Below are 93,880 nucleotides of genomic sequence, written 5' to 3' on the forward strand. Positions count from 1 at the left end.
GCGCCGACCGCGAGGATGCCACCGGTGTTGGTGTTGATCGCGACGACGGACGGCTCGTTGAGTACGATCCCGCGACCCCTGACGTACACCAGCGTGTTGGCGGTCCCGAGGTCGACAGCCATGTCACGGCCGATGAACGACATTGAGTTCCCCATCAGGACGCGTCGGCCTTCCCACGAGTTTTGCAGCGCCCTTCGGCCAGAGAGGCAGGTGCTGTTCTGAATCAGATGCTGTGCCGTGACGGCGAGCAGGTGGCTCTACAGTCCAGTGACGTGCCAGGTTGTGCTGGTGATGAGAGATTCCCTCGACTTCACTGCGTTCACCTCAACATCACCGGACCGTATCGGTGTGTCCGCCGCCGTGGGAGGCTGCCACGCCGCCTGCCCCAGTTGTCACCTCAGAGGCTGATCAGCCCGGGTCTGGGCGTGATCAGGCACTCTTCGGCAAGGCAAGGGCTTTGGGTATTCCTGGCTGCATCGCGGTGTGCGGGTCAGCTTCTCCTAAACCACGTCCGAGCGCACCAGCCATCCACCGGGCAGTGGATATGAACTCACGTAACTGAGACAGCGTCACCCACCCCGATCTCACCTACGACAGTGAAGTCATCCCAAAACAGCCCCCGACCAGCGACGCAACCCCACAATCAACTGCCTGTCACAACCACCGTCCCAAAACCGAGAGCCGACTCGACTGGGCGGCCGAGTAGCAAACGAATGCCCAGCGAAGGGCGGCGAGCGTGATCTCCGGCCGTACTGTTCGCGTGTCGCAGCCCGACCAGAGCGTGGCTGCCCTGTCTTTCGGATCCGGCGGGGGTGCCCGCTTGGGGCCCGAGGGGGCAGTCTCGAACGGCCCGGCACGCAGCCACGTGCTCTGATGTCTCTCACATGAGGTCAGGTACGTCGTCATCGAATGGAGAGCTCCCGTACCCAGCAATCATCACCTCGCGCGAGTAAAGGTCACCGCCTCTGGTGACGGTGCAGCGGCGCTCCCGCCCCTCCTCCGTCCAGATGACTGGCTCCCGGGGATCATGCCCGACTGCCTACAGCCATGATCGGCCGGACAAGTCCTGGCTGTTCCAGAGCGTGGGCGTACCGGTCGTGATCCACGCTGGCGGACGCACCTCGAGAGGTATTGACCAGCCGTGGCCGGGAGTGATCACCGTACGGCCAGACCTATGGCCGGCGCCACGGTCGCTCGTACGTTTGTTTGACCGTGATGATGGGGGCTACTCGCTGCGGGAAGCATGTCTCGCCGCTGGGAAGCCGATGGTGACCGGCGGGAGCGCACCCCTTGGGCTTCCGTGTCGGGAAGTGGGGTGCGGGCGTGAACAGGGCCCGCACAGGCGGGACCCCAGAGATGGCAAGGGGCTGGTCGTGATGACCGTGGCAACGCAGCAGGGCGGCGGCGGAGGCTCCAGTGGCCTCTACGACGTCCTGGAGCTCGTCCTGGACCGGGGGCTGGTGATCGACGCGTTCGTGCGGGTCTCCCTGGTCGGCATCGAAATACTCAAGATCGACGTACGAGTCGTGGTGGCAAGCGTCGACACCTATCTGCGCTTCGCCGAGGCGTGCAACCGCCTCGACCTGGAGGCGGGCCCGCGCAAGCCGGCCGGCCTGACCGAACTCACCGGAAAGCTCACCGAATCCGGCGCTCGCGGCAAGACCAAGGGAGCGCTGTCCGGTGCCGCCGAGACGATCTCCGACGCCTTCCAGCAGACCCGTGATGAGGGGCGCCAGAAGCAGGGCGCCCGTCCCGCGCGCCGCCGGGAAGAATAGCCATGAGCACCTACGTCTACGGGATCACCTACACCTCACACCCTTCTCTCCCCAAGGAAGTGGACGGCGTCGGTGATCCACCGCGCCCGGTGCGTGTCCTGCGCCAGGGCGAGCTGGCCGCAACGGTCTTCGGTTGCCCGGAGGGTGTCGCGGAAGAACCGCTTGGCAGACGCGATGCGACGCTCTTGAGGGTGAGGCCGGTCAGACCGCGGGAGATGGAATCACGGCGAGCAGGCTGACGCTGGCATGTTCCTCGCCCATGATGGCCAAGAAACGACGACCAACAAGGCTTCCGGAAGCCAGGCGGCGAGCAACACGGTCCCCGAGCCAATTTCCCCGGCGCGGCGCGGTAATACGTGGACGGGCGGTCGTTTTGCGCAGAGTAGGACAGCCTGGAAACGCTGAACGTCCCGTTGGTGGAACGCGAGCTGGTGAAGGAAGTCGGAGTCGACGTCGCCCACGACGTCTCTCGCCGGAGCCCCCGGCTTCTCCACACTTGGACCCGGTCCCATTGCAGCGGGACCGGGTCCAAGTGCCTCGCAAGCCAGGCTTGTCGCTGCCCTTGGCCAACGCCGGGGTCAGTGGTGGTCGTGGATCACTCGGAAACTGCCGACGAGCGCGAAAGGCACCACAGCCCCGTCGAAGACCGTCGTTCCCGGGATTGCGCTGCTAGAATTTCGAGGCCCGATTGTGGCAATCGCACCGCCGTTGTCGCAGGTAATCCCAGTGAAGAATTCGACAGTCTTGTCACTGTCGTTTCGGACATTGAAGCTGGTGGCGGGACTACTGATCACAGCCGTGCACACACCCGGCTCGGCTGCATACGTTCGCTCATTGACGTGGATCCGTCCCTCGTCGTTCCTGAAGCCGTTGTGCGTCTGGCCGTCCCCCCCGAAGGGAACCGAGGCGGCGGCCTCCTCCACAGACGGGGCTGAATGTGGGACGGAACTGGAAGCCGAAGCGTAGTTCACACCGGTTGCGGCCAGGGCCGCGATACCCACCGACGCTGCGATCGCGACAACGGTACGCCTACGCGTTCCGCCTCTCCTTCTTTCAGGCATTTCTGTTCCTTCGTCTCTTAGGGACGCCAGCAGAGCGGCCGACTATGAATGAACATACTTCCGCCCTTCTCTGTCGCCACTTCAGAAAGCGACCAAGGGGTGACGACAGGGGCTGATTGGGTATTAGAAAGCCCAAGGTTTGGTACATGACGGACCGTCAAATAGTTGGCCGTAAAGGAACCTTGGCCGGGGCATTGAGCCGCCCGGGGGGTGGACTGACACTCCCTCACACTACTGACGTCGTGTCGTGCATTGACATCACTCCGTACAACGGCTAAAGGGTCCTTGCGGCAGCGTTTCCCCGCTTCAACCCCGCCCCCAGCTGTCTCTTGTCGACGGGACCTACTACGCGGCCGCCTCGCGGCAACGTCAGACCCGCGAGGACGGTCTGTCGCGAGTGCACCCTCGTCCGACCCTATGGGCTCCCGCCAAGTCGCCGCTGACCACGCCCGCCCCGAGCGGCCCAAGGTGAGGATCTCCGACGTCAAGTACGACTCCCCCGGCCGGGACGACCGCTCCCTCAACCGTGAGTGGGTGGAAACCACCAACACCGCCGCCGCAGCGTCAACCTCGACGGCTGGACCCTCCAGGACGAGGACGGCCACACCTACACCTTCGACCACTACCGCCTCGAAGGCCGCACCGCCGTCGGCATCCACACCGGCCACGGCGCGACACCGACAGCGACCAGTACCAGGACCGCCGCCCCTACGTCTGGGACAACCGCTCCGACACCGCCACCCCTGCGCAACGACCACGGACGCTTCATCGACGACGAGCCCTGGGGCCACCACCGCCACAGCGGCCCCCACCACCACTGACCCAACACCGCGTGCGTGAACTGAACGCCTCACTCACGCCCCGATAGAACGTTGACGCGCCCGGCCTTCCCGGCCGGGCGCGTCTCGTCTACGCGGACCGCCCTGGCGCTGGCGAGCTGAACCACGCGGCGCGGGCCCCTGTACGGCCGGCTCGTATGTCACGGTCTGCTCCGGGCAGCCGACCGCCACCTCGCGCAGGGCCGCCACCTCGGCTTCGTCGGCCGCAAGACTCCAGCGGAGCTTGGTTGCGGCCCACTCGGCGACGTACCGGCAGTGCGCCTCGGCTGCAGGCGGCAGCCACTGGGCGGGATCCTGATCTGCCTTGGACCTGTTCGAGCGGGCGGTGATGGCGACCAGGCTGGTGGCCGCGCCCTGGGCGTAGGCGTACGCCTCGCGGCGCTGCGCCGTCCACCCGGACGCCCCGCTGTCCCAGCTTTCCGCGAGGGGAACCATGTGGTCGATGTCCAGGCCGGAGGCCGCCGTCACCCACGCCTGGTAGTACGACCACCAGCTCCCACCCGTCAGCCGGCAGTTGGTCCCCACCGTTGGAGGTTCGACGGCCTCGGAGATCAGGACCTCGGCACGCGTGTTGCAGCCGTCAGAGGGGTTGGCGCCGGCGTTCCAGTGACGGAAGGCGTACCGGTCCGGGACTCCGTCCCCAACGGCAGGCCGGCGACGGCTTCGGACAGGGGAAGCGTCTCCGCCGCATGGGCGGGCGCTGAGACGATGAGGGGCAAAGCAGTCAGGGAGGCGGCGGCCAGGCCGCGCAGCAAAAAGACCTCAACGAGCTGTGCCGGCATGTCAAGGAGCCTTGGCCACCTCGCAGACATACCTCATCCCTGCCGTCTCGCCCGACGGTTGTACCGCAGCGGTTCCAGGCAGCGTCGAGTTAGGCCTGGCGTGTCCTGGGTGTCTGGTGCTTGGTGGTGTAGTGGCGTCGTGCCCACAGTGGAGGGACCACCCACACAAGACTCAGGCAGACAACGATCGCCGCCGTCAGCCACAAACCGAGCGTGTCGTCGAAGGCGAGCCGCATCAGTAGGAGCAAGGTCAGGGATATGGTCACCATCAGCAACGCCAGCCCTGCTTTGAACAGGCGGGCGGCCAAGGTGACCGTCTGAGGTTTGATGCCGCGGCTGGTCACAAGCCGGTGAGAGGCCACCGGGCCGAGGAAGGCACCGACGCACGCTGCCCCCGTGCACACAGCACTGACATACAAGGCACGCTCAGTGTCAGCCAGGTGATCGAACACGGGCTGAAACACAGCGATGATCGAAACCCCGAGGATGATCTGGCGCCAGCCTGAGCGATGCGCAGTTCCTGCACCAGGTCATTCCACATCCGGTCTGCGCGTTCCTCGACAGTCTCGTCGCGTCCATGTCCCGCAGCAGGCACCTCGGGCTGTGCGCTGGTGGGGCCGTTGCCTTCCCGTGCCATGACTCACTCCCCAGCCGAGCAGTGCGGAGCCTGGCGGGTCCCCCATATCGGCGGCTGCTGGGCCTCTTCCTCAGGGGCTTGTGCTGCGGCTGTTAAACGATCTCGGTGTTCTCATCCTGCGCCGTCCGAGGTTAGGTGTGTGGCGTCCGGGCCTACTCCACGATCACAGCTGCCTTGTCCAGTCCGACACGCCGAAGAGTGCGCAGCACGGGACGGCGGCCGCCGCAGATGGAGGCTGTCCCGGAGTGTGCAGTAACAGCCCGCAGCAGCGCGTAGGCGCACGCCAGCTCGATCCGGGTCACACCGCGCATGTCCACCACCCAGTGATCGGCCCTCTGCAGGCGCAGATCATCGAACCACTCTTCCAGGTCGCACAGCACACGGGTGCTGAGGTGCCCGGTCAGGGTCACCTCGGCATGCCGGGCATCGACCGCAGTGATCACCATGCCCGGCTGCGCGGACTGAGGTTCAGCTGTCACAGCGGCCTCCCGCACAGCTCGGTGTGTCCTTCCAGTCTGCATCTGAGAAGTGAACTGGTCTGACCGTCGGGGGCCGAAGCTCGTCTTCTCCACGACCGCGAGGCGGAGGAGGATGGGGGCACGGACTGCGCACGGGCTGGTGCCGACCGATCATGGTTGAGCACGATGCACAACGGGCGTGCACGCGGTCCACAGCAATTCCCCATCGCGTGAATAGGAGCCTATGGGCGATGCAGGGTTTCCGAAGATGGCTGGCCCAGTACGAGCGAACCCGCACACCGCCAGGTGACCTCGCCCGTCTGGCAGCCGGCGACCCAGCCTGGCCCGACGGCCCGGATCGCCTCCAGACCTACACCGACTACATGGAACGAGCAGGCGCCTCCACTGCAGCGCTGCAGACCCTCCTCGACGCCTGGGTCCAGTACGCCGCGCACGACAAGACCGCCACGGCACACACACCCCGCTACTGACACCATCCTTTCAGCCGCCCGCAGGTGCGGTTGTGTGCGGGCGCGGCGGAAGCTGCGCAGCGGAGACGGCAGGCAGACCCCCGCAGTGCTTCAGGGAGCGCCACGGGGGCCGGGCTGTGCCGTCATGGTCCTGCCAGTGGGTTCGTCTCGGGCTACACCGGCCCGGGACCTGAGGCCTGCCCGCCCGGTGTCCCGGCGGGCGTGCCATTGCCTCACGGCCTCCGCAAGATGCTCTTGAAGGCGTGCCGGCATCGGCTCCTGCCGCGTGGCCGCGACGACGGGCGCAGCGGTGTCCGGCAAGGGCGTGGAGCACAGCGGAGGCGCCCGCAGCACGCGCAGGCGCGCAGCGCCGCAGGGGCCGCGCAGCGAGGGTGGGAGCGCGGCACCGGCCCACCCACCCCGGGCTGCGGGCCCGATATGCCGGCGGTGGAGTTCCTCTTCGTGAGGGTCTTTGGTTGGCCGGTGCCCTTGCCACCCGCATTGCGGATTAAGCCTCGGCCGCTCCCCTTGCATGCGAGTGGTCGATTACGTTCTTCGGGCCCAGCCGTCGGCGGGTGTTCAAGGTCAGGTGGCAGTCCCTGGCTGGCGGGCCGCCTTCTTCACATCCGCATCGACTTGGCGGATCTCTCTGCCCTGCTCGAAGGTGTATGCCTTGATCGCCTCCTGGAGGCCGCAGACGTCGTCGACCCAGGACTTCCAGGCGGTGCGCCAGGTAGTGCGCTGATACTCGGTCCACTCGTTCACGGGGCTTCGGCCGTAGTCGTCGAAGAGCTGCTGCACGCGGCAGTGCGCCTTGTCGGCGGTGCGCTGCAGCGTCACGAGGTCTTCGAAGGACGGGGCCATGTTCACGCTTGTACCTCACTGGCGCCAGGCGGAATCAGCTGGCTCCTATCTGCGCGCGGCGGTGTCGGACAGCGCGAGGCGGGCCGTGATGCGTTTGCCGACCGGCTCCTGCTCGATGAGCAGCGCTACGGTGGCGGCCTTGACGATCTCCAGGCCGTGCTGGCCGATCCGGCCGGGGTCGGCGGGCCGCGCCGCGGGAACTGTGGGCTCGCTGTCCCACACCACCACTTCCACGATCCGGGCGCTGATACGCAGTTCCATCAGCACCGGTCCGGGTGCGTACTTGCGGGCGTTGGTGACCAGTTCGCTGACGACGAGCTGGGTGAGGTCCCGGGCGCGGTCGGGCACGGTCAGGTGGTGCTCGCCGTGGGCCTGGTCGAGGAAGGCGATGGCGTGGTGACGGGCGTCGGCGATGCAGCTGTCGTCCCCGGCCAGGGCGTAGCCGGCGCGCATCACGTAGTTGTCCGGCGCCGTCCCAGCCTCACCGTCGGTGTCCACTCCCACCGGCCCCGTCCCTACTTCTTTACGCCCGCCAGTACCCCGGCTGTCGCCATACATGCCGCACCGATCGCATACGAATGCGCAAGCAGATGCGTCCGGCCGCATCGGTGGGGCAGAATCACCCGCGCGTCCCGCCCCCGAAGGGGGCAAGCCAGATCGCAGTCGAGGAGAACGTGCCCCACACCGAGCAAGCCGACCGGCCGGATCGTCTCACCGTCGAAGACCGCGTTGTCGATGGGGTCCGTGTCGTGACCCTGCGGGGCGAGATCGACCACGACGTCCGGGACAAGCTCAGCAAGGCCCTGCTGGGTGAGGAGGGGACGGTGCCGACGCGCATTGTCGCTGATCTCAGTGGGGTGACCTTCATGGACTCCAGCGGCCTCAACGTCTTCGTCGCCGCACACCGGCAGGTAAGCGACGCCAAGGGGTGGGTGCGCATCGCCGGGGCCCAGCGATCCGTTCTGCGGGTGCTGCAGGTGACCGGCGTCGACGGCGTCATCTCCTGTCACCCGACCACTGAGCAGGCCCTGACGACCTGACCATTAGCCGGGCTGGTCCATGCCGTTCCCGGCATCCAGACGGCGCTTCATGGCCGCCTTCAGCTCCTGGTCGACCGGGGGTGGCAGGCGATCCTTCCCCGCCGCCCAGCTGAGCACCGTCTCCGCGACGGTGTGCAGTCTGGTGTTGGTGTGCTGGGAAACCTCCCGTAGCACCTCGAACCCGGCCGCCGGCTCAAGCCGGTGCACCGCGACGAGCACGCCGATGGCCTGATCGACCGTCGCATGGGAGTCGACCGCCTGACGCAGCTGCGCGTTCTCCCGTTCCAGCCGAGCCACTACGTCATCACGACCGTCCACGGGCAAGGGGCGCTGCGCTCGGGAAGTCGTCATCACCGGCTCTCCATCATGGGGTGAGGTCTACTTCCAGTACGCCTGCCCGTTCCCGGAGCCACAAGACATCCCGTATGCCAGGCGAAGATCACACACGAGGGGCCAAGAAGGTCGGGACGCCGGCCGTGCAGCGCGCTGGTCCACGATGCCGAGCGCCGTGTCCGGCCTGCACTTCGAGCACGCCGGCACCTGCTGGCGTAGTGCCGATGGGCTCTCTTCGCCTCATCGAGCGCACCCCTGTGGGCTCCGTCAACGGCGCCTTCCCGCAGGAGATGCAATGGTGGTTGAGCGCCGTGGTGAACTGACGCGCAGCCGCACCAGGGGGTGCCGGGCTCGCCACGGGGGCATGCTCCGGGAACCACTCTCCATCCGCCGCGTCTCCATCAGCGCGAGCCTGGCGACCGAACGGGCCACCTGAACCGGAGCTAAGACTCGTGCTCGAGGTAGGCGGCGCGGTCGCGGGCGTAGAGCGCGGCGAAGACGGTGAGCCGTTGTGCGGGGTCGGCGGCGTCGAGGCCGCATAGGTGGGCGATGCGGCCCAGACGGTAGTCCACCGAGTTGGGGTGGAGGTTCAGGTGGGCTGCGGTGGCCTTGCGGTCGAATCCGTGCTCCAGGTAGGAGCGCAGGGTGGATTCCCATTCGGGGTGGGCGTCGAGGGGGCGCAGCCGTTGCAGGAGCAGGTCGAGTCCGGGGCCGGGGCGTGTGAGCTGGTAGGTGACGACGACGTCGTCCAGGACGTAGGCGCCGGGGGGTCGTCCGGTGGCGAGGGCGATCTGGAGGATTTCTTCGCTCTGGGCGCGGGCGGCCGGTACGGCGTGCGGGGCCGCTGCCGCAGCAGCCGTGTGCACGGGAGCTGAGGCGAGGTCGCTGAGTCGCTGGGTGAGGTCGCCCAGGTATGCCTTCAGGTCGTTGCCGGGTCCGGGGGGCAGCGGGATGAGTGCCGTGGCGGCCGGGTCCTGGATCAGTGCCAGGGCGTCGTCCCCGGCGTGGTCGGCCAGGACCCGTCGGACGGCGTTGGCGCGTCGGTGGTGGGTGATCTCGGGTGCCCGGCCGGGTTCGTCGGGACGTGAGCCGGGGCCGAGCTTGAGGCTGACGACGAGATACTGCTCGGGCAGGGTGATGCCGGCGAGCCCGGCCGCCGTGTCGGGGTGCTCGCCGGTGAGCAGGGCGCTGTAGAGGGCGTAGCGGGCATCGCGCTCGCCGGCATGGATGCGGGCGGCCTCGTGCTGGAAGCCGCGGACCACCAGCGTGGTCACCTGACGCAGGTAGGCGTGCATGGCGATGGTCAGCTGGATGAGGCCGGTCTGGTCGGCGGGCGGACAGCGGCGGGCCACGACCTGCCAGGTCGCGTCCATGCCGATCTGGTAGTCCCGCAGGAGGTTCTCGACCGGTTCGCCCTCGCCGGCGCGGCGGGCGGCCGAGGCGACCAGGTCGGCGACGTCGTCTTCCTGAACGCTGGTGTCGCCCTTCTCCAGAGCGCGGACGAACGCGTCGACGTTGTACGCGATGATCCAGCGGAGCTCGGGATCGCGGCGCCGGACGGTGGCAGGCGCGGCGCCGTCCTGGTCGGCGAGCGCGTCCAGGGCCAGGTCTACGAGTTCGTCGCGGTGGTCGCGCAGCCAGACCACGGCCGGTCGGCCATCCAGCAACGGGAGGGGAGTGACGGGCGCGGTCTTTGGAGATTTCACAAAGGATGCTCCCACTTCTTCAGAGTCCCATGCCTATCTGTTGTGAGGATACCGGTGCCATGCTGACGCCGTTCCTCGGAAAGCAAGGAGACCGCCGGTGCAGACAACCCACCAGAGCTGGGCCCGCCCGCAGATGCACTCCCGGCCGGCCCGGTGGGTCGACGCCGCCCGTTTCCTGCCCGTCGCGACGCTGGCGAGATGGCAGCAGGCGCTGGACGATCGCGGTCTTCGTGCCACCGGTTCGGCCGCGCACGCCGACTACATCGGTGACCTCGCCCGCCGCCTGTCGGAGGTGGGCGTCCCCGACGTGGCCCTCGAGGCGGTGCCGATGCACCGCTGGAGTGCCCGCCAGTGGGGATTGCGACTGGCCGACCCGGGCGCGGAGGCGGAGGTCGCGGTGGTCAGCCCGGTCGCGTACTCGGGCGACACCGGCACCGGCGGAGTCACCGGCCCGCTGGCTGCGGAGCCGCGACCGGGGGTTATCGGCGTGGTGGACATCGCCCTGCCCGCTTTTGCCGCCGGGGACTTCGACGCCTTGGACTACTGTCCATCCGCCCTGGCGGCGGTCGAGCCCGCCTATGCTTCCGACCAGCGCTACGAGCGGATCTGGCTGGCCCACGATCAGATGCGCGCCGAGCTGGCCCGCTTCGCGGCTGCCGGTGCCGCCGGACTGATCCTGGTCATCGATCTGCCCGAGGCGGAACTGGGCGGCGGCTACTTGCTCCACGACGGTGTGCACCGCGCCATCCCCGCTCTGTTCGTCGGCCGGGAATCCGGTCTCCAGCTGCACGAGGCTGCCCGCCGGAAGACGCAGGCGACGCTGACGCTGACGGCGGACAGCACCCGGGTGGACACGCACAACATCGTCGGGATCATCCCCGGGGCGAGCGACGAACTGGTCGTGCTGCAGTCGCACACCGACGGCAGCAACGGCCTGGAGGACAACGGCTGCGAGGCGATCCTGGCCATGGCCCATTACCTGGCCCGCCTCCCGCGGCAGGAACTGTCCCGAAGCGTGCTCGTGTTGCTGTCGACCGGGCACTTCGCCACCGAGGAAGCGTGGGGACTGGAAGCCTTCCTCGAACGGCACCGCGAGGACCTGGTGCCACGCATCGCTGCGGCTCTGTGCCTGGAGCACCTCGGCGCGCGGGTCGCGCCCGCCGGATAAAGCGATCATGTCCCCGGTGTGACGTACGAGTTCGGCGCCTGCTTCGCCACCCCGCACCCGGCCGTCATCAACAGCATGCGCTCGGCCCGGGTTCGCGCCCAGGTCACCGAGCCTCGAGTGTTGCGCCCCTTCGTCCCCCACTTCTCGGGCAGTTCCCCCGACGGCACGACGTGGCCGGGTGACGGTGGTCCCTTCTGGCACACTGCCGGGCTGCCGGCGGCGAATTTCATCACCGGTCCCGGTTATCTCCTCAACGTCGAGCCGGTGATGGACCGGATCGATGTCGCCGCGCTGCGCCGCCAGGCCATCGCCTTCACCGAAGCCGTCCTGGAACTGGCCGCCGTCCCCTGGCACGAGCTGCGCGACAGGGACCTCCGAGCGGCCGAAGGGCCTGGTGAGGGGGGACCGAGATGACGAGCGAGGTCACGGACGCATGGTGGGAACCGGCCCGGGAACACCGGCTCCCCTCGGGGGCACGGGTTCAGGTGTGGGACGCGGTCGGCCCGCCCCGGGCGATGGTGCAGCTGTAGCACGGCTTCGCCGAGTACGCCGGGCGCTTCGTGCACCAGCACCACGAGTTCATCGTGCACCTGACCCACCAGGGGTACGAGGTGTGGGCGATGGACCTGCACGGCCACGGACGCTCCCCCGGCCGGCGCGGGCTGGCCGACATCCGCCGAGCGGTGACGGACCACCGTCGCCTGCGGTCCATCATGCGGGGCACGCTCCACGCTTCCCGTCCTGCTGATCAGGCATTCCCTCGGCGCGCTGGTGACGGCGGGCAGCACCCTGGCCGATCCCACGGGCGTGGGCGGGGTGGTACTGCTCGCACCGTCCCTGCCGCCCTCGCTGCCCGGGCCCGCCCGCGCCGCCATGGACCTGTGCGCCCGGCTGATGCCCGCCGTGCCCGCGCCGCTGAAGAAGGCACCGCCGGCTGATCTGACGCGCCTGCCCGAACAGAGACGGAGCACCGCGCTCGACCCGCTGATCCACAACGGCCGGGTACCGCTGAAGCTGGCGGCCACCGCCCTGCACGTGGCCGCCGACGTCTGGGAACGGGCACCGCACCACTGGCACACCCCATGCCTCCTCGTGCACGGCACCGCCGACACCTCCACCGACCACGGCCAAAGCCGCCGGCTCGCCGCTCTGCTGCCCACCGCCGACAAGACGCTGCACCTGGTGGCAGGCGGCCAGCACGACTCCTGCACGACCTCGACGGTGACGACGTACTCACCCGGGTGCTGTCGTGGCTGGACGCCCACACCACGGCACACCCCCCGGAGGCGACCCCTCCGCCAGGCCACGCCCCGCGCCAGTGCGCCAGCGCGACCAGGCCGCCGGTTCACTGACCCCTTCCGCCGCCGCCTTCACAACGGCGGCGGGTGCTCTCGGCCTACTGCTGCCGACATCCGTTGACGAGCCGCAACCCGTCAACTGCACCCCGGCCGATGCTGGTGTGGGTGGTGACCTCGTGTTCGCGGCAGGTGGTGTCGCGGCGGACGATCTCGTAGCCGCCTTCGTCGAGGACGGCCACGGAGGCGAACCATGCGGGGTCGCCCTGGTCGGGCTGGATGACGATGAACGTGTTGTCCGCGTCGTTCAGTTCACTGATCAGGTCGAACAGGGCGTCCTCGGACGGGTCGTCGATGTGGTGGCCGTTCTCGCTGTCGGCGCAGTAGTACTCAGCCGCCATTGGTCCGCCGCTGTCTCCCTTGTGCCGACGTGCTGCGGGTTGCCGCCGTCAGGATGGCATGCGGTGAGGCCTGCCTCGCCAGGTCACAGCCATTCGTTGATGGCGGCGATGTGGACGGTGGCCTCGAAGCGGACGGCGAGCTTGTCGAACCGGGTGGCCACTGCCCGGTTGCGCTTGAGTCGGTTGATGCCGCACTCGACCGCGTGCCGGGCGTTGTGGTCGTCGCGGTCGAAGGTCGGCGGGCGCCCGTTGTGGTCGTCGCGGTCGAAGGTCGGCGGGCGCCCGCCGTGGCTGCCGCTGCGTCTGCGGTGGCCGGCCTGGTCGGCCGGTTCCGCGATGGTGGCCGGATCCCACGTCGGCGTAAGTAGGCGCGGTTGGCGCGCGATGGGTACGCCTTGTCACCCCGGACCCAGCGGCCGTCTGCGCGGTCGCCCCGCCCCGAGCCGGGGCACGCGGATGCCCTGCAGCACGGCCACGAACTGCGGGCTGTCACCCCGCTACCCTGCCGTGACCAGCAACGACAAAGGGCGTTGACCTTGTTCGCAGGCCAGATGAATCTTGGTGGTCAAGCCGCCCCGGGACCGGCCGAGCGCGTGGTCGTCCGGCTCGGCGAGGATCCCGCCGGGCGGCTCTTTCTGGGTCTGCCCGTCCCGGCGGGCGCCGGCCGCGTGCTGGTGAGCCCGGCAGATCGTGGAGTCGACATTCACCTCCCACGTGATCAGCCCGCAGGCATCGGCCCTGGCCTGCAGTCCGGTCAGCACTGTTCCCCAGACGCCGGTGCGTTGCCAGCGGCGGAACAGCCCGTAGACCGTCTGCCACGGCCCGTACTCCACCGGCAGGTCCCTCCATGGGGCGCCCGTCCGCACCTGCCAGCGGACCTCGTCGATCAGCCTCCGCCGACACGCTGACGGCCTGCCTACCTGCGCGACAGGCAACAGCGGTTCCAGCACTGCCCACTGCTCATCCGAGAGATCCCCACGTCCCACACCGAGATCATCACGGCATCAGGTGCAGCACCAAGCCCCGCTCAAAACACGCCCTAGGCGGCATCGTGGATGACGAGCTTGAACTCGGCGAGGGTCAACAGACGCGGGGTGGCGTCGTTGTGCGTAACACGGAGCGCAACCGGGGTCCCCGGGACAACGAAGACGCCATGGTTCTTGACGTAGTACTGGCCGCCGGGCGTCGGCGTGCGGTGCTCGGTCGCTGTGGTGTCGTTGGGATTGGGCGTCAGGCCCAGCGGGTCACGGACGTACTGGTCGCGCAGCTCGGTGTAGCCGGCCGTGCCGCTGGCGGACTCCCACTGGATCATCGCGTGCAGATGGCCCCAGCCGGCTTTAGACGGCCAGATCAGGCCGCTACGGTCGTCTGTCGCCCAGTCACTCACCACATAGCCGTCCGGCTGGACGGCCTGGTGCATCTCGAATCGGTCCGTCGATTCCGCCGCTCCAAAGGGGAACCGGACCACCTTGTACGCGGTCCCCGGCGAGATCAGCTGAGGTGTATCGACCTTGAGAGAGCAGACCTGTACTCCGGCCGCAACGCCACCATCCGTAGCCATACTTCAGCATTGCCCACGCTCAGCCGACGACATGCCCGCGCCGATACCTGTCGCCTCTCGTGTGGCTGCCTGGAGTCGGCTCGATCACCTCCTGCTGACGAGCCCGGCGGGCGATCTGGCCCGGGTCGGACGCGCCCTGGTGGAACCGTGCGTGGGCCTGCTCGACGGTGGTGATGGCTTCCCCCACGACCGCGTCGGCGGCGTCGCGGTTGGCCTTGCTCATTTCCAGCGCGGCCAGGCGGTTCCAGCAGGGCCGTCAGTTCATCCCTCTACTCGGCGAGTGCCGTGTCACGCTCGGTGAGAGTCCGGGCTGCGGCGTGCATTGCAGCCTGCCGCTGCCGGCGCCTGGCTTCAGCTGTCCTGGCGCGGCGCTGTTCCTGCCTGGCTCTGTGCAGCAGAGCCAAGGCCCGGTCGCGCTCGTCATCGCCGATGGGTGAGTACCCATCGAGGCCTTTCACTGCAGTGTTGTAGTTCTCGCGGAACTCCTTGAGCTTGTCCGGCATGGGCAGGGTCTCGCTGCGCATCCAGCGGTGCACCGTGGTCTTGTTCACCCCCAGGCGTGACTCGTACAGCCCGCTGCCGCGGAAAGGGACATCGGAAAGTGGCTCGCCCGGCAGCGCAAGCCGAAGGTCTGGGAGGGCCTGACGGACCGGCAGCGCGAGCTCCTGGAGCAACTCGGCGTCGTGCCGGTGCCGGAGCCAGAAGCACTCACGACGGCCTCCAAGGCGGCCTCAGGGGCCTTCGAGCGGGGCATTGCGGCCCCTGGCACAGTACGGCGCGCCAAACTCACCCCCGACAAACTCCAGCAACTCGCCCACCACGGACTCCGATGGGCTCAGGAATGGATGCTGGAGTCCACTGGGCACCGGAGTTAGTTGCTCGTCGGCCCCCGTGCTGTAGCGCAGGTAGGTCAGATCGGGAAACGGGCGTGACACCGTCTTTTGGCCAGTCGTGGAACCAGTCGGCCGGAACACCCGGGCACAGTCAGCTGCGCAGCATTGGCACCGTCATTCGACCCCGGCCGTCGGCATGGGGGGGCCAGCACCTTCCCCGGCGTGCAGACCGCGCCCCTGAAGGCCGAGATCGGCGAGGTCAGCTGCGCATCCTCGTCGACTGGTCGTCCGTCGAGGTCTTCGGCGGCGGCGAGGCAGTGATCACCGACCAGGTTTCCCCGACCCCTGCAGCAGCGGCGTCGAGGTGTTCGCCGAGGGAGGCGCCGCCACGCTCGACGTCTTGCGCGCGTGGCAGGTCAGGTCTGTCTGGCGGTGACGGGGTGGGGCCGTGCGCCGGTCGGCCGGGAGCGGCTTCCGGCGCGCGGCTTGTGGCCATGCAGGCGTTCGAGGGAGCGGCGTGCGGCAGGAAGACTGGTCAGAAGTGGGTGGTGATCCCGAACATCTGCCGGAGCCGGGTCATGTCGTGGCGGTCGTGATCGGCGGGTTTCGTAGCCCTGGTGGAAGGAGACCTGCTGCTGGGGCGACAGGCACGGGACGGTGGCCCCGAGGATCGTGCCGGTGACGAAGCGTGAGGCCGGATAGGTGAAGGGGTGCTCGTGGTCGGGTGATGCCTGCTCGGCGGATCCGTCCGCGGCGAAGAGCAGAGGGTGCAGATCGATCTCCCGGTCGGGACGATCGGTGACGACGAACCGCACTCCGCGAGAGCCGCCACGACGGCCGCTTCCTGGTCATTGCGGTGCATCGGGTCCAGATCGCGGTGGAGCCGGGTCGTTCGCCGACCAGGGCGTCGATGCCCCAGCCACCGCCGATCCAGATGTCGGCACCGGCGTTGCGCAGTACGGCGAGGACGGACACCACGTCGTCGGCTGTCATCACCTCGCGCGCGTTAGCGGTGGTGCCGTGGGCGGTCGGGTGCATTCATGCGCGGTCGATCTCCTCGAGGAACGTGAGCACGGAGGCGTCTTCCTCGATCAGCGGGGTGAGGGCGGCGTTGAAGGGGGCGCCGTAGGGGGCGTTCAGGTGTGTCCGGAAGGCGTCTTCGTCGCGGTAGGCCTCGAAGATCCAGTAGGCGCGGGGGTTGGCCGTCTTGGTGTAGACGTCGAAGGCCAGGTTGCCTTCCTCTTCGCGCACTTTCAGGGCGTACTCCCGGATGAGGCGGGTGACCTCGTCCTCCGCTCCCTTTCGGGCGGTGAATTCGGCGAGCAGGGTTTTCGTCATGGTTTCGTCCTTGTCGTTGTCTGTCCGTGTCCGAGGGGTTCAGTGGGTGGGGTCGAGGTGCAGGGCCGCGGGGGTGTCCGGCGTGGGCTGCGCCAACTGGTGCTGCCAGGGCGGGTTGGGTCCGGCCGCCGAGCAGGTCAGGGCGGCGACTTGCACGGCGAACAGGCAGGCGGCCTCGACGTCGGCGAGGCGCAGGTCCGTCAGTCTGCCGCCGAGGAGTTGGTGGGTGCCGAGGTGGTGCAGCAGGCCTGCGGTGAAGGAGTCCCCCGCGCCGACCGTGTCGACGACGGGTGTCGCCACCGCGGGCACGTGGACCCGCTCTCCGTCGAGTGAGGCCAGGGCGCCGTCGACGCCGCGTGTGATCACGACGAGGCGCGCCCCTGCCGCATGCCAGGTGTCGCACGCCTGCTCGGGCGGTGTTCCGGGCAGGAGGAGGTCCAGGTCGTCCTCGCTCAGCCGCAGCACGTCCGCGAGGCCGCACCAGTGGGCCAGACGGGCGCGGTAGGCCTCGGGGTGTACCAGGAGCGGGCGGACGTTGGGGTCGATGCTGATGGTGGTTTGGGGGGCGGCCGCTGCCAGGAAGTCCTCCACCGCCGCCGCTCCGGGTTGTCTGACCAGGGCCAGGGACCCGGTGTGCACACAGGCGGTGTCGGCCAGGTCGGCGCCGGCCAGTTCCGCGCCGGTCCACTGCCAGTCGGCGGTGTCCTGGGCGTGGAAGGAGAACGCGGCCTGGCCGTGGGCATCCAGTTCGGCGACGGCGAGCGTGCTGGGCTCGGCGGCCTCGACGGCGTGCGAGAGGTCCACGCCGGATGCCGTGAGGTGGGCCCGGAAGAGGCGGCCGAACACGTCGCCGGACAGCCGGGCGAGAAGGCGGGCCGGGGTGCCCAGCCGGGCCAGGGCCAGGGCTGTGTTGGCGGGTCCGCCGCCCGGCAGGACGCGCAGGGCGAGTTCGTTGCGGGCAGGTGCGGGTTCGGTGAAGGCGTCGGCGACGCATTCGCCCAGGACCGTGATCTGGGGCGGGCTCATGGGCTGCTCTTCTCGGGAACGCGCGGGACGCGGAGCGGAAACGGGCATGAACCGGGCAGGCCGGCGAGCGGCTTCGGGGCGGGGGGCCGCCTCGGCGCGCGTGCGTGCCAGGCGTCGCGGGGCAGGCGGGACGTGCGGACGCAGCCGGGGGGCGTTGCCGATTTGTGACGAGTGCAGGGCATTGACGTTGCCGGGGAAGGGAGTCCATCATCCTCGCCAAGCAGTGTCAACGATGACATCAGTCAACGTTGACATCGCGGAACGGCAGGCCCCGCTGCCGGCCACCCGCCCGACATCCCGCAGGAGTCGTCCATGTCACGCACCTCTCGTCTGCCCTCCTCCTTGCTCAGAGCCGCTGCCTGCACGGGTGTCGCAGCGCTCGCCCTGACCGCCTGTGGATCCGGATCGGGATCGGGCAGCACGAGCACCGGCTCGGGCGAGGTCAAGGTCGGCCTCATCACCAAGACCGACACCAACCCGTTCTTCGTCAAGATGAAGGAGGGCGCGGAGAAGACCGCGAAGGCCGAAGGCGTCAAGCTGATGACGGCGGCCGGCAAGTTCGACGGTGACAACGCCGGGCAGGTCACCGCGATGGAGAACATGGTCGCCGCCGGTGTGAAGGGCATCCTGATCACCCCCAGCGACTCCAAGGCGATCGTGCCCGCGATCGAGAAGGCCAAGGCCAAGGGTGTTCTGGTCATCGCCTTGGACACCCCGACGGAGCCGCAGAGCGCGGTCGACGCCCTGTTCGCCACCGACAACCTCAAGGCCGGCGAGCTGATCGGCGAGTACGCCAAGGCCGCGATGAAGGGCAAGACCGCGAAGATAGCCGCCCTCGACCTTGCGCCGGGCGTCTCCGTCGGCGTTCAGCGCCACAACGGCTTCCTCAAGGGCTTCGGCGCCACCGACAAGGACGTCGCCTGCGCCCAGGACACCGGCGGCGACCAGTCCAAGGGCCAGACGGCGATGGAGAACTGCCTCCAGAAGGAACCGGGCATCAACGTCGTGTACACCATCAACGAGCCCGCCGCGCTGGGCGCGTACACCGCGCTGAAGGGCAAGGGCCGGGAGAAGGACGTCCTGATCGTCTCCGTCGACGGCGGCTGCACCGGCACCCGCGCCGTCAAGGACGGCAAGATCGCCGCGACGTCGCAGCAGTACCCGCTGAAGATGGCCGCCGAGGGCGTCAAGGCCGTCGTGACGTACGCCAAGGACGGCAAGAAGGCGTCGGGTTACACCGACACCGGTGTCACCCTGATCACCGACAAGGCGCAGGACGGGGTCGCATCCAAGGACACCGCCTACGGCCTGGACAACTGCTGGGGCTGAGCCGCCGCCCCCGACTGCCCCCGTGGCAGCCGCCGTTCGACACCCCTCAGCGGGGCGACCGGACCCACCTCCCCGACCCGGGACGGCCGCCCCCTCGTCCTCCTGCCGCCCTCAAGGGACGGACACGGACTTCTGTCTTTTCGACAAGGACCTCGCATGACTGCCACGTCCACGCCACCCTCCACGTCCACGCCGTACGCGGAGCTCAAAGCGCCGACCACGGTCCGCAGACTGCTCACGCAACCGACCACCGGCCCGCTGGTCGCCCTCCTGCTGGCCTGTGTCTTCTTCTCCGTCTCGACCGACCAGTTCCTCACCGGCGGGAACTTCTCGCTGATCGTGCAGCAGGTCATGGTCGTCGGCACGCTGGCCATCGGCCAGACCCTGATCATCCTCACCGCCGGCATCGACCTGTCCTGCGGGGCGGTGATGGCGTTCGGCAGCATCGTGATCGCCAAGATGGCCGCCGAGGGCTCCCTGCCACCGCTGGCCGCGATCGCGCTGGGGCTGGCCGTCTGCGGTGGCTTCGGCCTGCTCAACGGGGCACTGGTGCAGAAGATCCCGCTGCCGCCGTTCATCGTCACCCTCGGCATGCTCAACGTGGCCTTCGCGCTGACGCACATCTACTCCGAGGAGCAGACCGTCAGCAACCTGCCCGGCCCGCTGACGGCCCTCGGGCAGACCTTCCCGCTCGGCAAGACCGACATCACCTACGGCTCGCTGGTCACCATCGCCCTGTTCCTCCTCCTCGCCTACGCGCTGAGCAGCACCAGCTGGGGCCGGCACGTCTACGCCCTGGGCAACAGCCCGGAAGCGGCCCGGCTGAACGGCATCCGCACCTCCCGGCTGACCATCGGCGTCTACACCGCGGCCGGCGTCCTCTATGGCATCGCCGCCCTGCTGCTCATCTCCCGCACGGGCGTCGGTGACCCGCAGGCCGGGCAGACCGACAACCTCGACAGCATCACCGCCGTGGTCCTCGGCGGCACCAGCCTCTTCGGCGGACGCGGATCGGTGCTGGGCACGTTCATCGGCGTCCTGATCGTCGGCGTCTTCCGCAACGGGCTCCAGCTGATGGGCGTCGCCTCGATCTACCAGACCCTGATCACCGGTGTCCTGGTGATCCTCGCGGTGACCGTCGACCAGATCTCCCGGAGGAAGGCCCGATGACCACCACCACCGCAACCCCCGTGCTGCAGGCACGCGGTCTGGTCAAGCGCTACGGCCAGGTCACCGCCATCGACGGCGCCGACTTCGACCTGCTGCCCGGCGAGGTCCTCGCCGTCATCGGCGACAACGGCGCCGGCAAGACCAGCCTCATCAAGGCCCTCACCGGCGCTCTGGTGCCCGACGAGGGCGAGATACGCCTGAACGGCACACCGATCCAGTTCTCCGGCCCGCAGAGCGCCCGCGCCCACGGCATCGAGACGGTCTACCAGGACCTCGCCGTGGCGGCGTCCATGGACATCGCCTCGAACATGTTCCTCGGCCGCGAGCTACGCCGCCCGGGCATCCTGGGCAGCGCGTTGCGCATGCTCGACAAGAAGCGCATGCGTCAGGAGGCCGCGGAGCACATGGCCGATCTGAAGATCGGCCTGCGCTCGCTGACCCAGTCGGTCGAGACGCTCTCGGGCGGACAGCGGCAGGCCGTCGCGGTCGCCCGCGCGGTCGCCTGGGCCCGCAGCGTCGTCGTCATGGACGAACCCACCGCCGCCCTCGGCGTCAAGGAGTCCGGCCAGGTCCTGGACCTCATTCGCCGCGTCCGCGACAAAGGCATGCCGGTCGTCCTGATCAGCCACAACATGCCGCACGTCTTCGAGATCGCCGACCGGATCCACGTCCACCGGCTGGGCAAGCGCGCCGCCGTGATCAAGCCGTCCGACTACTCCATGGCGGAGGTCGTGGCCATCATGACCGGCGCGCTCACCGTCGATGCGGCTGGAGATACTGTCGTAGCGGATTCCGAGGCCGCCAAGGCCGCCGGAGTACAGGCCACCTGACCACGCAACCCCGCTCTCGCACGTTCCGGCCGAGGCCGCGGCCGGCAACCCGGGAGCACCCAGGAGACGGTTTCCTCCATGGCAGCCAGCCGCCGCCCCACCTTGGCCGATGTCGCCCGAGAAGTAGGAGTCAGCGCCAAGACGGTCTCCCGGGTCCTCAACGAGGACGGGCCCGCCTCGGCACGGACACGGGAACAGGTGCTCGCCGCGGTGGCCAAGCTGGGCTTCCAGCCCAACCTCATGGCCCGCAACATCCGCGTCGGCGGCCCGGACACGACCATAGGGCTGGTCGTCCCCGACCTGGCCAACCCCTTCTTCGCAGCCGTGGCCCGCGGCATCGAGGACACCGTCCGCAACCGCGGACTGACCCTGCTCATGGGCTCCTCCGCCGACGACCCGGAACGCGAACACGCCCTGACCGCCCAGTTCCTCGCCCGGCGCGTCAGCATCCTGATCGTCGTACCGTCCGTCGGCGCCGACCACTCCGGCCTCAAACCCCACCGCACGGCGGGGCTGCCCGTCCTCTTCCTCGACCGGCCCGGGGTGGGCCTCGCCACGGACAGCATCGTCAGCTCCAACCGCGCCGGAGCCCACGAAGGCGTCGCCCACCTCATCGCCCACGGACACCGCCGCATCGGCTTCGTCGGCGACCTGCCGGTCAAGCTCTACACCCGCCGCGAACGCCTCGCCGGATACCGGGCGGCCCTGAAAGAGGCCGACATCCCCTACGACCGCTCGCTGGTCGCCAGTGCGCACGACCAGCAGGGGGCCGAGGCCGCGACCTCCCACCTGCTCGGCCTGGCCGATCCCCCCACGGCCCTGTTCGCCGGGAACAACATCATGGCGCTCGGCGTCGTCGCCGAACTCGCCCGCAGCAAACGCAAGCACGTCGCCGTCGTCGCCTTCGACGACGTGTCCCTCGCCGAAGCACTGGAGCCCGCTCTGACCGTCGTCGCCCAGGACCCCGCAGAAGTCGGCCGCAAAGCCGCAGCCACCTCCCTGGCCCGCCTCGACGGCGACCGCTCCCGGGCACGCACCATCACCGTTCCCACCCGGCTGATCGTCCGTGGCTCGGGGGAACAACCCGCGGCCACGCCGTAGGATCACACAAGTCCCGAACCGGGCCTTCGGCGGCGGGCTTTCCGCCCACCGAGTAGGCGTCGACGGACAGGGCCTGACCGGCTCGGTGCCGAGGTTGCGGTAGGTGAGCTGCTTGGTGGACGGCTTGTCGTCGCTGTGCGGCCACTGCTGCCCACCGGGTGCCCCGCCGATGATCTCAACCAGGGCCATGTGCAGGTGAGGTGACATCCTCGTGCGCTGGTGCACGGTGCCCAGGAAGTCGCCGCGTGAGACGCGCGCCCCGACGAAAATCGAGCCTGGCACGTCGGTCAGGTGGGTGCCTGCACCGCGCCCGCACCGACCTCCACCCGAACGATGTGCCCCCATTCGAGGCCATCGAAGAAGGGGCGTAGCCCGACGGTACGGTGGCCATGTGGCGAACATCTTCTCCGGTGGAGACCGAGAGCTGGATCTGTCCAACGGCGCCACCGAGGCGTTTACTGAGGTGCTGGTGCTCGCTGTGTCCGATCTTGCATCCCAGGCCTGGGACTTTCGCTTCGCAGCGCTACTGATCTTGCAGGACCAGAACGTGATGGGCCGTGGTGCGGTCGGCTTCCACCTGGAAGAGGTCGACTGGGGCACCAGCGAGTCCGAGCACGCGCGGTCCAAGGACTTCGTGCTGCGCGTCACGGCTCTCGCAGCGAGCGGGCATCGCTGGAGCGAGTTGGGCTACCACCCGCCCCGCGTGCATGACTACCTGGATCATTTCAGGATCATGGTGGAATATTTCACCCCGCCGACCAGCAACGGCCCTTACCCCCACTTCCCGGGACCGGACGGTGCTGCGAGGGCGTCGTGTACGCGTCACCGCGTCCTCAGCGGACTCCCGTATTGGGAAGGCTGCTTCCTGTGTAACCAGCCCCGATAGCTGTAGTGGCCGGGTGGATCCAGCCGCGCGACGGACGACTCGGCGGTGCTGGGCTGGTGGGGTCGCCATGGCACGCAGCGGCGTCGAGACCTCAGCCTTCCTGGCTCGCGGTCACCGGGCATATCGCAGGGAACGCATACGAACGCGGTGCCGGCTACCCGCACCGACCTCTCCCCCACCGACGTCCCTCTCATGGCCCCACCACCGTGACGGCCCAGCGCCGCGGCACCGCCGACGCGCAGGCACCCGACACTCATCCCGCCTATTCCTCAACTCCAGTCCAGCATGGGCAAAGATGGCCGCAACGGGGATGCCAGCGGCCCGACCATGAGGTACTCCTGCGGCGAACCGAGAAGACCGCAGGACGCCGCCACGGTGGGCAGCGCAACATCTACCGCAACACGCACCAGTACGGCCGCGGCGGCTAGCCTCTGCGCCAGTGATGCATGACACCAGTCGTGGAGAAGTGAGGCCCGAGCGTGCGATACGTGGGCGCCGTGCGCAGCTGACCCTCGGTCGGGTGAAGGCTGCTGCCGCAGGGATCCCGGCGGCAGCATGTGCTTAGTGCCCCTCCATTGTCTGATCCGCTCAGTGAGCAGCGTGGAAGGCATCACGGCATGACGTGGCCCTTGCCCGTGTCGATGCTGACCGTCGCCGTGGACAGCCCTAACCTGCCCGCCGGATACGCGGCGGAGCCGAAGTTGGATGCGGTAAGTTCCTGCAGCCGTACACCGAGTCGAAGTGGCCGCGAGCGGTCGTTTTCACTGGCAAACCTGATCTCTGCCAGCTGGACGAGATCCGGCCGGCCTGATCGTTACGGCGTGGAGAACAGGCCGGGCCCCGGAGGCGTGGGGCCGTCGGCGCGGACGCCGTTGGTGACCCGCAGGAACTCCATCTTTTCCGCGTCGGTGGAACCCGCGGCCACCGTGTGGACGACGAGTCGGATGTCGCAGCCTGGGACGGTGAGCACGTCGCAGATCACCTCACCCACCTGGGGGTGTACGACGGTCTTGCGGGCCGAGACGTGCGGGCCGACCGTGCCTTCGTCCCACAGCCGGGCGAACTCCGCGCTGGTGGAGCGCAGCTCCTCTACGAGTTCGGTCAGGCCGCGGTCGCGGGGGTAGTCGATGAGAGCTGAGCGCAGGTCGGCGACGAGGGCGGGTTTCAGGGCGTCGTCGTCCTGGAGCACGGGCCAGGACGCGAGCCGGCTGGGCCCTGGGGCGAAGACCGCCCGTGCCAGGTTGCGCTCGTCGTGTGTCCGTGCGCTGGGGTCGCCCATCAGGAGTGACCATGCGCGGGTCCAGGACAGCAAGGTCAGGCGGCCGCCGACGCACTCGGGGCCCGTTTCGTCCAGATCGACGTGACCGACGACGCATCGGTGGCTGCTGCCGCCGCCCATATCGAGGCTCGCGAGGGCGGCATCGACGTCCTGATCAACAACGCGGGTGTTTTCGGGACGCACAACCCCGCCGACCAGATCACAGCCACTGATGCCAGCGAGGTGTTCGAAGTCAATGTCGTGGGGATCGTCCGGGTCACGCATGCGTTCCTGCCGCTGCTGCGCACATCCGCGCACCCGGTCATCGTCAATGTGTCGAGCGGCATGGGGTCGTTCGCGGCCACCCACGACGCCGAGCGCGTCGAGTCGAGGAACCTCGCGCCGCTCTACACGGCGTCGAAGGCCGCGGTGACCATGCTGACCACGCAGTACGCGAAGTCCTGGCCGGATGTGAAAGTGAACGCCGCCGACCCGGGCTACACAGCGACCGACTTCAACGGGCACAGCGGCCCGCAGACCGTGACCGAGGGCACCGACGCGATCGTCGAACTCGCCACCATCGGGCCGGACGGGCCGACCGGAACCTTCCGCGACCGTCACGGTGAGATGGCCTGGTGACACACCCCTGAATGCGGGGCGTGCCCGGCACGTCACGAGGGCTCCAGAGTGGCGAACTCATGCCGAGGTCCTTCGCGCGGCCGGGGTGACGGTACTCCTGCACCGCTACCCCCGGGCTGATTCACGCCTTCCTCCCCTTCGACACCTTCATCCCCTCCGTGGACGCGGCGGCGGCCGACGAGATGTACGCCGACTTCAAGAAGCTCATCAGCGCCGCCGCATGAAGGGCAGGCACCAACACCGGAGTTCCCGGCCGCAGATCGCCGGGGGCTTTTGTGTGAGTCCGCTCAGGCACCGAGGCGGGCGCGGAAGGCCTTGGCCTGCCTTCTCCTCGGTGAACACGCCGGTGTCGAGTATGGAGAGGACGGACAGCAAACGGAAGTTGGAGGCGCCGGCGGCCTGCGCCGCCGAGGCCTCGACCCGTTGACGGATGCCCGACCACTCCTGATCACGTTCAGGGCGTCTGATTCCAGGTTCGCCCCTGCGCAAACCGACTCGGCATCGAAACCGGACGCCCACCCGTCCCAAGAGCAGCCGCATCCGCCTGGATCGCAGCAGGACGCCAAGGCTCTGGCCCTGCACACTGCGCACCCCGTCAAGGGGCGAACAGTGGCCGCCTTCAGCAGCCAGGAAGCGGTCATGCGGGCTTCGGATACATCTGCGGTCCGCAGCGCGGCGCTGCCGCTCACGGGCGCCCCTGGGGTGGGGGGATCTCCTGGCACCGCGTGTCCTGCATGTCTGGTTGAGCGCACCGTGGATACCAGGCTGGCGCATGACAGGCCGGGACGCTTCCAACCCGTTCCTCAGCGGACTTTGGCGGCTCTCTTAAGGCTTCTTGAAGATGACCTTCGAACAGAGCTCTCCGCCCCGGCCTGGTCCTAGGCTCTCGAACACCCCCCACAGGTCCGGTGGCCGCGATCGCGGCCACCGGGCATGGGGCCGAGTCAGCCGACCGACAGACCGAGGTGTCCTGCATGGGTTCCCGCCGAGCCGCTCGCCCGTCCCGCTTCCACGCCCGCCCCCGCAGTGGGCCGAAGACGCGCGGTCCCGCGCTGGCCCTGGGAGCCGTCGCTGCGATCGCGGGCGTCGGGATCACCGTGGCCGTCGTCAGCGGCGAGGACGGCGACGCGTCGGACCGCGTGGTCGCGAACAGCACGGACAGGACGCCGGGCGCCGGGGACGCGGGCGGCAGTGCGGCGCCGCTCGCCTCTGCTTCGGCGAGCCCGAGCACCACGGCGAGCAGCTCACCGAGCGCGAAGCCGAAGGAGAAGCGGAAGCAATCGGCAAGCCCCACCCCTCGCGCACGGAAGACGACTGCCCCCGCGTCGAAGGCACCCGCGGGGACGACGGCGAAGAGCAGCGGCGGCGGGCCGGCGAGCGGTTCCGGCGGCCTGCGGCCGGGCAGCACCCGATCGGACTCCGGATCGGGTTCGGAGTCCGATGGCGGGCCCGAGGCTCAGGTACTCGCGCTGGTCAACAAGGAGCGGGCCGCGGCGAACTGCTCGCCGGTCACAGCGAACGACCGGCTCACCCGGGCCGCCGACGACTACAGCGACGTCATGGCGAGCAGCGGCGTGATGTCCCACACCGGCCCCGACGGCTCGACGATGACGACCCGGGTCGAGGCCGCGGGGTACAAGTGGTCGACCCTGGGCGAGAACATAGCCCGGGGCCAGGCGGACGCCGCCTCGGTGATGAAGTCCTGGATGAACAGCCCCGGGCACCGCGCGAACATACTCAACTGCTCCTTCAAGGAGCTGGGAGTGGGCGTCCACTTCGGCGACGGCGGCCCCTGGTGGACGCAGAACTTCGGCGCCGGTCGCTGACCCCGCTCACCACACCCCGCCGCCGGCCCCGCCCGCGTCAGCCAGTACGAACGACACCCGCACCCGGGCGCCGCCCAAGGGCGCCCGGGTGATCGTCAGTTCGCCGTCCGCCTCGCGGGACGCGCGGGCCACGATGTCCAGGCCCAGCCCCGTCGAACCTCCGACGCTCACACCCCGCGTGAGCGCTGCGGCGGGGTCCGCCACGCCCGGTCCGGCGTCGTCAACCGTGAGGAACACGTGCCGATCCGCCCGCTCCACGCGCACGGCGAAGGCGGTGCCCTCCGGGGTGTGCCGGAACACATTGCCGATCAGGGCATCGACGACGGCCGCGAGGTCGTCCTCGGGGAAGGCGACGGGCACCAATCGCGGCGTGAGGGAGCGCTCGTAGGGCCGTCCTTGCTTGGCAGCGAGGACCGACCAGAAGTCCAGACGCATGGCGACCACCTCGGCGACATCGCACACCTTCGCCGCGCCGGCCGCCGCACGGGCCGGCCGCGCCGACGCCAGCGGTGTACGGGCCGCGGCGATGATCGAGTCCAGTTCGCTCTCCAGCTGGCCGGCCGCCTCCGCGACCCGCCGGGCGCTGGGCGTCGACCCCATCCGGTCGGCTTCCAGGTAGAGGGCGGTCAACGGCGTGCGCAGCCGGTGCGAGAGGTCGGCGACCAGCTCGCGTTCCACGGCGAGCAGGTCGAGGACGCGGTCGGCCATGGTGTTGAACGCCGCACCGGCCTCCTGCAGTTCGGGCGGGCCGTCGGGTTGGACACGCACGTCCAGGTCGCCGGAGCCGAGAGCCAGTGAGGCGCGTTTGAGACTGCGCGACGACCGGACGACGCGGGCGCCGAGCCGGTCGGCGACGAGTACCGAACCACCGACCAGACCCAGCGCGAGCAGCGCCATGACGCCCCAGGACGCGGCCACGCCCCGGGTGAGGTCTGCGGCGGGCACGAAGGCTTCCACGACGGCGACCCGGTCGCCCTGCAGGACGACGGGCTGGAGGTAGACCCAGCCACCGGCGGTGTCCACGGTCAGCGTCTCGCGCCTGCGCACGGCCCGCTCGAGCGCGTCCCGGGGCGCGTGCGGGGTGCCGACGAAGCTGCCGTCGGGCAGACGCACGACGAGCTGGTCGGAGGAGCCGAGCTCGGCGACCGCCTGCTGCACGTCGGCGCGCCGGGTGGTGAGGGCGAGCACCGGGGACAGGGCGGACGCCCGCTGCTCGGCAGCCGTGGTGGCCCGGTCCCGTGCCTGTTCGCGCACGAGGAGGGCGAGGGGGATGAGGAAGGACAGAGCCACCATCGAGGTGACGGCCAGGGCGATCCCGGCGAGGGCACGTCTCATGGCGAGCTGACCAACTTGATACCCAGGCCGCGAACCGTGCGCAGATAGCGGGGCTTTCGGGCCTTCTCGCCCATTTTGCGGCGGAGCGCGGAGAGGTGGACGTCGACCGTCTGGTCCTCGACGTACGGCTGCTGCCACACCTCGGCGAGTATGCGCTGCCGGGTGACGACCTGGTCGGCGTGGGCGGCGAGGTAGGCGAGCAGATCGAACTCGCGGCGGGTCAGGGGCAGTTCCCGGCCGGCCAGGTGCGCGGTGCGCGCGGTCGGGTCGATGCGCAGGTCTGCCACCTGCAGGACCGGCCGCCGGGCCGCCTGTACGTCGGCGGGCACGGATCGGCGCAGCACGGCGGCGAGCCGGGCGGCGAGCTGGCCGCCGGAAAACGGCTTGACCAGGTAGTCGTCGGCCCCCGCGTTGAGCAAACGAATGATCTCGCTCTCGTCGTCACGGGCGGTGGCGACCAGGACCGGCACACGGGAAATGCCCCGGATCATGCGCAGCACGTCGAGGCCGTCGAGATCGGGCAGCCCCAGGTCCAGCACCACGATGTCCGGCGGGCTCTGGGTGATCTCGCGCAGCGCCTCGAAACCCTGGTGGGTGGTCCTGACCGCGTAGCCGTGCCCGGTCAGGACCTCGATCAGCGCGGCCCGGATGACGGGGTCGTCCTCGACGACAAGTACGGAGGCCATGAGCAGGCACGTTAGCCGGTCCGTCACTATGGTGTCGTGTCCCGCTTCCTGCGCTACCTGATCATATGGCTGGCCTGCACGGCAGCCAGTGTCACCGCTGTCATCCTCACGATTCACTTCGTGGTGGGGTCGACCCGGCCGACCGCGCCGGTCGCGCAGTCCGCGCCGAGTGAGCCCCTGAAGCCCCCGCGGCCCAGCCCCACCACCGCGAAACCCTCCCCGAGTCCGTCGGCGAGCAGCCGCAGGCCCAGCCCGCCGCCCCGGAGCAGCGAGCCGGCGACCGATCCCAGCCCGACGCCCACGCCGACACCCACCGTCCGCACCAGTGCCCCGGGCGCGCCGACCGGCGCGGACGGCTCGGGATGCGAGGAAGGCGGCGCAGGCGTCTACACGGTGCCGTCCGAGGGGGGCAAGGCCACCGTGCGGTTCGGTGACGACGCGGTGTGCCTGATCTCGGCGGTGCCGAACCGGGGGTTCACGGTGAGCACGAGCCGGACAGAGGCGCAGGCGCTCACGGTGACGTTCTCGGCGAGCCGCCACCGGTCGGAGATCACCGCCACGATCCGGCCACAGAGCCGGGCCGATGTCCGCGAGGTTTCGTGGTGACGCCCGCCGCGGCTTGGTGGCCCAGGGCTGGGGTAGCGCCGAGAGACGCGCCGCTGATTCTGGGGGTGCACGCCGTCGGCGGTCCGTGGTGGGCGCCGGTCCTGGTTACGGCCGGAGCCCACCGTAACCCGGTGAGGGCAGTACGGTGGGCGCCGGTCACGTGGGGCTACTCGACGATCTTGAGCAGCTTGTTCGCGGTGCCCTGTGAGGGGTTGGAGATCTTGTCGGGAGTGGCGCCGCCGGTGAGGGCCTTGGCCACCTGGTCCGGTGTGGCGTCCTTGTGGCCCGCCAGGTAGACGGCCGCGGCGCCTACGACGTGCGGTGTGGCCATGGACGTGCCCGAGATGGTCTTGGTGCCTTCATCGCTGTCGTTCCAGGCGGAGGTGACGTCCGAGCCGGGGGCGTAGATGTCCACGACCGAGCCGAAGTTCGAGAAGTCGGACTGCTTGTCGTCCTTGGTCGAGGAGGCGACGGTGATGGCGTCCGCGACACGGGCCGGGGAGCCCTGCCCGGCGTCCGCGGAGTCGTTGCCGGCGGCGACGCCGAAGGTGACACCGGCGGCGATGGCCTTCTTGACGGCTTCGTCGATGGCCGGGTCGGCGCCCCCGCCCAGGCTCATGTTCGCGACGGACGGGCCCTGGTGATTCTTGGCGACCCAGTCGATGCCTGCGATGACCTGCTCGGTCGTTCCTGACCCGTTGTCGTCGAGCACTCGGACGGCGACGATCTTCGCCTTCTTGGCGACGCCGTGGGCGGTGCCGGCGATCGTGCCGGCGACGTGGGTGCCGTGACCGTTGCCGTCGCTGGCGTCGTTGTCGTTGTCCACGGCGTCGAAGCCGGAAGTGGCCCGTCCCGCGAAGTCCTTGTGCGAGGTCCTCACACCGGTGTCGATGACGTACGCGGTGACGCCTTCGCCCGCGCCGTCGGGGTAGGTGTACTTGGCGTCGCCGGCCGTGTCGGCCTGGTCCAGGCGGTCGAGGCCCCAGGAGGGCGGGTTGTCCTGAGTGGCGTCGATGCTGAACTTCTTGACCTGTACGACCTTGGCTACCGCCGGGTCCGCGGCGAGGCGCTTGGCCTCGGCCGAGGAAAGACCGTTGGCGGAGAAGCCGTTGATGGCGGTCGTGTACGTGCGCTGGAGCTTGCCGCCGTACTCCTTGGCAAGAGCGGACTTGTTCGCTTTCTCGTCCATCGTGACGATGAAGCTGCCGGGTACGGCTCCCTTGGCACCGAGGCCGTACACGGTGCCTTCTGCCGGGGCGGGTTCGGGCGCTATTTGCGCATGGGCCGTACCGATGGTCGTCAGGGTGACGACGACAGCCGTGGCAGTGAGGAGCTGCATTCTGTGTGTGAATGCGCGAGATGCCATGTGAGGGTTCTCCTCGTCAGGTGGTGTGGGGGGTCTGGGAGTTCGGAACCGAACCTGCATCGGATCCGCCTCGAACCTGACTCATTGATGTGCTCAGATCAAGGACTTCAAGCGGATCGGTGTCGTAACAGCAGGTCGGCAGCGCACGAATCAGCCACCCTCCCCACACACTCTTTCATCACACGCCTGACGCTCATGCGGGCATCATGTTGAGGATGTGTGCCCATACATCGGGGGCCGACGTGGTCGCACGGAATCTGGGTAGACGGTGCCGGTTTCACAGCAAGCGATTACGGAGCGGCGGCCCGACCGGGCCTGAAATTGGTGCAGACCGCATAGTGGCCCAACAACCAGGCCGATTCGAAACCCTCACAGAAAGCCAGTGATGAATGGAGATTCATCAGTTGTGCGCCGCAACATTTGAATCGGGGTATCTGGGAATTGAGTTGGAGATGTCGGTCGTGGCGCGGCAAACGCGGAACCGGATCGTGTCGCTCCGACGTTTCGCGGGGCGACCGCGGCAACAACTGTGTTTCAGACGCGCAAGAGCCGCGCGTCGAGACCGGCCGCCCGTGCATCCTCGGCCCAGGCCGGGCCGTCGGGCTGGGCCGGCCGGAGCTGCCATCGGGTGCTTCAGAAGCAGATCAAACCGTCGCTCACAGGAGGCCAGGCATCCGGCTCGTGTCGTCGGCCGGGCGTCAGAAGGCCTCGCGCAGCTTCTCCCTCCAACTCGGAGGAGGGGCCTCGCTCTCCGCCTGCGTGTGCATCAGTCGGGCGACGCTCACTCGTACATGGGCTTCCCGGCCGCGCTGCCTGACGGACACCACCCATGCGCCGTCGGGGGTGAGGTAGGCCTGCCTGGCAGGCCGATCTCCAGGTCTGGCATGCCTGGCGATCACGGCCGGCACGTACTGCAGAGCGATTCGCTCTGCTTCCGCGGCCGCCTCCTCCGCAGTCGAGCCGATGCCCCGAGTGGCCACCAACTTCCAGCGGTGCAGCTTCAGTTCCGCGCCGTCGGCGTACTTGGTCTCCCGTGTGTCCTCTTCTACGAGGACGTACCAAGTGGTCATGGCAGGAGCTTAGGGGGCGAGGGCGCTACAGGCCCATGTCCCGGCTCACGTCGACGGATCCTCCACGCGCGGCTCGACCCGAGCATGCCAGGTTGCCGGACGGCCGGCGCCTGCTCGCCTCTCCCTGCCGCTCAAATGGACAGCGGGTCGACCGGCGGCCATGGGTAGCCCAGTTGCTCGGCATCATGCGACCCTCCCCAGACCTCGGCGGTCGCACGGGGATCGCCTGCGGTCAGCAGCGCTTCAAGGCGCTCGGCTTGGACCGATGGGGCGTCAGCGGAGATCGGGAGGGGCATCCCGAACTGGAGCCAGGGCAGATCCGCATCTGCCCTGTTACGGGGATGCATCAGGACGACGTGGATTCGATCGGGTTCCTTGCGGGAGGCCCAGACGCCTTCCAACTCGCAGTCCCACGTGGCAAGCCAGTCCCCGCGTCCCCTCAGCCCCGCCTCAAGCAGCCGCGCAACCGCTCCTGCGGGCCACTCCCAATCGCGGTCCTCTCCGGCTCGCAGGACCTCGGCCTCGTACTGACCCGCGGTGAACCGAAGCTCCGGCGGGTCGAAGTCCTGATTGGCCAGGTCGCGCCAGTCCGCCCACACAACATGATCCCCCGCACGCGTGACCGTCACGTACAGCGCGCCACAGCACTCCTCCACGCCGCACCCGGACCAAGCGAGACGAACCTCGTGGGGCGTCGCCGTGGCGTGCAACGGCCCCTCCTGGCCCAGAAGATACCTGGGGCTTACTCCCCGGTACCGGGAGCCTCCCACGCCACCGGGTACCCACTCGGCCAGAAGATCCCGGCCATTGACGATCGGGCGGACCTCCACGCCGCCCTCGTCGGGTGGAGGGCACGCGATGCTCAGACTGAGAAGGTCCGGTCTGGTGGCCATCGGCCCATGATCGCGGAGCCGGCGTGCAACTGTCATGTGAATTCGTATGGCCTCCGCTCAGGGCGGTAGTCGGGCCGTCTTCAGGCACGCTGGCCTTGGGTAGCTCCCCCTCCCCCAACCAGCTCGTCCCGCGTGGTGCAGGACACGTTCATGACAGGATTGCGCTGGGGAGCGTTCAGGGAAGTCATAGGGGCGCCCATGACTGCCGTGAAGGGATTCCCCCGTGACGTCCGCTGCTCCGCTCCCCATACCTCGGGCTGCAGGATCGCTTCCGTTCATCGGCCACGCTCTGAAAATGCGCGACAACCTCGGCTTCATCGACTCACTGCGCGACACACGGGAGCCGCTCGTCGAGATCGTCTTGCAACCCGGAACGCGCACCATCGTGGTCCAGGACCCGGCCCTGATCCACCAGATGCTCAAGGCCCTGGCACCCACTCTCGACAAGGGCCGGCTCTACGACAAGCTGGGCCAGCTGCTGGGCGACAGCGTCGTCACCGCTACCGGCCGGCCTCACGTACGCAAACGCCGTCAGTTGCAACCGGCGTTCGCCCACACCGAGATCAGCCGGTACGTCGACATCATGCGTGACGAGGTCACGGCCACGGTCGCCGGCTGGGAGCTCGGGCGGCCCCTCGACGTGCGTGAGGCGATGGTCGGGCTGAGCCTCGACATGCTGGCCAAGACAGTGTTCGCCGGTAGCCTCGACGACGCCGTTTTCCGCCGGCTGCGCAGCGACCTGTCGGTGGTGATGAACGGCGTCGGTGTGCGCCTCATGCTGCCCGACTGGGCCGAGCGCCTGCCGTTGCCCTTCAACCGCCGCTTCGACCGGGCCCGGGCCGGCGTACGCGCCACCGTCAACACCGCCGTCGAGGAACTGCAGTCCTCCGGCCACGACACCGGGGACATGCTCTCCATGTTGCTGCGCGCCGTCGACGAAGAGACCGGCGAGCCGCTGACCGGGCACCAGATCTGCTCCGAGATCCTCACCCTGGCCGTGGCGGGCACCGAGACCACTGCGTCGGTGCTGTCCTGGGCCCTGTACGAACTGGCCCGCAACCCCGACATCGAGGCCAGGGTCCTGGCCGAGCTGGACGAGGTCCTCGGCGAACGACCGGTCGCCCTCGACGACGTGACCCGGCTGCCGTACCTGAACCGGGTGATCACCGAGACACTGCGACTGCACCACCCCGGCTGGTTGGTCACCCGCCGCACGACCGAGGAGACCCGGCTCGGCAAGTGGACCCTGCCGGCCGGCACCGAACTGGCCTATTGCCAGCACGCCCTGCATCGCGACCCCGAGCGCTTCCCCGATCCGCTCAGGTTCGACCCGGACCGGTGGACCGACGCCGCGCAGGAGCCTCCGCCGGGCGCGTTCCTGCCCTTCGGGGACGGCAAGCACAAGTGCATGGGGGACCGGTTCGCCCGCACCGAGATGGTCACGGCGATCGCGACGATGCTGCGTTCGGTACGGCTGGAACTCGCCGAGGGGCAGGCCACCCGTCAGGTCGCCCGGCTCACCGTACGGCCGCGCGCCCTGCGGATGACCGTCCGCGCCCGGAACCGGCCCCGAGCCGGGGCCGGCCGTTAGCGCATGTCTCGTGGGTGGGCGGGTCAGTGGATCGGCTGTATCCGTCCGATGAGTGATCGCTGATGTGATGTGGAGCGGGTTCGAGCCGCTGAGCGTGGGGCGGCCGCCGAGGTCGCCACGTACCGACGACGGCCATCGCCTGGCGCCTTCGCGACAAGGCCCCATGGGGCGCGCATGCCGCCGCCGACCGGCTGGCCGAGTCCGAGGACCTGGACTGGACGGTGCCACTCCTCTGGGATCGGCTTGGCACCCTCGCGACTGTGAGCGACCTCAGCACCAGCTCAGCCCGGCGCAGGCCTGTGTTCGGGTAGTGGTGCAGCTCCAGGAGTTCCGACTCTGCCGCAGAAGTGAAGGATCAGCCGTCGAGCCAGTCGCCCGCCAGGCGCGTGGGGCGGTATCCCGTGGCGTTCCAGAGGAAGTGCGGGTGGGCGCAGCCGAACATGTAGGCGAGCAGTGTGGTGTCTTCCCTTCCGGTTTGACGGTCGTGGAGGGTGTGGAACATTTCGGATCCGACTGCGCCGGCGTCTTGCTGGATTTGACGGGCGCGGTCCGGGGAGGGTGCGGCGCTGGATGCCTCGACGGCGGCGATGTAGGTGCGGCGCAGGATCTCCCATGTGCTGTCCGTGTTGCCGTGCCAGGGGCCGTGCAGTGCTTCGAAGGCGTGGAGTTCGGCGTCGAAAAGGGGCCACGTCCGGGGGTACTGGGCTTTGCAGCGCGCGGATAGCTCGGCGGTCCTGGCACTCAGGGCTGGTGCGGTGGGCCGGGGAGTGATGGTGAGGGTGGTGCCGTGGGTGAGGATGCCGGTGCACGGGTTGGGCTGTAGGTCGCAGAGCGGGCAATCCTGGGCCGGGGGGAGACCGTCGGTGATGCCGTCGAACCACAGCGCGTGGCGGCCTGTGAGTCCCATCCAGACGATGGTGGTGGTCATCAGCCAGGTGTTCCACATCGGGGAGTGCGCCTCGGGCGTACAGCCGTACTTGACGAGGGCGATGGCGCAGGCGGCATAGAGGGCCTTGGTGTGGGCGGGCATGTCAGCGAGCCAGAAGTTGCTGATCTCGCCGGTGAGGGCGTCGACCCGTACGTCGGCCATGTCGTCGATGACGCGGCACAGCAGCAAGGAGGCGAGGTGTTCTTCCTGCCAGAGTTCTGTGTCGGGCGAAACGTGCCAGAACAGGCAGTCCAGCATCTGGAGGAGTGAGTAGCTGCTCTGGCTGAGTGGATTGGTCTGGGGGAGCTTGACCGTGCCCGAGTCGTGCTGGCGGAGCCAGTATTCGTCCACGGATCGCTTATGGGCCGCGAAGAGTCCCGACACCAGGGCTCTGGCGCTGTTCGTGCTGAAGTTCTCGGCCAAGCGGTCTTCGACGTGCTGGGTGAGGCGCGTGGTATCGATGGTGTCTATCACGCGTTTGTATTCGTGAAAGACGAGGATGTCGTCTTCGAAGCGGTGGCGGTGGCCGAGGTCTCGTTCGAAGTCGTTCATCTGCCGGGTCCAGGACCATCCACCGGTCAGGACGCTGTCGAGTTCCCGGCGGTGTGGCCAGGTCTTCGTGGTGAGGGGACGACCGGCGCTCTGCCGCCAACCGTAGTCACTCAGCGCGCGTTCGGGGGGAACGGGCAGCCGACGGCACAGCGGGCATGCGCAGTCGGTTGCTTCCTGTTCCTCACGCGACGGGGTCAGCGCCCGGCTCCTCCAAGCCTCTTCCAGCATTCTGCTCGTCAGTCGGCAGACCTCTATATCGGTGCTGACTTGAGGAAAGGCTGCTTCGATCATGTTCAGGCTGGTGTCGAGTTGCCTCAACCTGGTATAGCCCGCTTCGTCGGGCGGGAGGAACGTGTGCGGCGCCCGTTGGAGGGCTCCCTCGACGGGCAACGTGGTGCTGGTCCTGGAGTGGGGGGATATGAGCGCGTCCAGCCGCCGCAGAGCGGCGCTCTGGCAGTCTCGGTACTCCTCGGTGACCCCATTGACGCGTTTCGCCATGAGGCGGGCCAGGGCCTCGCCCGCTTGCCCGGGCTGGAGCTGGGCACTGGGCTGCGCCGGAAGCCGGCTGTCGGTGTACACCTTCGAAAGAGCACCTACGCCTCGAGATTTCACACCGGTCTCCCTTCAGTCTGTGTCTTCTGTGGCAGCGGATTCGAACGGCGGTGGTCGCCGGTCTTGTCCGCGAACTGTCGGTACCTTCCGCGAAGGTTTCGCCGAACAGCCGGACTCAGGCGGCCGGCTTCGGTTCCTGCCGCGGATGACTGTGAGGCGCATGAATGCTGTGTGGGCGCTGAGGATGTGGAGCGGGCCTCCGCTGCTCTTCGAGAACGGACTGACCCGGGCCTGCTCAGGCTTCCGGCGGGGGCGAGCCGTTCTTCGACGGCAGATTCATCCTCGCCAGCGCCGGCCTTCCATGAGGGGCCCGCTCTTGTCGATGCACGCCTGCGGCGAGACTGCGCCTACACGGCTGCCTCAGTGAGCTTGATCAGGAAGCTCTAACAGCCCTTCAGGTGCGGCGCGACCACCGGATCCGATGTGAGTTGCGGCTAAGGGAATGCCTAAGGTTCCGACGCCAGCCGCCCCATAGGTCAGACCGACAGCCCGCCTGGGAGCGTTGCGACGATCTGTTGCGTCAGTCCTTCCATGTGCTCTCCACGGACGTACACCCGTCGGCCTCGCGTCGGCTGAGCAGAGCAACCGCGGCCTGCTGCCCGCGGGGCGCAGCGGGATGACCAGGAGCTCACGCGTGACCTCGGCAACGGGGTCCGGCAGGTGGGCGCCGAAAAGGGAAGCCGGAGAGCACCAGTTGACGTCATCGGCAGAGGCGAGCGGGTAGCCGTCAGCGGCGGCCTCGGGCAGATTGCATGACTCGAACCCCTCGAACACCGGCGTCGCCCCGGGCGAGGTCACTGGCCAGGAATCAGCGGCGGTGACGCTCCTGGGCGTACTCAAGACGTCTGCTGACAGTCGAAGGGGCGGCCGAACCGTGACGTCCTGAGGCATGCGCTTCCTTTCGGGAGACGGACCGCAGAGTCCCCCCGCCTTGCAGACAAGCGGCCGTCCAGACCGCCCGCGCACTCGAACTGGGCTTCGCAGAACGAAAGTTGAACCGATAATCGCAACGAGGCTGCCCAGAGCGTAAATGATCTACACCGTGATCCGGCCGTGATCTGGGTTACTGCAAAAGCCTCATGAGCTGCATATACTCCGCGCCCTCACGTACGTGAGCGCGACATGACTTCCTGCGATCTCCTGTGCCGGCCCGTCGGACGGATCGCGGTCCAGACCTCCAGAGCCGCCAGCGCTTACTCCCCTGCGCGCCCCGGTGTCGTCGGGATGGTTCAGCGGGGCCGGGCACGCCATGCAGGTGCAGATCGCCTCGGTGAGTCCGGTCCGCCCGTCGGCGATGGATACGCAGCGGCCGAATCACCAGTCGCGATGCGGGGCAGGATGGCGACGCATCACTGCGCTCAGGGTGGGCAACAGGGCTCAGGTGAAGAACCGGGAGCGGGTCAGTCTTGTACCGGACCGCCCATGGTGACGGCGGACACTGACAACCGGTCCGCGCAGCAGCAGCGTGACGTGGATGCTGCCGAGACCGTGTGATGCGGTCATGGACGCCATGCGGGCCAGGAGTTGAGGGGGAGGGGGCCGCGGTCGACGACGGTGCGGATGCAGAAGGTGCTGCGGGCGTCGCGGACGGGGCCGATGGCCAGGATCTGGTCTGTGAGGACCTTTTCGAAGGTGCGCAGGTCCGGCACGGCGAGCTCGACGAAGAAGTCGGCGTCGCCGGAGACCACATGGCAGGCGACGACGTGGTCGATCGCCTTCAGTGCCTCTTCGACCACCTGGGAGGTGGTGCGGGAGTGTTCGACCTTCAGAGAGAGGAACACCGTCAGCCCGAGGCCGAGGCGCTCGCGGTCCAGATCGGCCCGGTAGCCGGCCAGGACCCCGTCCTCCTCCAGCGCCTTGGTGCGGCGCAGGCAGGACGAGGGTGACAGGCGTACGGCCTCGGCGAGGTCGACGTTCGGGGTGCGTCCGTGGCGCTGGAGGTGGTCCAGGATCGCCCGGTCGATGCGGTCGACAGGGGTCGTGGCATGAACTGCAGCCTAGCGGCCTAACCGACGAACAATCCTCCGCCGCAGAGCCATACAGGCGCTGGTTACGCCATCGTATGCCGCTCTTCCCGGCGCATCCTGGTCACGCGCTCCGGCCATGACGCCGGACCTGCCGACTACCCAGCCCTCTCACGCACTCCGGACTGCCTCATGCACCGCTTCCCCCTGGAACCCGACCGCGCCACGATGACGGAGATGGGCCGTCTCGTCCTGGACCGTGTCGTCGACCGCACCGACAAGCTCGCGGCCCGCCCTGCGAGCAGCCCCCTGTCCCCGCAGCCGAGACCGGCCTGGTGGAGTCTTTCCTGGCGCCCCCGCCCGCCCGGGGCGGCGACCTGAAAGCTTTGCTCGCGCGCCTCGATCAGGCCGCCAACTGTGCCTTGGAGACGGCCGGGCCCGGCCACCTGGCGTACATACCGGGCAGCGGTCTGTACTCGGCCGCGCTCGCAGAGTTCTACAACCGCGCTCTCAACCGCTACGGCGGCCTGGCCTCGGTCGCCCCGGCCCTCGCGGCGCTGGAGGAGAGCCTGATCCGCTGGATGGCCCACGACGTGTGCGGCCTCCCGAAGGGCAGCGGCGGCCTGCTGACGAGCGGTGGATCGATGGCCACGTTCTCCGCGACGGTTGCCGCCCGCCACGACCGGCTCGGCGAGGATCTCGCCGGCGGCACCGTCTACACCACCGCCTTCGCCCACCACTCCGTCGCCAAGGCCGCTCGTCTCGCCGGCATCCGCTCGGCTCACATACGTACCGTGCCGCATACTCCTGACCTGCGGATGGACCCCGGTAGCTACCTCCAGGACATGGAGGCGGCGGGGAGCGTCCCGGACTCCGGTCACCTCGGGCCCGAGCTGACGCACGAGATCCGCGGTCTGCGGGCCTGGCTTCCGCTGCACCTCCACGGGGTGGATGCCTTCCGCGACGCTCTGGACGAGAAGCTCGACCTGGCCGAACACGTTCACGAAGTGCTGTCCGGTGTCGCGGAGCTGGAGGTCCCGCAGCGCCCGGACCTGTCCACCGTGATCTTCCGCGTCCGTCCCGCCGATGGCGGCCCGGCCGCTGCAGAGCGGGCCGACGAGGCGAGTCGCCGTCTGCTGGAGCGGATCAACGGTCACCGGCGCGTCGTACTCTCCAGCACGGTGGTCGGCGGCCGCTACACCCTGCGCGTGTGCGTGGTTTCCCACCGCACCCACCACGACCGCATCGCCGAGGCGCTGCAGATCATCACTGCCGAAGCCAGGAACATCGCCGCCGCTTAGCCGGCTGCGGCACTGGAGGAGGACGTGGCGATCCCGGTGACCTGGACCGGGTTGCCCGCCGAACCGCCGAGGACGACGTGGAGCCGCTGGTGCACAACGCGGGCATCGACGGCTACGGCCCCTGCGCCGAGACCGGTACAGCACTGCTGGAGAAGGAGCGGGCGGTCTATGGAGGGACCAAGGGGTACGTCGTCACCGTCAGCCGAACCCTCGCCGCAGAGCCGGACGGTGCACCGGTTCGTGACCAGGGCTGAGGCTCGGACGCTGCGCCAGTGATCGGGGGCAGCGTCCGAGCAGGCGATGAGCGCGTGGCCGGACGGACGACGCGCATGCGACGATCAAGGACGGGTTCGATAAGCGCACGATGCGGCTCAGTGCGCCGTCTCGGCCATGTCGCAGGTGTGGCACACCACCCTGCGCGCGGGGATCCGGCTGTACGAAGCACCCATGCCGATCTGGCGGGTGATCTGTGCCTGCTGTACGCGGGCGTGGTTTTCGCAGGTGGCCAAGCCACAGCGCGAGCACACACCGATACCAGTGGTGTCGCTGCGCGCCTCTTGGAGGCAGTCGTAGCACCTCATGTCCAGCTCCGATCCGTAGGGGAAAGGCATGGCGGCCGACCAGCACGCACAAACCCGTTCAGGCCACACACACCTACTCAAGAGGCTTGAAAACTAAGCCTAAGATTAGACTTTGTCAAACCTAGGATTTGATCGATCGTCCCACCCGCGACCAGCAGGACTCAGCCGTCCACAGTGATCGGCTGGGCCGGTGGGCCATCCATCAGCAAGGACGCCGGCAGTTCCGGCAGTTCAGCCGGTCGCAGTACATCGGACGTCGCAGCCAACCCCGCCGCAGTCCACCAGCGGTGCCCGCTGATCGCGGCCCTCTCGCTGTCCTCGAAAGCCGAGGTATCGACGTCGAACGCGGGCACCCTGGCGACGTAGTAACGCTGCCGAACCTCGCAGGCGACGCCTTTCCCGGACCGCCGCCCACGGACGTCCTGCCATATCTCCGGACCCAACGAGACGTTCGTCTGCCCGGTTTCCTCCCGCAACTCCCGCAAGGCGGCCTGCTCGTGACTCTCGCCCGGCAGCTTCGTCGCCAGAGCCACACTCAGATTCTCAGCGCGAAGGCAGCCCGTGACGTCGGGCCGCCGCTCCGAAGTAGTCGCCGCCCTTGCGCTTGACGTCGTCAGTGCCCCACGCCTGCCCGTCGTCACCGGCCGCATCCTGTCCCCCGTCGACGCTCTGCCGCAGCGGCGCTTTGACCAGCCTCGGTATGTGCTTCGAGCAGTGGATGTACGCCTCCTCGACCTCGACCTCCACCCACATCTGAGGACGACGGCCCGGGACCGGATCGACCGGCAGGCCTGGGTACTTGCGGCGCATGGCCTCGTCGGCGACCAGCCGGGCGCGGCCGTTGACGTGCAACCCGATGCGGTCCTGGGCGAAGTCGATCATCAGGATGCCGACGTGTGGGTTCTCCCGGATGTTGCCGAGGGATGCCATGACCCCGTTCCCGCGGTACTCCGGGTATGCCAGGGTCGCGGCATCGAGCACCTGGAGAAAACCGGGCGGTCCGGCCCGGAACGTGCTGTCGCACTCCCCGTGCCCGTCCGCCGTGGCGAGGAAGAACATCTCCTGACGGGCCACGAACTCCGTCATCCGTGAGTTGAGCCGGTCGAGCACCTGTTCGGCGTAGAACCGATCTGCACGGTCGACGGTGCCCACATCACGCTGGATCTCGTGCTCTCCGTGGCTTCCGGGCCGGTCTGCCCGCTCCTCGTGGTGCAACGGTCCTCCCTGACAGGCATTCAGTCGGGTGCAGCGGTCCACCGGGCCGAGGGAGTGCGAGCGCCTGTGTCCGGGTGCCGGCCCGGTGTTCGCAAGACTCACGTGACCTGATTGCATCGCCGCTCGGCCGTAAGTCGCACCGGCCGTGCCCATGAGGGTAGAGCAGGTCCGCCGAGAGGGTCGGGCCGGGCCACGACGGCGGGGCGGGAGCCGTATCGGAGCCTCCACCGTCTCGTGGTGCCGGTGCACGGCCAGGGATCGCTCGTCGGCCGTCTCGACGAACGTGGGCCGACGGCCTTCACCCGTCGTCGTCATGCGGGTACTGAGGGAACACGGGCGAACAGGCCGCCGGACGAAGGTCCCGGGACGTTCTGGCGATGTTCAACCCCTAGGGTACGCAGCATGACGCTGCAGCTGGTTCAGGTGAACTTCAAGGCCCGCGACGACTCGGCGCTCGGCCGGTTCTGGGCGGAGGTGCTCGGCTGGGGTGTTTCCAGTGAAGGCCCTGGAGTCACCAATCTGGAACCTGTGGGTTTCGACTGGCCGGACCCGTCCGCCGTCTGTATCGATCTCGTCCGGGTCCCGGACCCGGAGACCGTGCAGTACCGCGTGCACATCGAGCTCGCTACCACCTCCGGCGCCCATCAGGCGGAGTGGGTCGCACGGCTGAAGGAGCTCGGGGCGACGCCCGTCGCCGTGGGCCAGGGCGACGTGCCGTGGGTGCTCCTTGCCGACCCGGAAGGCAACGTGTTCAGCGTCCTGGAGCCGCGAGAGCTCTATCGGGACACCGGGCCCATAGCCGCCGTGGTCGTCAGCTGCGCCGATCCACGGGCCATGGTCCGGTTCTGGGGTGAGGCGATCGACTGGACCGTCCATGAGCTGACCGACGACCGCGCCCTGCTGCGCTCCGTCAAGGGCGTCGGTCCGTACTTGGAGTTTCGCCGCACGCCGGACGACAAGGTCGTACGGAGCCGCGTCCACCTCGACGTGAGACCCGACCCCATCGAGGATCAGGCGAAGGAAGTCGCCCGGCTCGAAGGACTCGGCGCGACCAGGGCCGATGTGGGTCAGGGTGACGTCTCCTGGGTCGTCCTGGCCGACCCGGAGGGCAACGAGTTCTGCGTCCTCGGCCGGGGCTGACGCGGAGCTCCGCCCGCTCGCGCGCGGCGGTGCGGCCGGCCCACCGCCGCGCGAAAGGTCCCCTGGCAGGCCCGGAGGGCGCCAGGTGTCAAGATGGGAGCATGACTATCAAGGTTTTCTTTGACATCACCATCGACGACGTTCCCGCCGGCCGGATCAACATGGATCTGTTCGACGACGTCGCCCCCAAGACCGTGGAGAACTTCCGCGCGCTGGCGACCGGCGAGAAGGGCTTCGGCTACAAGGGCTCGTCGTTCCACCGCGTCATCCCGGAGTTCATGCTCCAGGGCGGCGACTTCACCCGCGGTGACGGCACCGGCGGCAAGAGCATCTACGGCGAGAAGTTCGCCGACGAGAACTTCACGCTCAAGCACACCAAGCCCGGCCAGCTGTCCATGGCCAACGCCGGCCCGAACACCAACGGCTCGCAGTTCTTCATCACCACGATCGTGACGTCGTGGCTCGACGGCAAGCACGTCGTGTTCGGTGAGGTCGCCGACGAGAGCAGCATGGAAGTCGTACGGAAGATCGAGAGCTACGGCTCGCGGTCCGGCCGGACCTCGGCCACCATCACCATCGCAGACTGCGGCGCTCTCTGAGCGTAACGCCGCTTGTGGCCCGGTAGTTGGGCCGGTCGCAGCCCTCCCCACTCACCCGGCAGGGCACAGCCCGCATCATCCGCATGATGCCGGGCCGTGTCCTGCCGAGTTTCATTCAGCGGCCGTTCTCGGGTCAGCCGCCGCTCTTACGCCGGAACGACCGCTGGTGGGCGGCCGGTCCGTGCGCGCCGCTGACCTTTGACGCGTGAGGATTCGCGGCGAGGTCGGCCGCATCCGCCTGCATACCGCGCTTGCGGGCCAAGGCCTCCCGGAACTTGCGCTTCAGGTCGTATTGGCCGTCAGCGTCGGGCGTGAGGGCAGGGCCATCGGCGTCAGCCGACTCCGAACCTTCTGGTGATGGAGACTCTGCGGCCATGGTGACCTCCTGGGCTCGGGCATTGGAAACCACAGCTTGTCATGCCGGGCACCGCATGAGGCGCTGACGGCCGGCATGACCTGCCGCCGCCGGCTCGCAGGCATCCTGCGGGTGGGCGTCACGCGGCAACCTGCTCGGGGGCATCGTCCGCGTTGGCCAGGGCCCGGACGGAAACCCTGCGTGTCGCGCCGGGGTCACGGCCGAAGGGGCCGCGTCCTCAGCCGCGGCGCACCGCCCCGAGCTGGGCCCGGTGCAGGCCGGGCGCGGTGAACCGCTGTGCCACCGCGCGCAGGACGCGGTCCATCGCCTGGGCGGGTGGGGTTGCGGGGCGGGCCGTGGCGCGTGCGAGCAGGATGCGGCGGGTGGGCGCGGGCACGTCGGAGGCGAAGGGCAGGAGGCGTACGTCGCTGCGCCGGCTGGTGAGGGCCAGGCGGGGGGCCAGGGCGATGCCGAGGCCGGCGGCGACCATGGCCTGGGCTTCCTGGTAGTCGTGCGAGGAGTAGGCGATGCGCGGCTCGAAGCCCGCCCGGCGGCAGCTGCGACGAAGGACGTCGGCGACGGGATGGTTGTCGGCGCGGATGATCCACTCCTGGTCCGCGAGGTCGCCGAGCCGCACGGAGGGATGGGTGCGCAGGGGCGAGTCGGCGGGGACCACCAGCACCGTGGGGTCGTCCAGGAGGTGCGTGAGGGAGAGGGCCGGATCGTCGAGGCGGTTCCATTCGTAGTCCCAGAGCAGCCCCTGCTCCACCTCCCCGGTGTGGAGCATCTCCCGTAGCTCCGCGAGGACCCCGGCGCGCACCTCGATGCGGATTCCTGTGTGACGGCGTCGGAAACGGGTGAGCGCGAGCGGCAGCAGCGACGCGCTCGCCGTGGGGAACGAACCGAGCCGCAGTGTGCCCTGGTCGAGGGCCGTGAAGGAGTCCAAGTCGGCCTGGGCCGCGCGTAGTTCACGGCGAATCGCCTGACCCCGCTCGGCCAGCGCGGTACCCGCCGGGGTGGGGCGGATCCCGCGTGGCAGCCGTTCGATCAGGGGCTGTCCGGCCTCCTGCTCCAGGAGGGACATCTGCTGTGAGGCGGCGGAGGTGGTCATGCCCAGGGCCTCGGCCGCGGCGGTGAGTGAACCGCGTTCGGTGGCCTCGGTGAGCAGCAGCAGGCGGCGGACGTTCAGCATGCCTGCGACTTTAGCTGAGCTAAAACCAGGTGAAGCGAACTGCGATTGTTCCGAAGTCACGCCTCTGCCAAAGTCTCCGCAATCGCAGAGCGGTGCACACCGGGCCCGTACCGCGCCCGTCACCACCTCCTCAGCTCCTCCCTCCCGTCGCTTCGTCAAGGAAGAGCCTCAGACGTGCACATTCCCGCAACCCTGGTGCGTGGCGGCACCAGCAAGTGCTGGCTGTTCAACCAGGTCGACGTCCCCTCCGACCGTGGCGTACTGGAGAAGCTGCTGGTCTCCGCGTACGGCGCCACCGATCCCGTGGAACTGGACGGTGTGGGCGGGGCGACCCCCACCACCTCGAAGGCGGCAGTCGTCGGCGCCTCACCCGAACCCGGCGTGGACGTGGACTATCTCTTCGCCCAGGTCGGCATCGGCACGGGCTCGGTCGAGTGGACGAGCAACTGCGGCAACTGCGCCACGGGGGTCGCCCTGTACGCGGCCGCGAAGGGCATGGTGGCGATCACCGGGGACCGGACTCGTGTGGTGATGCGCAATACCAACACCGGCGCCGTCCTGGAGGGGCTCGTGGACACCACCGGTGGCGTCATCCACCACTTCGGCCGCCAGACCGTACCGGGCACCCGTGCCGGCGGGGTCGCCGTCGGCCTCACCTTCCGGGATCCGGCCGGCGGCACCACCGGTCTGCTGCTCCCCACCGGGCAGGCCGCGCAGGACCTTCGGGTTCCCGGCGCCGAGCCGGTACCGGTGAGCATGGTGGACGCCGGGGCCCCGGTCGTCCTCGTCGACGCCGCCGGCGCCGGACGCACCGGCGCCGAGCCCCTGGAGCGGATGGGCGCGGACGTGCCCTGGCTGCGCATCGTGCGTCACACCGCCGCACCGCTGATGGGGCTGGTCGAGCAGGGCGCAGAACCGGGCGACGCGGTGCCCAAGGTGGGCCTGGTGGGCCCGCCGGTGCCGTACACCAGCACTCTCGGGGAGCAGGTCGCGGCCGCGGACTACGACATCTCCGTGCGCATGCTCAGCATGAACACCCCGCATCCGGCGATCGGTCTGACCTCCGCAGTGGCCGTCGCGGCGGCCGGGCTCGTCGAGGGCTCCGTGGTCTGCCGTACCGCGGGCGGCCCGACCGCCGAGTGGCTGCGGCTCGGTACGCCCGCCGGCATCGTCGCGGTCCGCTGCACCGACGTACGTAACGGTCTGCCGCGGCGGGTCACCGTGCAACGCGCGGCCAGGCTGCTCGCCGACGCCCGTATCTACGTCCCGGAACCAGGCCGCACGCGAGCCGCCTGAACCGGCAATGGCATCACCTCGGTCGGCCGGTCCCCCACCCGTCCGCACCGGGATACCCTCGCGCCTTCGAGCGCGCCCCTCCCCCATCGCACCAAGGACAAAGATGTCTGCTGAAGTGATCTCCATAGGAGCGCTGCTGGTGATGTTCGTGGTCGGCACGGCGCTGCCGATCAACCTGGGCATCCTCGCCTTCGTGGCCACCTTCGCGGTCGGCACGGCCTCGCTCGGCCTCACCGAGGACGAGATCTTCGAGGGGTTCCCGGCGAAGCTCTTCGTCACCATCGTCGGGGTCACCTACCTGTTCTCCATCGCCCGCCGCAACGGCACCATCGACTGGCTCGTCGCGGCCGGGGTGCGGCTGGTGCGCGGCAAGGTCGCACTCATTCCCTGGGTGTTGTTCGCGGTGGCCGCGGTGCTGACGGCGTTCGGCACCTTCACTCCTGCCGCGGTCGCGATCCTCGCGCCGATCGGGATGAACTTCGCCTACCGCTACAAGCTCAACCCGCTGGTCGTCGGCATGATGGTGATCAGCGGCGGACACGCGGGCGCGTTCTCCCCGCTCGCCGTGTCCGGTGCGCTGGTGCTCGGCCTGGTCGACAAGACCGAACTGCAGGTCTCCGCGGTGATGCTGTTCAGCGCCAGCTTCCTGATCAACCTGGTGCTCTCCGCGCTCACCTACGCGCTGCTCGCCAAGCGCCCCGTCCCGCTGGCCGAGGGGTCCGAGGATGCGGCCCGGGACGAGGACCAGGCCGTGTCCGGTCGGCCCGACTGGCGCCAGTGGCTCACCCTCGGCTGTCTGATGGCCCTCGTGGTCGGTGCTCTCGGCTTCCACCTGGAGATCGGCTTCCTGGCCCTCGCGGCCGGTGCCCTGCTGGCCCTGGTGGACATGAGGCGGCAGGAGAAGGCCGTGGAGGGCGTCAGCTGGTCCACCCTGCTGCTGGTCGCGGGCATGATGACCTACATCGCCATGCTCGAGAAGGCCGGCATCATCGAGAACATCTCCGAGCATGCGGCGGGTCTGGGCGCACCGGTCGCCGTCGCCCTGCTGCTCTGCTTCACCGTGGCCGTCACCTCCGCCTTCGCCTCCTCCACGGCGATCCTCACCGCGATCATCCCCATCGCCGTACCGCTGCTGCTGTCCAGCCACCTCAGCGCCGCAGGACTGATCGCCGCGCTCGCCGTCTCCACGACGATCGTCGACACCTCGCCTTTCTCCACCAATGGCGCACTCGTCCTCAGCAACGCCCGCGGGGTGGACCCCCGCGGCTTCTACCGCCAGGTCATCGGCTACACCGGCGGAATGGTCGCCCTCGGTCCCGTCGTCGCCTGGGGTGCGCTGGTGCTGCCCTGGTCATAGCAGGCCGGCACCGGACGCTCCCGGCGCCCGCGCCGACCACTGCCGCCCGGCGCGCCTGTCCCGAACGGCGGCCGGGCGCCCGGCCCGCTGTGACACACGGCACGGATGCGGTGCGGAAACGATGGAATGCAAGGGAGCGGGCAGAAGGTTGGCATATACATCTGACTGTGAAACCTGCGAGGTACCCGTGAACCACTCCGCTCCTGAGCAGCCCGCCGACGTCGTCGCCCGCCTGCGTGCCACCTTCCGCACCGGACGGACCAAGCCGGCCGAGTGGCGCACGACCCAGTTGCGCCGGCTGCGCGACATGCTCACCGAGAACGGCACGGACCTGGCCGCCGCCCTCCACGCCGACCTGGGCAAGAGCGCCACAGAAGCCTTCCGCACCGAGATCGACTTCACCGTCCGCGAGATCGACCACACCCTCGACCACCTCGCCGACTGGCTGCGCCGGGAGCCCGCCCCGGCCCCGGCGCACCTCGGCCCCGACGTGACGGTCTGGACGCAGTACGACCCCCTCGGCGTCGTCCTCGTCATCGCGCCCTGGAACTACCCGGCCCAGCTCCTCCTCGCCCCCGTGGTCGGCGCCCTGGCCGCCGGCAATGCGGTGATCGCCAAGCCGAGCGAGCTGGCCCCCGCCACGTCCGCCGCCCTGGCCCGGTTGCTGCCGGCGTACCTCGACACCGACGCGGTCGCCGTGGTGGAGGGCGGAGTCCCTGAGACCACGGCTCTGCTGGCCGAGCGTTTCGACCACATCTTCTACACCGGCAACGGCACGGTCGGCCGTATCGTGCTGCGCGCCGCCGCCGAGCACCTCACCCCGGTCACTCTCGAACTCGGCGGCAAGTCACCGGCGTTCGTCGACCGGGACACCGACCTGGCCGTCGTCGCGGACCGGCTGGCCCGCGGCAAGTTCCTCAACGCCGGACAGACGTGCGTCGCCCCCGACTACGTCCTGACCGATCCCGAGACCGCGGCGGCACTGGAGCCGCTGCTCGCGGACGCCGTCAAGGCGCTGTACGGCAGCGACCCGGCAGCTTCCGGCGAGTACGGGCGGATCATCAGCGAACGGCACTTCGACCGGCTCACCGGCCTGCTCGACTCCGGCCGCACCGTCGTGGGCGGCACGAGCGACCGCGCGGCGAAGTACCTCGCCCCCACCGTCCTGGCCGACGTCGCCCCCGACGCGCCCGTCATGCGCGAGGAGATCTTCGGCCCCATCCTCCCGATCGTCACGGTCCCCGGCCTCGACGAGGCGATCGACTTCATCAACGACCGGGACAAGCCGCTCGCCCTGTACGTCTTCACCGAGTCCGACGGGACACAGCGCCGGTTCGCCGCCGAGACCTCCTCGGGCGGCCTGGGCTACGGCCTGCCGCTCGCCCATCTCACCGTCTCCGACCTGCCGTTCGGCGGAGTGGGAGAGAGCGGCATGGGCAACTACCACGGCCGCTACTCCATCGAGACCTTCAGCCACCGCAAGGCACTCTTGGAGAAGCCGCTGCACTGACGCCCGCAGCCGGGATCCGACGCGGTCTCAGCGGGGGGCGTTCGATGCTCGCCGTCGCTGACGTGCGTATGGGCGGCGCTCGGCCATCCGACCGCAGGGGTGTGGTCGACGGCGTCATCAGCCCTCCGCCGCGCCCGTGCGCGGCTGCCGGAAGGGTCGCACCGCGCGGCGCGCTATGGCGAAACGGTGTGTCTCCGACGGGCCGTCGTAGATGCGGAACGGCCGTACCTCCCTGAACAGGCGGGCGAGCGGGGCGTCTTCGGCCGAGATGCCGAGCGCTCCGCAGATCTGCACCGCGCGGTCGACCACTCGGTTCACCGCCTCCGCCACGAAGGTCTTGGACACGGAGGTGAGCTGCGAGGCGGCGGCGGATCCGGTGTCCAGTTCCCAAGCGGTGCGCAGGATCAGGGCGCGGCTCGCTTCGATGTCGATCTCGGAGTCGGCCAGCATCTGCTGGACCATGCCGAGGTCTCCCAGCGCCGAGCCGAACGCCATCCGGCTCCCCGCGCGCTCCAGTGCGACGTCCTGGGCGCGGCGGGCGGCTCCCAGCCAGCGCATGCAGTGCGTCATCCGGGCGGGACCGAGCCGGACCTGGGCGCCGTCGAAGCCGTGGTCCACCGCCCCGAGCACCTGCTCCTCCCCCACCACGCACTCCTCGAAGACGATCTCGCTGTGCCCGGCGAAGAGCGACTCGTCCAGCGTCTCGATGGTCCGGACGAGGCGCATGCCGGGCGTGCCGGCGTCGACCAGGAACATGGTGGCGCCGCCCGGGTCGCCGGGGCTGCCGGAGGTGCGGGCCATGACGATGGCGAAGCCGGCTCCCTCGGCGCCGGTGATGAACCACTTGCGGCCGTCGATGCGCCAGCCGCCGGGGACCCGGGTCGCGGTGGTGCGCAGGGAGCGGGGGTCGGCACCCGCCCCTGGAGCCGGTTCGGTCATGGCGAAGCAGGACCGTGTCGCGCCGGCGGCGAGCGGACGCAGATACCTCTGCTTCTGGTCTTCGGTGGCCACCTTCTCCAGCAGGTGCATGTTGCCCTCGTCCGGGGCGGCGCAGTTCAGCGCCAGCGGTCCGAGCAGGGAGTAGCCCGCCGCTTCGAACACCACCGCTTGCCCGCGCAGGTCGAGCCCGTGCCCGCCCCAGCGCGCCGGTACGTGCGGAGCGAACACACCCGCGTCACGGGCGGCCTTCTGCAGGGTTTCCCGCAGGGCCTCGGGGGCGTGGTGCACGGACCCGCCGCATTCGTGCTCGGCCGGGACGACCACCTCGCGCACGAACTCGGCTGTAGCGGTGGCCAGTTGAGCGGCAGTCGGATCGTGATCGAACTGGATGGGCACGGGACCTCCCGCCGACGGGCGTACGGGTATCGGCTCCCGTCGCGTTCTAGAAACTGTATAGCGTCTTCAGTATCTTGCCTGGAAGTACCTGGGACGGGAACCACCCGGCGACGGGGAAGACGACAGGAGAACCACGCATGAGCCTCCCCGTGAGCACCGAGCCTGTCCGGATCGTCCGCCACCCCGACCGGGTCGTCGAGCTGAGACTTGACGACCCGGGGCGGGGCAACGCCCTGGACCTGAGGACGGCCGAGCTGTTGCGGGAGACCGCGCGCGAGGTGGCCGCGGACCCCGGCGGTGCCGTGCTGCTGCGCTCAGCGGGCGGCAGCTTCTGCGTGGGCGGTGACCTGCGCGCCTTCGCCGGCCGCGGGGCCGGGACCGGCGCCTATGTCCATGCGGTGGCGAGTGCCGCGCACGCGGCGGTACAGGCTCTGTACGAGCTGCCGGTGCCCCTGGTGACCGCCGTGCGCGGCGCGGCCGCGGGTGGCGGGATCGGCCTGGCGCTGGTGGGCGACATCGTCCTGGCGGCCCGGTCCGCGCGGTTCCGGCTGGCGTACACGGCGATCGGGCTCACGCCCGACTGCGGGGCCTCGTGGTTCCTTCCACGCCTGGTGGGCCCTCGCAGGGCGGCGGACCTGATCCTCACCAATCGGGTCCTGACCGGTGACGATGCCGAGCGGTGGGGCCTGGCCTCCCGCTCGGTGGAGGACGAGGAACTCGACGACGCGGCGCACCGGACCGCGGCCGGGCTGGCCGCCGGTGCCGGTGACGCCCTGCGCGCCGCGAAGGAACTCCTGCGCGCCGGCACCGGCGACGCACTGCGCCGCCACCTCGCCGAGGAGGCGCGGCTGATCGCCGCTCTGGCGGACGGCCGCGAGGCGCGGGACCGCATGGCGTCCTTCCTCGCCGCGCGGGACCGCCCCAAGGCCGGCGGCGGCCGGGCCGAGGCCGGCGCATCAGAAAGTGTTTCTTGAGTCCCTCTTCACTAACAGGTCGGCCGGGGCGTACCCTCCGGGCAACACAGAACCGAGGAACCGGTCACCACAGAACCGGGGAAAAGGTGTGGCGATGCAATCTGCTGCCGTGGGCCTTCCGGACGCTCCCGACGAGCCGGACAGCGAAGCCGTCGTCGACCTCGTCCTGCGGGGCATGTGGCGCGGCCGGCCGGAGTCCGAGCACCGCCCGCTGGTCGACGCCGGTCTTGCGATGGTGAAGGGCCCGGTGGTGCTGCCGACCGAGCGGGCCAAGGCCGCCGCCGCGCGCATCCTGCGGGTCCCGGCCGGCTCCGAGCAGGAGGAGCGGATCACCGCCGCTTACGAGGCGTTCCTGCCGGTCAACCGCAAGATCCGCGACGTATGCACGGCATGGCAGTGCCGCCCCGACGGCAGTGCGAACGACCACTCCGACGACACTTACGACGCCGAGGTGCGCGAGTCGCTGGAGGACGTGCACGAGGCCATCCAGCCCGTGCTGCGCAGGCTGGAGCGGGTGCTCGCGGGCAGCGGCCGGTACCTCACGGCCCTGGCGGAGGCCCTCGACCGATTCGACGACGGCGAGCCAGCGTGGCTGGCCTCGCCGCTGTGCGACTCGTACCACACGGTGTGGATGCGGCTGCACCAGGAGCTGCTGCTCGTCCTGGGGATCTCCCGGGCCGTGGACGAGGCCCTGGAAGAGGAGCTGGTCACGAGGAGCCGGGGGTGAGCGTCGCCGACCGCGAGGCGGGCCCGCTCGCACCGTCCGGCGCTCCTCTCGCGCCCTCCGAGGCCCCCGGCCGGGTCCTGGTGCCTTACGGACAGGGCCGGATACGGGGCCTCGACGCCGAGGAGCTGGGCGCGCACGGCGCGGCGATGGACCGGCTGGTGGCCCTCGGACTGCCGGTCGTGCCGGGACTCACCGTGCCCGCGGGCGTCTCCGCGTCGCTGTGCGAACCCGACACCGCCGAAGCCGCCGTCGTTCTGGTCGAGCAGCTCTCGGGGCGGCGGATCGGCGACAGGGGCCGGCCACTGCTGCTGCGTCTGTCGGCGAGCGCCCCGACCGAGATCGCGGGACTGCCGCCCGACCTGGCCTGTCTCGGCCTGACCCCGGGCAACGCCGACGAACTGTGCGCCGTCATCGGGCGCGCGGAGGCCCTGTACGAGGTGTGGGCCGCCACCTTGCGGATGACCGCCGAGTACGCCCTCGACGTACCCGGTTCGGTGCTCGACGACGCCCTCCTGGACACCCCCGAGCCGCGGGCGCGGGTCGAAGCACTGCTGTCCCTGGCGGCACGGCACGGCTCCCGGCCCGTTCCCGACGACCCGGCGCAGCAGCTGGCGCTGGCCGCCCGCGCTCTCCTCGCCCGATGGGACTCGCCGCGCGCGCGAAGATCCCGCCGGGCCCAACGCCTGCCCGCCGACCTGCCCCTCGCCCTGCACGTGCAGGCACTGCGCATCGGCCCGGCGGGCCGCTCGGGGTACGGCACGGCGGTCAGCCGCGATCCCGAGACCGGGCGGCTCTCCCCCCGGGGCTTCTTCTTCCGGGGAGTGCGCCGCAGCGCCCCGCCGCCGCACACCGGTGAGCCGCTGGACCGGCTCGCGGGCGGCACCGCGCTGCTGGAGCATTCCCTGCTCACCCTGGAGCGTCATCTGCGCGCGCCGGTGTCGGTCGACTTCGAGGTGCGCGACGACGAGATCTCCCTGCTCGCCGCCTCGGCGCAACTCCGCCCGCCGCTCAGGACGGCGGTGTGTCTGGCCGCCGACCTGGCCAGGGACGGGGCGCTGGGCCGCGAGGAGGCCGTACGGCGGATCACCCCGGGGCAGGTGCAGGAACTGCTGCACCCCCAGCTGCGGCTGACCGGCGGGGAGGACCTCCTGGTGACGGGGCTGCCCGCGTCCCCGGGGGCGGCGACCGGTGTGGTGGTGCTGTCCAGTGAACGCGCCCTGGAAGTGGCCGCGGACGGTACGCGGGTCGTGCTCGTGGCCGCCGAGACGACCCCGGCGGACGTCCCCGGGATGCTGGCCTCCGTCGCCGTGCTGACCGGGAGCGGCGGCATCGCCTCGCACGCCGCCGTGGTGGCGCGGGGCGCCGGCAAGCCCGCGGTGTGCGGCGCCGAGGGACTGCGCGTGGACCTGGCCGCCGGGACGGTCCGTTTCGGGGAGCGGGTGGTGCGCGAGGGCGACCCGGTCTCGCTGGACGGCCGCACCGGCGCCGTCTACGCGGGGGCCCTGAGCGTCAGTGTCGCCGGACCGCCACCCGAACTGTCCACCCTGCTGGAGTGGGCGGACGGCACGCGCCGGCTCGGCGTGCGGGTCAACGCCGACACGGCCGGCGAGGTGGACACCGCCCTCGCCCTGGGCGCGGAGGGAGTCGGGCTGTGCCGTACGGAACACCAGTTCCTCGGCGAGCGGCTGCCGCTGATCCGCCGGGTGCTCCTGGCCGCCGATCCCGCCGCCCGTGACGCAGCCCTGCTGGAGCTGGAGCGCGCCCAGCACGAGGACTTCCGCGCGCTGCTGGCCGCGGTCGGGGACCGCCCGGTGACCGTGCGCCTGCTGGACGCCCCGCTGCACGAGTTCCTGCCCGCTCCCGGACACGCCCCGGACGCGGCCGAGGAGCAGCGGGCCGCGGCGCTGCGGGAGGCGAACCCGATGCTCGGGCTGCGCGGGGTGCGGCTGGCGCTGCTGCACGAGAGGCTCTACCCGGCGCAGGCCGAGGCGCTGTTCACCGCGTGGGCCGATGTCGCCGCCACGGGAGTCCGGCCGCGGCTGGAGGTGATGATCCCGCTCGTGAGCCTGCCGGAGGAACTCGCCGCCGCGGCCGCGTACGTGCGGGGTGCCGCCGACGCGGTCGCCGCCCGCACCGGGGTGGAGGTCCCGTACCGGCTCGGCACGATGATCGAGACCCCGCGGGCCGCGCTGCTGGCCGGCGAACTCGCCGAGCACGCCGAGTTCTTCTCCTTCGGCACCAACGACCTCACCCAGCTCACGTACGGCTTCTCACGGGACGACGTCGAGCGCCAGGTGCTCGCCTCCTACCAGGAGCGCGGTTTCCTGACTGCCAGCCCGTTCGCCCGGCTCGACCCGCACGGGGTGGGTGCACTGGTCGCCCTGGCGGCCGAACGGGCGCGGAGCGTGCGGCCCGGCATCAAGCTGGGCGTATGCGGTGAGCACGGCGGGGACCCCGAGTCGATCGCCTTCTGTGACGACCTGGGCCTCGACTACGTCTCCTGCTCCGCGCACCGCGTGCCGGTGGCCCGGATGGCGGCCGCGCACAGTGCCCTGCGGCAGCGGCAGGACGAGGAGCGGCACCACGAGAGCGGGAGCGCACGATGACGAGCACCGTGACCGACGGCGCGGCCTTGTCGGACGCCGAGCTGGACGACCTGCGCGAGACCGTGCGGTCGGTGTGCGCCGACGCCGGCGGCACCGCCGCGGTACGCCGGCTGGCCGAGGAGGCCCCCGGCATCGACGCCGGACTGTGGGACACCCTCGGCCGGCAGGTCGGCCTCGCGGCCCTCGGCCTGCCCGCGTCGGCGGGAGGCATCGGCGGCCTCGCCGAGATCGCCGTGGTCTGCGAGGAGCTGGGCAGAACACTGGCACCGGTACCGCTGCTGTCCTCCACGGTGCTGGCCGGGCAGGTGCTGGCCGGCTGCGGTACGGCCGACAAGGCGCTGGCCGGACTCGCCGAGGGCACCGTGCACGCCCTGGCGGTGGCCGCGCCCGACGGGAGGTGGCGGCCCGACGCCGTGCCGGTGGCCGTCTCCTGGAAGGGCGGTGGCCCGCTGCTGCACGGCACCGCGCCGTTCGTCCTCGACGGCGCCGACGCAGAGGCGCTGGTGGTGGCCGCGGCTGGGGCCGACGGCGTGGACCTCTTCCTGGCCGACCCGCGCGAGCCGGGAGTCACGGTGCGCCGGGTGCCCACGCTGGACCTCAGCCGGGGTCAGGCGGTGGTCACCTTCTCCGGGGCGCGGGTGAAGGCGCTGACCGCCGGCGGCGAGGGAGCGGACATCGTCTCCCGCGCCCTGGACGTGGCCCTGATCGCCCTGGCCGCCGAGCAACTGGGCGGAGCGCAGGCCGCGTTGGACATGACGGTCGCCCATGTGCGCGACCGCACCCAGTTCGGCAGGGCGATCGGCGGCTTCCAGGCGGTCAAGCACGCCTGCGCCGACATGCTGCTCCAGGTCGAGGCCGCACGGTCGGCCGTGGTACGCGCGGTCCTGGCGGACGGCTCGCCGGAGGTGCTGGCCGAGGCGGCGGCGGTGGCGCAGGCGTGGTGCGGCGAGGCGTTCGTCTCCGTCGCCGCCGAGTGCGTGCAGTTCCACGGCGGGATGGGCTTCACCTGGGAGCACGACGCGCACCTGTACTTCAGGCGCGCCCAGTCCGACGCAGTCCTGCTGGGCGGCGCCGCACACCATCGGGAACGGCTGGCCGGGCTGCTGGGCTGGTGACGTGGAAGGCGGGACGGCATGACCAGCAGACTCATCGACGAGTCCCTGTTCGACGGGGAGTCCGGCCGGGGGGACGGCGAGAGGCCCGGCGCCGGCGATCCACCGCGTCTCGTGGGCGCCCGCTGCTCCGCGTGCGGCACCGTCGTCTTCCCCCGGCAGGACTCCTGCCCCAGGTGTGCGGACGGCGCGATGTCCGTGCGGGTGCTGCCGGCGAGCGGGCGGGTGTGGTCGTGGACGCTCCAGGCGTTCCCGCCGAAGCCGCCGTACCGGACGCCGCCCGGCGGCCACCGCGCCTACCACGTGGGCTATGTGGACCTCGGTGAGGTACTGGTCGAGGCCCGGCTGGCGGTGCCCCGCGCGGAGATCCGGATCGGTCTGCCGGTTCGGCTCACCACCGTGACGGCGTACCAGGACGAGGACGGGACCGAGGTGCTGACCTTCGCGTTCGCACCGGACCGGGACGGCGGACGATGAGACGAACCGACGACGTCTATGTCGTGGGCTGCGGGATGCATCCCTTCGGCCGCGACGAGAGCGTCACCGGAATGGACATGGCCGAGCGCGCGGTACGCGGGGCGCTGGCCGACGCCGGTGTCGCCTGGGAGGACGTCGGCTACGCCTCCGGCGGCTCGGACGTGTCCGGCAAGCCCGACACCCTGGTGGGCCGGCTGGGCCTGACCGGAGTGCCGTTCGTCAACGTGCAGAACGGCTGCGCGACCGGAGCCTCCACCGTGCTCACGGTGGCCAACGCGCTGCGCGCGGGCGAGGCCTCCATAGGACTGGCCGTGGGGTTCGACAAGCACGAGCGGGGCGCGTTCCACGTCTCCGCGTCCCGCTACGGCCTGGGCGACTGGTACGCCGAGACCGGCATGATGCTCACCACCCAGTTCTTCGCCCTCAAGACCCGGCGCTACCTGTACGAACACGGGATCTCGGAGCGGGCGCTGGCGATGGTCGCGGTGCGGGCCTTCCGCAACGGCTCGAACCACCCCCTGGCGTGGCGGCGCAAGCCGCTGACGGAGCAGGAGGTCCTGGACTCCGCCGAGGTCAGTCCCCCGCTCACCCAGTACATGTTCTGCTCGCCCGGGCAGGGCGCGGCGGCGCTGGTGCTGGCGCTCGGCGACCGCGCGTTCGACTTGTGCGAACGGCCGGTCAGACTCGCGTCGCTGGCGTTGCGGACCCGGCGGTTCGGTTCGTTCGAGGTGTTCTCGCCCTGGCTGCCGCCAGGGCCGCACCGCAGCCCCAGCGTGGACGCCGCGGAGGCCGTCTTCCGCACGGCGGGGCTGCGTCCCGCGGACGTACAGGTGGCCCAGTTGCAGGACACCGACAGCGGCTCCGAGCTGATCCACCTGGCGGAGACCGGGCTGTGCGGCCACGGCGAGCAGGAGGAACTGCTGGCCTGCGGGGACACCGATCCCGCCGGCCGGATACCGGTCAACACCGACGGCGGCTGTCTGGCCGGCGGGGAGCCCGTCGGCGCCTCGGGCCTGCGGCAGTTCCACGAGGTCGTACGGCAACTGCAGGGCCGGGCGCCGGGTGTGCAGGTGCCCGGCGCTCCCCGGGTGGGCTTCACCCATGTCTACGGGGCGCCCGGGATCAGCGCCTGCTCGGTCCTCACGGTGTGAAAGGGGCGGACACCGCCATGCGCCACGGCAGCAGAACCGCACTCGTCACGGGCGGGGCACGGGGAATCGGGCTGGAGATCGGCCGGCAGCTCGCGGACCGGGGGCTGCGGGTCCTGGTCGGGGCGCGAAGACCGGAGGCCGCCGAGGAGGCGTGCCGCGCCATCGGCCCGGCGGCAGTGCCGCTGTCCCTGGACGTGACCTCGGCCGGGAGCGTCACCGAAGCGGTCCGGGAAGCACGGGAGCTGACCGGTGGGATCGACGTGCTGGTGAACAACGCCGGGGTGTCGCTGGACGGGGATCTGCGGCCCCCTCACGTCGACGAGGACATCTTGCACACGACACTGGACACCAACTTCACCGGCGCCTGGCGGGTGGCGCAGGCCGTCGTCCCGGGCATGGTGGAAGCCGGCTACGGACGGGTCGTGAACGTCACCAGCTCGTACGGTTCACTGGCACTGATGGACTCCGGCCGGCATCCCGCCTACCGGATCTCCAAGACGGCGCTCAACGCCCTGACCCGCATGCTCGCGGCCGAACTGGCCGGCACGGGCGTCCTGGTCAACGCCGCCGACCCCGGCTGGACCCGCAGCGGCATGGGCGGCCCCTCCGCCCCGCGCGGTCCACGGGAAGGAGCGGACACCCCGGTCTGGCTCGCGACCCTTCCCGATGGCGACGGGACGACCGGCGGGCTGTTCGCCGACCGCAGGCCACTGCCCTGGTGAACCGCCTCAGGTCGGTGACGTGGCCGGTCCCTGCTCGGTCGCGACGATGCGCAGCGCCAGCTCCCGGACCGCTTGCAGCACGGAGCGGGAGGGCAGCTGGGACAGCGGCCCTCCTTCCGCCCGCAGCGCGGTGACGAGCATGGTCGTACTGATCAGCGTGCGGACCGCGAGCGCCTGTGCCCCATGCCGTACCTTCGCCGCCCGGGCGCTGCGGGTCGTGCCCTCGGGCAGATAGTCGTAGCCGCGCTGGACGTGCCGCTGCTCGAACTCGTCCCGCAGCACCTTGACGCTGCCGTTCGCGGAGGCGACCTGGACCTGGTACAGGCGGGCCTCGTCCGGGTTCCGTTCCACCCAGTCCCACACGGCGTCGATGACGCGGATCAGCCCCTCCGCATCACCCGGCTCGGACTCCGGACGGGCTGCCTCCACGACCGCGTTCAACTGGTCGAAGACGCGGCGCATGGCGAGTTCGAGCAGTTCCTCCTTGCCGTCGAAGTGGTAGTAGACGGCCGTGGGCACCACCTGGGCCTCGTCCGCGATGTCCTGGATGCTGGTCTCGGCGAACCCGTTGCGGCCGAACACACGTACGGCGGCGGTGATGATGTGCTGCCGCCGCGAGGGTCGGTGGGCGGGCTGCTTGCCGTTCTTCGTGCTGGCCATCATGCTCCCTGCCGGCTGCCGTGACCCCGCGTCCGTGGGCCTTGTGTACTGACCATGCTATCCAGTAACTCGAACCGTCCGCCGGAGTAATTCCTGTTGCGCGTGGGTCTACGGGATGCTCGGCGCCCGGCATACTTGACATCATGACGACCTCCGGAAGCCGCGCCGCTCACCGTCCGTCGCGCAAGCAGTGGGTGATCGAAGCAGCCACCGAGCTGTTCGCGACCCAGCCGCCGGACGAGGTGACGGTGGCCGACATCGCCGCTCGGGCGGAGATGACGTCGGCAGCGGTGTACTACCACTTCTCCTCCAAGGACCAGGTCCTGGCTGAGGGGATGCGTGCGTTCGCCACCGCACTGCGCGAGCAGCTGCAGGCGCTCACGGAGGCCCACGAACCCGGCACGGACGTCGGTGCGGCGGTCACCTCGCTGCTGTCCTGGCTGGGCGAACACCGTTCCGCCGCCACCGTGTTCTTCGTGTCGTCGGCCGGCATGAGCCAGGAGGCCGAGGCCTTGCGCCAGGAGAGCCGTACGGAGTTGCTGGCCGAGCTGGTGCGGCTGATCCACAAGGCCCGCGCATCCGTCTCCGACGCCGAGGCGGCGGTGATCGGCCTGGGCCTGCTGGCGCTGCTGGAGACCGCGGCGATCTCGCAGGTCCGGGGCGACGACGTGTACCGGTCGCTGGGACACCGTTCCTTCGTCCGCGAGGTCGGCGCTCTCGCGGAGCGGATCGCCGACCCGGCCGGCTGAGGGCCTGCCGGGGCGGATCACACCAGCAGCCGGAGGGGCCTGCGCAGCAACTCAGCGACGGTGCAAAGGTATTCGGCGGCGGGTGCCCCGTCGACGGCGCGGTGGTCGAAGGTGAGGCTCAGGGTGAGGACCCGCGTCCGCAGCGGCCGGTCGTCCACCCACTCGACGCCGTCCCTGAGCCGGCCCACCCCGAGGATCGCCACATTGCCGGGGTTGATCACCGGGGTGAAGAAGTCGACGCCGTATCCGCCGAGCGAGGTGACGGTGAAGGTGGCCCCTTCCAACTGCGCCGGAGAGATCCGCCCCTCGCGCGCGGCCTGGGCCAGGGCCCGGGACCGGCGGGCGATCTCGGACAACGACAGCTCCACAGCATCCTCGATCACGGGAACCATGAGGCCGCCCGGGACGGCCACCGCGAAGCCCAGGTGGATGCCGTCGAGCAGGTGGACGCCGTCCTCCCGCACCGTCGCGTTGAGCAGTGGGTGCTCGCGCAGGGCCAGGGCCGCGGCCTTCAGCAGGAAGTCGTTGAGACTGGGCACCGGCAGATCGCTGTCGGCCCACTCCTCCTTGAGCCGCTCCCGCAGTGACACGACGGCGTCCATCCGCACCTCGTACCCGTGCGTCAGCTGCGCCATCTCCTGGAGGCTGGCGTGCATCCTGCGGGCGATGGTGCCGCGCATCCCGGTGAGCGGGAGGACGTCGCCGGGCCGGGGGGCCGTGTCCCGGCGAACGGGCGCCGCGGTGACGGCGTCGAGGTCGGACCGGCGGACCCGGCCGCCCGGACCGGTGCCGTTCACCGCGGAGAGGTCGATACCCCGCTCCCTGGCCAGCTTGCGGACCAGCGGCGAGGAGGGGAGGCCGCCCGCCGGGACCGGCGCACCGGGAGCGCCGAGGTCGCCGGGGACGGCCAGGAGGAAGTCCTCCACGTCCTCGGAGACGATCCGGCCGCCCGGTCCCGTGCCGCGGACGGCGGTGAGGTCGACGTCGGCGGCGGCGGCGACCCGCCGGGCGTTCGGTGAAGACAGAAGCCGGTCAGCGGTGCCGTTGACGGAGGATGCCGCGGGAGCAGCGTCGGCGTCGGTGCCGTCGAGGGCGGGCGGAGAGTCGCTGCCCGCGCTGGTCCCGGACCCGGCGGGCATCGGCGCACCTGCCGGGTCCGGTGGCTGCTCACCCTCGGCCAGCAGCCAGCCGATGAGGGCGCCGGCAGGGACGGTGGACCCCGCCGGGACCACCGGGTGGAACAGTCCCCCGGCCTCCGCCTCGACGTCCACGTCGACCTTGTCGGTCGCCAGCCTCAGCAGCGCGTCGCCCTCCGCGACGGCCGCGCCGACCGGCACGAGCCATTCGTCGATCGTGCCTTCCTGCATGGTCAGACCGATCTTCGGCAGCAGAACCTCGACCGCCATGCCGGTCACGACCTTTCGAGCAGGCGCCGGCAGCCCTGGGCGATGCGGGCGCGATCGGGGACGTACGCCTTCTCCAGGACCGGCGAGAACGGCACCGGGGAGAAGGGAGCGCCGATGCGCAGGACCGGCGCGTCCAGGTAGTCGAAGACGGAGTCCTGGATCTGGGCGGCGATCTCCGCGCCGAGCCCGCCGAAGGTGACGGCCTCGTGCACCACGAGCACCCGGTTGGTGCGGCGGACGGAGGCGAACATCGTCTCGGTGTCCAGGGGCTGCACCGTGCGGGGGTCGATCACCTCGATCTGCACACCCTCGGCCGCGAGTTCGTCGGCCGCCGCGAGGGCCTCGCCCACCATGCGGCCCAGGGCGATCACGGTGACGTCGGAACCGTGCCGTGCGGTGTGCGCCTGGCCCAGCGGGATGCCGTAGATCTCCTGGGGCACCTCGCCGGTGCTGCCGAGCAGGACCTTGTTGAGCATGATGACGACCGGGTTGTCGTCCCGGATGGCCGAGACGGTCAGGCCCTTGGCGGTGTACGCGTCGCAGGGCATCACCACCTTGAGGCCGGGCACGTGGGCCAGCCAGGCCTCCAGGCTCTGGCTGTGCTGGGCGGCGGCACCGAGGCCGGCTCCGGAGGCGGTGGTGATGGTGAGCGGCACGGACAGGGCGCCGCCGAACATGTACTTCATCTTCGCCGCCTGGTTGACGATCTGGTCGAGGCAGACACCGATGAAGTCCATGAACATCAGGTCGACGACGGGTCGCAGGCCCCGGGCGGCGGCTCCCACGCCGAGGCCGACCAGAGCGGCTTCGGAGATCGGGGTGTCGATCATGCGACGCGGACCGAACTCGTCGAGCAGGTGGTCGAACATGCGGAAGACGCCGCCGTATCCGGCCACGTCCTCGCCGGCGACGAAGACGTTCTCGTCCTCGCGCATGGCCTGGGCGAGTCCCTCGTTGAAGGCCTTGACGTAGGACAGTTTGCGGGAGTCGGCGACCGGGGGGACGGCCGGCGCTTCGGTGGTGGTGGTCATGGCGGTCATCCCGAGTAGACGTTGAGCAGCAGGTCGGCGGGGTCGGGCAGCGGGCTCGCCTCGGCGTACGCGATGGCCTCGGCGATCTCGTCGCGCGTGCGCTGCCATACGTCGTCCAGCTCCGCACGGGTCGCGGTGCCGTCGGCGACGGCCCGGGCCTCGATCAGGTCGATGGGGTCACGGGCCTTCCACTCGGCGACCTCCGCGTCGGAGCGGTAGGGGTGCCGAAGGCCCTTGACGCCCTGGTGGTCGAAGTAGCGGTAGGTCTTGGCCTCGATCATCATCGGGCCCGCGCCGGCCCGGGCCCGTGCGACGGCTTCGGCGGCGGCCCGGTGGACGGCGACCGCGTCCATGCCGTCGACGATCACGCTGGGCATGCCGTAGGCGGCGGCCCGGTCGGCGACGTCGGTGAGCAGCATGTGCCCGGACTGCGGGGTGAACTCGGCGTAGCCGTTGTTCTCGCAGACGAAGACCACGGGCAGGCCGAGGATCGCGGCCATGTTGGCACCCTCGTGCCAGGCGCCGATGTTGGTGGCGCCGTCGCCGAAGAAGGTCACGGCGACGCTGTCCTCGCCCTTGTACCGGGCGGCGAAGGCCGCGCCCACGGCGATCGGGACACCGGCCCCGACGATGCCGTTGGCTCCGAGCATGCCGCGCGCGAGGTCGTTGATGTGCATGCTCCCGCCGCGGCCGAGGCAGGCGCCGGTGACCCGGCCGTACAGCTCGGCGTACATCTCGCGGAAGCCGACGCCCTTGGCCACGGCGTGCCCGTGGCCGCGGTGGGTGGAGGTGATCTGGTCGTCGTCGCGCAGGGCCGCCATAACGCCGGCGGCGACGGCTTCCTGGCCGACGTAGAGGTGCAGGAAGCCGGGCAGTTTGCCGGCCTCCATGAGCTTTCCCGCCTCGGTCTCGAACAGCCGGATACGCACCATGCGTTCGTGCAGATCCTTGATGACCTGCGTGCTGACCTGCGCGGATTTCTTCGACGCCGTTGACGCTCGTTGAGCCATCGTCCGCCCCTTCGTCCGAGGGAGGTTGCCGAGCCATCGGACTTACTTGTGCCGGTCTACAGTAACCAGCTGAGGGCACCTTACTGAACAGCGTCTCTAATTACTATGCCCCGGATCCGGGGCACCGGCCCGCGCGTCCACCAACTCCACGACATTGCCCTCCGGATCGGCCCAGAAGCTGATCCGCCGGCCGTGCGCCCGGACGACAACCGGGTCCGACAGGGACCGGGCGCCCGCGGCCGGCAGTGCCGCCACCACGGGGTCCATGTCGTCGAGGTGGAAGGTGAGATACGACAGCCCCGGGCGCCCGGCCGGCGAGGCCGCCACGCGGGCCGCCACCCGGCCCGACCGGGGAAGGATCAACTTGACGCACCCCCCGGCGGGCACCTTCAGCCAGACGACCACCAGCTCACCTCCGAGCCCGGCCGGGCCGCCGACCGACTCCGGAACGCGCGAGCGGCGCTCGGTTCGGCAGCCGAGCACGTCGCAGTAGAAGCGCTCCATCAGCTCCAGGTCCCGCACCACCACGCCCACCTCGAACGGCAGGGTCATGACCATCACGCCCACCCCCACGGGACAGCGAGCGGCAACTTCGCCACTTTCTATTGACAGGCCACACTAAGTCCTGTTCTCGTTTCGGTCACAGCCCAGCTGTCGCATTCCGAAGCCGGTCACCGGCTCGCGGCTGGGAGGATTGTGAGGACATCGTGGTCCAGATCAGTTCGCCGGAGATGCGGGAGACGGACGCCGGGCCGAGGTCGTCGATCCCAGCCCCCTCGGCCCCCTCGGCCCCCTCGGCCCCCGAATACTCGTCGTGGATCAGCCAGGACCGGTCCACCGACGCCGCGGCCCTGGCGATGCGGCGGGAGGCCGCCGAACTCGTCGAGCGTGTGATGGCGCACTACCGCGACAAGACGACGCACGAGGCGGACGGGCAGTGGACGGAACCGGTCGCCCACTACCTCGACGCCGACCGCTGGCGGCGCGAGACGGACGCCGTCCACCGCAGCGTCCCCTTGCCGCTCGCCATGTCCTGCGAGCTTCCGGGGCCGAACACCTACAAGGCGATCGACGTGCTCGGCATCCCCGTGCTGATCACCCGTGACCGGCAGGGCGCCGTGCACGCGATGATCAACGCCTGCCGGCACCGGGGGGCCAAGCTCCTCGAACCCGGCTGCGGTGTGTCGAAGCGGCTCACCTGCCCGTACCACTCCTGGTCGTACGACCTCGCCGGAGAGCTGCGGGGCGTGTACGCCGAGAAGACCTTCGGCGAGGTGCCGCGCGAGGGCCGCAGCCTCGTCCGCCTTCCGGCCGGTGAGCGCGCGGGGATCGTCTTCGTCTCGCTGGACCCGGCGGCCGAGCCCGACCTGGACGGCTGGCTGGGCGACCTGCAGCCCCTGCTGGAGGGCCTCCGGCTGGCGGAGTGCCACCACTACGCCACCAGCGAGCTGACCAGTCCCAACTGGAAGGTCACCCTCGACGGGTATCTGGAGACGTACCACTTCGCCTCCCTGCACCCGAAGACGGTGTTCGAGACGAACCTCTCGAACATGATGGCCCACGACACGTGGGGCCCTCACCAGCGCATCGCACCGGCCCTGCGCCCCATCGCGCGGGCGGTCGAACTGCCGCCGGACCAGCGTGACCCCGGGGACTGCGTCGGGCCGATCTACTGGCTCTTCCCCGGCCTCGCGATCGCCGGCGGCTGGCGCCAGAAGATCGCCGTCTCCCTGGTACTCCCCCGTACGGCGACCGAGTCGGTGACCCAGCAGATCATCCTGCTGCGGGAACCGGCGGTCACCGAGGAGGAACGCCAGGCCGCCGACCGGTTCGGCGAGTGGTTCCACGAGGTGGTCCGCGACGAGGACTACGCGACCACCTACGGGGTCCAGCAGGGCCTGGAGGCCCTCGACGGGACCGACTTCGTCTTCGGACGCAACGAGCCCGGACTCCAGCACTTCCACCGCACCATTCACCAGCACCTGGACACGAGCGCCCCCAGAGCCGCCAGGTGAGCAACCAACAACACTCGCGGGAGAACACCATGGTGGCTACGGGCAGCCTCGACGGACGTGTCGCGGTGATCACGGGCAGCACACGCAGCATCGGCCGCGCCATCGCCGAGGCCTTCCTGGCCGACGGCGCCACGGTCGTCGTCAGCGGCCGCAGCGAGATCAAGGGCAAGCAGGCCCTGGAGGAGATGGACGCCGGGGACCGGGCCGTCTTCCACCCCTGCGACGCCAACAGCCAGGAGGACATCGAGGCCCTCGCCGACTTCGCCGCCGAGCGCTTCGGCAGACTCGACATCTGGGTGAACAACGTCGGCGGCAGCTCCGGCTTCGCCCCGATCCACCAGCTCAGCGACGAGGCGTGGCACGACGCCCTCAACCTGAACGTCAACGGCTACTTCTACGGCACCCGCCGGGCGCTGCCCAAGATGCTGGAAGGCGGCTGGGGCCGCATCATCAACATCTCGTCGGTCGAGGGCAAGCAGGCCAACAAGCCCGCGATCAGCCACTACATCACCAACAAGCACGCCATCCACGGCCTGACCAAGGCCACCGCCTTCGAGTACGGCACCCAGGGCATCACCTGCAACGCCATCTGCCCCGGCGCCGTCGACACCGACCTGATGCGGGCCGCGGGTCCCGCCGCGGCGGAGGCCGAGGGCATCTCGTACGAGGAGTGGCTGGGCCGGTTCGCCGAGCACGCCGCCACCAAGAAGATCACCACCGTCGAACAGGTCGCGGCAGTCGCCTCGCTGCTCGCGAGCGAGGCCGGGGCGGGCATCACCGGCACACTGATCAGCGTCGACGGCGGTACGGCGCAGTGGTAGGCGAGGGACGGGCAGGGGCAGGCGCGGGTACGGACAGCGGGAGACCTCGGTCATGAAGAGCTGGATCACGGACTGGCAGCGCAGTGAGCGGCTGCCGCACTACACCCGCGCCAACGCGGGCGAGACCCTGCCGGAACCCGCCAGCCCGCTGGGCTGGACCCTGGTCTGGGGGCGGGGCCTCCAAGGCTGGCGCAAGGGCTTCGTCGGGTTCGGCATCTACCGCGACGAGGAGGTGGCCGGACCCCGGCCGCCGTTCGTCGGCATGTTCGGCGGCCACTTCTACCTCAACCTGTCCCACATGCGGCTGTTCGGCATCCGCATGGGCCAGACCGCGGACCAGATCGACGCGGCCTTCGTCGGACAGCGCTCCGACACGCCGGCGTACGTGGCGCACCCGGACGACCAGGACGAGGAGCTGACCGCCAAGGCGGGCGCGACGCTCCAGCGGATGCTCGGCCAGACCACCTTCCCGGAGGCCGACGCCGACCGGGAACGGCTGCGCGACCTGCGCCGCTCGCGCCCCGACCTGACACGGCTGTCCGACGCCGAACTGGTGGCGCACGCACGGTCGTTGCTGGACGAGGTGGAGATCACCTTCCAGCGGCACGTCGAGTCGTCGCTGCCCGCGTCCGTGGGACCGGCGATCCTCGGCCCGCTGTGCGCGAGCGTGGACCGCCCCGGCGCCATGCTCGACCTCATCGGCGGTCTCGGCGACGTCGACTCGGCCTCCCCCTCGACCGGGCTGTGGACCCTGTCCCGGCAGGTGGCGGCCTCGGCCGAGCTGAGCGCGCTGTTCGACCAGGGCCCGGCCGCGGTGGAGCAGGCGCTCGACGCCGCGACCGGCGACGTGAAGGCGTTCCGTGACTCCTTCGAGGAGTTCCTCGCGGAGTCCGGTGACCGCGGCCCCAATGAGTGGGACATCCACGCGCTGTCCTGGGAGGCGGCGCCCGTCCAGGCGCTGGCCCTGGTGGACCGGATCCGGCACAGTTCCGACGACGACTCCCCGGCCGCCCGCCGCAAGCGGCTGACCGAGGGGCGCGAGCGGACGGCGCGGGAAATCCGGGCCGCGCTGCCCGAGGACGCGCAGCCCATGTTCGACGCCGGGATGCACGCCTCCCAGGTGTGGATCCCGGCCCGCGAGCGCACCAAGGCGAACTGCGTCACCGTCGTCAACGAGATCCGCATGGCCGTACGGGAGCTCGGCCGCCGGGGCGTCGAGGCGGGGCTCTTCGCCCGGCCCGAGGACGTGATGATGCTGCTGGACACCGAACTCGACGACTACCTCACCGCCCCGGAGTCCTTCGGCCCCGTCGTCGCGCGGCGGCTCGAGGAGTACGCGAGCTTGCACGAGCTGGAGCCGCCGTTCTTCGTCGCCGACGACGCGCAGACCGAGATCGACACCTGGCCGCGCCGAGCCGAGGAACGGACCGAGGCGGCCGTCGAGGGCGATGTGCTCGGCGGTGTGGGCGGCAGCCACGGCACGTACACCGGCAGGGTGCGGGTGGTCACCGACCCGGCCTCGTGCGAGGCGCTGGAGCCCGGCGAGGTGCTGGTCGCGCCGATCACGGACGCGGCCTGGACCCCGCTGTTCCTGGTCGCGGGAGCTGCCGTCGTTGACGTCGGCGCGCTCAACAGCCACGCCGTGGTGGTCTGCCGTGAGCTGGGCATTCCGGCCGTGATCTCCGTCGAGGGCGGGACGCGGCGGCTGCGGGACGGCATGGTGATCACGGTCGACGGCGACCGGGGCACGGTCACCGTGGACAGTGTGGCGACCGCGCTCGGAGTCTGACAGACGCGTGGGCCCGCCGCCCCGCTGACGGGGCGGCGGGCCCACGGCCATGATCTCGGAGGGAACACGCCATGGCAGAGGAAATCATCGTCGCGGGCTGGATGGACTACGAGCCCGGCGATCGCGACAGCGTGCTGGAACAGCTGGTCGTGCTGGGGGCCCGGACCCGTGAGGAGGAACCGGGCTGCCTGGACTACGCGATGACCGCGGACCCGGGCGACGGACGGCGTATCCGTGTGTACGAGCGGTGGGCCTCGCAGCGAGACCTCGACGAGCATTTCGCCACGCCGCACATCAAGGAGTTCCGGGCGGCCGTGGCCGGGCTGACGCGGGTCGGGGTCTCCTTGCGGTCCCACACCGTGGCCTCGTCACGAGCCATGCGCTGACTCTCCCAACCGGACCAGCATCTTGCCGACGTTGCCGCCGCCCAGCAGGGACAGCAGTGCCCCCGCGGCGTTCTCCAGGCCGTCCGCCACCGTCTCGCGTGCGGTGAGCCGGCCCTCGGCGAGCCAGCCCGCGACCCGCTGTTCGAACTCGGGACGCAGGTCTTCGTGGTCGCGGACGATGAACCCGCACAACGTCAGTCGCTTGAGGACCGCCTGGATCAACTGGTTGATGTCCGCGGTTCGCCGGTCGCCGCCGAACTGCGACATCATGCCGCACAGGGCGACCCGGCCACCGGGGCGCAGTGCGTGCAGCGCGGCGGCGAGCTGTTCACCGCCGACGTTGTCGAAGTACACGTCGATGCCGTCGGGTACCAGTCGCGCCAGCGCGTCGCGCACCGGCTCGGCACGGTAGTCCGCGGCCGCGTCGTAGCCGAACTCCTTCACCAGCAGGGCGCACTTGTCCGGCCCTCCGGCGGTCCCGATGACGCGGTCCGCGCCCAGCAGACGGGCGAACTGGCCGGCGGCGGTGCCGACGGCGCCGGCCGCCGCCGACACGAAGACGGTGTCGCCCGGACGCAGTCGCGCGATACGGGTCAGGCCGACGTAGGCGGTGAAACCGGTCTGGCCGAGCAGGCCCAACCAGGTGGGCAGCGGCGCGAGTTCCGGGTCGATGCGGCCGGCGCCGTCGACGGCCGCCGCGTCGAGCACCGCCCGCTCCCGCCAGCCGAGCTGATGGCGTACGTACGTGCCCGACGGCACCGAGGCGTGGCGGCTCTCCTCCACGACACCGAGGGCGCGGCCGTCGAGCGGCGAGCCCGGGGTGAAGTTGTGCGTGTAGTGCTTCTCGGTGCTCTCCAGGCGCCCGCGCATGGACGGGTCGACGCTCATGTAGAGGTTGCGGACGAGCAACTGCCCCACCTCCAGGGGCGGCAGCGGGCGTTCCTCGACGGCGAAGTCACCGGGGAGTGGTTCTCCGTCGGGTCGGCGCACCAGGCAGACCACGCGGGTGGTGCGGGGCGTCACGGGGGTCACTCCTCCGGCTGCCGGGGGGCGCGCCGCTGGGCGAGGCGGCCTACCCAGCCGGCCATCTGGAGGTCGGCGTGGCGCAGTTCGCCCGACTGCCACCGGGCCTGGAAGTCGAAGATGCCCTGCACCCCCGTCCTGGGATCGGTCACCTCGACCAGTCCGTCCTCGGTGAGCCGGTACACGTGCCCGGTCAGGGGGTGGATCACTTGCTTGGACATGGGGGCCTCACTCCTGCACTGGGCGGCGCACGCCGCGCTTGGTCACGGTGACCGGGCCCTCGACCCGGAGCCGGCAGGCGAGCCGGGTCAGGCCGTCCACCGGTCTGCGCAGGGCCTCGATGCCCTCGCGCTCCAGCGAGCCCACGGGGGAACAGTTCTCGGTGCCCTCCTCGACCTGGACGAAGCAGGTACGGCAGGTTCCCTTGCCGCCGCAGACGGTGGGCCAGCGGTAGCCGAGCCGCCGGGCGGCGGTGAACAGGTCCTCGCCGTCGAGGACTTCGAGCTCGACGCCCAGGGGTCTGACCGCCACCCGGTGGGTCACTTGTCCATCCACTGGTCGAGCGTCCGGTTGAAGTGGCGGATGCGGCTCTCCTGGTAGTTGGCGAGCGTGATGCCCGGCTTGCGCATCGCCTTCAGGCCCTGCTGGACGTAGGGCAGGTTCTCGCAGTCCTGGTCGAAGACGGGGCCCAGCACACCGAGTTCGGGGATGTCGGCGAAGAGCATGTCCTCCGGCACCCAGCGGATCTTCACCGGGGGCGGCATCTCGCCGGGTTTCTTCGGGGACGACATGAAGATGATCTCGGCGGTGCAGGAGTCGGGGTCGAGGCCGTTGGGCCGGAACCGGTAGATGATGTTCGACTTGGCGCCGCCCCAGGGGTTGAAATTGGGGAACAGCAAGTAGTTGATGGCGTCCAGCAGCTCGGTGTCGGGGGTCTGTGAGAAGTCCTGGTGCGAGGTGGCCGCCAGTTGCTCGCGCATCCGCGCGGCGAGGACCTGGCGGGCGGTGCCGCCGGGCGGGATCGCCGGCAGTTCGTCGCCCTCCTGCATCACCAGGTCACGGCCCTGTGCTGCGGCGTAGAACGAACGCGAGTCGTAGAAGGTCTCCAGGACGTCCTCCTCCGTGACGGAGTCCGCCACGTGCGGGCTGGGCGCGCCCTGGATATTGATCATCCGGTTCCAGTTCGGCTGGTCCGCCATGACGTCGTACTGCGAGTTGGCGTCGGCGAGCCACGGCAGCATCTGCGGGTGCGTGGCGATCACATGGAAGGACTCGATGAACGCGTCCTGTGCGATCTTCCAGTTGCAGGGCAGCACCTTGCCGATGTGCAGCGACTTGTAGCGGTTCTCCAGCGGCCAGATGTAGTAGTCGTCGAAGGTGCCGCGGTAGCTGTCGAAGGACTCGGCGTAGGGGTCCATGTTGATGAAGACGAAGCCCCGCCAGGTGGCCACCTGCGCCTCGGGGAGGGCGAACTTCTCCGGGGTGATGTGCGGGAAGTCCCAGGCACAGGGCGGGGTCTGCATCGTGCCGTCGAGGTTCCAGGCGAAGCCGTGGAACGAGCAGCGGAACTCGCTGACGTTGCCGCCGCCGGTGCGCAGCTTGCGCCCGCGGTGCAGGCAGACGTTGACGAAGGCGCGGATCTCGTCGGGAGCCGTGCGGACGACGATGAGGGAGTCGTCGCCGACCTCGTAGACCTCGTGGTCGCCGGTCTCGGGGATCTCGCTCTCCAGGCAGGCGAACTGCCAGACGCGCCGCCAGACCTGCCGCATCTCGCGTTCGGCCCACTCCCGGGAGGTGAAGCGGGCGGTGTCGATGTCCTCGCTGCCGAGGTAGTCGTTGCGCTCGTACCTCAGGGCGGGTGGGACGGGGCGGCTGTCCTGGTCGAGGTAGTCCTGGACGCTGGGCCCGGGGCACCGCGCCGTGGCCGGCTCCGACGATTCGTCCATCATCTCTCCTCCGGCAGAAACTTTAGAGTGAGTGTAGTTACCGGTTGCGGCCGGGAGCAACAGTCACGCCGATGAACGACCTCCACAGCGACCGAGATCGCCAGGAAATTGACGGCATACCTGGAATTTCTTGCGGCGGACCTCTCCCCAAGGCCGCTGGGGCATGTCACACTCCGACCCACTTGAGGCTGTAGTGCCTCATAAGTTTCTCCGTTCCGGGACGGCATGTGCCCGCCCCGGCCCCAGCGCCGCGGCGTTCTCGCCCCGGGGCACCCCAGAATCGATCCGCCTGAACGGAGCCGACCGCCGCGGACGCGGAAGCGACGCGAGTCGCGGCAGCGCAGGCGTCACACCACGGGAGCACTCAACGATGAGTTCCAGACCCCGTCGCGCGGTCCACCGCGCCCTGACCTCGATCCTCCCCGTCACCGCCCTGCTCGCCCTGGCGGCGTGCGGCACCGGCGCCACTCCGGCCGCCGACTCGACGCAGGCGGGGGCGCCCGGCTCCCCCGGCCTGGCGGCGGCCCGCGCGGCCCTGGCGAAGTACTCCGAGCGCCCGGCCACGATCTCCGTGACCGAGCCCGTCGGCAAGGCGATCCCCAAGGGCAAGAAGATCGACTTCATCCTCTGCGGCGTCCAGTCCTGCAAGGACCTCGCCGACTTCTTCACCGAGGCCGCGAAGGAACTCGGCTGGCAGGTGAAGCAGATCGCCACCCAGGGCACCCCGGAGTCCGTCCAGGCCGCCTACGAGCAGGCCGTACGGGACAAGCCGGACGCCGTCGTCGCCTCCGGTTTCCCCCGTGCCGTCTACGCGAAGCAGCTGGCACAGCTGAAGGCGGCCGGCATCCCCGTCGTCCAGTCGAACGCCGACGACGTGACGGGCGACGGCATCTCCCTGCTGAAGAACGGACCGAAGGACGTCGGCATCCAGGGCGAGATGCTCGCCTCGTGGGTGGTGTCGAACAGCGGCGCCAAGGCGAACACCGTCTACTTCGATCTGCCGGCCTACACGATCCTCAAGCCCGTCAGGGACTCCTTCGCGTCCAAGTACGAGGAATGGTGCACCGGTTGCGCGCTGGACAACGTCGACGTGCCGATCACCGCGGTGGGCAAGGACATGCCGGACCGCGTGGTGTCGTACCTCCGGTCGCACCCGAAGGTGACCCATGTCGTCTTCTCCCTGGGCCTGCTCAACGTGGGTGTGCCGGCCGCGCTGAAGACCGCCGGGATCACCGGCAAGCACATCGTCGTCAACGTCGGTGACGCGCAGAACTACCAGTACATCCAGAGCGGTCTCACCGACGGCGCGATGGCGCTGAACTCCCACGAGACGGCCTGGCTCCAGGCCGACGCGCTGGCCCGGCACTTCACGGGCCAGTCCATGGCCGTGGGTCAGAAGGCTGCGCTGCCCAACATGCTCGTCACCAAGGACAACCTGCCCTCGGCAGACGGCGACTTCCCGATCGTCGAGGACTACCGGAAGCAGTTCAAGGCGCTGTGGGGGCTGAATTGACCGGGCCGGTGCTGCGGGTGGCCGCCCTGTCGAAGAGATTCGGCGGCACCCAGGCACTCAAGGATGTCGATCTGGAGGTCTCGCCCGGCGAGATCCACGCCCTGATCGGGCCCAACGGCTCCGGCAAGTCCACCCTCATCAAGATCCTCGCCGGCTACCACCACGCGGAGCCCGGCGCCGTGGCCGAACTCGACGGCGAGCCCTTCGACCTCGGCCAGGTCACGGCCTCCCGGCACGACCGGCTCCGCTTCGTCCACCAGGAGCTGGGGCTGGTGGGCGAGTTGAGCGCCATCGACAACCTCGCGCTCCGTCAGGGCTTCGTCCGCACGGCCTTCGGCAACATCCGCTGGCCGGAGATGGAGAGGCGCACGAGTGCCCTCGTCGAACGGTTTGGCCTCGGCATCGACGTACGCCGCCCCCTGGCGACGGCGACCCCCGTCCAGCGCACGGTGGTGGCCATCGCCGCCGCGCTACAGGGCTGGGAGGGCCGCCGCGGGGTCCTGGTGCTCGACGAGCCCACCGCCGTACTCCCGCCCGGCGAGGTGGCCCGCCTCTTCGACATCGTGCGGGAGGTCCGCGACGCCGGCGCCGGCGTGCTGTACGTCTCGCACCGGATGGACGAGATCTTCGTGCTCGCCGACCGGGTCACCGTGATCCGCGGCGGACGCCGGATCGCCACCCGCCCGGTCGCCGAGCTCACTCCGCGCACGCTGGCGGAGCTGATGGCGGGCGAGGAGATGGAGACCGGCCACCGCCCGGCGCCCCCGTCCGCCCTCACCGGCCCCCTGCTGGAGGTCCGTGGGCTGTCGGCCGGGCCCCTGCGGGGAGTCGGCTTCGACCTGGCCAGAGGAGAGCGCCTGGGCATCACGGGTCTCGTCGGCTCCGGCCACGAGATCGTGCCGTACGCGGTGTGCGGGGCCCATGCCGGGCGGGTGAGCGGCAGGCTGCGGCTGCCGGAACGCTCCCAACGGTGGACCCAGGCGCGTGACGCCGGCGACCTCGGCCTCCCCCTGGTCCCGGCGGACCGGCCGGGCGAGGGAGTGATCGGCGACTTCTCGGTCGGCGAGAACCTCACCCTGCCGCTCCTGGACCGGCTGCGCTCCCGCTCCGGGCGGCTGCGCCGACGCCGCGAGTCCGCCCTGGCGGAGGACTGGATCCGGCGGGTCGGGGTGCGTACGGCGGGGCCCGGAGCGAGGATCACCACCTTGAGCGGCGGCAACCAGCAGAAGGTCGTCATGGCCCGCTGTCTGGCACAGCGCCCGCCGGTGCTGGCGCTGTGCGAACCCACGGCGGGCGTGGACATCGCCACCCGCCTTCAGCTGTACGACCTGATAGAGCGTCAGGCCGACGAGGGCATGGGAGTCATCGTGTCCTCCTCCGACACCCAGGACCTGCTCGCGCTGTGCACCCGCGTCCTGGTGGTGCGGGACGGCCGTGTCGCACGGGAGATCAGCGGCCGGGACATCACCGAGCCGGCGCTCGTGCACGCCATGGAAGGAACCGAGTGACATGAGCCCTGGAAGGAACCGAGTGACATGACGTCCACCCCGACCCGGGCGGCGGGGCTCCCGCCGTCCGCACCGGAGAGATCCGCGGTGTCCGTACCGGGGAGACCGGGCCGCCGGGCGGCGGCCGCCCTGTCGTTCCGGAACATCGGCGCCGTGTACGTGTGGCTGGTCATCGCCGTCCTCTTCACCGTCTGGGCGCCGGACACGTTCCCCACGACGACGACGGTCAAGCAGGTACTGAACGGCAACGCCGTGGCAGGCCTGGTCGCACTCAGCGTCGTACCACCGCTGGCCGCCCGCGTCTTCGACCTCTCCATCGCCTTCACCATGTCGCTGACCAGTGTGCTGACCGCCCACTTCATGGTCTCCGCCGGGCTCGGACCGGGCACGGCCATCGTTCTGGCGATGACCGCCGCGCTGCTGGTCGGGGTCGTCAACGGCATCGTGGTGGTGGTCCTGCGCGTCGACTCGTTCATCGCCACCCTGGCCACCGGCGCGCTGATCCAGTCGCTGATCACCATGGTCACCAATGACAGCTCGATCACCGGTGTGCAGCTGCTCGCCGAGCCGTTCGCGAGCATCGCCCAGCTGGACGCCGGCGGCATCACCCTGCCGGTGCTGTATCTGCTGCTCGCCGCGATCGCCATCTGGTTCCTGCTGGAACACACCGCCACCGGACGCCGGTTGTACGCGACCGGATTCAACGCCGACGCGGCCCGGCTGCAGGGGGTGCGTACCGACCGGCTGCGCTTTCTGACCCTGGTGGCCTCCGCGCTGCTGTCCGGTTTCGCCGGTGTCGTCTTCACGGCCTCGGTCGGCTCCGGATCGCCGACCGCGGGCACCCCGTACCTGCTGTCTGCCTACGCCGCAGCGTTCGTCGGAGCGACCCAGCTGCGCGCGGGCCGTTTCAACGCCTGGGGGACGGTCCTCGCGGTCCTCCTGCTCGGCACCGGCATCACCGGGCTCGGGCTCGCCACCAGCGCGCAGTGGGCCGCGAGCCTGTTCACCGGCTCGGTCCTCATCGTGGCGCTGGTCCTCACGGGGGGCCGGATCGCCCTGCCCGCCGTGCTGCGCCGCCGGGCGAGAACCCTGCGGGACCCGGCCACCAGCAAGGAGATCTGATGATGAAGGCACTTCAGTACCGGCGGGTGGGGCGCGCCCCCGAGGTCGTGGAGATCCCGAAACCCGAACCCGGCCCGGGCCAGGTGCTGGTGAAGGTGACGGCGGCGGGGCTCTGCCACTCCGATCTGGCCGTGATGGGCTGGCCCGAGGACCAGTTCCCGTACGCGTTGCCGATGACACTCGGTCACGAGGGCGTCGGCACAGTCGCGGCGCTGGGGGCCGGTGTCACCGGCGTCTCGGAGGGCGAGGCGGTGGCGGTGTACGGCCCGTGGGGCTGCGGGGGCTGTCACTCGTGCGCCGAGGGCAAGGAGAACTGCTGTCCGCACGCCGCCGGGCTCGGCATCCTGCCGCCGGGGCTGGGCTCACCCGGTGCCCTGGCGGAGTACGTGCTGGTGGACTCGCCCCGGCATCTGGTGCCGCTGCACGGACTCGACCCCCTTCAGGCTGCACCCCTCACGGACGCTGGGCTGACCCCGTATCACGCGATCCGCAGATCGCTTCCGAAGCTGCTGCCCGGCAGCACGGCGGTGGTGATCGGCGTCGGCGGTCTCGGCCACCTCGCCGTGCAGCTGCTGCGCGCGCTGTCCCCGGCCCGGGTCGTCGCCCTGGACGTGAGCAAGGAGAAGCTGGGACTGGCAGCCGAGATGGGCGCGCACGAGACGCTGCTCTCCGACGGCGAGGCGGCGGCACGGATCCGGGAACTCACCGGCGGTACGGGCGCGGAGGTCGTCCTGGACTTCGTCGGAGCCGGGACGACCCTGGCCGTCGCCGCCGCTTCGGTGGCGGTGGCGGGTGATGTCACCGTCGTCGGCCTCGGCGGGGGCACGCTGGCCGTCGGCTTCGGGGGCGGTCTGCCGTTCGAGGTGTCGGCCTGCTTCCCCTACTGGGGCAGCCGGACGGAGCTCATGGAGGTCCTCGAACTGGCGCGGCAGGGTCACGTGTCCTGTCACGTCGAGATCTTCACGCTGGAACAGGCGCCCGAGGCGTACGAGCGCCTGCACGCCGGGGAGATCAACGGCCGTGCGGTGGTGCTGCCGCACGCCTGAGCTGCGACCCCTGGGAGGGGCCGGCGCCCGAGCCCCGCTCAGGTGCCGGCCCGCTCCTGCGCCGGGCTGCGCACGTCGGCCACTCGCTCCACACAGCGCCGGAGCACCGTCAGGAACTCCGGTGTCTGCCAGGGCCCCATGTCCACGCGCCCGGTGTCGTCCACGCCGAGGTCCTGCAGGTCGTAGCGGCCCCGGCAGTGGCCGAGGGTGAAGTAGCAGACCTCGCCGAGGCCGTGCCGCTTGAGGTACAGCACTGGTCGGGGCGCGTCGTCGAGGGCCGCTGTGTCGCCCTCGGCGAAACCGCGGCACGGCCCGGTGTACTCGGCGTGCAGCAGCACCTCCGGCTCGCCGTGCAGCTCGCACACGTACAGCTCGTCGGTGACCGTGAACGGCCCGATCCCGGCGACCAGCGGATGGTCGGGCCGGGTCACCAGCACCTCGTACGGCTCGATCGGCGGGTGGGCCAGGAACTGGCTGCCGAGCACCTCCGCCAGTTCCCCGAGGAGCCGTGGAGTCGTGAACACCCGCGGCCCGCCACTCGTCGACGGCTCGATCACGGAGTTGGTGCCGTGCAGGGCGAGCCAGCGCCCGCCCCGCTCGACGAACCGTGCCAGCGCGGCCTGTTGCGCCGGGCTGGGCCGCACGTCACAGGTGTAGGTGACCAGCAGGTCGGCCTGGTCGAGTGCGGCCAGGCAGTCGTAGTCCTGGTACACCGTGGTGCGTACCCGCGGATGCTCACCGAGCAGTTCCAGCAGCCGCAGCCGCGCTTGGTCGAAGTCGTGCCAGCGGCCGCCGCAGACCAGTACGGCGTCCAGGCGGCCGGCCGGGCCCGCCACGGCTCAGTACTGGACGCGGGTGAGCAGCCCGCCGTCCACCACGAGGTTGACCCCGACGCAGAAGGAGCCGGTCCGCCCGAGCAGGAAGGCCACCGCCGCGGCCACGTCCTCGGCGGTGCCGTAGCGGCCGATCGGCAGCTTGGCGAGGACCTCCTCGTACACCTCCGGGCGGCTGGTGCGGATGGTCTCCCAGGCGCCGCCGGGGAAGTCGACCGGTCCGGGTGAGACGGTGTTGACGCGGATGCCCTTCGGCGCGAGGGAGTGCGCGAGGGCCGAGGCGTGCTGGACGACGGCCGCCTTGAGCGCGGAGTAGGAGTTCGCTCCGGCCGGGCGCGCGGTGTCGGAGGCGTTGGTGGTGCCGATGACCACGACGGCTGCCCGGTCGGAGGCCTCCAGGTGCGGCAGAGCCGCCTCGACGAGCCCCGCGAACGGGATGAGGTCTCCGCGCAGGCTGGCTTCCCACGACTCGGGGCCCTTCACGTTGCCCGCCGACACATTGGACACCAGCAGGTCCAGGCCGCCGAGTTCCCCGGCCGCCCGCTGAACGAAGCCCGCGAGTGCCGTCGGGTCGGTGACGTCGACCGGTTCCGCGAACACCGTGGCCCCCTCGCCGCGCAGTTCGGCGGCGGCCTTGGCGAGTCCTTCCTCGCCCCGGGCGCACAGGGCCAGTGCGCAGCCCTCGGCCGCGAGTGTCGCGGCGATCGCCCGGCCGATGCCCCGGCTCGCGCCGGTCACCAGCGCCTTCGCGCCTGTCAGTCCCAGTTCCATGGATGTCACTCCTTTGTGATTGCCGAAACCGTCACGGTGCTCAGTTGCCGGGGAGCTGCGAGAACGGCGCCCGGTCCGTCCGGGGCTCCGGCGGCAGCTTCAGCACCCGTTCGCCGATCAGGTTGCGCTGGATCTGGTCGGTGCCTCCGGCCAGCCGGTAGCCCGGGGCGCCGAGCAGGTGCTGGGTCCAGGCGAAGGTGCCCGGTTCCCCGGTGTCGGCGCTGATGCGCGCCCCCATGAGCTCGGCGGCGACCTGTCCCGTGCGGGTGAGCAGGTCGGAGGCCATGAGCTTGGTCAATGACGCCTCGGGACCGGGCCGGCCGCCGGCGGCGCTCGTCCTGGCGACGCGGTCCACGGTGGCCGCGCGCAGGGCGGCACGTACGTACAGGTCGGCGAGACGCTGGCGGACCAGCGGGTCCGAGGTGCGGCCGAGGGAGCGGGCGAGCGCGACGACGTCCGGGAAGGTGCCGCCCTTGCGACGGTTGCCGCTGCCCGAGGCGGTGCGTTCGAAGGCGAGGGTGGTGGTGGCGACCTCCCAGCCCTGGCCCGGTCGCCCGATCCGGAGCCGGTCCGGGACGCGTACGCCGCTCAGGAACACCTCGTTGAAGGAGGCGCCGCCGCTCATCTGCCGGATGGGGCGCACCTCCACGCCCGGGGCGTCCATCGGGACCAGGAAGGCGGTGATGCCGGCCTGTTTGACGACGTCCGGGTCGGTGCGGGCGAGCAGCAGACCGTAGTCGGCGAACTGGGCGCCCGAGGTCCACACCTTCTGACCGTCGATCACCCACTCGCCCCTGTCGGCCTGCCGGGCGCGGGTGCGCAGGGCGGCGAGGTCGGACCCGGCACCGGGCTCGCTGAAGAGCTGACAGGCCAGCAGGTCGGTGCGCAGGAACGCGCGGGCGTGGTCGTGGAGTTGTTCAGCCGTTCCGAACAGGGAGACGGCCATGGCGACCAGGCGCACGGTGACGCTGATCAGCTCGGTGGCGGGCGGCACCTCGAAGGCGGACTCCTCCTCGGCGAAGACGGCCACGTGGGCGGCGGTCAGGCCCGCGCCGCCCTTGTCCGCGGGGAGGGTCAGCGCCTGGTACCCGGCGTCGAAGCGGGCCCGCTGGTAGGCGCGGCAGCGTTCCAGCAGCAGGCGTTCCTCGTCCTCGGCGAGGTTGTGGAACACGGCGAGGTCGGCGGCCTCTCCGGCGGACTCCGGCCCCCGCGCCGGTTCGAGCACGGTGGCCAGCCATTGCCGTACCTGCGTGCGCCATGCGTCCGGGTCGGGCTGGGACATGGCTCCTCCTCGTGCACTTACCAGACGGGAGATTCAGTAACGGGGATGCGATGCGCACCTGCCCGGCCACTGAAACATGCGGGAATGAGTCCGCTCGGGATCAGAGTGTTCCGTACTTTCTTGATAAACGCTACAGTCCCAGCATCTCCTCTCCCCTCGCATCGGGAGAGGCCCCAGGAGCCGCCGGAGGAGCCATGTCGCTGCTGCCACTCGACCGTCGCGCCCAGGAGACACCCGACGAGCCCGCACTGGCGGACGACCTGGGCGTGCTGTCCTGGTCCGCTCTCGCCGACCAGGTGGCGCGGGCGGCGGCACGGCTGCTGGAGCTCGCGCCCGGGCCCGACGACCGGGTCGCCGTCCTCGGTGACAACGCCATCCCGACGCTGGTGGCCCATCTGGCCGGCCTGCGGGCCGGGGTCGGGACCGTGGCCACGTCCCGGAACCTCACGTCGGGGGAAGTCGTCGACCAGGTCATCGACGCGCGCGTGACCGCGATCATCGCCGGTCCCGCCGGGGCAGGGGCCGCCCTGGACGCGGCCCGGGAACTGGGCCTGCCGCTGGTGACGCACGGAACCCCGGCGATGGGCCACGCCTTCGACTGGGACCTGTGGCTGGCGGCCGCACCTGCCGGGCGCACCGTCCCGACGGACCGGCCCGCCCGGCCGCCCCTCGTCTACACCTCGGGGACCACGGGACGGGCGCGGGGCACCGAGGTGCGCTGGGTGAGCGGCCCGGTCGCCGACAGCGCCGCCTACCTCGCCGCGATGTCCGCCCGGCCCGGATTCCCGCCGGGACCGCACCTGGTGTGCGGCCCGCTCCAGCACAACGCGCCGCTGACCTCGCTGCGGCACCTGGCGGCCGGTCAGCCGGTGGTGGTGCTCGGCAGATACGACGCGGAGACGTTCCTCAGCCGGGTGCAGAGGTGGCGGGTCTCCTCGACGGTGATGGTGCCCACCCACTTCCAGCGGCTGCTCGCCCTCCCGGAAGAGATCCGCGCCCGGTACGACGTCTCCAGCCTGCGCCAGGTCTCCCACACCGGTTCCGCCTGTCCGCCGGACGTGAAGCGCGCCATGATCGAGTGGTTCGGTCCGGTGCTGACCGAGTCGTACGGCGCCAGCGAAGCGGGGACCGTGGCCCGCATCAGCAGCGCCGAGTGGCTGGCGCACCCCGGCTCGGTCGGGCGGGCCCGGGCCCCCTTCGAGGTCCTGGTCACCGATGACGACGGCCGGCGACTGCCGCCCGGCGAACAGGGGCTGCTGGCCTTCCGGGCGCCGGAGGAGCAGGGCGTCCGCTACCACGCGGACCCGGACAAGACCAGGTCCGCCTATCTCTCCCCCGGCGTCTTCACGCTCGGCGACATCGGCTACGTCGACGCGGACGGCTATATCTTCATCACCGACCGGGCCGCGGACGTGGTGGTCTCGGGGGGCGTGAACCTGTATCCGGCCGAGAGCGAGGCGGTTCTGCGGCTGCACCCGGCGGTCGCCGAGGTAGCGGTCATCGGCGTGCCCGACCCGGACTTCGGCGAGTCACTGCGGGCGCTGGTCGTGGTGGCGGAGCGCGAGCCGCCGGCCGATGAGCTGGACCGGTTCTGCCGCGAGCGCCTCGCCGGCCACAAGTGCCCCAAGTCGTACGAGTACGTCCCCGAACTCCCGCGCAACGCCATGGGCAAGCTCGACAAGCGCGCGATGCGCCGCCCGTACTGGCGCTCCGAACGGACCATCGCCGGCTGAGCCGGGCTCACCCACCAAGGACCATCCATGACCGAACTTCTCCTCATCCGGCACGGCCTCCCCCTGGCGGGTGTGTTCGACCCGGGGCTGTCACCGGAGGGCACCGCTCAGGCCGAGCGCCTCGCCGCCTGGCTCGTGCACGAGGACGTCGACGCCCTGTACGTGAGCCCGTTCCGGCGGGCGCGCGAGACCGTGGCCCCTCTCGAACGGCGCACCGGCATGACCGCCACCGTCCTCGACGACCTGCGCGAGTGGGACACCGACGTGTCCCAGCCCTACACGCCACCGGAGCAGATCGGCACGGACGATCCCCGGGCGGCGGCACTCGCCGAGGGACGCTACGAGGACTTCGTGCCCGACCTGGACCGGGACGCCTTTCGCGCCCGTGCCGTGCGGGCCATGGGCACCATCCTCGACGCCCATCCCGGCGGGCGGGTCGCGGTCGTGTGCCACGGCGGCATCACCAACACCTATCTGGCGACGGTGCTCGGCCTGCCCGCGATGTTCTGGTTCCACCCCGACTACACGTCCGTCAGCCGGGTGCGGCGCATGCCCGGCGGCCGGATCGTTCCGCACACGGTGAACGAGACGGCCCACATGGTCGCCGAACGTGCCGTCGACGCGGTCGCCTGACCCGTCCCAGACCCCAGGAGGTCCCGGCCATGCCCGGATCCGTCATCGTCGCCGGCACCAGGACGCCCATCGGCAGGCTGACGGGTGCGCTGAGCACCGTGTCCGCGGTCGACCTCGGCGCCCACTCCATCGGCGCGGCACTGGCCGCCGTCCGTCTGGACCCGGCGGCCGTGGAAGCCGTCGTCATGGGTCATGTCGTGCAGGCCGGGGCCGGCCCCAACTCGGCACGGCAGGCCGCGATCGCCGCCGGCATTCCGTTCTCCGTCCCCGCGAGCACCGTCAACAAGCTCTGCCTGTCCGGCCTGCACGCCATCGCCCTGGCCGACCTCATGATCACCTCCGGCCGCCACGAGGTGGTCGTCGCCGGTGGCATGGAGTCCATGTCGGGCGCCCCGCACCTGTTGCGCGGGGCTCGCTCCGGCTGGAAGTACGGCTCGGCCGCGGCCGAGGACGCGCTCGACCGCGACGCCCTCATCTGCGCCTTCGACGGCGTCTCCATGGGCGCGGCCACCGAGCGCTACCAGCGGCCGTTCACCCTGAGCCGGGAGGAACAGGACGAGTACAGCGCGCTGTCCCATCAAAGGGCCGCCCGTGCCCAGGAGTCGGGTGCGCTGTCCGAGGAGATCACCCCCGTCACCGTCGCGGGACGCCGGGGCGAGACGGTGGTGGACACCGACGAGGGCGTACGGCCGGGAAGCACCGCCGAGAGCCTGGGGCTTCTGAAGCCGGCCTTCTCCGGCGCGGGCACCATCACCGCGGGCAACTCCTCACAGCTCTCCGACGGCGCCGCGGCCGTCGTCGTGATGAGTGCGGAGCGCGCCCGGCGCGAGGGCCTGACACCGCTCGCCGAGATCGGCGCCTACGGCACGGTCGCGGGCCCCGACCCCTCGTTGCTCGTCCAGCCGGCCGGCGCGGTCCGCGACGCCCTGTCCCGGGACGGCCGGCTGAAGACCGCCGACCTGGACCTGTTCGAGATCAACGAGGCGTTCGCCGGAGTGGCCCTGGCTTCCGTACGGGAGCTGGACATCCCTCTAGACAAGGTGAATGTCAACGGCGGAGCGATCGCGCTCGGGCACCCGGTCGGGATGACCGGAGCCCGGCTGGTGCTGACTCTCGCGGCGGAGCTGCGGCGGCGCGGAGGCGGCAGCGGAGCGGCGGCCCTGTGCGGGGGCGGCGGTCAGGGCGACGCGCTGTTGCTGCATGTGCCGACGCAGGCCTGAACCCCGGAGCCGAACCACCATGAACGACCGACTGACCCCGGCCGACGCGACCCTTGCCCTGGCGACCCGCACCCTCGCCGCCGACGGCGTCGTCTCCCTCACCCTGCGGCGCCCCGACGGCGGGATGCTCCCCGCCTGGACACCGGGCGCCCACATCGACGTACTCCTGGGCAGCGACGACGGCGAAGACGGCGGCCTGATCCGCCAGTACTCCCTGTGCGGAGACCCGGCCGAGCGTGAAACCTGGCAGATCGCCGTGCTGCGCGAGCCGCGGGGCCGCGGCGGCTCCGCGTACGTCCACGACCACCTGCGCGAAGGCGCCGCCGTGCGGGTCCGCGGACCGCGGAACAACTTCCCGCTGCGGCCCGCCGCACGCCATCTCTTCATCGCCGGCGGCGTCGGCATCACACCCATCCTTCCCATGGTCGAGGCCGCCGAGGCCGCGGGGGCCGACTGGCGTCTGCTGTACGGCGGCCGCACCCGTACCTCCATGGCGTTCCTGGACCGCCTCGCCCCGCACGGGGACCGGGTACTCGTCCGTCCGCAGGACGAGTACGGCCTGCTGGACCTCGCGGCCCACCTCGGCGTACCCGAGGAGGGCACGCTGGTGCACGCCTGCGGTCCCGAACCCCTGTTGCAGGCGGTGCAGGAGCAGTGCGCGGGCTGGCCCCCCGGCACGCTGGGCGTCGAACGGTTCGCCCCGGTACGGACTGCTGAGACCGGCCCGGTCGAGGCCTTCGAGCTGGAGCTCGCCCGATCCGGGCTCACCCTCACCGTGCCGCCGGACCGTTCGGTACTCGAAACCCTGGAGGAGGCCGGTGTCGCGGTCGACTTCTCCTGCCGGGAGGGCACGTGCGGCACCTGCGAGACCGACGTACTCGACGGCAGGCCCGACCACCGGGACTCGCTGCTGACCGAGGACGAGCGGGCCGCAGGCGACACCATGCTCATCTGCGTCTCCCGCTCGTGCGGGCCTCGCCTCGTCCTCGATCTGTGACGGCGATCACTCCCAGCAATTTACTAGGACGTCCTAGTATCTCTTCCGTCAGCAGTACCCCCGCCCTGTCCGGGAAGGCCCCCATGAGCGATCTGCACCGACCCGTGCATCCTGTCCGCCTGGTCACCGCTTCGGCTCTGTTCGACGGGCATGACGCGTCGATCAACATCATGCGGCGGATCTTCCAGTCCCAGGGCGCCGAGGTGATCCACCTCGGACACAACCGGTCCGTGCGCGAGGTCGTGGACGCCGCTCTGGAGGAGGACGCCCACGGTGTCGCCGTCTCGTCCTACCAGGGCGGGCACGTGGAGTACTTCGAGTACCTGGTCGAGTCACTGCGGGCGCGGGGAGCCGGCCACATCCGTGTGGTGGGCGGCGGAGGCGGCGTCATCGTGCCCGAGGAGATCACCCGGCTGCGCGACAGCGGTGTGACCATCTTCTCCCCCGAGGACGGGCAGCGGATGGGCCTGGCCGGCATGGTCAACTCGGTGGTGAGGGATTGCGACTTCGACCTCTGGGACGGCCAACCGGCCGACACGGCCGCCGTGCTGGCCGGGGACCGGTTCGCGATCGCCCGCGCCATCACCGGCGCTGAACTGGGCAAACTGCCCCCGGATCACATGGAGCAGCTGCGGGCCGCCGCCGCGGCCCGGGTCATGCCGGTGCTCGGCATCACCGGCACGGGCGGCTCGGGGAAGTCCTCGCTCACCGACGAACTGGTGCGCCGCTTCCGCGTCGACCAGCAGGACAAACTGCGGATCGCCGTGATCGCGGTCGACCCGACCCGCCGCCGCGGCGGCGGGGCACTGCTCGGTGACCGGATCCGCATGAACTCCCTCGACGGGAACCGGGTCTTCTTCCGCAGCCTGGCCACCCGTGGCAGTCGGGAGCTGCCCGAGCACCTGTCCGACGTGATCGACGTCGTCAAGGCCGCCGGGTTCGACCTGGTGATCGTGGAGACGCCGGGCATCGGCCAGGGCGACGCGGCGATCGTGCCGTTCGTCGACAGCTCGCTGTACGTGATGACGCCGGAGTTCGGTGCCGCCTCGCAGCTGGAGAAGATCGACATGCTCGACTTCGCCGACGTGGTGGCGATCAACAAGTTCGAGCGGCGCGGCGCGCAGGACGCGCTGCGGGACGTGGGCCGCCAACTGGTCCGCAACCGCGAGGCGTTCGGCATGCGGCCCGAGGACATGCCGGTGTACGGCACGTCGGCGGCGACGTTCAACGACGACGGTGTCACCGCGCTCTACCAGCACCTCAGGACGGGCCTGGCCGAGAAGGGGCTGCCGCTGTCCGAGGGCGCGCTGGCGCCCGCCGGGGTACGCCACTCCTCCGGCATCCGGCAGGTGGTCCCCGTAGGCCGGGTGCGCTACCTCGCCGAGATCACCGACACGGTCCGCACGTACCACGCCGAAACCGCGCGCCTGGCGGAAGCGGCCAGGCGGGTGCAGCAACTGGCGGCGGTCAGGGACGAGCTCGTGGAGGCCGGCTCCGACGCGGCGAACGTGCAGTCGCTCCTCGATGACGCCCGGAAGCACCTCCCGCACCAGGTCACGGAGCAGATCGGCAAATGGCCCGCCGTCGTCGCCGCCTACTCCGCAGACGAGCAGGTGGTGAAGGTCCGGGACAAGGAGATCCGCACCAAGCTGACCCGGGAGTCCCTGTCCGGCAACAAGGTCCCGCGCGTCGCCCTGCCCCGCTTCACCGACCACGGGGAGCTGGTGCGGTTCTGGCGTGGGGAGAACCTGCCCGGCCACTTCCCCTTCACAGCCGGGGTGTTCCCCTTCAAGCGCGACGGTGAGGACCCGGCACGCATGTTCGCCGGCGAGGGCGACCCGTTCCGCACGAACCGGCGCTTCAAACTTCTCTCCGAGGGCCAGCCGGCCACCCGCCTGTCCACCGCCTTCGACTCGGTCACGCTCTACGGCCGGGACCCGGACGAACGCCCCGACATCTACGGCAAGGTCGGCACGTCCGGGGTGTCGGTGGCCACGCTGGCGGACATGAAGGCCCTCTACGACGGCTTCGACCTGATCGCGCCCACGACCTCGGTCTCCATGACCATCAACGGGCCCGCTCCGGCCATCCTGGCGTTCTTCCTCAACACCGCCATCGACCAGCAGATCGAAGGGTTCCGAGCCACCGAGGGCCGTGACCCGTCGCCCGACGAGGCGGCCGAGCTGCGGACCAACGCGCTCGCTAGCGTGCGCGGCACCGTGCAGGCCGACATCCTCAAGGAGGACCAGGGACAGAACACCTGCCTGTTCTCCACCGAGTTCTCGCTGCGGATGATGGCCGACATCCAGGAATGGTTCATCGCCCACAAGGTCCGCAACTTCTACTCCGTGTCCATCTCCGGCTACCACATCGCCGAAGCCGGCGCGAACCCCATCAGCCAGCTCGCCTTCACTCTCGCCAACGGCTTCACCTACGTCGAGGCCTACCTCGCCCGGGGCATGCACATCGACGACTTCGCCCCGAACCTGTCGTTCTTCTTCTCCAACGGCATGGACCCCGAGTACTCCGTCCTGGGCCGGGTCGCCCGCCGTGTCTGGGCCGTCGCGATGAAGGAGAAGTACGGGGCCAACGAACGCAGCCAGAAGCTGAAGTACCACGTCCAGACCTCAGGACGCTCCCTGCACGCCCAGGAGATGGACTTCAACGACATCCGCACCACCCTCCAGGCCCTCACCGCCATCTACGACAACGCCAATTCGCTGCACACCAACGCCTACGACGAGGCCGTCACCACCCCGTCCGAGGAGTCGGTGCGGAGGGCGCTGGCGATCCAGCTCGTCATCAACCGCGAGTGGGGTCTGGCCATGAACGAGAACCCCCTCCAGGGATCGTTCATCATCGACGAACTCACCGACCTGGTGGAGGAGGCCGTACTCCAGGAGTTCGAGCGGATCAGTGAGCGCGGTGGGGTGCTGGGCGCGATGGAGACCGGCTACCAGCGAGGCCGCATCCAGGACGAGTCGATGCTGTACGAGCAGCGCAAACACGACGGCACCCTGCCCATCATCGGCGTCAACACCTTCCTCCGTCCCGGCGGCGACAGCCGGCCCCAGGAGCTGGAACTCGCCCGGGCCACCGAGGATGAGAAGCAGTCCCAGCTGGATCGCCTGCGGGACTTCCACACCCGCCACCGCGACCAGGCCGAAGACGCCCTGGCGGCTCTCAAGGATGCGGCGACGAGCGGCCGCAACGTGTTCGCCGTCCTCATGGACGCCACCCGGGTCTGCTCGCTTCAGCAGATCACCGAGGCCTTCTTCGAGGTGGGCGGCCAGTACCGCCGCAACGTCTGACCCGGCCCCGGAAACCCCACAGCGACTCACCAGATAGGACTTCAGATGGATCCCGTCACCCGTCTCGGCGTTGTCGGCTGTGGCCTCATGGGCTCCGGCATCGCCGAAGTCGCGGCCCGCAGCGGTATCGACGTCCGCGTCGCCGAGGCCACACCCGACGCGCTGGAGGCAGGCCGCCGCCGGCTCACCGCCTCCCTCGACCGAGGCGTACGGCGCGGCAAGCTCGGCGAGGAGCAGCGGGACCATGCCCTCGCCAGGGTCTCCTTCACCCACGATCTCAGCGACATGGCCGACCGCCAGTTCGTCGTCGAGGCCGTCGCCGAGAACCGCGACATCAAAGCCGATGTCCTGCGCACCCTGGACAAGGCGGTCGAGGACCCCAGGGCAGTCCTGGCCACCAACACCTCCTCGATCCCCATCGTCGACCTCGCCGTCGTCACCGAGCGGCCCGCGCAGGTCATCGGCATGCACTTCTTCAATCCCGTGCCCGTGCAGCAGCTGGTCGAGCTCATTCCCGCCCTCGTCACCAGCGCGGACACCGTGCAGCGCACCCGCGCGCTCACCGAGCAGTTGGGCAAACGGTCCATCCAGGCGCCCGACCGCTCCGGCTTCGTCGTCAACGCCCTCCTCGTGCCGTACCTGCTCAGCGCCGTACGGATGGTGGAGTCGGGCTCCGCGCAGCCGGCGGACATCGACCGTGGCATGGAACTCGGCTGCGCCCACCCCATGGGGCCGTTGCGCCTGCTCGACCTCATCGGCCTCGACACCGCCCAATCGGTGGCCGAGTCGATGTACGAGGAGTTCAAGGAGCCGCTGTACGCACCGCCCGCCCTCCTGCGCCGCATGGTCGCCGCGGGCCACCTCGGCCGCAAGAGCGGACGGGGCTTCCACACCTACGACGCCTGAACAGATCTGACGCGTAGTTCTGACTTCCCTTGTCGCCCTTGAGCTCGCCCAGGCCGACGTACTTGCCGTCGTCGAAGACGTGCCAACGGGACTTCCCCTCCTTCACCGGTGCGTCGGTCAGCCACATGCGCGGGTCCGGTCCGTTGCCGGTGTCGAGGTTCTCCAGCCGGACGACGTGGGAGCCGTCGGCCAGCTGTACGAGTTTGGCCTTGCCTCGCCCAGACGACGGCAAACGACATCGCTTTCCGATGCCCGGAATGTACCGCACAGAGTAACCTTTTGCGTACGTGACGGAATAGGCCGCGACATTATGGTTTTCCAAGTTCCGGGTGTAACGCGGCGGCGAATACCGGGCGCTGTAGAGGAAGGAAACAAACCCGTCAGAGCGGATTCTCCATGAACAACACCGGCCCGGCCTCCGGGTACCAGAGCTACGACCAGCCCCCAGCGCCCGACCACTCCGCCCGCAATGAGGCCGCCGCACGCAGAACGGCCCTCACCCTCTGCACGATCGCCGACGTCGCCGCCGGTCTGCTGGGCTTGTGGATCGTGCTCTACCTGCTCGACGCCAACCAGGCGAACCCCTTCGTCGAGTTCGTGCACGGGGCCGCGGACTGGTTGTCCGGCTGGGCGCAGGATATTTTCACCATGGACACAGAGGGGCTACGTGTCGTCCTCAATTACGGACTTCCAGCCATCATTTATCTGCTGATCGGTCACGGTATCGCCGCACGGATCAACCGCTCCTGATGGGTGACTTAGGCGTGGTGCTTCTTTGATGCTCGCGAACAGCCGCGCAGAGAAGCAGCTCAGCCGGGCCCGGAGTCGTCGTCCCCGACCGCCGACTCCGGGCCCGGGACGGAGACCCCCGGCGCGGGCGAAGGCGGCCGGGACATCGACGGCGGACTGGTCGTCGTGCGTGACCACGGCGCAACTCGGGGACAGGACTCCGCGGTCGTGCCCGGCGAGCGCGAACCGGGCATGTCCGAGGGAGCGCATCACCTCGACCACAGCACGGGCGACGGCCCGCTTGGAGTGTCCCTGGTGGTCTGCGGTAGGCGCCGGGCAAATCCTCACTCGCCCACGAGACCGCCGGGCAACACCGATATAGGCCTTCCTTTTGCCCTGCCGGTGCCCTGGACACAACTACCTGATCCGCCGACAGTGTCGCTCCGACGCCAGGGGTCTCAGGGGCGGGGCTCCAGCACCTCCAAGGCGCCGGTCTCGGTGTCGTAGCTGCGCAGGACCGTGACGCGGGTGGACCGCGGCGGCGCCGGCAGCAGCTCAGGAATCCGCCGGTCCGCGAAAACACCGGCCCGGCGTGACCGGCCGAGGGTGATGTGCGGAGCCCAGCGCCCAGGCCGGTGGAAGGGGTTGAGACTCTCGGGCGGGCTGTCCGAGGCCACCGCCTCCCACACCCGGCGGTGCAGCCCGGCCAGCGCGGAATCGAGGTCCAGCGCCCAGGCCAGCACCGAGGTGGGTCGCTCGAAGCGGACCACTCCGGTGCACCGCACCGGCAGCGGCAGGGCAGCGGCCACCTCGGCGAGCTCCCAGCGGATGGGGGCGGTCAACTCCGGGCAGGCGGCCAGAGTGATGTGCGGGCTGTTGGTCGGTGAGCGGTGGCGCGCCTGACTGGGCAGCCCCGCGTCCGCGAGCCGCCGCCAGGCCTCTCGGACCGCTCGCTCCGCCGCCTCGTCCAACAACAGCTCGACCGTGCGCACCGCCGCAGCCTACCCGCGACCTGCGCCTTCCCTCTCGCACGGCACTGTCCGGTCTCTGCGCTGCCGCGCCGCTGTCCGCGTCAGAGGCGTTCGACGATGGTCACGTTGGCCTGGCCGCCGCCCTCGCACATCGTCTGCAGGCCGTAGCGGCCGCCGGTGCGTTCCAGCTCGTGCACGAGTGTGGTCATCAGCCGGGTTCCGGTGGCTCCGAGCGGGTGGCCGAGGGCGATGGCCCCGCCGTTGACGTTGACCTTCCCGGGGTCGGCGCCGGTCTCCTTCAGCCAGGCCAGCACCACCGAGGCGAAGGCCTCGTTGATCTCGACCAGGTCGATCTGGCCGAGCGTCATCCCGGACTTCTTGAGGGCGTGGGCGGTGGCCGGGATCGGGGCGGTCAGCATGCGGATGGGGTCCTCGCCGCGTACGGAGAGGTGGTGGACGCGGGCCCTGGGGGTCAGACCGTGCTCCCGTACGGCCCGCTCCGACGCGATCAGCAGGGCCGAGGCGCCGTCGGAGATCTGTGAGGAGAGGGCGGCGGTCAGCCTGCCGCCCTCCACCAGCGGCTGCAGTCCGGCCATCTTCTCCTTGCCGGTGTCGCGGCGCGGGCCCTCGTCGTGGACCACGTCGCCGTACGCGACCGTCTCCCGGTCGAAGCGGCCCTCGTCGATGGCCCGGATGGCCCGCTGGTGGGAGCGCAGCGCGAACTCCTCCATGGCCTCCCGGGTGATGTCCCACTTGCGGGCGATCTCCTCGGCGCCGAGGAACTGGTTGACCGGCCGGTCGCCGTAGCGGGCCCGCCAGCCCTGCGAGCCGGCGAAGGGGCCCTCGGTCAGGCCCAGCGGTTCGGCGGCCTGGCGGGTGGCGAAGGCGATGGGGATCTGCGACATGTTCTGCACGCCGCCGGCGACGACCAGGTCCTGGGTGCCGGACAGGACGCCCTGGGCGGCGAAGTGCAGGGCCTGCTGCGAGGAGCCGCACTGGCGGTCGACGGTCACACCGGGCACCTCCTCCGGCAGTCCGGCGGCCAGCCAGCAGGTGCGCGCTATGTCCCCGGCCTGCGGGCCGACGGTGTCGAGGCAGCCGAACACCACGTCCTCGACGGCGGCCGGGTCGACGCCGGAGCGCTCCATCAGCGCGGTCAGCACGTGTGCGCCGAGGTCGGCCGGGTGGACGGCGGACAGGCCGCCGCCCCGTCGGCCGACCGGGGTGCGCACCGCTTCGACGATGTAGGCCTCGGCCATGGCGTCTCCTTCTCCGGGTCTGCGATGTGCGGGACTGTCTGCCTATGAGTCGTGCAGTGCGATGCCCTCCAGCACCATCGACAGGTACTGCCGGGCGATCTCCTCGGGGCTGTGGCGGCCGCCCGGCCGGTACCAGGACGCGGCGACCCAGACCGTGTCGCGCACGAAGCGGTAGGTGAGCCGTACGTCCAGGTCGGCGCGGAAGACCTTGGCGGCCACTCCGCGCTCCAGCGTGCCCAGCCACGCCTTCTCGAACTTCTGCTGCGACTCGACGAGGTAGGCGAAGTGCGGCCGGGTCCCGAGGTGCTTGGACTCCTTCTGGTAGATGGCGACCGCGGCGAGGTGCCGGTCGATCTCCCGGAAGGACTCGGTCACGAGGGCTTCGAGTGTTTCCCTGGGTCCGAGCCCGGCGCCGAGCACGGCGTCGTACCGGGCCCAGAGCTCGTCCAGGAAGCCGGAGAGGATCTCGTCCAGCATCGACTCCTTGGAGTCGAAGTGGTAGTAGAGGCTGCCCGCCAGCATCCCGGCCGCGTCCGCGATCTTCCGGACGGTCGTGGCGTTGTAGCCCTGCGCGGCGAACACCTCGGCCGCGATGGCCAGGAGTTCCTCGCGCCGCTCGGGAGGGTTCACCGTGGTCTTCTTGTGGTCGCTGTTGCTGCTTTTCGGCACGGCACCATTCTCGCCTCACGGGTGCTGGCTGCTGACCGACAGCACCTCGCCGGTCAGGTACGACGAGTAGCCGCTGGCCAGGAACACGATCACGTTGGCCACCTCCCACGGTTCGGCGCAGCGCCCGAAGGCTTCCCGGCCGGTCAGTTCCTCCAGCAGCTCGGGGGTGGTGACCTTGGCGAGGTGCGGGTGCATGGCCAGGCTCGGGGAGACGGCGTTCACCCGCACTCCGTAGGCGGCGGCCTCCACCGCGGCGCAGCGGGTGAGGGCCATGACACCGGCCTTGGCGGCGGCGTAGTGCGCCTGTCCCTGCTGGGCGCGCCAGCCGATCACCGAGGCGTTGTTGACGACGACGCCGCCGGCGCCCGCGGCCTTCATGCGGCGCAGTGCGGCGCGGGTGCAGCGGAAGGTGCCGTTGAGCGTGACGTCGATGACCTTGTTCCACTGCTCGTCGGTCATGTCGACGACATCGGCGGTGCCGCCGAGGCCCGCGTTGTTGACCACGATGTCCAAGCGTCCGTGGTGCTCCTCGGCGCATTCGAACAGCGCGGTGACCTGGTCGTCGTCCGTGACGTCGCAGGGCAGTGCGGTGACGCGGTCCGTGCCGAACTCGGCGGCCAGCTCCGCCCCGGACTCCTTCAGGCGCCGGGCGTGGGCGTCCGAGACCAGGACCCGAGCACCCTCCTCCAGCAGCCGCCGGGCGGTGGCGCCGCCGATCCCGGCACCGGCGGCGGCGGTGACCACGGCGCTGCGGCCGGTGAGCAGGTGGTGGCCGGGGAGGTACGGCGGTGGGGCCGAGGTCATGGGCGCACCTCCGTGGTGCTCATGGGCGGCTCTCGACGGCTGACGCCCCGTACGTTAACCTACCAAACACTTGTTAGGGAAGGAGGATGCGGATGTCCACCGCCCGCACCGCGCCCCCGGAGCCCGTCCGTTACGAGCGCCGTGGCGCCGTCGCCCTGGTGACGATGGACCGGCCCGAGTACCGCAACGCCCAGAACTCCGCGATGACCTACGCCCTGGACCGGGCCTTCTACCGCGCGGCGGACGACGACGAGGTGAAGGTGGTGGTTCTCGCCGGAGCGGGGAAGCACTTCTCGGCCGGCCATGACATCGGCACCCCTGAGCGGGACGCGCACCTGCCCTTCGACCGCAGGGCCGGTCTGTGGTGGGACCACGCGCAGAAGTCGGGGGCCGAGAGCCGCTTCGCCCGCGAGTCCGAGGTGTACCTGGGCATGTGCCGGCGCTGGCGCGAACTGCCCAAGCCGGTCATCGCCTCGGTACAGGGCGCGTGCGTGGCCGGCGGACTGATGCTCGCCTGGGTCTGCGATCTGATCGTCGCCTCCGAGGACGCCTTCTTCGCCGACCCGGTGGTGCGCATGGGCATCCCGGGCGTGGAGTACTTCGCGCACCCGTGGGTGATGCCGCCGCGGATCGCCAAGGAGTTCCTGTACACCGGCGACCGGATGAGCGCGCGGCGCGCCTACGAGGTCGGCATGGTCAACCGGGTCGTGCCTCGCGAGGAACTCACCTCGCAAACCCTTGAGTTGGCGGAGCGGATCGCGGCGATGCCCCGAATGGGCCTGGCGCTGACGAAGCGGGCCGTCAACCAGGCGGAGGACCTCCAGGGCCTGCACTCGGGGCTGGACTCGGTCTTCGGACTGCACCATCTCGCCCACGCCCACAACGCCGAGACCGGCGACGACCCGCTCGGCGGGATGGACGTGCGCGCGATGAAGGAGGCCCGCCGCTGATGGACCTCGACTTCACCGCCGCGGAGGACGCCTTCCGCGCCGAGGCCCGGGACTGGCTCGCCACCCGTGTGCCGTCCGTCCCGCTCCCGTCGCTGGAGACCGCCGAGGGGTTCGCCGCCCACCGGGAGTGGGAGGGTGTCCTGTTCGCCGGCCGCTGGTCGGTGGTCTCCTGGCCCGTGGAGTTCGGCGGCCGGGGATCGTCCCTCCTGGAGTGGCTGATCTTCGAGGAGGAGTACTACCGGGCCGGCGCGCCCGGCCGGGTCTCCCAGAACGGCATCAACCTCCTCGCGCCGACGCTCTTCGAGCACGGGACCGACGAGCAGCGTGCGCGCGTCCTGCCGTCGATGGCGAGCGGTGAGGTGATCTGGGCGCAGGCCTGGTCCGAGCCGGAGGCGGGGTCCGACCTGGCCTCGCTGCGATCCACCGCCGTGCGGGCGGAGGGCGGCTGGCGCGTCAGCGGCCAGAAGACGTGGTCGTCCCGGGCGGCCTTCGCCGACCGCGCGTTCGGGCTCTTCCGCAGCGACCCGGAGGCGGACCGGCCGCACCGGGGCCTGACGTACCTGATGTTCCCGCTGGACGCGGACGGGGTGACCGTGCGGCCCATCGGGCGGCTGGACGGCAAGCCCGCCTTCGCCGAGTTGTTCCTCGACGACGTCTTCGTACCGGACGAAGACGTCATCGGCGAGCCCGGACAGGGCTGGCGGGTCGCCATGAGCACCAGCGGCAACGAGCGCGGACTGACCTTGCGCAGCCCCGGGCGCTTCACCGCCGCGGCCGACCGGCTGACCGACCTGTGGCGGGGGGCCCCCCGCGGCCCCCCGGGCAACCCCCCCGTGGGGGGATGGACACGCAGCGCGCGAAAAGCCCCCCCCAGTGTCGCCCCCCGGCCCCCCGCCCCCCACCAGGGC

90 protein-coding genes and 11 pseudogenes (1 of these 101 cut by a window edge) are annotated in these 93,880 nt (G+C 70.3%); 51 read left to right on the forward strand and 50 right to left on the reverse strand.

Translation table 11 applies throughout. The features are described 5' to 3' along the window. Nucleotides 1-143 carry the 5' end (the start) of a rod shape-determining protein gene (locus HNR57_RS35090; RefSeq protein WP_184566699.1) on the reverse strand. The gene continues 877 nt to the left of window position 1, outside the view, so only the first 143 of its 1,020 coding nucleotides appear in the window; its start codon is at nt 141-143; its stop codon lies off the left edge, out of view. A gap of 1,233 nt (nt 144-1,376) precedes the next feature. Here HNR57_RS35090 and HNR57_RS35095 point away from each other — a divergent pair. The 3 genes and pseudogenes from HNR57_RS35095 (at nt 1,377) to HNR57_RS35100 (ending at nt 3,657) form a co-directional block, all read left to right on the forward strand. Beyond that, on the forward strand, nt 1,377-1,775 hold the full coding sequence (locus HNR57_RS35095) for a gas vesicle structural protein GvpA (RefSeq protein WP_184566701.1): 399 nt from the start codon (nt 1,377-1,379) through the stop codon (nt 1,773-1,775). Between the two features lie 2 nt (nt 1,776-1,777). Continuing rightward, nucleotides 1,778-1,951: pseudogene (locus tag HNR57_RS40050) on the forward strand (GvpL/GvpF family gas vesicle protein); the annotation flags it as partial. A 1,302-nt stretch (nt 1,952-3,253) separates the two neighbouring features. After that, nucleotides 3,254-3,657: pseudogene (locus tag HNR57_RS35100) on the forward strand (lamin tail domain-containing protein). A 144-nt stretch (nt 3,658-3,801) separates the two neighbouring features. Here HNR57_RS35100 and HNR57_RS35105 read toward each other — a convergent pair. From HNR57_RS35105 to HNR57_RS35115, 3 genes and pseudogenes are all read right to left on the reverse strand, one after another. After that, nucleotides 3,802-4,457: pseudogene (locus tag HNR57_RS35105) on the reverse strand (HNH endonuclease family protein); the annotation flags it as partial. 89 nt (nt 4,458-4,546) lie between these two features. Then, nucleotides 4,547-5,094: pseudogene (locus tag HNR57_RS40055) on the reverse strand (DUF6328 family protein). Between the two features lie 152 nt (nt 5,095-5,246). Continuing rightward, nucleotides 5,247-5,573: an STAS domain-containing protein gene (locus HNR57_RS35115; RefSeq protein ID WP_313675655.1), complete on the reverse strand. Its 327-nt coding sequence runs from the start codon at nt 5,571-5,573 to the stop codon at nt 5,247-5,249. Between the two features lie 230 nt (nt 5,574-5,803). On the opposite strand from HNR57_RS35115, the gene HNR57_RS35120 reads away from it, so the two are divergent. Beyond that, nucleotides 5,804-6,043 carry a YozE family protein gene (locus HNR57_RS35120; RefSeq protein ID WP_184566703.1) on the forward strand — a complete coding sequence of 80 codons (240 nt, stop codon included), beginning with the start codon at nt 5,804-5,806 and terminating at the stop codon, nt 6,041-6,043. A gap of 564 nt (nt 6,044-6,607) precedes the next feature. Here the strand turns inward: HNR57_RS35120 and HNR57_RS35125 are convergent. Beyond that, complete coding sequence (locus HNR57_RS35125; protein WP_184566704.1) at nt 6,608-6,886, reverse strand: hypothetical protein; 279 nt, start codon at nt 6,884-6,886, stop codon at nt 6,608-6,610. Nucleotides 6,887-6,931: 45 nt separating this feature from the next. Then, nucleotides 6,932-7,339, reverse strand: coding sequence for an ATP-binding protein (locus HNR57_RS35130; protein WP_184566867.1), 408 nt, complete (start codon nt 7,337-7,339; stop codon nt 6,932-6,934). A 125-nt stretch (nt 7,340-7,464) separates the two neighbouring features. On the opposite strand from HNR57_RS35130, the gene HNR57_RS40465 reads away from it, so the two are divergent. Next, on the forward strand, nt 7,465-7,926 hold the full coding sequence (locus HNR57_RS40465; protein WP_313675657.1) for an STAS domain-containing protein: 462 nt from the start codon (nt 7,465-7,467) through the stop codon (nt 7,924-7,926). Nucleotides 7,927-7,929: 3 nt separating this feature from the next. Here the strand turns inward: HNR57_RS40465 and HNR57_RS35140 are convergent, their stop codons facing one another. Next, the gene (locus tag HNR57_RS35140) at nt 7,930-8,277 is read right to left on the reverse strand and encodes an ANTAR domain-containing protein (RefSeq protein WP_184566871.1); all 348 of its coding nucleotides are present in this window, start codon (nt 8,275-8,277) and stop codon (nt 7,930-7,932) included. 425 nt (nt 8,278-8,702) lie between these two features. After that, nucleotides 8,703-9,926: a PucR family transcriptional regulator gene (locus tag HNR57_RS35145; protein WP_184566706.1), complete on the reverse strand. Its 1,224-nt coding sequence runs from the start codon at nt 9,924-9,926 to the stop codon at nt 8,703-8,705. A gap of 136 nt (nt 9,927-10,062) precedes the next feature. Between HNR57_RS35145 and HNR57_RS35150 the strand changes: the two genes are divergently transcribed. From HNR57_RS35150 to HNR57_RS39250, 4 genes and pseudogenes are all read left to right on the forward strand, one after another. Beyond that, complete coding sequence (locus tag HNR57_RS35150) at nt 10,063-11,133, forward strand: M28 family peptidase (protein ID WP_184566708.1); 1,071 nt, start codon at nt 10,063-10,065, stop codon at nt 11,131-11,133. Between the two features lie 18 nt (nt 11,134-11,151). Beyond that, nucleotides 11,152-11,547: a hypothetical protein gene (locus HNR57_RS35155; protein ID WP_184566710.1), complete on the forward strand. Its 396-nt coding sequence runs from the start codon at nt 11,152-11,154 to the stop codon at nt 11,545-11,547. 128 nt (nt 11,548-11,675) lie between these two features. Further along, nucleotides 11,676-11,834: pseudogene (locus HNR57_RS41015) on the forward strand (serine aminopeptidase domain-containing protein); the annotation flags it as partial. A 40-nt stretch (nt 11,835-11,874) separates the two neighbouring features. Continuing rightward, complete coding sequence (locus HNR57_RS39250; protein ID WP_221343418.1) at nt 11,875-12,552, forward strand: serine aminopeptidase domain-containing protein; 678 nt, start codon at nt 11,875-11,877, stop codon at nt 12,550-12,552. Here HNR57_RS39250 and HNR57_RS35165 read toward each other — a convergent pair. From HNR57_RS35165 to HNR57_RS35185, 5 genes and pseudogenes are all read right to left on the reverse strand, one after another. Continuing rightward, nucleotides 12,530-12,829 carry a hypothetical protein gene (locus HNR57_RS35165; protein ID WP_184566714.1) on the reverse strand — a complete coding sequence of 100 codons (300 nt, stop codon included), beginning with the start codon at nt 12,827-12,829 and terminating at the stop codon, nt 12,530-12,532. The two genes, HNR57_RS39250 and HNR57_RS35165, sit on opposite strands and share 23 nt — an antisense overlap. A gap of 83 nt (nt 12,830-12,912) precedes the next feature. After that, a pseudogene (locus tag HNR57_RS35170) lies at nt 12,913-13,815 on the reverse strand (IS5 family transposase). A 53-nt stretch (nt 13,816-13,868) separates the two neighbouring features. Next, nucleotides 13,869-14,390: a hypothetical protein gene (locus HNR57_RS35175; RefSeq protein ID WP_184566716.1), complete on the reverse strand. Its 522-nt coding sequence runs from the start codon at nt 14,388-14,390 to the stop codon at nt 13,869-13,871. A gap of 19 nt (nt 14,391-14,409) precedes the next feature. Beyond that, nucleotides 14,410-14,613, reverse strand: a complete 204-nt coding sequence (locus HNR57_RS35180) for a hypothetical protein (protein ID WP_184566718.1) — start codon at nt 14,611-14,613, stop codon at nt 14,410-14,412. Nucleotides 14,614-14,659: 46 nt separating this feature from the next. Next, complete coding sequence (locus HNR57_RS35185; protein ID WP_184566720.1) at nt 14,660-15,064, reverse strand: hypothetical protein; 405 nt, start codon at nt 15,062-15,064, stop codon at nt 14,660-14,662. Between the two features lie 348 nt (nt 15,065-15,412). On the opposite strand from HNR57_RS35185, the pseudogene HNR57_RS35190 reads away from it, so the two are divergent. Further along, nucleotides 15,413-15,659, forward strand: a pseudogene (locus HNR57_RS35190) (glycoside hydrolase family 32 C-terminal domain-containing protein); the annotation flags it as partial. 99 nt (nt 15,660-15,758) lie between these two features. Here the strand turns inward: HNR57_RS35190 and HNR57_RS40065 are convergent. The 3 genes and pseudogenes from HNR57_RS40065 to HNR57_RS35200 all read right to left on the reverse strand — a co-directional run bounded on the left by HNR57_RS40065 (nt 15,759) and on the right by HNR57_RS35200 (nt 17,587). Further along, nucleotides 15,759-16,216 (reverse strand): annotated as a pseudogene (locus HNR57_RS40065) (nucleotidyltransferase domain-containing protein). A gap of 45 nt (nt 16,217-16,261) precedes the next feature. After that, nucleotides 16,262-16,561, reverse strand: coding sequence for a putative quinol monooxygenase (locus HNR57_RS35195; RefSeq protein ID WP_184566722.1), 300 nt, complete (start codon nt 16,559-16,561; stop codon nt 16,262-16,264). A gap of 39 nt (nt 16,562-16,600) precedes the next feature. Then, on the reverse strand, nt 16,601-17,587 hold the full coding sequence (locus HNR57_RS35200) for a carbohydrate kinase family protein (protein ID WP_184566724.1): 987 nt from the start codon (nt 17,585-17,587) through the stop codon (nt 16,601-16,603). Between the two features lie 312 nt (nt 17,588-17,899). Between HNR57_RS35200 and HNR57_RS35205 the strand changes: the two genes are divergently transcribed. From HNR57_RS35205 to HNR57_RS35225, 5 genes are all read left to right on the forward strand, one after another. Further along, the gene (locus tag HNR57_RS35205; RefSeq protein ID WP_184566726.1) at nt 17,900-18,916 is read left to right on the forward strand and encodes a sugar ABC transporter substrate-binding protein; all 1,017 of its coding nucleotides are present in this window, start codon (nt 17,900-17,902) and stop codon (nt 18,914-18,916) included. A 156-nt stretch (nt 18,917-19,072) separates the two neighbouring features. Then, complete coding sequence (locus HNR57_RS35210) at nt 19,073-20,086, forward strand: ABC transporter permease (protein WP_184566728.1); 1,014 nt, start codon at nt 19,073-19,075, stop codon at nt 20,084-20,086. Then, nucleotides 20,083-20,916 (forward strand): ATP-binding cassette domain-containing protein, encoded by an 834-nt coding sequence (locus HNR57_RS35215; RefSeq protein WP_184566730.1) that lies wholly within the window; start codon nt 20,083-20,085, stop codon nt 20,914-20,916. The genes HNR57_RS35210 and HNR57_RS35215 overlap by 4 nt, the downstream gene beginning before the upstream one ends. A gap of 78 nt (nt 20,917-20,994) precedes the next feature. Next, nucleotides 20,995-22,017 carry a LacI family DNA-binding transcriptional regulator gene (locus tag HNR57_RS35220; protein ID WP_184566732.1) on the forward strand — a complete coding sequence of 341 codons (1,023 nt, stop codon included), beginning with the start codon at nt 20,995-20,997 and terminating at the stop codon, nt 22,015-22,017. A 391-nt stretch (nt 22,018-22,408) separates the two neighbouring features. After that, nucleotides 22,409-22,903, forward strand: a complete 495-nt coding sequence (locus tag HNR57_RS35225) for a hypothetical protein (protein WP_184566734.1) — start codon at nt 22,409-22,411, stop codon at nt 22,901-22,903. Between the two features lie 814 nt (nt 22,904-23,717). Here the strand turns inward: HNR57_RS35225 and HNR57_RS35230 are convergent. Then, complete coding sequence (locus HNR57_RS35230; protein ID WP_246555276.1) at nt 23,718-24,182, reverse strand: MmyB family transcriptional regulator; 465 nt, start codon at nt 24,180-24,182, stop codon at nt 23,718-23,720. 27 nt (nt 24,183-24,209) lie between these two features. Between HNR57_RS35230 and HNR57_RS35235 the strand changes: the two are divergent. Next, a pseudogene (locus tag HNR57_RS35235) lies at nt 24,210-24,800 on the forward strand (SDR family NAD(P)-dependent oxidoreductase); the annotation flags it as partial. 974 nt (nt 24,801-25,774) lie between these two features. After that, the gene (locus tag HNR57_RS35240) at nt 25,775-26,626 is read left to right on the forward strand and encodes a CAP domain-containing protein (RefSeq protein ID WP_184566736.1); all 852 of its coding nucleotides are present in this window, start codon (nt 25,775-25,777) and stop codon (nt 26,624-26,626) included. Nucleotides 26,627-26,632: 6 nt separating this feature from the next. On the opposite strand, the gene HNR57_RS35245 is transcribed toward HNR57_RS35240, so the two are convergent. From HNR57_RS35245 to HNR57_RS35275, 7 genes are all read right to left on the reverse strand, one after another. Next, entirely contained in the window at nt 26,633-27,961 is a 1,329-nt protein-coding gene (locus HNR57_RS35245) for a sensor histidine kinase (protein ID WP_184566738.1), read from the reverse strand. Beyond that, nucleotides 27,958-28,647 carry a response regulator transcription factor gene (locus tag HNR57_RS35250; protein WP_030235570.1) on the reverse strand — a complete coding sequence of 230 codons (690 nt, stop codon included), beginning with the start codon at nt 28,645-28,647 and terminating at the stop codon, nt 27,958-27,960. Before HNR57_RS35250 ends, HNR57_RS35245 begins: the two co-directional genes overlap by 4 nt. Before the next feature lie 113 nt (nt 28,648-28,760). Next, complete coding sequence (locus HNR57_RS39255; RefSeq protein ID WP_221343400.1) at nt 28,761-28,961, reverse strand: hypothetical protein; 201 nt, start codon at nt 28,959-28,961, stop codon at nt 28,761-28,763. Nucleotides 28,962-29,033: 72 nt separating this feature from the next. Beyond that, nucleotides 29,034-29,201 carry a hypothetical protein gene (locus HNR57_RS39260; protein ID WP_221343401.1) on the reverse strand — a complete coding sequence of 56 codons (168 nt, stop codon included), beginning with the start codon at nt 29,199-29,201 and terminating at the stop codon, nt 29,034-29,036. Between the two features lie 218 nt (nt 29,202-29,419). Further along, nucleotides 29,420-30,619 (reverse strand): S8 family peptidase, encoded by a 1,200-nt coding sequence (locus HNR57_RS35265; RefSeq protein WP_184566742.1) that lies wholly within the window; start codon nt 30,617-30,619, stop codon nt 29,420-29,422. Between the two features lie 698 nt (nt 30,620-31,317). Continuing rightward, nucleotides 31,318-31,689: a hypothetical protein gene (locus HNR57_RS35270; protein ID WP_184566744.1), complete on the reverse strand. Its 372-nt coding sequence runs from the start codon at nt 31,687-31,689 to the stop codon at nt 31,318-31,320. Between the two features lie 131 nt (nt 31,690-31,820). Then, nucleotides 31,821-32,582 (reverse strand): hypothetical protein, encoded by a 762-nt coding sequence (locus HNR57_RS35275; protein ID WP_184566746.1) that lies wholly within the window; start codon nt 32,580-32,582, stop codon nt 31,821-31,823. A gap of 223 nt (nt 32,583-32,805) precedes the next feature. Here HNR57_RS35275 and HNR57_RS35280 point away from each other — a divergent pair, with 223 nt between their 5' ends. Continuing rightward, nucleotides 32,806-34,173, forward strand: a complete 1,368-nt coding sequence (locus tag HNR57_RS35280; protein ID WP_184566756.1) for a cytochrome P450 — start codon at nt 32,806-32,808, stop codon at nt 34,171-34,173. Between the two features lie 355 nt (nt 34,174-34,528). On the opposite strand, the gene HNR57_RS35285 is transcribed toward HNR57_RS35280, so the two are convergent. The 3 genes and pseudogenes from HNR57_RS35285 to HNR57_RS40715 form a co-directional block, all read right to left on the reverse strand. Further along, nucleotides 34,529-36,232 carry a hypothetical protein gene (locus tag HNR57_RS35285; protein ID WP_313675670.1) on the reverse strand — a complete coding sequence of 568 codons (1,704 nt, stop codon included), beginning with the start codon at nt 36,230-36,232 and terminating at the stop codon, nt 34,529-34,531. 1,532 nt (nt 36,233-37,764) lie between these two features. Next, nucleotides 37,765-38,046 (reverse strand): Lrp/AsnC ligand binding domain-containing protein, encoded by a 282-nt coding sequence (locus HNR57_RS40710; protein ID WP_313675672.1) that lies wholly within the window; start codon nt 38,044-38,046, stop codon nt 37,765-37,767. Between the two features lie 111 nt (nt 38,047-38,157). Continuing rightward, nucleotides 38,158-38,229 (reverse strand): annotated as a pseudogene (locus tag HNR57_RS40715) (Lrp/AsnC family transcriptional regulator); the annotation flags it as partial. A 192-nt stretch (nt 38,230-38,421) separates the two neighbouring features. Between HNR57_RS40715 and HNR57_RS40070 the strand changes: the two are divergent. The 3 genes from HNR57_RS40070 (at nt 38,422) to HNR57_RS35300 (ending at nt 39,784) form a co-directional block, all read left to right on the forward strand. Continuing rightward, a complete protein-coding gene (locus HNR57_RS40070; protein WP_246555280.1) occupies nt 38,422-38,610 on the forward strand; it encodes a hypothetical protein in 189 nt (62 codons plus the stop codon). Next, the gene (locus HNR57_RS35295; RefSeq protein WP_313675674.1) at nt 38,565-39,530 is read left to right on the forward strand and encodes a pyridoxal-dependent decarboxylase; all 966 of its coding nucleotides are present in this window, start codon (nt 38,565-38,567) and stop codon (nt 39,528-39,530) included. The genes HNR57_RS40070 and HNR57_RS35295 overlap by 46 nt, the downstream gene beginning before the upstream one ends. Before the next feature lie 77 nt (nt 39,531-39,607). Then, nucleotides 39,608-39,784: a hypothetical protein gene (locus tag HNR57_RS35300; RefSeq protein WP_184566758.1), complete on the forward strand. Its 177-nt coding sequence runs from the start codon at nt 39,608-39,610 to the stop codon at nt 39,782-39,784. A 117-nt stretch (nt 39,785-39,901) separates the two neighbouring features. Here HNR57_RS35300 and HNR57_RS41020 read toward each other — a convergent pair whose 3' ends face one another. The 3 genes from HNR57_RS41020 to HNR57_RS35315 form a co-directional block, all read right to left on the reverse strand. Beyond that, nucleotides 39,902-40,141 carry a DUF2180 family protein gene (locus HNR57_RS41020; RefSeq protein ID WP_376772328.1) on the reverse strand — a complete coding sequence of 80 codons (240 nt, stop codon included), beginning with the start codon at nt 40,139-40,141 and terminating at the stop codon, nt 39,902-39,904. A 131-nt stretch (nt 40,142-40,272) separates the two neighbouring features. Then, nucleotides 40,273-40,644, reverse strand: a complete 372-nt coding sequence (locus tag HNR57_RS35310) for an NUDIX domain-containing protein (RefSeq protein ID WP_184566762.1) — start codon at nt 40,642-40,644, stop codon at nt 40,273-40,275. Nucleotides 40,645-40,654: 10 nt separating this feature from the next. Next, nucleotides 40,655-41,326, reverse strand: a complete 672-nt coding sequence (locus tag HNR57_RS35315; protein WP_246555282.1) for a pyridoxamine 5'-phosphate oxidase family protein — start codon at nt 41,324-41,326, stop codon at nt 40,655-40,657. 402 nt (nt 41,327-41,728) lie between these two features. Here HNR57_RS35315 and HNR57_RS35320 point away from each other — a divergent pair, with 402 nt between their 5' ends. Together HNR57_RS35320 and HNR57_RS35325 are read left to right on the forward strand one after the other, a co-directional pair. Then, complete coding sequence (locus tag HNR57_RS35320) at nt 41,729-42,466, forward strand: VOC family protein (RefSeq protein ID WP_184566766.1); 738 nt, start codon at nt 41,729-41,731, stop codon at nt 42,464-42,466. A gap of 101 nt (nt 42,467-42,567) precedes the next feature. Next, entirely contained in the window at nt 42,568-43,065 is a 498-nt protein-coding gene (locus HNR57_RS35325; RefSeq protein WP_184566768.1) for a peptidylprolyl isomerase, read from the forward strand. A gap of 133 nt (nt 43,066-43,198) precedes the next feature. Here the strand turns inward: HNR57_RS35325 and HNR57_RS35330 are convergent, their stop codons facing one another. Together HNR57_RS35330 and HNR57_RS35335 are read right to left on the reverse strand one after the other, a co-directional pair. Beyond that, entirely contained in the window at nt 43,199-43,441 is a 243-nt protein-coding gene (locus HNR57_RS35330; protein ID WP_184566770.1) for a DUF5302 domain-containing protein, read from the reverse strand. A gap of 217 nt (nt 43,442-43,658) precedes the next feature. Beyond that, nucleotides 43,659-44,612 (reverse strand): LysR family transcriptional regulator, encoded by a 954-nt coding sequence (locus tag HNR57_RS35335; RefSeq protein WP_184566772.1) that lies wholly within the window; start codon nt 44,610-44,612, stop codon nt 43,659-43,661. Nucleotides 44,613-44,786: 174 nt separating this feature from the next. Here HNR57_RS35335 and HNR57_RS35340 point away from each other — a divergent pair, with 174 nt between their 5' ends. The 3 genes from HNR57_RS35340 (at nt 44,787) to HNR57_RS35350 (ending at nt 48,775) form a co-directional block, all read left to right on the forward strand. Continuing rightward, nucleotides 44,787-45,908, forward strand: a complete 1,122-nt coding sequence (locus tag HNR57_RS35340; RefSeq protein ID WP_184566774.1) for a PrpF domain-containing protein — start codon at nt 44,787-44,789, stop codon at nt 45,906-45,908. Between the two features lie 103 nt (nt 45,909-46,011). After that, nucleotides 46,012-47,265, forward strand: a complete 1,254-nt coding sequence (locus HNR57_RS35345; protein WP_221343404.1) for an SLC13 family permease — start codon at nt 46,012-46,014, stop codon at nt 47,263-47,265. Nucleotides 47,266-47,452: 187 nt separating this feature from the next. After that, on the forward strand, nt 47,453-48,775 hold the full coding sequence (locus HNR57_RS35350) for an aldehyde dehydrogenase family protein (protein WP_184566776.1): 1,323 nt from the start codon (nt 47,453-47,455) through the stop codon (nt 48,773-48,775). Nucleotides 48,776-48,892: 117 nt separating this feature from the next. Here the strand turns inward: HNR57_RS35350 and HNR57_RS35355 are convergent, their stop codons facing one another. Then, on the reverse strand, nt 48,893-50,110 hold the full coding sequence (locus HNR57_RS35355) for an acyl-CoA dehydrogenase family protein (protein WP_184566778.1): 1,218 nt from the start codon (nt 50,108-50,110) through the stop codon (nt 48,893-48,895). 137 nt (nt 50,111-50,247) lie between these two features. Here HNR57_RS35355 and HNR57_RS35360 point away from each other — a divergent pair, with 137 nt between their 5' ends. The 7 genes from HNR57_RS35360 (at nt 50,248) to HNR57_RS35390 (ending at nt 57,879) form a co-directional block, all read left to right on the forward strand. After that, complete coding sequence (locus tag HNR57_RS35360; protein ID WP_184566780.1) at nt 50,248-51,084, forward strand: enoyl-CoA hydratase/isomerase family protein; 837 nt, start codon at nt 50,248-50,250, stop codon at nt 51,082-51,084. Nucleotides 51,085-51,178: 94 nt separating this feature from the next. Beyond that, nucleotides 51,179-51,811 carry a hypothetical protein gene (locus HNR57_RS35365; RefSeq protein WP_221343406.1) on the forward strand — a complete coding sequence of 211 codons (633 nt, stop codon included), beginning with the start codon at nt 51,179-51,181 and terminating at the stop codon, nt 51,809-51,811. After that, nucleotides 51,808-54,417 (forward strand): putative PEP-binding protein, encoded by a 2,610-nt coding sequence (locus HNR57_RS40470; protein WP_184566782.1) that lies wholly within the window; start codon nt 51,808-51,810, stop codon nt 54,415-54,417. The genes HNR57_RS35365 and HNR57_RS40470 overlap by 4 nt, the downstream gene beginning before the upstream one ends. Beyond that, nucleotides 54,414-55,532 (forward strand): acyl-CoA dehydrogenase family protein, encoded by a 1,119-nt coding sequence (locus HNR57_RS35375; RefSeq protein WP_184566784.1) that lies wholly within the window; start codon nt 54,414-54,416, stop codon nt 55,530-55,532. Before HNR57_RS40470 ends, HNR57_RS35375 begins: the two co-directional genes overlap by 4 nt. 18 nt (nt 55,533-55,550) lie before the next feature. Next, the gene (locus HNR57_RS35380; RefSeq protein ID WP_184566786.1) at nt 55,551-56,006 is read left to right on the forward strand and encodes a Zn-ribbon domain-containing OB-fold protein; all 456 of its coding nucleotides are present in this window, start codon (nt 55,551-55,553) and stop codon (nt 56,004-56,006) included. Then, entirely contained in the window at nt 56,003-57,157 is a 1,155-nt protein-coding gene (locus tag HNR57_RS35385) for a thiolase family protein (RefSeq protein WP_184566788.1), read from the forward strand. Before HNR57_RS35380 ends, HNR57_RS35385 begins: the two co-directional genes overlap by 4 nt. A 17-nt stretch (nt 57,158-57,174) precedes the next feature. Beyond that, nucleotides 57,175-57,879, forward strand: a complete 705-nt coding sequence (locus tag HNR57_RS35390; RefSeq protein ID WP_184566790.1) for an SDR family NAD(P)-dependent oxidoreductase — start codon at nt 57,175-57,177, stop codon at nt 57,877-57,879. A 6-nt stretch (nt 57,880-57,885) separates the two neighbouring features. Here the strand turns inward: HNR57_RS35390 and HNR57_RS35395 are convergent, their stop codons facing one another. Then, nucleotides 57,886-58,539, reverse strand: a complete 654-nt coding sequence (locus HNR57_RS35395) for a TetR/AcrR family transcriptional regulator (RefSeq protein WP_246555284.1) — start codon at nt 58,537-58,539, stop codon at nt 57,886-57,888. Nucleotides 58,540-58,682: 143 nt separating this feature from the next. Between HNR57_RS35395 and HNR57_RS35400 the strand changes: the two genes are divergently transcribed. Next, a complete protein-coding gene (locus tag HNR57_RS35400) occupies nt 58,683-59,288 on the forward strand; it encodes a TetR/AcrR family transcriptional regulator (protein ID WP_184566795.1) in 606 nt (201 codons plus the stop codon). Between the two features lie 17 nt (nt 59,289-59,305). Here the strand turns inward: HNR57_RS35400 and HNR57_RS35405 are convergent, their stop codons facing one another. From HNR57_RS35405 to HNR57_RS35420, 4 genes are all read right to left on the reverse strand, one after another. After that, nucleotides 59,306-60,694 (reverse strand): dihydrolipoamide acetyltransferase family protein, encoded by a 1,389-nt coding sequence (locus HNR57_RS35405; RefSeq protein WP_184566797.1) that lies wholly within the window; start codon nt 60,692-60,694, stop codon nt 59,306-59,308. Between the two features lie 5 nt (nt 60,695-60,699). Continuing rightward, complete coding sequence (locus HNR57_RS35410; protein ID WP_184566799.1) at nt 60,700-61,725, reverse strand: alpha-ketoacid dehydrogenase subunit beta; 1,026 nt, start codon at nt 61,723-61,725, stop codon at nt 60,700-60,702. A gap of 5 nt (nt 61,726-61,730) precedes the next feature. Continuing rightward, nucleotides 61,731-62,735 (reverse strand): thiamine pyrophosphate-dependent dehydrogenase E1 component subunit alpha, encoded by a 1,005-nt coding sequence (locus HNR57_RS35415; RefSeq protein ID WP_246555286.1) that lies wholly within the window; start codon nt 62,733-62,735, stop codon nt 61,731-61,733. A 96-nt stretch (nt 62,736-62,831) separates the two neighbouring features. Next, nucleotides 62,832-63,287 (reverse strand): VOC family protein, encoded by a 456-nt coding sequence (locus HNR57_RS35420; protein ID WP_246555288.1) that lies wholly within the window; start codon nt 63,285-63,287, stop codon nt 62,832-62,834. A 155-nt stretch (nt 63,288-63,442) separates the two neighbouring features. Here HNR57_RS35420 and HNR57_RS35425 point away from each other — a divergent pair, with 155 nt between their 5' ends. From HNR57_RS35425 to HNR57_RS35440, 4 genes are all read left to right on the forward strand, one after another. Next, complete coding sequence (locus HNR57_RS35425; RefSeq protein WP_184566803.1) at nt 63,443-64,750, forward strand: aromatic ring-hydroxylating oxygenase subunit alpha; 1,308 nt, start codon at nt 63,443-63,445, stop codon at nt 64,748-64,750. Between the two features lie 29 nt (nt 64,751-64,779). Beyond that, nucleotides 64,780-65,571: an SDR family NAD(P)-dependent oxidoreductase gene (locus HNR57_RS35430; RefSeq protein ID WP_184566805.1), complete on the forward strand. Its 792-nt coding sequence runs from the start codon at nt 64,780-64,782 to the stop codon at nt 65,569-65,571. A gap of 52 nt (nt 65,572-65,623) precedes the next feature. Then, a complete protein-coding gene (locus HNR57_RS35435; RefSeq protein WP_184566807.1) occupies nt 65,624-67,360 on the forward strand; it encodes a PEP-utilizing enzyme in 1,737 nt (578 codons plus the stop codon). 71 nt (nt 67,361-67,431) lie between these two features. Further along, entirely contained in the window at nt 67,432-67,746 is a 315-nt protein-coding gene (locus tag HNR57_RS35440) for a putative quinol monooxygenase (protein WP_184566809.1), read from the forward strand. Here the strand turns inward: HNR57_RS35440 and HNR57_RS35445 are convergent. From HNR57_RS35445 to HNR57_RS35460, 4 genes are read right to left on the reverse strand one after another with little or no spacing between them, the layout of a single operon-like run. Next, a complete protein-coding gene (locus tag HNR57_RS35445) occupies nt 67,729-68,769 on the reverse strand; it encodes an NADP-dependent oxidoreductase (RefSeq protein WP_313675687.1) in 1,041 nt (346 codons plus the stop codon). The genes HNR57_RS35440 and HNR57_RS35445 overlap by 18 nt on opposite strands. A 5-nt stretch (nt 68,770-68,774) precedes the next feature. Beyond that, entirely contained in the window at nt 68,775-68,990 is a 216-nt protein-coding gene (locus tag HNR57_RS35450) for a transposase (RefSeq protein ID WP_184566813.1), read from the reverse strand. A 7-nt stretch (nt 68,991-68,997) separates the two neighbouring features. After that, nucleotides 68,998-69,324 (reverse strand): 2Fe-2S iron-sulfur cluster-binding protein, encoded by a 327-nt coding sequence (locus tag HNR57_RS35455; RefSeq protein WP_313675690.1) that lies wholly within the window; start codon nt 69,322-69,324, stop codon nt 68,998-69,000. Then, a complete protein-coding gene (locus HNR57_RS35460; protein ID WP_246555289.1) occupies nt 69,309-70,715 on the reverse strand; it encodes an aromatic ring-hydroxylating oxygenase subunit alpha in 1,407 nt (468 codons plus the stop codon). The genes HNR57_RS35455 and HNR57_RS35460 overlap by 16 nt, the downstream gene beginning before the upstream one ends. Nucleotides 70,716-71,085: 370 nt before the next feature. Here HNR57_RS35460 and HNR57_RS35465 point away from each other — a divergent pair, with 370 nt between their 5' ends. From HNR57_RS35465 to HNR57_RS35480, 4 genes are read left to right on the forward strand one after another with little or no spacing between them, the layout of a single operon-like run. Next, a complete protein-coding gene (locus HNR57_RS35465; RefSeq protein WP_184566819.1) occupies nt 71,086-72,228 on the forward strand; it encodes a sugar ABC transporter substrate-binding protein in 1,143 nt (380 codons plus the stop codon). Beyond that, nucleotides 72,213-73,736, forward strand: a complete 1,524-nt coding sequence (locus HNR57_RS35470) for a sugar ABC transporter ATP-binding protein (RefSeq protein WP_184566821.1) — start codon at nt 72,213-72,215, stop codon at nt 73,734-73,736. The genes HNR57_RS35465 and HNR57_RS35470 overlap by 16 nt, the downstream gene beginning before the upstream one ends. Nucleotides 73,737-73,763: 27 nt before the next feature. After that, nucleotides 73,764-74,858 carry an ABC transporter permease gene (locus HNR57_RS35475; protein ID WP_184566823.1) on the forward strand — a complete coding sequence of 365 codons (1,095 nt, stop codon included), beginning with the start codon at nt 73,764-73,766 and terminating at the stop codon, nt 74,856-74,858. A gap of 2 nt (nt 74,859-74,860) precedes the next feature. After that, the gene (locus HNR57_RS35480) at nt 74,861-75,904 is read left to right on the forward strand and encodes an NAD(P)-dependent alcohol dehydrogenase (RefSeq protein WP_184566886.1); all 1,044 of its coding nucleotides are present in this window, start codon (nt 74,861-74,863) and stop codon (nt 75,902-75,904) included. 38 nt (nt 75,905-75,942) lie between these two features. Here the strand turns inward: HNR57_RS35480 and HNR57_RS35485 are convergent, their stop codons facing one another. The 3 genes from HNR57_RS35485 to HNR57_RS35495 are packed head-to-tail and all read right to left on the reverse strand — an operon-like array spanning nt 75,943 to nt 78,790. Next, nucleotides 75,943-76,740, reverse strand: a complete 798-nt coding sequence (locus tag HNR57_RS35485) for a ThuA domain-containing protein (protein ID WP_184566825.1) — start codon at nt 76,738-76,740, stop codon at nt 75,943-75,945. 3 nt (nt 76,741-76,743) lie between these two features. After that, on the reverse strand, nt 76,744-77,508 hold the full coding sequence (locus HNR57_RS35490) for an SDR family NAD(P)-dependent oxidoreductase (RefSeq protein WP_184566827.1): 765 nt from the start codon (nt 77,506-77,508) through the stop codon (nt 76,744-76,746). Nucleotides 77,509-77,548: 40 nt separating this feature from the next. Beyond that, nucleotides 77,549-78,790, reverse strand: coding sequence for an acyl-CoA dehydrogenase family protein (locus tag HNR57_RS35495; protein ID WP_184566829.1), 1,242 nt, complete (start codon nt 78,788-78,790; stop codon nt 77,549-77,551). A gap of 194 nt (nt 78,791-78,984) precedes the next feature. Here HNR57_RS35495 and HNR57_RS35500 point away from each other — a divergent pair, with 194 nt between their 5' ends. The 6 genes from HNR57_RS35500 (at nt 78,985) to HNR57_RS35525 (ending at nt 87,590) form a co-directional block, all read left to right on the forward strand. Next, on the forward strand, nt 78,985-80,523 hold the full coding sequence (locus tag HNR57_RS35500; RefSeq protein ID WP_184566831.1) for an AMP-binding protein: 1,539 nt from the start codon (nt 78,985-78,987) through the stop codon (nt 80,521-80,523). A gap of 27 nt (nt 80,524-80,550) precedes the next feature. After that, nucleotides 80,551-81,156 (forward strand): histidine phosphatase family protein, encoded by a 606-nt coding sequence (locus tag HNR57_RS35505; protein WP_184566833.1) that lies wholly within the window; start codon nt 80,551-80,553, stop codon nt 81,154-81,156. Nucleotides 81,157-81,185: 29 nt separating this feature from the next. Next, nucleotides 81,186-82,376 carry an acetyl-CoA C-acyltransferase gene (locus HNR57_RS35510; RefSeq protein ID WP_184566835.1) on the forward strand — a complete coding sequence of 397 codons (1,191 nt, stop codon included), beginning with the start codon at nt 81,186-81,188 and terminating at the stop codon, nt 82,374-82,376. A 19-nt stretch (nt 82,377-82,395) separates the two neighbouring features. Next, nucleotides 82,396-83,373 (forward strand): PDR/VanB family oxidoreductase, encoded by a 978-nt coding sequence (locus HNR57_RS35515; RefSeq protein ID WP_184566837.1) that lies wholly within the window; start codon nt 82,396-82,398, stop codon nt 83,371-83,373. Between the two features lie 83 nt (nt 83,374-83,456). Then, nucleotides 83,457-86,684: a fused isobutyryl-CoA mutase/GTPase IcmF gene (gene icmF / locus HNR57_RS35520; RefSeq protein WP_184566839.1), complete on the forward strand. Its 3,228-nt coding sequence runs from the start codon at nt 83,457-83,459 to the stop codon at nt 86,682-86,684. A 45-nt stretch (nt 86,685-86,729) separates the two neighbouring features. Next, entirely contained in the window at nt 86,730-87,590 is an 861-nt protein-coding gene (locus HNR57_RS35525) for a 3-hydroxybutyryl-CoA dehydrogenase (protein ID WP_184566841.1), read from the forward strand. A 13-nt stretch (nt 87,591-87,603) separates the two neighbouring features. Here HNR57_RS35525 and HNR57_RS40080 read toward each other — a convergent pair. After that, a pseudogene (locus tag HNR57_RS40080) lies at nt 87,604-87,804 on the reverse strand (DM13 domain-containing protein); the annotation flags it as partial. Nucleotides 87,805-87,986: 182 nt separating this feature from the next. On the opposite strand from HNR57_RS40080, the gene HNR57_RS35535 reads away from it, so the two are divergent. Beyond that, complete coding sequence (locus tag HNR57_RS35535; RefSeq protein WP_184566843.1) at nt 87,987-88,340, forward strand: hypothetical protein; 354 nt, start codon at nt 87,987-87,989, stop codon at nt 88,338-88,340. Between the two features lie 437 nt (nt 88,341-88,777). On the opposite strand, the gene HNR57_RS35540 is transcribed toward HNR57_RS35535, so the two are convergent. From HNR57_RS35540 to HNR57_RS35555, 4 genes are all read right to left on the reverse strand, one after another. Then, nucleotides 88,778-89,311, reverse strand: a complete 534-nt coding sequence (locus HNR57_RS35540) for a 2'-5' RNA ligase family protein (RefSeq protein WP_184566845.1) — start codon at nt 89,309-89,311, stop codon at nt 88,778-88,780. Between the two features lie 80 nt (nt 89,312-89,391). Then, on the reverse strand, nt 89,392-90,549 hold the full coding sequence (locus HNR57_RS35545; protein WP_184566847.1) for an acetyl-CoA C-acetyltransferase: 1,158 nt from the start codon (nt 90,547-90,549) through the stop codon (nt 89,392-89,394). 42 nt (nt 90,550-90,591) lie between these two features. Further along, complete coding sequence (locus HNR57_RS35550; RefSeq protein WP_376772329.1) at nt 90,592-91,218, reverse strand: TetR/AcrR family transcriptional regulator; 627 nt, start codon at nt 91,216-91,218, stop codon at nt 90,592-90,594. 15 nt (nt 91,219-91,233) lie between these two features. Beyond that, nucleotides 91,234-92,022, reverse strand: coding sequence for an SDR family oxidoreductase (locus HNR57_RS35555; RefSeq protein WP_184566850.1), 789 nt, complete (start codon nt 92,020-92,022; stop codon nt 91,234-91,236). A gap of 86 nt (nt 92,023-92,108) precedes the next feature. Between HNR57_RS35555 and HNR57_RS35560 the strand changes: the two genes are divergently transcribed. Continuing rightward, on the forward strand, nt 92,109-92,972 hold the full coding sequence (locus HNR57_RS35560) for an enoyl-CoA hydratase (RefSeq protein ID WP_184566852.1): 864 nt from the start codon (nt 92,109-92,111) through the stop codon (nt 92,970-92,972). Further along, the coding region (locus HNR57_RS35565; RefSeq protein WP_246555291.1) for an acyl-CoA dehydrogenase family protein at nt 92,972-93,880 on the forward strand (909 nt) is incomplete at its 3' end. The genes HNR57_RS35560 and HNR57_RS35565, both read left to right, overlap by 1 nt.

The organism is Streptomyces paradoxus (assembly GCF_014202475.1).
GTDB lineage: Bacteria > Actinomycetota > Actinomycetes > Streptomycetales > Streptomycetaceae > Streptomyces > Streptomyces paradoxus.

Bases quoted from the DNA above. Each gene is read 5' to 3' on its own strand.
- HNR57_RS35095 (WP_184566701.1), top strand. From the start codon at position 1,377: ATGACCGTGGCAACGCAGCAGGGCGGCGGCGGAGGCTCCAGTGGCCTC.
- HNR57_RS35120 (WP_184566703.1), top strand. From the start codon at position 5,804: ATGCAGGGTTTCCGAAGATGGCTGGCCCAGTACGAGCGAACCCGCACA.
- HNR57_RS35125 (WP_184566704.1), bottom strand. From the start codon at position 6,886: ATGGCCCCGTCCTTCGAAGACCTCGTGACGCTGCAGCGCACCGCCGAC.
- HNR57_RS35130 (WP_184566867.1), bottom strand. From the start codon at position 7,339: ATGCGCGCCGGCTACGCCCTGGCCGGGGACGACAGCTGCATCGCCGAC.
- HNR57_RS40465 (WP_313675657.1), top strand. From the start codon at position 7,465: ATGCGCAAGCAGATGCGTCCGGCCGCATCGGTGGGGCAGAATCACCCG.
- HNR57_RS35140 (WP_184566871.1), bottom strand. From the start codon at position 8,277: ATGACGACTTCCCGAGCGCAGCGCCCCTTGCCCGTGGACGGTCGTGAT.
- HNR57_RS35165 (WP_184566714.1), bottom strand. From the start codon at position 12,829: ATGGCGGCTGAGTACTACTGCGCCGACAGCGAGAACGGCCACCACATC.
- HNR57_RS35175 (WP_184566716.1), bottom strand. From the start codon at position 14,390: ATGGCTACGGATGGTGGCGTTGCGGCCGGAGTACAGGTCTGCTCTCTC.
- HNR57_RS35180 (WP_184566718.1), bottom strand. From the start codon at position 14,613: ATGAGCAAGGCCAACCGCGACGCCGCCGACGCGGTCGTGGGGGAAGCC.
- HNR57_RS35195 (WP_184566722.1), bottom strand. From the start codon at position 16,561: ATGACGAAAACCCTGCTCGCCGAATTCACCGCCCGAAAGGGAGCGGAG.
- HNR57_RS35200 (WP_184566724.1), bottom strand. From the start codon at position 17,587: ATGAGCCCGCCCCAGATCACGGTCCTGGGCGAATGCGTCGCCGACGCC.
- HNR57_RS35205 (WP_184566726.1), top strand. From the start codon at position 17,900: ATGTCACGCACCTCTCGTCTGCCCTCCTCCTTGCTCAGAGCCGCTGCC.
- HNR57_RS35210 (WP_184566728.1), top strand. From the start codon at position 19,073: ATGACTGCCACGTCCACGCCACCCTCCACGTCCACGCCGTACGCGGAG.
- HNR57_RS35215 (WP_184566730.1), top strand. From the start codon at position 20,083: ATGACCACCACCACCGCAACCCCCGTGCTGCAGGCACGCGGTCTGGTC.
- HNR57_RS35220 (WP_184566732.1), top strand. From the start codon at position 20,995: ATGGCAGCCAGCCGCCGCCCCACCTTGGCCGATGTCGCCCGAGAAGTA.
- HNR57_RS35230 (WP_246555276.1), bottom strand. From the start codon at position 24,182: ATGGGCGACCCCAGCGCACGGACACACGACGAGCGCAACCTGGCACGG.
- HNR57_RS35240 (WP_184566736.1), top strand. From the start codon at position 25,775: ATGGGTTCCCGCCGAGCCGCTCGCCCGTCCCGCTTCCACGCCCGCCCC.
- HNR57_RS35245 (WP_184566738.1), bottom strand. From the start codon at position 27,961: ATGAGACGTGCCCTCGCCGGGATCGCCCTGGCCGTCACCTCGATGGTG.
- HNR57_RS35250 (WP_030235570.1), bottom strand. From the start codon at position 28,647: ATGGCCTCCGTACTTGTCGTCGAGGACGACCCCGTCATCCGGGCCGCG.
- HNR57_RS35265 (WP_184566742.1), bottom strand. From the start codon at position 30,619: ATGGCATCTCGCGCATTCACACACAGAATGCAGCTCCTCACTGCCACG.
- HNR57_RS35270 (WP_184566744.1), bottom strand. From the start codon at position 31,689: ATGACCACTTGGTACGTCCTCGTAGAAGAGGACACACGGGAGACCAAG.
- HNR57_RS35275 (WP_184566746.1), bottom strand. From the start codon at position 32,582: ATGGCCACCAGACCGGACCTTCTCAGTCTGAGCATCGCGTGCCCTCCA.
- HNR57_RS40070 (WP_246555280.1), top strand. From the start codon at position 38,422: ATGCACCGCTTCCCCCTGGAACCCGACCGCGCCACGATGACGGAGATG.
- HNR57_RS41020 (WP_376772328.1), bottom strand. From the start codon at position 40,141: ATGCCTTTCCCCTACGGATCGGAGCTGGACATGAGGTGCTACGACTGC.
- HNR57_RS35320 (WP_184566766.1), top strand. From the start codon at position 41,729: ATGACGCTGCAGCTGGTTCAGGTGAACTTCAAGGCCCGCGACGACTCG.
- HNR57_RS35325 (WP_184566768.1), top strand. From the start codon at position 42,568: ATGACTATCAAGGTTTTCTTTGACATCACCATCGACGACGTTCCCGCC.
- HNR57_RS35330 (WP_184566770.1), bottom strand. From the start codon at position 43,441: ATGGCCGCAGAGTCTCCATCACCAGAAGGTTCGGAGTCGGCTGACGCC.
- HNR57_RS35335 (WP_184566772.1), bottom strand. From the start codon at position 44,612: ATGCTGAACGTCCGCCGCCTGCTGCTGCTCACCGAGGCCACCGAACGC.
- HNR57_RS35345 (WP_221343404.1), top strand. From the start codon at position 46,012: ATGTCTGCTGAAGTGATCTCCATAGGAGCGCTGCTGGTGATGTTCGTG.
- HNR57_RS35360 (WP_184566780.1), top strand. From the start codon at position 50,248: ATGAGCCTCCCCGTGAGCACCGAGCCTGTCCGGATCGTCCGCCACCCC.
- HNR57_RS35365 (WP_221343406.1), top strand. From the start codon at position 51,179: ATGCAATCTGCTGCCGTGGGCCTTCCGGACGCTCCCGACGAGCCGGAC.
- HNR57_RS35375 (WP_184566784.1), top strand. From the start codon at position 54,414: ATGACGAGCACCGTGACCGACGGCGCGGCCTTGTCGGACGCCGAGCTG.
- HNR57_RS35380 (WP_184566786.1), top strand. From the start codon at position 55,551: ATGACCAGCAGACTCATCGACGAGTCCCTGTTCGACGGGGAGTCCGGC.
- HNR57_RS35385 (WP_184566788.1), top strand. From the start codon at position 56,003: ATGAGACGAACCGACGACGTCTATGTCGTGGGCTGCGGGATGCATCCC.
- HNR57_RS35390 (WP_184566790.1), top strand. From the start codon at position 57,175: ATGCGCCACGGCAGCAGAACCGCACTCGTCACGGGCGGGGCACGGGGA.
- HNR57_RS35395 (WP_246555284.1), bottom strand. From the start codon at position 58,539: ATGGCCAGCACGAAGAACGGCAAGCAGCCCGCCCACCGACCCTCGCGG.
- HNR57_RS35400 (WP_184566795.1), top strand. From the start codon at position 58,683: ATGACGACCTCCGGAAGCCGCGCCGCTCACCGTCCGTCGCGCAAGCAG.
- HNR57_RS35405 (WP_184566797.1), bottom strand. From the start codon at position 60,694: ATGGCGGTCGAGGTTCTGCTGCCGAAGATCGGTCTGACCATGCAGGAA.
- HNR57_RS35410 (WP_184566799.1), bottom strand. From the start codon at position 61,725: ATGACCACCACCACCGAAGCGCCGGCCGTCCCCCCGGTCGCCGACTCC.
- HNR57_RS35415 (WP_246555286.1), bottom strand. From the start codon at position 62,735: ATGGCTCAACGAGCGTCAACGGCGTCGAAGAAATCCGCGCAGGTCAGC.
- HNR57_RS35420 (WP_246555288.1), bottom strand. From the start codon at position 63,287: ATGACCCTGCCGTTCGAGGTGGGCGTGGTGGTGCGGGACCTGGAGCTG.
- HNR57_RS35430 (WP_184566805.1), top strand. From the start codon at position 64,780: ATGGTGGCTACGGGCAGCCTCGACGGACGTGTCGCGGTGATCACGGGC.
- HNR57_RS35435 (WP_184566807.1), top strand. From the start codon at position 65,624: ATGAAGAGCTGGATCACGGACTGGCAGCGCAGTGAGCGGCTGCCGCAC.
- HNR57_RS35440 (WP_184566809.1), top strand. From the start codon at position 67,432: ATGGCAGAGGAAATCATCGTCGCGGGCTGGATGGACTACGAGCCCGGC.
- HNR57_RS35450 (WP_184566813.1), bottom strand. From the start codon at position 68,990: ATGTCCAAGCAAGTGATCCACCCCCTGACCGGGCACGTGTACCGGCTC.
- HNR57_RS35460 (WP_246555289.1), bottom strand. From the start codon at position 70,715: ATGGACGAATCGTCGGAGCCGGCCACGGCGCGGTGCCCCGGGCCCAGC.
- HNR57_RS35465 (WP_184566819.1), top strand. From the start codon at position 71,086: ATGAGTTCCAGACCCCGTCGCGCGGTCCACCGCGCCCTGACCTCGATC.
- HNR57_RS35475 (WP_184566823.1), top strand. From the start codon at position 73,764: ATGACGTCCACCCCGACCCGGGCGGCGGGGCTCCCGCCGTCCGCACCG.
- HNR57_RS35480 (WP_184566886.1), top strand. From the start codon at position 74,861: ATGAAGGCACTTCAGTACCGGCGGGTGGGGCGCGCCCCCGAGGTCGTG.
- HNR57_RS35490 (WP_184566827.1), bottom strand. From the start codon at position 77,508: ATGGAACTGGGACTGACAGGCGCGAAGGCGCTGGTGACCGGCGCGAGC.
- HNR57_RS35495 (WP_184566829.1), bottom strand. From the start codon at position 78,790: ATGTCCCAGCCCGACCCGGACGCATGGCGCACGCAGGTACGGCAATGG.
- HNR57_RS35500 (WP_184566831.1), top strand. From the start codon at position 78,985: ATGTCGCTGCTGCCACTCGACCGTCGCGCCCAGGAGACACCCGACGAG.
- HNR57_RS35505 (WP_184566833.1), top strand. From the start codon at position 80,551: ATGACCGAACTTCTCCTCATCCGGCACGGCCTCCCCCTGGCGGGTGTG.
- HNR57_RS35510 (WP_184566835.1), top strand. From the start codon at position 81,186: ATGCCCGGATCCGTCATCGTCGCCGGCACCAGGACGCCCATCGGCAGG.
- HNR57_RS35515 (WP_184566837.1), top strand. From the start codon at position 82,396: ATGAACGACCGACTGACCCCGGCCGACGCGACCCTTGCCCTGGCGACC.
- icmF (WP_184566839.1), top strand. From the start codon at position 83,457: ATGAGCGATCTGCACCGACCCGTGCATCCTGTCCGCCTGGTCACCGCT.
- HNR57_RS35525 (WP_184566841.1), top strand. From the start codon at position 86,730: ATGGATCCCGTCACCCGTCTCGGCGTTGTCGGCTGTGGCCTCATGGGC.
- HNR57_RS35535 (WP_184566843.1), top strand. From the start codon at position 87,987: ATGAACAACACCGGCCCGGCCTCCGGGTACCAGAGCTACGACCAGCCC.
- HNR57_RS35545 (WP_184566847.1), bottom strand. From the start codon at position 90,549: ATGGCCGAGGCCTACATCGTCGAAGCGGTGCGCACCCCGGTCGGCCGA.
- HNR57_RS35555 (WP_184566850.1), bottom strand. From the start codon at position 92,022: ATGACCTCGGCCCCACCGCCGTACCTCCCCGGCCACCACCTGCTCACC.
- HNR57_RS35560 (WP_184566852.1), top strand. From the start codon at position 92,109: ATGCGGATGTCCACCGCCCGCACCGCGCCCCCGGAGCCCGTCCGTTAC.